The following is a 115,343-nucleotide window of genomic DNA, read 5'->3' on the forward strand; positions in this document are numbered from 1 at the left end:
GGCGGGATCGGCAATGACACGATGTATGGCGGCACCGAAGACGACACGATCATCGGGGGCGACGGCCATGACAGCGGGTTTGGCGGCAGCGGCGATGACACGATCTCGGGCGGGGCGGACAACGATTCGCTCAACGGCGACAGTGGCAACGACACGCTGGATGGCGGCACCGGCGACGATACGCTCAATGGCGGGGGCGATGCCGATACGCTGACCGGCGGGGCGGGCGACGACTCGTTCTACGGCGCGTATTGGCAGCTCGATGGCGACGTGATCACCGATTTCGCCTATGGCGACCGGATCACCCTGCAAAGCTATCGCTTCACCGATGTGGACATCTCGACCAGCCTCGTGAATGGCGGGCTGGACACCCAGCTGATGATCGACATGGACGGCGATGGTGACATCGACACGACGATCACGCTGCAGGGCACCTTTACCGGGACCTGGGTCGCGATGCATGACGCGTCGCAGAACGGGGCGACGGATGTGTATCTTGTGCCGGTGGGCGGCTTCGGCAGCACGACGGTTGACCCGGATTTCATCACCGGCACCATCGGGGACGAGACCCTCGCCGGCGGCGTCGGCGACGACACGCTGGTGGGGCAGGACGGCAATGACAGCCTGACCGGCGGCACCGAGAACGACCTTCTGTATGGCGGGCGTGGCAACGACACGCTGGATGGCGGCGATGGCGACGACCTGCTGACCGGGGATGCGGGCGACGATTCCATCGTCGGCGGCTTTGGCCGGGACGAGATCTATGGCGACGAGGGTCTGGACACGATCACCGGCGGGTTCGGCAATGACGACATCGAGGGCGGCGACGGCAATGACCTGCTGTCTGGCGACGAGGGCCGCGATACGCTGGCCGGTCAGGATGGGAACGACACGCTGAATGGTGGCGACGACGGCGACAGTCTGTTTGGCGGCGAGGACGGCGACACGCTGAACGGCGAGGACGGTGACGACTACCTGCAGGGCGACAATGGCGACGACGTGCTGAACGGCGGCGCTGGCGCGGACTACATGTCCGGTGGCAACGGCTTCGACAGCCTGCGCGGTGGCTTCGGCAACGATACTCTGTACGGCGGCGCCGGCACCGATTACGCGGTGTTCGACGGTCTGCAGTCGGAATACACCATCACGCAGGGCGGCAGCGTCAACGCTGCCACCTATGTCGAGCATACGGGTGGCACCACGCTGGACGGGCGCGACTCGCTGTCCGGGGTCGAGCGCCTGATCTTTGCCGATGGCACGGTGATCCTGTTCGACAACGCGCCGGTGATCGACACCTATGTCGGCACGCAATACTGGCGGCAGGGCGGGACCTACTCGATCGATGTGGGCACGATCTTCTCGGAGCCGGACGGCGACCCGATGACCGTGACCGCGACCCTGTCGGGCGGCGGTGCCTTGCCAAGCTGGCTCAGCTTCGACCCGGTGACGCTGGAACTGACGGGGCTGCCCGATGACGCGGTTTCTGGCACCATTCAGGTCACGCTGACCGCGACCGACAGCCAGAGCCTGTCGAACTCGCTCACCTTCACGATCAACGTGCAGCAGAACGCAGTCAACGGGACCTCGGGCAACGATTACCTGACCGGGGGCAACCTGTTCGACCGGCTGTTCGGCTTCGAGGGCGATGACACGCTTCTGGGCTACGGCGATGGCGATCTGCTCGAAGGGGCCGAGGGTGCCGACAGCCTGTTGGGCGGCACCGGCGACGATACGTTGAACGGCGGGATCGGTGACGATGCGCTTCTGGGCGAGGCCGATAACGACGTGCTGAACGGCGAAGCCGGGTTCGATACGCTCGAAGGTGGCGACGGCGACGACACGCTGAACGGCGGCGACGATGACGACCATCTGCTGGGGCAGGTCGGCAACGATGTGCTCAACGGCGATGCCGGGCTCGATACGCTCGAAGGCGGCGACGGCGATGACACGCTGAACGGTGGCAATGACAATGACAGCCTGCTGGGTCAGATCGGTGCCGATGTGCTGAATGGCGGGGACGGGGCCGACACGCTGGAGGGCGGCGACGGCAACGACACGCTGACCGGCAATTTCGGTTCTGACCTTTTGCGCGGCGGGGCTGACGACGACTCGCTGGTGGGCGAACTCGGCAATGACGTGCTGCAAGGCGAGGATGGCAACGACACGCTGGATGGCGGCTTCTCGAATGACACGCTCGAGGGCGGTCTGGGCGACGACCTGCTGATCGGCGGCTACGGGGCCGACAGCATGGATGGCGGCGACGGCTTCGATATCGGCGATTTCAGCGGCTTCGGCGGCAATACCACGGTCAATCTGAACCTCGCAGGGGCGCAGATCACCACCGGCACCGATTCCGAATTCGTGCTCAACATCGAAGGCCTGATCGGCGGCGACTACCGCGACCGCTTTACCGGCACTGGCAACGAGACCAGCTTCTGGGGCGGCGACGGCGCGGACCAGCTCTTTGGCTTGGGGGGTGACGACACGATCTACGGCGAGGACGGCAACGACCAGATACTGGGCGGCACCGGACATGATACGCTGGACGGCGGAACCGGGCGCGATGTCATCTTTGGCGGCACCGAGAACGACCTGCTGATCGGCGGCGACGGCAATGACAACATGCGCGGCGACGAAGGCAACGACACGCTGATCGGTGGCAACGGACGGGACATCCTGCGTGGCGGTGACGGGGACGACGTGTTCGTCTTCGAAAGCCGGACGGATTCGGATATTGCCAGCGGCGGGCGCGACATCATTCGCGACTTCACCCAAGGCGCGGATCTGGTCGACCTGTCGGGGATCGACGCGGACAGCACCACGCTTGGCGACGACGCGTTTACCTTCATCGGCACGTCGGGCTTCAGCGGGACTGCGGGGGAATTGCGCTATGTGCATACCGCCAGCAGCACGCTGCTGTTTGCCGATACGGACGGCGATGGGGCTCAGGACTTCTACGTCTTTATGAACGGTCTGATCACCCTTCAGGATACCGACTTCGTCTTGTAACTTGAGCCGGCGGGGCCCCGTGTCAGGGCCCCGCCGATCCATCGTGTGGCCGTGTGTGGTGTCAGGCAGGAAAGCAGTGGCTGCTCTCGGTGACACACTGAGCCGTGCGGGAAAGGTTGCTGCCCATCACCGCAGGGTCATCGGCCTGCCGCCGTCGTCGACCGATAGGGTTTCCTCTCCAACCGGGGCAGGGGCGCGCGCCCGGTCGATCCAGACGTGCTAGGCGGGGCGAGCCGGACGCAGATCGAAGCTGGCCTCGGCCACGTCCAGACCATTGACCTGTACGATGACCGCATGTGGCCCGGGATGCAGCCGGAACGTGGTCGCATCGCCCTTGAGCGCATGGGATTTCGTCAACGTCAGAGGCGCGCCGGGTTGGAGCGTTGCGGTCTTCAGCTTGAAGACCTTCTCGGCGGGACCCGAAGGCCGGTGAAACCGCAGGCGGTAATCCACCATCACCGGCAGCTTTTCGGGGCTGGTCAGCGTCACGTCAATCCGCAGCGCCTCGCCGATGCGTGGGGCAGCGTCCCGCAGGATGGCGGTCGCGGTCACGCGGCCCGCGCGGAACCCCAGCAGGTCGAGCGCGCCGCGCTCGCCCCGCTTGACGGCGGTGCGCAGGGCATGGCGGGTGATCCAGTCCAGTTCCCGGGGCTGCTGGCGGGCCTGTGCCTGCCATGCGCGCAGGTGGGTCAGGACCCGCTCGGGCATGACCTTGGACAGGTCGTTCATGTGATTGGCCACCGAGCGCGTCACATAGCGCGTCGGGTCCGCGTGCAGCGCATCGAGATAGCGCAACGGTGTCACGCGGGGCAGGGTGATGCCGCGCGCCCAAGGCAGGCGCGGGCGTGTCCCCTCCGAAACCAGTCGGCGCACATGATAATTGTCATCCTCGACCCACCGGTCGAGCCGCTTCAGCGTTTCGTCAGGCCAGCGGTTCAGGAAGGGGCGGATGTAGAATTCCATCGAGAACCGCTGCGTTGCCGCGTGCAGCAGGTCGAGCGCGCGGTCGCGGTGATCCTCCAGCCCGTGGCGCACGGCGAGGATGCCGGGCACCGCATGGATGAAACGCCCGAAATCGTCATCGCTGCGCGTCGGGTCGAGCGGTGGTGGCATCGCGGCCTCCAGCGCGTCTGCCATGGCGGGGAAGGCGCGGGGCAGTTCGGCCTCCATGCAATTGGCCAGCCAGTCCAGCCGTTCCAGCAAGCCGCGCCCGTCGAGACCTTGCACCGCGCGGGCCTCGAACCGCCCGGCTTCGAAGCCGGGCAAGACGGCGTGCTGCTGTGCCAGATCGCGGATGCTCTGAGCGTTGAACAATTGGTCGGCAAGGGAAAACCCCGCCCCGCCGCCCTTGCCATCCGGTCCTCGTGCCATGCTGTTCCTCCCGTTGCCACGCGCGGCGTCCAAGGCCCTTCGAAGGGCCTTGTCAAATTTCTTCGAAGAAATTTGCCCGCCCGGAGGCAGGCGGTTCACATCGTCGACAGCGTCGCGCCGCCGTCGAGCAGAACGTTCTGCCCGATGATGAACCCGGCATGCTGCGAGCACAGGAAGGCGCACATCGCGCCGAATTCCTCCGGCGTGCCATAGCGCCGTGCGGGAATGGTCGCCTCGCGTTGCGCGCGCGCCGCGTCGAGCGAGATGCCCTGCTGTTCGGATACACCCGTATCCAGCGATACGGCGCGGTCGGTGGCGTGGATCCCCGGCAGCAGATTGTTGACCACGACGCCATGCGGCGCCACTTGCCGCGCGGTGCCCGCCACATAACCCGTCAGACCGGTCCGCGCGGCATTCGACAGGCCCAGCACGGCGATCGGCGCCTTGACCGATTGCGAGGTGATGTTGACCACGCGGCCCCAGCCGCGGTCGATCATCTTCGGCATCAGCTCGGTCATCAACGCGATCGGCGTCAGCATGTTGGCATCCAGCGCCTTGAGGAAATCCTCGCGGCCCCAGTCGTGCCACATGCCCGGGGGCGGACCACCTGCATTGGTCACGAGGATGTCGATATCCCCCGCGCTTTCAAGCACTTGCGCGCGGCCTTCCTCGGACACGATATCTGCCGCGACGGTGGTGACCTGCACGTTGTAGCGGTCGCGGATGCCTTGCGCGGTCGCTTCCAGCGCCTCGGCGCCGCGCGCGTTCATCACCAGATCGACCCCCGCCTCGGCCAGCGCCTCGGCGCAGCCCCGTCCCAGACCTTTCGACGACGCGCAAACCAGCGCGCGCTTTCCCCGGATACCCAGATCCATGTGCCTCTCCCTTCGTCGTTTCGTGACGGCCTGTAAATGGCCGGATGCCGGGCCATATGATGACACATTCCCAAGCCATACAATGGGCGTTACACTTGTTTAAGGCCCGGTGTGCAGACTTGGCCCCGCAATTGGGAGTATCGCCTGTCATGGCCCCGTTCGACCATGCCCGTTCCGTCCAGACCCTGCATGTCTACAGGGCCGATCACCTGCGCGTGGTCAATGGTGCCAATATGGGGGACGGTCTGAGCTTTGCCGATGAACTGGTGCCGGACGATGTCTACCGCCTGTCGCCGCTGGCTGGCGAATCGACGCTGGCGATCCTGCCCGCTGCCGCATCGCCCTTCCGCATCGTTCAGGGCGGCGAGGTCGGCACGCCGGGGGCCGATCTGCATCTGGATTGCTGCGTGACCTTCATGTCGGGCGACGGCCATACCACCGAATGCCTGCTGCTTGTCGAGGTTGACGAGGCGGGTGACGTTGCGCAGATCCACCTCCTGCCGCTCGCGCCCATGACGCCGCGCCTCGACTACGTGCTGGTGGGGGTGGATCGCGACGGCGCAATGCAGCGCTTCGCGCAGGTGGCCTGCGTGTCGTTCACCGGCGGGACGATGATCACCATGGCCAGCGGCGCGCAACGCGCGGTCGAGGATCTGAAGGTCGGCGACCGCGTTCTGACCCGCGATGACGGCCCGCAGGAAATCCGCTGGATCGGCCACCATACGGCCCGCGCAGTGGGGGCTTTTGCGCCGATCTGCATCCGTGAGGGCGCGCTGAACAACATCCGCGATCTGGTCGTCTCGCCCGATCACCGGCTGTTCATCTACCAGCGCAAGGACGAATTGGGGGCAGGGCGCTCGGAAATCCTCGTGCGGGCGCGGCACCTTGTGAACGGTGACACCGTCACGCGGGCCACCGGGGGTTTCGTCGACTATTACCAGATGCTCTTCGACGCCCACCAGATCATCTATGCGGAGGGCATCGCGGCGGAATCGATGCTGGTCGACACGCGCACGCGGAACGCGCTGCCGGAGGAGGTCAACGAGAGGCTCTCGGACCTGATCCCCGGCCACCGTCGCAGCGATCACCGCGCACTGGAAGTGCAGGAAACCCTGTTGGCCCGTCCCAACGTGGCAGAGGTGCTGCGCCGCTCCTCCGGGGGATAGGCGCGATAGTGGGCGAGGCGGGCGCCCCGCCCTCGTGCCAGATCACCGCGCCCAGTCCGCCTCCAACCGTTCCAGCGCCGCGATGCGCTCTGCGGTTTTGGGATGTGACATGAGCCACGCGGGTGCGGACCCGGCGCGGGACTGTGTCAGCGCCTCCAGCTTGCCGAAGAGCGATTTTTGCGGGCCGACCCCGATCCCGGCCTTGACCAGCAGCGCCGCCGCATAGGCATCGGCCTCGTACTCATCCTGCCGCGACAGCCGCGCCGCCAAAAGCGATGTCAGCGCATTGGCGATCCAGATGCCGATCCCCGGCAGAAACCGGCTGAGCAGTGCGCCTAAAGCCACCCGCATCGCGTTCTGCCCGGAAAAGTCGATCATCCGCCGCCGTGAATGCCCCAGCGCCACGTGACCCAATTCGTGCGCGATCACGCTGGCCAGTTCCTCGGCGGTCACCTCGCCGTTGCGGAATTTGCGATAGAACCCCCGCGTGATGAAGATCCGTCCGTCCGGTGCGGCCAACCCGTTCACCGGGTCGATCTCGTAAATGTGCACCTTGATCCGGTTCAGGTCGAGCGCCTTGGCCATGCGGTCGGTCAGGCGCTTCAGCTGGGGATCGGCCAGCTCGGTCGACCGCTGATCCAGCTCCTTCGAGGTCCGCCAGACCGAGAAGCGGTACATCACGAGCGCATAGAGGATGGCCAGCAGGATGGGCGAAAATTTCAACATGAGGCATATATGGGGCAGGCCGTGCGCCTTGCAAAGCCACCCGCCAGACAGAATTGCCATGGGCGCATCCGGAAAAGGTCCGGTATTCCGGAATGCCCTGTTGCCGCGCGATGGCGTTGAGTGCCGCTACCGATATCAACCTCTTGAAAACGAAGGAGGCTTTCATGCCCAGAGGCGGAAACAATGGTGGCGGCAACGGTGGCAATGGCGGCGGGCTAAGTGGCTCGAACCGCGACGATCAGCTGGTCGGGACCGGTGCGGACGAGTTCATCTTTGGCAATCGCGGCGACGATACCATTGACGCGGGCGGCGGGTCCGACACCGTCACCGGCGGCAGCGGCGCGGATGTGTTCGTCATCACGCCCGACAGCGACCGCATCGTCATCACCGATTTCGAGGACGGCATCGACCGGATCGACGTCTCGGGCTTCGGTTTCGACGTGAACGACATCAATGGCGGGCAATATGTCGGGTATCTCGCCGATGCGAATGGCGACACCTACCTGCAGTTCTTTGACACCACCAGTGGCGATATGGTGGCCGAGGTGGTGTTGCAGGATTTCAACTATACGCTGATCGATCCGAGCGATTACATCCTGTGACATGCGGGCGCCCGGGGCCAGACCCCGGGCGTTGACAGATCAGCCAAAGATCTCGCCGAACGTGCCGCGATACAGGCCGGACAGCTCCGTCAGCGGTGCTTCGGACGCCCCAAAGCGCACGGTGTCGCCGCCGAACTTGCCGACCGTGTGGATCGTCACCCCGGCTTGCCCCGCCGCGCCCATTAGCGCCTCGGCCTGATCGAAGTTGCAGGCGATCAGGTAGCGGCCCTGATCCTCGCCGAACAGTTCGGCGGTGTTGTCCGTATCCAGATGTACGCCCACGCCGGACGCCTCGGCCATCTCGAAGGCCGCAAGCGCTAGCCCGCCATCGGCGAGATCGGTGCAGCACTTGATCCAGGCGCGGTTGGCGCGGATGAATTCACCGTTGCGGCGTTCCTCGTCGAGGTCCACATGCGGCGCGTCGCCATCCTCGCGGTTGAACACCTCGTAGAGCAGGGCGGACTGACCCAGATGGTTGCCGGTGCGGCCCACCAGAAGGGCCACATGCCCGTCTCGCGCATAGTCGAGGATCGGCTCCTCGTCGGCGGCGATCAGGCCCACTGCACCGATGGTCGGCGTCGGCAGGATGCCCTGACCGTCGGTCTCGTTATACAGCGACACGTTGCCCGACACGATGGGCATGTCCAGCGCCGTGCAGGCCTGCCCGATGCCGTCCAGCGCGCCGACGAACTGGCCCATGATCTCGGGCTTTTCGGGGTTGCCGAAATTGAGGTTGTCGGTGGTGGCCAAGGGTTTCGCGCCCACGGCGGTCAGGTTGCGATAGGCCTCGGCCACCGCCTGCTTGCCGCCCTCGACCGGGTTGGCGCGCACGTAGCGCGGCGTCACGTCCGAGGTGAAGGCCAGTTTCTTTTCCGTCCCGTCGACGCGGATCACGCCGGCGCCAAAGCCGGGGATGCGCACCGTATCCGCCATGACCTGGCTGTCATATTGCTCATAGACCCACGCCTTCGACGCGTAGTTTGGCGAGCAGATCAGCCCCTTGAGCCCGTCGATCGGGTCGATCTGCGGCACATCGGCCAGCGGTTCGGCGGCGGGGGTCGGCACGTGCGGGCGGTCGTATTCCGGGGCCGAGGAGGACAGGCGCGACAGCGGCATATCGGCCATGCAGGTGCCGTTATGCATGATGAGAAAGCGGTCCTCGGCAATCGTTTCACCGACGATGGCAAAGTCGAGGTCCCATTTGTCAAAGACGGCCTTGGCCTCGGCCTCTTTCGCCGGGTCCAGAACCATCAGCATGCGCTCCTGCGACTCGGACAGCATCATTTCATAGGCGGTCATGTTCGCTTCGCGCTGCGGGACCTTTTCCAGATCCAGCCGGATGCCAAGCCCGCCCTTGTCGCCCATTTCCACGGCAGAACAGGTCAGACCCGCCGCGCCCATGTCCTGAATGGAAATCACCGCGCCGGTGCGCATCAGCTCCATGCAGGCTTCCATCAGGCGCTTTTCGGTGAAGGGGTCGCCGACCTGAACGGTGGGGCGCTTTTCCTCGATGCTCTCGTCGAACTCGGCCGAGGCCATTGTCGCGCCGCCGACGCCGTCGCGCCCGGTCTTGGCCCCCAGATACACGACCGGGCGACCAACGCCGCTGGCCGCCGAGTAGAAAATCTTGTCCGCATCGGCAAGACCTGCGGCAAAGGCGTTGACCAGACAGTTGCCGTTATAAGCGGGGTGAAAGCGCACCTCGCCGCCCACGGTCGGCACGCCAAACGCGTTGCCGTAACCGCCGACCCCCTCGACCACGCCATGCACCAGCTGGCGGGTCTTGCGGTGGTCTTTTTCACCGAAGGACAGCGAATTCATCGCCGCAATCGGGCGCGCACCCATGGTGAACACGTCGCGTAGGATACCGCCAACGCCGGTCGCGGCCCCTTGGTAAGGCTCGATATACGAGGGGTGGTTGTGGCTTTCCATCTTGAAGACCACGGCCTGACCATCACCAATATCGACCACACCGGCATTCTCGCCGGGGCCGCAGATGACCTGCGGGCCGGTGGTGGGCAGCTTCTTGAGGTGGATTTTCGACGATTTGTAGGAACAATGCTCGTTCCACATCGCCGAGAAGATGCCGAGTTCGGTGAATGTCGGCTCGCGGTTCAGGATGCGCAGGATTTCCGCATATTCATCGGGCTTGATGCCGTGGGCTGCGATCAGGTCTTCGGTGATGGCCGGCTCTTGCATGGGAAACATCCTGTCAGGCTGGGAGGCGTCGCGTTGCGCCTCCCTTTATGACATGGGGTTCGCAAGGACAATGGGCCAGTGTCAGGGGGTGCTGCCCTCGGACAGGATCACGGGCGTGCGGACGGGCTGACCGGCGGCAAAGAAGGGCGCGCCGGAACTGTGGCCGCGCAGACGCGCCCCAAGGCCGCGCGCCAGAATGTTCACCCCGGTCCGGGCAAAGCCGTATTGCCGCACCTCGCCCTTGGCGCTTTTGGTCATGACGCAGGCGACCAGCGGGCCGTAGCCGTCGCTGTTGGCGGGCACCACCATGCCAACAAAGGGCAGGCGGGGGCCATTCAACGTGTTGGCGATCGGGGTCTTGCAGCAGCCCGCATACCAGCGCAGCAGGCCCTTCGGCGTCAGGCGCAGATTGGCCAGATGCTCGGCCCCTTTGGTGATCGTGACCGCCGAGGGCAGGGTCTGGAACAGTTCGGTGCCGCCCTTGTCATCCATCATCGTCTCGGCACCAAGCGCTGCCGCATAGGCCTGACAGTCGCTGCAATAGCAGCGCAGCCGCGTGCCGGGCGCGGTGGGGGCAATGGTCCAGTGCATCGCGCCACAGGCGCAGCGCAGATCGCGTGCCATGAAATAGCCCCCATCTTGCAAAGATCCCGGCCAGCTTTCCGCCCATACCCGAAAGAGGCAAGCCCCTTGGCAAAAAAAAGGCCGAGCACAAAGCTCGGCCGTAGTCCAACAGGGAGGTATGAAGATGAAGCGCGAATGCGCATTTCATCGTTCATGTGCCAAATATTGCATCGGTACTGAAACGATCAAGGAAAAACATGTCGCACACGCAGCATTGCCGCTATGCGTGATCTGCATACCACAGAGCGAGTTTCAATCCGGGGTTGATCTCAGTCGGCGCCCATCGCCCTTCTTGACCTGCGATGTGCCATGATTTCCTCTTGCACGAAATCGCGGAAGGCAGCGACCCGCTTCGACTGCCGCAATTCTTCAGGATATGCCAGAAAAACAGGCACTTCGCCTGATTCCACATCAGGAAGCACGCGGACCACGCTGGGGAAATCCTCGATGATGTAGTCGGGCAGGACGCCGATCCCGAGGTTCGAGATCACCGCCTGCAAGACGCCGAAATAGTTGTTCACGGTCAGCGTCTGCTCGATGTCGTTGGTCAGCAGTTCCTGAACCAGCTGCATGCCGGCGCTGACTTGGGCGGAGGAGGGATTCTGGCAGATCAGGCGGTGATGGCTCATATCGGCCATTGTTTTCGGCTCGCCATGTTGAGCGAGGTAGTCCGGCGACGCGTATAGCCGCATGCGAATCGACATCAGGCGCTTGCGCACCAGATCGGCCTGGCTGGGCTCTTTCATGCGGATGGCGACATCGGCCTCGCGCATGGGCAGGTCAAGCACCCGTTCCTCAAGCATGAGTTCGATGTTGAGGTCGGGGTAGGTCTCGTAAAGCTTGGCAAGGCGCGGTGCCAGCCAGAGCGCGCCGAACCCGTGCGTGGTCGTGACCCGCAACTTGCCAAAGACCTCTTCCTCGCTGTCGCGGATGCGCGCGGTCGCGGCCTCGACCCTTTTGTACATCGACTGGGTCGCATCGAACAGCAATTCCCCCTGTTCGGTGAGAATCAGCCCGCGCGCATGACGGTGGAACAGCGTGGTGTTCAGCGATTCCTCAAGCGCACGAATCTGCCGCGACACCGCCGATTGCGACAGGTGCAGCACATCGCCCGCATGGGTCAGGCTGCCCGCATCGGCAACCGCGTGAAAGATTCTGAGCTTGTCCCAGTCCATGACATTCACTTTGCTGTCCCGCGCACTACCTACAAGACATAATCAAAAATGCTAACACAAACATGACCCCGGGCTTGAAAAACATGAAGATTTTCCTGTTCAGGTCAACAATTGCGACCTAATATTCATGTGAAATGCACATATATTCAGCGCAGGGAGGCGCAGGATGGGTACGCATCAAATTTCGCTGAATGACCGATTTGACCTGACACAGGACACGGTCCTGTTGAACGGCACGCAGGCTCTGGTCCGCCTGATGCTCATGCAAAAACAACGCGACCGGGCGGCGGGGCTGAATACGGCAGGCTATTGCACGGGCTATCGCGGCTCGCCTTTGGGGGCGGTCGATCTGCAGATGCGCCGCGCCGAAAAGCTGCTCGTCGAGAATGACATCACCTTTCAGGAAGGGCTGAACGAAGACCTCGCCGCCACTGCGATCTGGGGCAGCCAGCAGGCGGAATTGCGCGGCGAGGGCAAGTATGACGGCGTCTTCGGCCTGTGGTACGGCAAGGGGCCGGGCGTGGATCGGTCCGGCGATGTGATGCGCCACGCCAACATGGCGGGGACCTCCGTCCATGGCGGCGTGCTGATGGCGATGGGCGATGACCACACGGGTGAGTCCTCGACCGTGCTGCACCAGTCCGAATGGGCGCTGGTCGATGCCTACATGCCGGTGGTGTCGCCCGCTGGTGTTCAGGAAATCCTCGATTACGGGCTTTACGGCTATGCGCTGAGCCGCTTTGCCGGCGTCTGGGTCGGGCTCAAGACCATGAAGGACACGATCGAGGCCACGGCGGTGGTCGATGGCCGCCCGGATCGTCTGAACTTCGTTACGCCGGATTTCCCCATGCCCGAGGGCGGTCTGAACATCCGCCTCGCCGACACGCCGCACGCGCAAGAGGCGCGGATGATCGACGCCAAACGCTTTGCCGCCGAGGCGTTTTCGCGCGCCAACGGCATGGACAAGCGCGTCTGGGGCAAGCCGGGGGCCAAGATCGGTCTGGTCTCGGCAGGCAAGAACTGGCTCGACCTGCTGCACGCGCTGTCGTTGCTGGGCATCGATGAGGCAGAGTGTGAACGTCTCGGCATAACCACCTATAAAGTCGGGCAAACTTTCCCTCTGGACATGCAGGGATTCCACGACTGGGCCGAGGGGCTCGACCTGATCGTCATCGTCGAGGAAAAGCGCAAGCTGATCGAGGTGCAGGTCAAGGAAGCCATCTTTGACGACCGCCGGGGCCGCCGTGTCTATGGCTGGTACAAGGGCGGCGCGGGCAATATGCACCGCGAGGAGTTGTTCCCCACCAAGGGGGCGCTCGACCCGATCTGGATCGCCAAGAAACTGGGCGATATCTTGGTGGAAGAGGGCCGCGGCACCGACCGGGTCAAGGCCGGGCTGGCCTCTCTGGACGAGGCAACGCGCGCCGACAATGTCGAGGAAATCGCCGCCCGCATCCCGTATTTCTGCGCGGGCTGCCCGCATAACAGCTCGACCAAGGTGCCCGAGGGCAGCCGCGCCTATGCGGGCATCGGCTGTCATTACATGGTGCAATGGATGGACCGCTCGACCGTGGGGTTCACCCATATGGGCGGCGAGGGCGCGAATTGGATCGGCGAAGCGCCGTTTTCCAAGCGCGACCACGTGTTCCAGAACCTCGGCGATGGCACCTACAACCATTCGGGCGTGCAGGCGATCCGCGCGGCCTTGGCGGCTGGTACCAACATCACCTACAAGATCCTGTATAACGACGCCGTCGCCATGACCGGCGGGCAGCCCAACGAGGGTGGCCTGTCGCCGCAACGCATCGCGGCAGAGGTCAAGGCGATGGGCGTGCCGACCGTCACCGTCGTCTATGACGAGAAAGAGGACCTTGAGCCGCGCGATTTCGGCCCCGGAATCGAGGTGCATGAACGCGCCGAGCTTCAGACGGTGCAAGAGAAACTGGCCACAACCCCCGGTGTTTCCGTCCTGATTTACGTTCAGACCTGCGCCGCCGAGAAACGCCGCCGCCGCAAGCGCGGCAAGTTTCCCGATCCCGATCAGCGGGTCTTCATCAACACCGACATTTGCGAGGGGTGCGGCGATTGCGGGGTGCAGTCGAACTGCGTCGCCATCGTGCCGGTGGAAACCGAACTGGGCCGCAAGCGCGCCATCGACCAATCCGCCTGCAACAAGGATTTCTCTTGTCTCAAGGGGTTCTGCCCCAGCTTTGTCACGCTCGAAGGCGCGACCCCGCGCAAGGCCGCGACCACGGCGCTTGAATTGCCGGACCTGCCTACGCCCGATCTGCCGACAATCGACGGCACGTGGAATGTCATCGTCACCGGCGTTGGCGGTACAGGGGTGGTGACGATTGGTGCCGTGCTCGCGCAGGCCGCGCAGATCGACGGCAAGGGCGCCGCAATGATGGAGATGGCGGGCCTCGCACAAAAGGGCGGCGCGGTGCATATCCACCTGCGTCTGGCCGAAAAGCCGTCCGATATCAGCGCTGTGCGCGTTGCAACGGGCGAGGCCGACGCGCTGATCGGGGGTGATCTGGTCGTCTCTGCCGGGGCCAAGACGCTGGGTCTGACGCGGACCGGGCGCACCGGTGCTGTCGTCAACAGCCACGAGATCATCACCGGGGACTTCACCCGCAACACGGAATTTTCCTTGCCTACGGACAGGTTGCGGCTGTCTCTTGAGGCGCGACTTCAAGAGCGGGTGGACTTCTTCGACGCCTCCGATCTGGCCAAGGAGACGCTGGGCGACAGCATCTTTTCCAACATGATGATCCTCGGTGCGGCGTGGCAGCGCGGGCTGATCCCGCTGTCGCTGGAGTCGATCAACGATGCGATCCGCCTGAACGGCGCGGCGGTCGAGGGCAACCTGAAGGCTTTCGACTATGGCCGCTGGGCGGTTCTGCACCCCGAGGATGCGGCGCGCATCACGACGCCGACCGTCACCGCCAAGCCCAAGACGCTTGAGGAAAAGATCGCCTTCCGGGCCGAGCATCTGACGGCCTACCAAGGCAAGCGTCTGGCCAAACGCTATCGCAAGCTGGTGGACGGGATCGACGATCCCGCGCTGAAGGAAGCGGTGGCCAAGGGCTATCACAAAGTCCTCGCCTACAAGGACGAATACGAGGTCGCCCGGCTGGCCTTGGATAGCCGCAAGAAGGCCGCGCAGGAATTCGACGGCGATTTCAAGATGACCTTCCACCTTGCGCCGCCGATCCTGTCGAAAGAGGGCGCGGATGGCCGCCCGCTGAAGAAACGCTTTGGCGAGGGGATGTTGCGGGGCTTCGGCGTTTTGGCGCGTCTGAAGGGCCTGCGCGGCACGCCCTTCGATCCATTCGGACGCAGCGAGGAACGCCGGATGGAACGGGCGCTCATCAAGCAATACGAGCAGGATATGGCGGCTTGGCTGACCAAAGGCGATGCCAATCGCGACGCCCTGATCGCGCTGGCGGAATTGCCGCTGACGATCCGCGGCTTTGGTCCGGTCAAGCAGGCCAATGCCGCCAAGGCCGAAAAGCGGCGCGAGGAATTGCTGGCCGCTTTGCAGGCGGGGCCTGCGCCGATGGCAAAAGCCGCCGAATGATCTTGCAGGCCGGGGATCTTCACCGGCCGCTTTCATGAATTTGTCACCCGGCTGTTACAAAATCTGGTCAGAGCACTGAAACCGCGTTACAGCGCGGCCAAACCGCAAGGACCGATACCATGCCCGACCAAAGACAGGTCGCCCGCGACATCTCCTATGCCTGGTCCGCCCAGACCAAGGGCGGGCGTGCGCTGATCCGCCTGATGGAGAACGCCACCGGCCGGATCAGCCTGATCCGCCGGGCCGAAGGTTATGATGCCGATATCGCCGCCGGGCGGGACTTCTGGCAGGTGATGGTCGAACGCTACGGTCTGGGCCTCGAGGTGATCGGCGGCCGCCTTGAAAACCTGCCGACTGACGGCCCGCTCGTGGTCATCGCCAACCATCCTTACGGCATTCTCGACGGGCTGATGCTGGGCCATATCCTGTCTGTCGCCCGGGGTGATTTCCGCATTCTCGCGCACAAGATCTTTCGCAAGGCCGAGGAGTTGGACAAGATCATCCTTCCGGTCAATTTCGACGAGACGAAGGAGGCCGTGCAGCAGAACCTCGCCACCCGCAAGGAAGCGCTGCACTATCTGGGGCAGGGTGGCTGCATCGGGATTTTCCCCGGCGGCACGGTGGCCACGGCGGCCAAGCCCTTTGGCCAGCCGATGGATCCCGGCTGGCGGACGTTTACCGCCAAGATGATCGCCAAGTCGGGCGCGACGGTGGTGCCGATTTTCTTCGACGGGCACACCTCGCGCCTGTTCCAGCTGGCCAGTCATCTGCATACGACCCTGCGCATGGGATTGTTGATCAAGGAATTCCGCAAACGCGTCGATACGCCGGTGCGCGTCGCCATCGGCGATCCGATCCCGCCGGCGAAACTCGACGCATTTGCCGGCGATCCGCGCGGGCTTATGGATTTCCTCAGGAAGGCGACGTATGAGTTGTCTCCACACCCGCTCAAATCCTTTGATTACGGGTTCGAATTCGAAGACAGACATCGCAGCGGGGACAAACCCCGCCGTTACTAGGGGCAGTGCCATGGCAGTGGGTATTTTCGACAGCGGTCTGGGCGGACTGACGGTGCTGGACGCGGTGACGCGGCGGCTGCCGGATCAGCCTTTCGTCTATTTCGGCGACAACGCGCATGCGCCCTATGGGGTGCGGGATGCCGATGACGTCTACAATCTGACGACCAAGGCCGTGGAACGGCTGTGGGAGGCGGGCTGCGATCTGGTGATTCTGGCCTGCAACACGGCATCGGCGGCGGCGCTGCGGCGGATGCAGGAAAACTGGATTCCCCGCGACAAGCGGGTGCTGGGCGTCTTCGTTCCGCTGATCGAGGCGCTGACCGAACGGCAATGGGGCGACAATTCCCCGCCGCGCGAGGTGGCGGTCAAGCATGTGGCCTTGTTCGCCACGCCCGCCACGGTCAGCAGCCGGGCGTTTCAGCGCGAACTGGCCTTCCGCGCCATCGGAGTCGATGTCGAGGCGCAGTCTTGCGGCGGCCTTGTGGATGCCATCGAAGAGGGCGACATGATCCTCGCCGAGGCGCTGGTGCGCAGCCATGTGGACGCGCTCAAGCGCAAGATGCCCAACCCCGAGGCGGCGATCCTTGGCTGCACCCATTACCCCCTGATGGAGGAAATCTTCCAAGAGGCGCTGGGGCCGGAGGTGACGGTTTACAGCCAAGCCAATCTGGTGGCGGACAGCCTTGCAGATTACCTTGTGCGGCATCCGAACATGCGCGGCACCGGGACCGAAGAGATGTTCCTGACCACCGGCGACCCGTCCAAGGTCGGACGGCACGCGACGCGGTTCCTCAAGCGCGAGATCACCTTCATCAAGGCGTGATCTCGCGCCAGACTGGGGTCGCCGTCAGGCGGCCTCGATTTCCAGAGCCGCCGGCGCAGGTCGGCGCTGCGGGCAGTCGCCGCGCAGCAGGATCAGCAGGCGTTCGGCGGCCATTGGCGACAGGCGCTGTTCCAGCGCGCGCCGCGTCAGGCTGAACCATGCCGGATGACCGGCCGCCGTGTCGGCGCGGCGCCATCCCATGCACCAGCCGGGAAACACCCGCTGATCCGGGCCACCGGCCGTGCAGTTCGACAGGATGGTGATGTCGTGATGACGGGGGTCGTGGCTGATCCGCTCCATGACCTGATCGACCATGGCATCGGGGCCCTCGACCACCTGCAGAAAGCTCTGGGCCTTGTAGACCAGAAGGCCCGAGATGCCCTCGACCTTGTTGCGGTGCCACGTGTGCAGCAGCAACTCATCGAGTTCCTCATCACTCAGGCGGCGGTCGGTCTGGCTGACATAGATGATACGTTTCATGACACCCCAAGCTCACGTTTTATCCCTGTGAACCGGGGTAGCAGGCGAATCTTAACAGAATATCAGAAGGCGGGGGTCTGGCCCGACGAAAACCCCCGCTTCAGTGCCGAACGGTCTGCGCCTCGTATTCCGGCGCGCGCGGGCCGACATCGCCCTCCCACCAAGCGCGCTTGATGCCTTGGTACACGGTGATCTCGGTGCCGCGCCCGATCTGGGCGAGCGCGTCGGGCCGATAGAGCATGCTTTGCCCCGTCCGGCCGGATGCCTCGCGCCAATGGACGCGGTACAGGCGCTGTTTGTTCACGGTGACGCTGCTGGGTTCGACACCCGTCACGGTGACGTGTTCGCGCGCCCCGTAGCGGCGGGCACGGGTGGCGGCGACGGCGCGCCCGCCCCAGAACCATAGCCCGATCAGAAAGGCCACGGCAAAGACCAGCCCGATGATCTGCGCCACCACCGCGCCGGTATGGGTCTCGCCTTGGCTGAGTTCCAGCCGGTCCGGCTCGCTGGCAAGGTACCAGACCGGCATCACGGCCCCGACCTGCGTGCGGTTATACAAGGACGAGCCGACCGAGCGATGCACGTTCATGTCCTGCCCGGCCTGCGTCGTGTAATCGAGAACGAGGTAATAGGTCACCGTCCGGTCGCCATCGCTGTCGCGGCTTTCGCGGAAATAGCGGTCGGTGACCTCGGCAGTGGTGCGCAGCCCTTCGGTCTCGAACCGGGCGGCCGTGTGATAGGCCGATAGGCTGATGAGGGTCAGGATCGCAAAGATCGCAAGGAAGATCAGGCTGATCCATCCCCCCATGCGCCAGAACAGGGAGAACAGGGAAACGGGCGAGGTTGCAATCTGTCGTGCCATGGTGGCCTCCTGTCGGGTCGGATATCCCATCCTGACGCGGCAAACCGCCGGGGATCAATCGTGGTATTCCCGACCTTCGCGGTTGATTGTGAAGGGATTCCGTCGTAACCGCTGACGCAAAGGGGACTTGAGATGACCAAAGGGCATCTGGCACTTCGACGATGACCATGCGCGCACATCTTGCGCGCTTTTCGTGTTTGCCCCAACCTTTCAGCGACCTCCCAACAGGGCGCGCCTTTTCCAGACAGGACAGAACCATGCCACATTCCATCGCCATCATCGGCGCTTCGGGCTATACCGGGGCCGAGCTGATCCGGATCATCGCCACTCATCCGTCTTTCGAGATCAAGGCCTTGGCCGCCAATTCCAAGGCCGGTCAGAGCATGGCACAGGTGTTTCCGCATCTGCGCCATCTCGACCTGCCGGACCTTGTGACGTGGGAAGAGATCGATTTCGACCAGATCGACCTGTGTTTCTGCGCCCTGCCGCACAAGACCTCGCAGGAGGTGATCTCGAAACTGCCGATGTCGGTCAAGATCGTCGATCTGTCGGCGGATTTCCGGCTGCGCGATCCGCAGGCCTATGCGCAATGGTACGGCAATGAGCATGCCGCGAAAGAGATTCAGAAAGAGGCGGTCTATGGCCTGACCGAGTTCTATCGTGACGAGATCGCAGGCGCGCGGCTGGTGGCGGGCACGGGGTGCAACGCGGCCACGGGGCAGTTCATCCTGCGGCCGCTGATCGCCGCCGGGGTGATCGATCTGGACGATATCATCCTTGATCTGGCCTGTGGTGTGTCCGGGGCGGGGCGGTCGCTGAAGGAAAACCTGCTGCATGCGGAACTGTCCGAGGGGACGAATGCCTATTCGGTCGGCGGCACGCATCGGCATCTGGGCGAGTTCGATCAGGAGTTCAGCGCCATCGCGGGCCGCGAGGTGAAGATCCAGTTCACGCCGCATCTGGCGCCGTTCAACCGGGGTATTCTGGCAACCGGCTATGTGAAGGGCGAGGCGCAGGCTATCCATGAGGCCTTGGTCGCGCAATATGCCGAAGAGCCGTTCATCGAGGTGCTGCCGCTGGGCGAGACGCCGTCGACCCACCATGTGAGGGGCTCGAATTTCGTGCATATCGGCGTGGTCGCGGACCGTTTGCCGGGCAAGACCATCGTGGTTGCGGCGCTCGACAACCTGTTCAAAGGCTCGTCGGGGCAAGCGGTGCAGAATGCCAACCTGATGCTGGGCGAGGACGAAACCGCCGGGCTGATGCTGGCACCTTGCTTTCCCTAGGCCGTTGCCGAGCGGTGCGGCTGCGCCGCGCTCTTTTCTCTGGGGGCGTTGCCCCCAGACCCCCGTTGGGGCTCTGCCCCAAACCCCGCGGTATTGTCTGCCAGAAGAAGCAAAGGCGCGGCATTTTGTGCCGGGCCTCCCCAAGTCCGGCGTTATCGATTATATAGCTTGTGAACCCGTCTAGGAGTGTCGCAATGGCCCTGAAATCGCTGAAGAAAAAGAGACGTATCCAGATCATTGCGATGGCGGTGATCGCGCTGGTGATTTCCACGGGGTTGATCGGGTATGCGATGCAGGACGGGATCAACTTCTTTCGCTCGCCCTCGCAAGTGATGGCCGAGCCGCCGGCGCCCAGCGAGACCTTCCGTATTGGCGGATTGGTCGAAGAGGGGACGCTTGTGCGCGGTGAAGGCGAGCAGGTGCGCTTTTCCGTGACCGATGGCGGGGCGACGGTGCCGGTCGTCTATACCGGCGTGCTGCCCGACCTGTTCGAGGAGAACCAAGGTATGGTCGGCACCGGCCGATACGTCGACGGTATCTTTGAAGCGTCTGAAATCCTTGCGAAACATGATGAGACCTACATGCCGAAAGAGGTCGTCGACGCGCTCAAGGAGCAGGGGGTCTACAAGGAGCCCGAAAGCTGAGTCAGGCCTTGGGCAGGACGATATAGGCGCGTAGCCCGCGCGTGTCGCTTTCGAGATGGAGGCCGCCGCCGGATTGGCGGGCAAACCCGGCCACCGCCGACAGACCGAGCCCCACGCCTTCGCCGACGGGTTTGGTCGTGTAGAATGGCTCTGCGAGCTTTCCCAGCGCTTCGGCGGACACGCCGGGTCCGTCATCTTCGACGAGGATCGCGGGGTAGGGCGGGGCAGTGCCCAAGGGCGGATCGAGGTCGGGGCGCGTGGCGAGGGTCACCGCCTTGACGGTGATCGAGCCCTTCCGCCCGAGGGCATCCTGAGCGTTCAGGCACAGCTGGATCACGCAGGTTTCCAGCATCTCGCGGTCCACATGCACGTAGATCGGGTCGTCGAAACCGGAAACCTGAACCGAGATGCCGGATTCCAGCAGGTCGCGCAGCACCGGTTCGAGCCGAAGGACAAAGCCGCCCAACTCGGTCGGGCTGGTGTTGAGCCGGGTGCGCCCGCTGGAGGCCAGCAATTGCTTCACGGTCATCGCCGCGCGTTGGGCGGCCTCTCGGCTTTGGCGCAGGGCGGCGGATTTTTCCGTCGGGTCGTCGAGCAGGTCGTGCAATTCGAGATTGCCGATGATCGCCGTCAGCAGATTGTTGAAATCATGCGCCACACCGCCGACGAATTGCCCGAGCGCCCGCGATTTCATTGCACCGGCGTAGCGGCGCTCGGCATCGCGCCGGGCCTTGTGCCGCGCGGTGCGGGCTTGGCTGGCCTTTATGAAATACAGCAGCGTGGCAAGGCAGACGGCACCGGCGACCATCTGTTGCGCGAGCCCGGTCAGCATGGGCAGCACGGACAGGAAGCTGCCGAACGTGCCGATGGCGAAACTGGCGCTGTCGAGCCACACCGCGTCGGGCGCGGGGTCGGGTCGCTGGATCAGGAAGAGGGCCGTGCCGACCAGCGCATAGGCGCCGACCAGCATGTAGATTGGGTCGCCCAGACTCATCGTGTAGATCGGACCCAGATAAAACGTGCTGATACTGAGGATGTACAGGGCGCGGGCCAAGTTCAGTCGCGCAGCGCTCGCATGAGCGCCGGGCTCACCGGGGCGGACCGTCCACCAGAAGACCAGTACCGTCAGGTAATACATCGCCGCCCAGACGACGAAGAAGACGTCCTGCGTCAGCGTGATCATCAGGGCCGAAACGACAACGACGATCCCTTGGCGCAAAGCCAGTTCGATCGGTTCCCCGAACTCCGACTGGTACAGCCCTTCGAGGCGTTCTGTTACGGTTTCGGTCATTCACATCGCGACGTTTCAAGCCCGCGGATTGTTTAGCACGTAAGCATTTTCACTCAAGGCCACCATGGTCTGACATGCAAAAGGCGCGCCTCCTTCGGCGGAGACGCGCCCAAACGTTTCGTTCGCAGGGGTTCAGATCAACGCAGGATTGAGCGCCCTGCATAGATGGCGGTTTCACCCAGCATTTCCTCGATGCGGATCAGCTGGTTGTACTTCGCCAGCCGGTCCGAGCGCGCCAGCGAGCCGGTCTTGATCTGACCGCAATTCGTGGCCACGGCGAGGTCGGCAATGGTGGCATCCTCGGTCTCGCCCGAGCGGTGCGACATGACATTGGTCATGCGCGCGCGGTGCGCCATTTCCACCGCTTGCAGCGTTTCGGTCAGCGAGCCGATCTGGTTCACCTTGACCAGCATCGAGTTCGCGCAGCTTTGCTCGATCCCCATGGACAGGCGGGCCGGGTTGGTCACGAACAGGTCGTCGCCCACCAGCTGCACGGTTTCCCCCAGCACCTCGGTCAGCATCGCCCAGCCGTCCCAGTCATCCTCGGAACAGCCATCCTCGATCGAGATGATCGGGTAGTCGTTCACCAGCGCCTGCAGATAGGCGACGTTTTCATCCGGGGTCAGGGACAGGCCTTCGCCCTTCATCTCGTACTTGCCGTCCTTGAAGTATTCGGTCGCGGCGCAGTCGAGGGCCAGATAGATATCCTCACCCGGCTTGTAGCCGGCCTTCTCGATGGATTTCAGAATGAAATCAAGCGCGTCGCGGGTGGACTTCAACTCAGGCGCAAAGCCGCCCTCGTCGCCCAGACCGGTGGACATGCCAGCGGCGTGCAGTTCCTTCTTGAGCGTGTGAAAGACTTCGGAGCCCATGCGCACGGCGTCACGGATGTTCGTGGCGCTGACCGGCATGATCATGAATTCCTGAATGTCGATCGGGTTGTCGGCATGCTCACCGCCGTTGATGATGTTCATCATCGGAACGGGCAGGGTGCGCGCCGAGGTGCCGCCGATATAGCGGAAGAGCGGCTGACCGGTGTATTCCGCGGCGGCCTTGGCCACAGCCAGAGACACGCCCAGAATGGCGTTGGCGCCCAGACGGCCCTTGTTGTCGGTGCCGTCCAACTCGATCATCGCCATGTCGATGGCGACCTGCTCGGTCGCGTCGAAGCCAACGATGGTCTCGGCGATCTCACCGTTCACGGCAGCCACGGCTTCGAGCACGCCCTTGCCCATGTAGCGGCTCTTGTCGCCGTCGCGCTTTTCCACCGCCTCATAAGCGCCGGTGGACGCCCCCGAGGGCACGGCGGCGCGGCCCATGGTGCCGTCTTCCAGCGTGACGTCGACTTCGACGGTGGGGTTGCCCCGGCTGTCGAGGATTTCGCGGGCGTGAATGTCGATGATGGTGCTCATGGAACGCTCTCCTGAAGCTGATGTCGCGCGTGGTTTACCACCCGCGCGACGAAAGTAAATGATGCCGTTACCGCTAACGACTCTTTATTTCATGGGTTGCGCTAACGTCGCACGCTAACGGTGGCAAGGCTGGCCGGCGCGCTTTGCCGGGCCAGCCTGCGTTCGCGCATAAAGCTGTAAAGCCCCGCCCCAAGGATCAGCGCCGAGCCGATCAGCGTCCAGCGATCCGGGTAGTCGGCGAAAAAGATGATCCCGAAGGTGATCGAATAGATCAGCCTTGTGTAGCGGAATGGCGCGACCTGACTGGCCGGGGCCAGCCGCATCGCGGTGGTGATGGCGAGGTAACCAAAGGTGGTTACGAACACCGCGCCCGCGATCAGCGACCAGACATAGGGCGTGCTGACGACTTCCCAATTGCCAAGGCCCAGCAGCACGATGCCGGGCAGGATCGTCGCCGCAAACCCCCACATCGAGATCGCGATCGGGTGCATATGCGCAGGGCTCATCCGGGTGATCAGGTCGCGGGCGGAGAGGGCGGTGATGCCCATGACGGCGAACAGCTCCCATCCGGTGAATTGCGCGCCCCAAGGGCGGATCACGATCAACATGCCGATCAGGCCGACGACCACCGCCAGCCAGCGCCGCCAGCCCACGGTTTCCTTGAGAAAGATCGCAGCCCCCATCGTGACCACCAGCGGCCCGGCCTGCGTGATGGCAGCAAAGACCGGCAAGGATGTGTTGGACACGCCGACGATCATGCCGACCGCGGCGATCATTTCCGTGACATTGCGCCACAACAGCATCGGGTGCACCGCGTCGCGGGTCAGCAGGGGGATGCGTTTCAGGCGCGCCATGAAGATGAAGGCCAGCGTGCCGCCCAGCGACATGAACAGCATCATCTGGCCGACCGGCGCGACGGCGTTCGAGAGTTTCACGAACAGATCGGTCGTGGCCAGAAGGCCCATCGACACAATCATAAGTATAATGGCGCGCATCTCAGGTGATCACGTCGGGGGCATCCCTGCCGGTGCGTGATTTGATCTGGGCGAGGGCCTCGGCGGCGGCGATCACATCGGCCAGGGCCTCTTGCGGATCGCGGTCATAGTCCTCGGCCAATTGTTCGAGATAGACCCGCAGGGTCGCACCTTCGGTGCCGGTGCCGGACAGACGCAGCACAAGCCGCGCGCCGTTGGTAAAGCCGAAGCGCAGGCCCTGACCCTCGCTGCGCGAGCCATCGACCGGGTCGTCATAGGCAAAATCATCGGCGCTTTCGATGGTCAGCCCGGCGGCCTGTGTTCCGGGAAGGTCGCCGAGTTGCGCGCGCAGGTCATCGACCAGCGCATTTGCCGCCGCCGCATCAACGCCCTCGTAATCATGGCGAGAATAGTAATTCCGCCCGTAGCTTGCCCAGTGATCTTCAAGCAGCGCCTTAACGGAAATCTGCCGCTTGGCGAGGATATTGAGCCACATCAAGACAGCCCAGAGCCCGTCCTTTTCGCGCACGTGATCGCTGCCCGTACCGGCGCTTTCCTCGCCGCACAGGGTCGCCCTGCCATCGTCCAGCAGGTTGCCAAAGAATTTCCACCCCGTCGGAGTCTCGTAACACGGCAGGCCGAGTTTCTCGGCCACACGGTCCAGCGCGCGGCTGGTCGGCATCGAACGCGCGACGCCTTTCAAGCCCCCGGCATAGGCCGGCGCGCAGGTGGCGTTGGCGGCTATTGCGGCGAGGCTGTCGGAGGGGGTGACGTAGATTCCACGCCCGACGATCATGTTGCGGTCGCCGTCGCCATCGCTGGCGGCGCCAAAATCGGGGGCATCCGGGCCCATCATCTCGTCAACCAGTGGTTTAGCCCAGATCGGGTTCGGATCGGGGTGTCCGCCGCCGAAATCGGGCAGGGGCACGGCGTTGATGACGGACCCCTCAGGCGCGCCAAGCGTGCCTTCGAGGATGGCCTTGGCATAGGGGCCGGTGATCGCGTGCATGGCGTCGAAGCGCAGGGTAAAGCCGCCCGCGATCATCGCGCGCATGGCGTCGAAATCGAACAACTCTGCCATCAGTTCGGCGTAGTCGGTTACCGGATCGACCACGTCGACCACCATCTCGCCCAGCCGCGTTTCACCGATCACGGACAGGTCCACGTCTTGCGCCACGGCAATTCGATATTCGGACAAGGTCCGGGTCGCGTCGTAGATCGTGGAGGTCACGCTTTCGGGGGCGGGGCCGCCATTGGCGGTGTTGTATTTCACCCCGAAATCGCCGTCAGGCCCGCCGGGGTTGTGGCTGGCCGAAAGGATAATCCCGCCATCCGCCTTGCGCTTGCGGATCAGGTTCGATGCGGCAGGCGTCGACAGCAGCGCGTTCTGTCCGACGATCACGCGCGCTACGCCCTCGGCTGCGGCCATCCGCAGGACAACCTGCGCGGCTTCGGCGTTGAAGTGCCGCCCGTCGCCGCCCAGAACCAGCGTCTTGCCCGCGGCGCCGCCGATGCCGAGCCAGATCGACTGGATGAAATTTTCCAGAAAATGCGGGGCCTGAAAGACATGGGTCTTTTTCCTCAGCCCGGATGTGCCGGGCTTCTGGCCGTCAATCGGTTGCGTCTGAACGGAATTGATCTGCATGGTCATGCCTTTCGGTCAAATGCCTTGGGCGCACAATACGCCCGTGCCACGGCAGCGCAAGCGGCCTCTGGGCCTGCGATCCGCCCTGAAATGCCCGGCTTTTTGGCCGATTATGCGTGAAACGCCCTAATTCGTGCCCAGAACTTCGGCCAGATGCCCGGCGCAGCCACACAGGGCGGCGTAATCGTCGGTCACCAGATGCACCGGGAATTGCGTCACGAAGGGGCCAAAGCGGCCCTTGTCGGCCAGCGCCTCGGCGAACCCCATGCGCAGCAGGTGCGGGCCAAGATGGCCGGCCACCCCCCCCACAAGGTAGATGCCGCCATAGGGCAGGGTGGCCAATGCCAGATCTCCCGCATAGCGCCCTAGATAGCGCACGAAAAGCCGCACCGCGCGTTCCGCCTGCGCGTCACCCTTGTTGAAAAGGTCCATGATCGCGGCGGCGTCCAGCGGGTCGCCAAGCCCTTCGTCGTGGATCACGAATCCATAGAGCCGCTCCAGCCCTCGCCCCGACAGGATGTCCTCGACACCGGGCGAGGGGTGGCGTTCGGCGATCCACTCCACCAACCGCAATTCCTCGGGCGAGCGGGCTTGCAAGCTCATATGGCCGGCCTCGGCGGCGGGCACTAGCGTGCGTCCACCACAGGCCAGAACCGGCACCGCGTTCAGGCCGGTGCCGACATTGATGACCAGCCGCTGCGACGTGTCGCCCACGGGCCGACCCGGCAACAGCGTCTTGAAGGACCGCGCGTCGAAATAGGGCACAGCGTGGCCCTGTGCCTGCATGTCGTTGAGCAATTCGACCACCGGCACATCGAAGGCCAGACGCAAAGCGGCGCAGTCGATCGTCCAGTCGAGATTGGTCAGACTGCCGACGCCATCGTGAACCGGTCCGGCCATGTCGATGCAGATCGCCGCGGCGCGGCCGGGTGTGTGCGAGAGAAAATCGCGCAGGATCGGCTCGACCCCGGCGTGATCGGCATTGCGGTAGCGGCGGATCGAGCCATCGATCAGCTCGACCCCCTGACACAGTCCGACGCGGGTATTGGTGCCGCCGATATCGACGGTGATGAAGAGATCGGTCATGTCGACGCTCCTTTGGCGGATCAGCGCGTGGGGGCGGGGCCGGTCGAGGTTCCGATGATCAGCTCGGCCTCCAGCAGTCTGTGCTGCGGTTCCTGCCCCGGATCGTCGATCAACCGCAAGAGCATTTCCGCCGCAAGCACCCCCGCCTGCCGCACCGAGGATCGCGTGGCGGTAAAAATCGGGATGTTCTCGCCGTTCTTGAGATAGCTCAGGTCATCGTCATGGGTGATCACCGACACATCGCGCCCCATGACCCTGCCGATCTCGTGGATGGCCCGGCGCACGCCGATCGCCGTCATCATCGAGGAGACGACAAAGGCCGTGGGCGGATCATCGGTCGCCAGCATGTCCCGCGCGGACCGGTAGCCGTAGATTTCAGTCATCTCTTCGCCGCGCATCAGCTCCGGGTCGGGCGTCACGCCCCGGTCGGTCAGGGCCGCAAGATAGCCTTCGCGCCGTCTGTGGGCGAAATCCATGTGCTCCAGCCCGTTGATCAAGGCGATGCGGCGGTGATTGAGATCCAACAGGAAGTCGGTCGCGCGGCGGATGGCGCGGGCATTGTTCATGTCGAGCCACGAATAGGGCATGTTGATGTCGGAGGCCCGGCCGTGCACGACAAAGGGCAGGCCCAGTTCGGTCAGCAGCGGAATGCGCGGGTCGTCCATGCGCGGGCCGTGCATGATGATGCCGTCGACGCTGCCCCGGGTCCGCAGGTTGCGATAGGCCTCCTCTTCCTGCGAATCGTCGACAAGCGAGATCACGATCTCGTAGCCCCGTTGGGCATAGGTCGACCCGGCCCCGGCGATGAAGTCGCCAAAGACAGGGTTCACCATTTCGTGCTGATTGGACACGGGAATGACGTGCCCGATGGCGTGCGCCCGGCCCGTGGCCAGCCCCTTGGCGCGGGCATTGGGCCGGTAGTTCAGGGCATGCGCGGCCTCCTGCACCCGTTTGCGCGTGGCCTCCGAAACCTCCGGATAGCCGTTCAGCGCACGGCTGACCGTGGTTTGCGACAGGTTCAGGTGGCGGGACAGCTCTTTCAGGTTCATGTGTCTTAATGACCCGAAGCGCTTTGGATTTGTCAAGCGGCAGGCGCATCTTTTGGTGAAATCGCCGAGGCGGGACTGAAATATTTTTCGGGGCTGAAATCTCGATTCCCTTGGGAAATGGACTAATTGACGTTGACAGATGGGGGCGAGTCGCGCTTATTGTACCGCCACCCAAAGCGCTTTGGGAGAGTTTGGCGAAGCGCTGGACGTTATCGATAACGGACCGGGCATCAGGCTGGGTCCAGCAGGGAGGAACCTCATGACAACCACGAAACTGAACTTCTATCTGGGTGCGGCCACGGCAGCCCTGATCGCGGGCGGCGCAAACGCGGCGGACCTGACCATCGCCGGGCCTTGGACCGGCGCGGACGAGCAGCAGGTGCAGAACGTGCTCGACATCTTCCGCGAGCAGTCCGGCCTCGACGTGTCCTATGTCGGCTCCGACAGCTTCGAGCAGCAGATCGTCATCGATGCCGAGGCAGGCGCCGCGCCGAACATCGCCGTCTTCCCGCAGCCGGGCCTCGCGTCCGACATGGCAAGCCGCGGCTTCCTCGCGCCGCTCAAGGATGGCACCGCCGACTGGATTCGCGAAAACTATGCCGCGGGCCAGTCCTGGGTCGATCTGGGCACCTATGAGGGGCAGGACGGCAACGAGGACCTGTATGGCTTCTTCTACAAGGTCGATGTGAAGTCGCTGGTCTGGTATTCGCCCGAAACCTTCGAGGATGCGGGCTACGACGTGCCCGAGACGATGGAAGACCTCAAGGCGCTGACCGAGGAAATCGCCGCCAATGGCGAGACGCCTTGGTGCATCGGTCTGGGGTCCGGTGGTGCGACGGGCTGGCCCGCGACCGACTGGGTCGAGGACATGATGCTGCGCACCCAGTCGCCCGATGTCTATGACCAGTGGGTCGCCAACGAGATACCCTTCAACGACGAGCGCGTAGTGGGTGCGATCGAGGAATTCGGCTGGTTCATTCAGGATGCGCATGTGGCCGGTGGCAAGGGCGCCGTCGCCTCGACCGATTTCCGCGACAGCCCCAAGGGTCTCTTCTCGTCGCCGCCGCAATGCTACATGCACCGTCAGGCGTCCTTCATCCCGGCCTTCTTCCCCGAGGGGACCGAGGTGGGCGTGGATGTGGATTTCTTCTACTTCCCGGCCTATGCGGACAAGGATCTGGGCGCGCCGGTTCTGGGTGCGGGCACCCTGTGGGCCATCACCAACGAGAACGACGCGGCACATCAGTTCATCGAGTTCCTCCAGTCGGTTGAAGCGCATGAGGCCTGGATGGCGCAGAAGGGCTTCCTGACCCCGCATAAGGGCGTGAACCCGGATGCCTTCGGCGATCCGACCCTGCGCAAGATGAACGAAATCCTGCTGGGCGCGACCACCTTCCGCTTTGACGGGTCCGACCTGATGCCGGGTGCCGTGGGCGCGGGCAGCTTCTGGACCGGGATGGTCGACTATGCCGGTGGCAAGCCCGCCGAGCAGGTCGCTCAGGAAATCCAGGACAGCTGGGACAACAACAAGTAAGGCTTTGACCTTCATGTGAAAACACCCGTCCCGGGCGAAGACCCGGGACCTCACGGTCAATACTGGCAGAGGCCCCGGGTCTCTGCCCGGGGCGGGTGACACCAAGCGCGAACCTGCACATCGCGCGACCAGCCAAGGGGGAGGGGACTGGGATGCATCCAGCCATCATGGGTCTGTTGACCATTGCCGTGGGCGTAGGCGGCTGTATCGCCTACTTCTGGGGATCGAACCAGTTTCTCGACCGGGTGCTGTTTCCCGCCAAGGGGCCCAATGCGGGGCGCAACATCAACCGCGCCAACATGATCCGGCCATGGCTGTTCCTGTTCCCGGCCCTGTTCGCCCTGTCGCTTTACCTTGCCTATCCGGTGTTCGAGACCCTGCGCCTGTCGATGACCGACCGCGACGCGGGCGGCGCCTTCATCGGGCTTGCGAACTACATCCAGATGGCCGACGAGCCGAAATTCTGGGAAGCCATGCGCAACAACATGCTCTGGCTGATCGTCGTTCCGGCGCTGTCCACCGCCTTTGGCCTGCTGGTCGCGCAACTGACCGACCGGATCGGCTGGGGCAGCGTGGCCAAGTCGCTGATCTTCATGCCCATGGCGATCTCTTTCGTCGGCGCGTCGGTGATCTGGAAACTGGTCTACGACGCCCGTCCGCCGGGCACGGACCAGATCGGCGTTCTGAACGCGCTCTATGTCTGGTTCACCGGCAACGATCCGCAGCAATGGCTGACGATCCCGTTCTGGAACAACTTCTTCCTCATGGTCGTGCTGATCTGGATCCAGACCGGTTTCGCCATGGTGATCCTGTCCGCCGCCCTGCGCGGCATCCCCGAGGAAACCGTCGAGGCGGCCATCGTCGATGGCGCCAACCCCTTCCAGATTTTCTTCAAGATCAAGGTGCCGCAGATCATGGGGACGATCCTCGTGGTCTGGACGACAATCACCATCGTGGTGCTCAAGATCTTCGATATCGTCTACGCCATGACCAATGGCCAATGGGAGACGCAGGTTCTGGCCAATTACATGTTCGACAAGCTTTTCCGGTCGAATGACTGGGGCGTGGGGTCGGCCTCGGCCATGGTCATCATGCTGCTCGTCACCCCGATCCTCGTCTGGAACGTCTGGAATGCCCGCAAGGAGATGCGCTGATGGATAACATAGCCGGTTCCAAGTCCTCGCTCACATGGGCTGTCCATATCTCGGTCGCGCTTCTGGTGGCGCTGTGGCTGTTCCCGACCGTGGGCCTGTTCGTCTCGTCCTTCCGCACAGCAGACCAGATCGCGACGTCCGGCTGGTGGTCGTCGCTGTCCGAACAGGAAAGCCAGAACCCGTTCATCCGGGTTTCGGGTGATCAGGTTCAGGAAGGCGACCTGTACGTCATCGAGGGCCAGCTTTTCCCTGAAACCGACGCCGAGGTCAGCGCCTGGGGCACATCCTCCCGTGAACCCGAGGCCTACGAGCCGGGGGCCGTGGTTGACCTCGGCGACGGCCAGAGCCTGATGGTGAACGAGGCGGGCGCGTTCCGCATGACCTCGGAAACCGACATGGAGGGCACCCGCCTGCCGCGGGTCTTCACCACCGCGACCACGCCGCCCGAATTCACCTTGGAGAACTATGAACAGGTGCTGGGCGGCGGCAATGGCACGGACAGCATGGCGCAGGCCTTCATCAGCACGCTGACCGTGACGATCCCGGCGACGGTCATTCCCATCGTGGTGGCCGCCTTCGCCGCCTATGCGCTGGCTTGGATGGATTTCCCGGGGCGGGCGTTGCTGGTGGCCTTTGTCGTGGGGCTGCTGGTGGTGCCGTTGCAACTGGCGCTGATCCCGCTGCTCAAGCTGCATCTGGGGATCGGCATCGGCAAGGGCTACCTTGGCGTCTGGCTGGCCCATACGGGGTTTGGCTTACCCTTGGCGATCTACCTGCTGCGAAACTACATGGTCGGCCTCCCGCGTGACATCATCGAAAATGCCCGCGTCGACGGCGCGACCGAGTTCCAGATCTTTACCAAGATCATCCTGCCGCTCAGCTTCCCGGCACTGGCCAGTTTCGCGATCTTCCAGTTCCTGTGGACATGGAACGACCTGCTGGTGGCCAAGGTCTTTTTGATCGACGCGACGGGGCAGACCACGGTGATGACGGCTAAGATCATCGAATTGCTCGGCACCCGTGGCGGCAACTGGGAAATCCTCGCGACGGCGGCCTTCGTGTCGATCATCGTGCCGCTGATCGTCTTCTTCGCAATGCAGAAATACCTCGTGCGCGGCCTGCTGGCCGGCTCGGTGAAATAATCAACACGCGCCCCGGCCCCCATGCCGGGGGCCTACAGGATACGCTTATGACACTGGACATGAACAACGATTGGTGGCGCGGTGCGGTGATCTACCAGATCTACCCGCGCTCCTATCAGGATACCAATGGCGACGGGATCGGCGACCTTGGCGGCATCACCCAGCGGCTGCCTTACGTGGCGAGCCTTGGCGTCGATGCGATCTGGATTTCGCCCTTCTTCACCTCGCCGATGAAGGATTTCGGCTACGACGTCAGCGATTATTGCGACGTCGACCCGATGTTCGGCACGCTGTCGGATTTCGACCTGCTGGTGGAAACCGCCCATGCCCATGGCGTGCGCGTGATGATCGACCTCGTGCTGTCGCATTCGTCGGACCAGCACCCGTGGTTCGTCGAAAGCCGTGCCTCGCGCGACAACCCCAAAGCCGACTGGTATGTCTGGGCCGACCCCAAGCTGGACGGCACGCCGCCCACCAACTGGCTGTCGATCTTTGGCGGCAGCGCATGGCAATGGGACGCCCGGCGCGAGCAATACTACCTGCACAACTTCCTGACCTCGCAGCCCGACCTGAACTTCCACAACCCGGATGTGCAGGACGCGCTCTTGGACGTGGTGCGGTTCTGGCTGGAACGGGGCGTCGATGGCTTCCGTCTGGATACGATCAACTTCTACGTCCATGACAAGGAATTGCGCAGCAATCCCGGCCTGCCGGTGGACCAGCGCGACGACCGGATCGCGCCGCGTGTGAACCCCTACAACCACCAGGATCACCTCTACGACAAGAACCAGCCCGAGAATATCGCCTTTCTCGAACGCTTCCGCGCGCTGCTCGACGAATATCCCGGCAAGACCGCCGTGGGCGAGGTCGGCGATGCGCAGCGCGGGCTTGAGATCATGGGGGAATACACGGCGGGCGATAACCGCGTGCACATGTGCTATTCCTTCGAGATGCTGTCGGGCAAGCAGCCCGAGGCCGACAAGGTCGCGCAGATCATGGCGGATGTGGATGACAAGGCCCCCGAGGGTTGGGCCTGCTGGGCCTATTCCAACCATGACGTGGTGCGCCACGCCACCCGCTGGGATCTGACGCCCGCGGCGCAGCGCGCCTTTACCACGCTGATGATGTGCCTGCGCGGCTCGGTCTGCATCTATCAGGGCGAGGAACTTGGTCTGCCCGAGGCCGATGTGGCCTTCGAGGACCTGCAAGACCCCTATGGCATCGAGTTCTGGCCCGAGTTCAAGGGCCGCGACGGCTGTCGCACGCCGATGGTCTGGGAGAAGTCCAACCAGAATGGCGGCTTCACCGAAGGGACGCCTTGGCTGCCCGTCAGCTCGGAACACGTCAACATGTGCGTGGCCGTGCAGGAAGAAGACCCGGGCGCGCTGATCCATCACTACCGCCGGGCCATTGCCTTCCGCCACGCGCATAGCGCGCTGCGGCAGGGCGATCATGACGGCGTCAAACACACCGGCACCGTGGTGCATTTCCAGCGCAGCGACGGCGACGAGACCCTGTTCATCGCGATCAATCTCAGCGGCGAACCGGCGGTGATCGACGCGCCCGAGGGCGATTGGCATCAGGTCGGGCAGGAACTGGGCTCGGCCGCGCCGGGACCGGATGGCAAGCTGCATCTGGGCCCGTGGCAACCGGCGCTGGCATTGAAGAAATAGGGGGAGGGGACACATGGCCAATCTGAAATTGCGCGACGTCGAAAAGACCTATGGCGGCACCGTCAACGTTCTGAACGACATCAATCTTGATATCGAACAGGGCGAGTTGATCGTCTTTGTCGGGCCGTCGGGCTGCGGCAAGTCCACCCTGCTGCGGATGATCGCGGGGCTGGAAAAGATCACCGGCGGCACGCTGGAGATCGACGGGCAGGTCGTCAACGACGTGCCGCCCGCGCAGCGCGGCATCGCGATGGTGTTCCAGAGCTACGCCCTGTACCCGCATATGACCGTGCGGGAAAACATGTCCTTCGCGTTGAAACTGGCCAAGAAATCCCCCGATGAGATCGCCAAGGCGGTGGATCGCGCGGCGAAGATGCTGCAACTCGAACCCTATCTGGACCGCCTGCCCAAGGCGCTGTCCGGCGGCCAGCGCCAGCGCGTTGCCATCGGGCGGTCCATCGTGCGCGACCCCAAGGTCTACCTGTTCGACGAGCCGCTCTCGAACCTCGACGCGGCGCTGCGCGTCGCGACCCGGATCGAGATCGCGCAGCTCAAGGAACAGATGCCCGACCGCACGATGATCTACGTGACCCACGATCAGGTCGAGGCGATGACGCTGGCCACCCGGATCGTCGTTCTCGCCAACAAGGGCATCGCGCAGGTCGGCACGCCGCTGGATCTGTACGAACGCCCCAATTCGGAATTCGTCGCGCAGTTCATCGGCTCTCCGTCGATGAACCTGCTGCCGGGCGAAGTCATCGGCACCGGCGCGCAGACCCGTGTGAAACTGGCAGGCGGCGGCGAGGCGCTGTCGGATTACCCGACCACCGACGCCGATATGGGGCTGAAGGTCAAGGTCGGCATCCGCCCAGAGGATTTCGTGATGACCGACGGGCAGGGCAGCTATCAGGGCACCGTGGACATCACCGAGGCGTTGGGTGAGGTTACGCTGCTCTACTTCCAGACCGATGGCAGCGCCGAGCCGGTCATTGCCAAGCTGCCGGGCATCCATCGCGAGATGCGCGGCAAGACGGTCGCCTTGTCGGCGGACCCGTCCAAGGTGCACCTCTTTGCGGACGGCGTATCGCTGCACTATCGCTGACAAACGAAACGCCCGGGGCCGCGCGCCTCGGGCGTCCTACGATCCACGGTGATCGGGTCACTTCACCAGTTGACCGCCGGCCTGCACCCAATGGCCAAGACCGCCGATATTGTGCACCTCGTGCCCCATTCTGGACAGCATGCCCTTGGCCATGCCCGACCGCGCACCCGAAGCGCAATAGACGCAGACCGGCTTGCCCCGTTTCAACTCGGGCAGACATTCGGGCGAGGACGGATCAGCGCGCATCCGCAGCGCCGCAGTTGGAATGGCGATCGCTCCCTTGGCCTTGCCGCTTTGGGCGATCTCCGTCGGTTCGCGGATGTCGATCAGGACGATTTCGCCGGTCTCGGCCTTTGCGATGGCCTCGGCGACGGGCATGTCGTTGGAACGGGTGTTGAGGAAGGCAAACATTTCAGCGTCTCCATGCTGCAGTTGCACATTTATATATATTCTTAAAGTCGAATGTAAAGGGGAGATGACAGGTTCATGATCTGTTCACTTTTTCCCATTGGCCGTATCGCGCATTTCCACTATGTACCGTTCTGTTGCCATGAAGCGGGGGCAGGTCATGCCAGAGCTGAAGAATATCGAGGTGCGCGGCGCGCGCGAACACAACCTCAAGAACATCGACGTGGACATTCCCCGCGACCAGCTGGTGGTGATCACCGGGCTGTCGGGATCGGGTAAATCGTCGCTGGCCTTCGACACGATCTATGCCGAAGGGCAGCGCCGCTATGTCGAGTCGCTGTCGGCTTACGCGCGGCAATTCCTTGATATGATGGAGAAACCCGACGTTGACCACATCAGTGGTCTGTCGCCGGCCATCTCCATCGAGCAAAAGACGACGTCGAAGAATCCGCGCTCGACCGTTGGCACGGTGACGGAAATCTACGACTACATGCGCCTGTTGTTCGCGCGGGTCGGCACACCCTACAGCCCTGCCACCGGGCTGCCCATCGAGGCGCAGCAGGTGCAGGACATGGTCGACCGCGTGATGGATATGGAGGACGGCACGCGCGGCTACCTGCTGGCGCCGATCGTGCGTGACCGCAAAGGCGAATATAAGAAGGAATTTCTGGAGCTTAGGAAGCAAGGCTTCCAGCGGGTCAAGGTCAATGGCGAATTCCACGAGTTGGACACGCCGCCCGTGCTCGACAAGAAATTCCGCCACGATATCGACGTCGTGGTCGACCGGATCGTGGTCCGCGAGGGCATGGAAACCCGGCTAGCGGATTCGTTCCGCACCGCGCTGGATCTGGCCCAAGGCATCGCCGTTCTGGAAACGGCGCCCAAGGAGGGCGATCCGGAACGGATCACCTTCTCCGAGAATTTTGCCTGCCCCGTCAGTGGCTTCACCATCCCCGAGATCGAACCGCGCCTATTCTCGTTCAACGCGCCGTTCGGGGCCTGCCCCGATTGCGACGGTCTGGGGGTCGAACTGTTCTTCGACGAACGGCTGGTGGTTCCCGACCAGACGCTCAAGATCAGCGATGGCGCGTTGGCGCCATGGCGCAAGGGCAAATCCCCTTACTTCTTGCAAACCATTGAATCGCTTGCGAAACACTATGAGTTCGACAAGAACGCGCGGTGGAAGGACCTGCCCGCGCACGTGCAGCACGTCTTCCTGTACGGCTCGGGCGACGAGGAAATCCAGTTCCGCTATGACGAGGGCGGGCGCATCTATCAGGTCAGCCGCGTCTTCGAGGGGGTGATCCCCAATATGGAGCGCCGCTACCGCGAGACGGACAGCAGCTGGATTCGTGAAGAGTTCGAGCGTTATCAGAACAATAGGCCTTGCGGCTCATGTGACGGCTACCGCCTGCGGCCCGAGGCATTGGCGGTGAAAATTGCGGGTCTGCATGTTGGCCAGGTCGTCGAGATGTCGATCAAGCAGGCTTTTGACTGGTGCGAAAGCGTGCCTGCCAGCCTGACGAAGCAAAAGAACGAGATTGCTCGCGCCATCCTCAAGGAAATCCGCGAGCGGCTGGGCTTCCTGAATAATGTGGGACTTGAATATCTCACGCTAAGCCGTTCTGCGGGAACGCTTTCCGGCGGTGAAAGCCAGCGCATCCGGCTGGCCTCGCAGATCGGGTCGGGTCTGACCGGTGTGCTCTACGTGCTGGACGAGCCCTCTATCGGTCTGCACCAACGCGACAACTCTCGTCTGCTCGACACGCTCAAGAACCTGCGCGATCAGGGCAACACGGTGCTGGTCGTTGAACATGACGAGGAAGCGATCCGCGAGGCGGATTACGTCTTTGACATCGGACCGGGGGCCGGGGTGCATGGCGGGCAGGTTGTGTCGCATGGCACGCCAGAGGCGGTGCAGGCCGATCCGGCCAGCCTAACCGGCCAGTACCTGTCCGGCGCGCGCGAGATCGCGGTGCCCAAGGAGCGTCGAAAGGGAAATCGCAAGAAACTCAAGGTGGTAAAGGCCACGGGCAACAACCTCAAAGAGGTCACTGCGGAATTCCCGCTTGCGAAATTCGTCTGCGTGACCGGCGTTTCGGGCGGCGGCAAGTCGACCCTGACAATCGAAACCCTTTTCAAGGCCGCCTCGATGGCGCTGAACGGTGCGCGGCAGACGCCCGCGCCCTGCGAGACGATCAAGGGGCTGGAACATCTCGACAAAGTCATCGATATCGACCAACGCCCGATCGGGCGGACTCCGCGGTCGAATCCTGCGACTTACACCGGGGCCTTCACCCCGATCCGCGACTGGTTCGCCGGTCTGCCCGAGGCCAAGGCGCGCGGCTACAAACCCGGTCGCTTCAGCTTCAACGTCAAGGGCGGGCGCTGTGAGGCGTGCCAGGGCGACGGGGTCATCAAGATCGAGATGCACTTCCTGCCGGATGTCTACGTGGAATGCGAGACCTGCAAGGGCGCCCGCTACAATCGTGAGACGCTCGAAATCAAGTTCAAGGGCAAGAGCATCGCCGATGTGCTTGATATGACAGTGGAAGATGCGCAGGGCTTCTTTCAGGCGGTGCCCGCGATCCGCGACAAGATGGACGCGCTGATGCGCGTTGGTCTGGGCTATATCAAGGTCGGGCAGCAGGCGACGACCCTGTCCGGCGGCGAGGCACAGCGGGTGAAGCTGTCCAAGGAGCTGGCGAAACGGTCGACCGGGCGCACGCTGTATATCCTGGATGAGCCGACCACGGGCCTGCATTTCGAGGATGTGCGCAAGCTATTGGAAGTGCTGCATGAATTGGTCGATCAGGGCAACTCGGTCGTGGTGATCGAGCACAATCTGGATGTGATCAAGACGGCAGACTGGTTGATCGACATCGGTCCCGAGGGCGGTGATGGCGGCGGTGAGATCGTTGCGGTCGGCACGCCGGAACAGGTGGCGGAGGTCGAGCGCAGCCATACCGGGCGGTATCTGAAACCGATGCTCAAGCAGGGCAAGGTTGCGGCGGAGTGAGGGGCAAGCCGCTTCGAAGCGGCTTGGATCAAGCGGGTTGCAACCCGCTTCATACCGCGTTTCCAAACGCGGCAAACAAGGCCCTTCGAAGGGCCTTGCCCGTGCCTGACGCTCAGCGTTTGCAGGTATTGATGCCGAGGATCGCGTAGGGCGGGCACGACCCCATGGCCGAGGTCGCCAGCATCAAGACGGCCACCACCAGTGCGACCCATTTCAAAGCGCCGGCCAGTGTGAAGAACAGCACCAGCGCAATCACGCCGACGATGGCGCGGATGATCCGGTCGATCTGACCCATATTCTTTGCAAACATTTCATAGCCCCACATAAAGGTTGATCTGAGACTGACGTTACCAACGCCTTCCGTGATTCGAATATGATTTGCATCAAACTCGCGGAATTGTGTGGGTGGCCTCAGCCGCGCCCGCGTTTCTCGAACCGGGGCAGCATCGCGCTGAAATCCATGCCTTTGCCATCCTCGTCCTCGACGAAACGGCGGTACAACTCCATCGCGGCTTGCCCCATGGGCGTGTCGGCATCGGCGGCCTCGGCCGCTTGTTGGCTCAGGCGCAGGTCCTTCAGCATCAGATCGGCGGCAAATCCGGGCCGATACCCGTTGTCTGAGGGCGATTGAGGGCCGATTCCGGGTGCCGGGCAATAGGCGTTCATCGACCAGCTGTAGCCCGACGAGGTGGACACCACGTCGAACATCGCTTGCCGGTCCAGACCCAGCTTGTCGGCCAGGGCAAAGGCCTCGCAGGTCGCGATCATCGTCACGCCGAGGATCATGTTGTTGCAGATCTTGGCGGCCTGCCCGTTGCCCGCCGGGCCGCAATGAACGGCCTTCTGGCCCATGATGTCGAAGAGGGGTTTGGCGGTTGCGAAGGCGTCGGCCCCGCCGCCGACCATGAAGGTCAGCGTACCGTTGGTCGCGCCACCGACGCCGCCCGAAACAGGCGCGTCCAGCGCGCCAAGACCGGCCTCCTCGGCCATGACTGCCACGGCACGGGCCGAGTCCACATCGACGGTCGAGCAATCCAGCAGCACCGCGCCCTTGGCCATGGCCGGGATGATCTTGGCGGCAACCTCGCGAAGGATCGCGCCATTGGGCAGCATGGTGATGACCACATCCGCGCCCTGCGCGGCTTCCACCGCCGAAGCGACCGACGTCACGCCCTCGGCTTTCGTCCCGGCCACGTCAAAGCCGTGCACCCCATGCCCCGCCTTGGCGAGATTGGCCGCCATCGGCGCGCCCATATTGCCCAGCCCGATAAATCCGATCTTCATCGCTCTCTCCCTGAAATCCAGTTTGTCCCGCCCGAGCGGCATCAGCATCTTTGACACATCGACCGCCGGCACCCGGTCCAGCGCGTGGCGCCAATGCGGCGTGCGGTCCTTGTCGATGATCGCCGCTCGGATGCCCTCGAGAAAGTCGCCATGTTCCATGATGCGGAAACTCACCCGGAATTCCAGTTCCAACGCGTCGCGGATCGTCAGGTGTTGTTTCGTCCGCAGCCGGTGGATCATGTCCAGCGCGACCGCCATGGACAGGGGCGCGTTGCGGGAGAGGGACTTGAGCGTCTTTTCCGCAAACGCGCTGCCGTCGTTGCGCAGCAGGTTCAGGATGTCGGTCAGCGTCTCGCCACCGAAGAGGCGGTCGATCTCGGGTTGCTGCGCGGCCAGCGCGCTGTCCGGGGGCCTTTGCGCCGCGTCTTCGATTTCGGCCGGATCACCGGTTTCGCAGAGGCGGGCCTTGAGCGGCTCCCAGCCCTCTTGCGGCACGAAGCTGTCGGCAAAGCCCGCATGGATCGCATCCGCGCCGTCCATGCGCGCTGCGGTCAGGCCCAGATATTCCCCCAACCGCCCCGGAGCCCGCGCCAAAAGGTACGTGCCGCCCACATCCGGCACAAAGCCGATGCCAACCTCGGGCATCGAGACCTGAGTGGTCTCGCAGGTGATGCGGTGGCTGCAATGACCGCCCAGACCCACGCCACCACCCATGACGAAACCGTGCAGGAACGATACGATCGGCTTGGGGTATTCGGCCAGCTTGGCGTTCAGCCGGTACTCGTCGCGCCAGAATTGGCGCCCATAGGCATAGTCGCCGTCCATGCCGGTGCGGTACATCTCGGCGATGTCGCCGCCCGCGCAAAAGGCGCGGTCGCCCGCAGCATCGAGCAGGATCAGCGCGACCGCAGGGTCGTCCCGCCAGCGGTCCAGCGCGTCCTCGATGGCGAGGCACATGTCGTAGGACAGGGCGTTCAGCGCCTTTTCCCGGGTCAGGGTGATGCGCCCGGCGCGGCCTTCGATGCGGATATGGAGGTCTGACATTTGGGAGGTGGTCCTTGCGTTGAGGGCAGGACCGGGGGCGCTGCCCCCGGACCCCCGCGGTATTTTGGGCCAGAAGAAACCGGCGCCGGGTTACCGGGCGAGCATTTGCCGTGCCACGATCAGGCGCATGATCTCGTTCGTGCCTTCGAGGATCTGGTGGACGCGAAGGTCGCGGACCAGCTTTTCGATGCCGTAATCGGCGAGGTAGCCGTAGCCGCCATGCAGTTGCAGGCATTGGTCGACGATGCGGGACCCGGCCTCGGTGACGAATTTCTTGGCCATGGCGCAGAATTTCGTGGCATCGGGCGCGCCGGTGTCCAGCTTCCATGCCGCCTGACGCAGGAAGGTGCGCGCGGCTTGCAGTTCGATTTCCATATCGGCAAGGCGGAATTGCAGGGCTTGAAACTGGTCGATGCTTTGGCCGAATGCCTTGCGTTCGGACATGTATTGCAGCGTCATGTTCAGCGCGGTCTGCGCGGCGCCAAGCGAGCAGGCCGCGATGTTCAGGCGGCCGCCATCCAGCCCCGCCATGGCGTATTTGAAGCCGTGGCCTTCCTCGCCGACCAACGCGTCATGCGGGACGGTACAATCGTCGAACTGGACCTGCCGGGTCGGCTGGCTTTTCCAGCCCATCTTGTCCTCGAGCCCGCCAAAGGACAGGCCGGGCGTGCCGTCCTCGACATATACCGTCGAGATGCCGCGCGGTCCGTCCTCGCCGGTGCGGCACATGACGACATAGGCGTCGGAGTAGCCGCCGCCCGAGATGAACGCCTTCGTCCCGTTGAGCTTATAGCCTTCGTTGGTCTTTTCCGCGCGGGTCTTGAGCGCCGCCGCGTCCGAGCCGCTGCCCGGTTCGGTCAGGCAGTAGGACAGCACGGTTTCAAGGGTCAGGGCCTTGGGCAGGATGCGCGCCTTCATCTCGTCGCTGGCAAAGCTGTCGATCATCCGGGCGCACATGTTGTGGATCGACAGGAAGGCCGCGACCGAGGGGCAGGCCATCGACAGCGCTTCGAAGATCAGCGTGGCGTCGAGCCGGGTCAGACCCGCGCCGCCGGCCTCCTCCGACACGTAGATGCCGCCCAGACCAAGCGTGCCAAGTTCCGGCCAAAGGGTTTTTGGGATGGTGCCCTCGGCTTCCCACTGGCGGGCATGGGGGGCGATGTGCTCTTGCCCGAATGCGTGGGCCATGTCGAAGATGGCGGATTGTTCCTCGGTCAGCGCGAAATCCATCGCAGCTTCCTCCCCAGCTTTAATGAACGCTTGTTCAGATTGTGGCGCAAGGGCGGACCGGATGCAAGCGGGCAGGGTGCAGGGCGGCTTTGCATTTGTGCAAAGCGTCTACGCAAAAGCGGCGGCGTTGTTTGCGTTAACGCGGCACGGACGCGCGGATCACCTCTTCGACGCGCGCCAGCCCCTTGGCATTGTCGAACTTCGCCTCAGCCGTGGCGCGGGCGGCGGCTGCCATGGGGGCGCGGTCTGGCATGTCGAGGATTTCCCCGATCTGTTCGGCGAACCCGGCCTCGTCCCATTCCGCGACCAAAAGCCCGTTTACCCCGTGTTCGACGGCTTCCGGAATCCCCGCATGACGCGTCGACAGGGTGATGCAGCCGCAGGCCAGCGCCTCTTGGATGGCGGTGGGCAGGCCCTCGGTATTGCCGTTCTGGGCGGTGACCGAATGCTGGAGAAACACCTCGGTGGTCAGAAGATGCTGGCGCACCTGATCATGGGGCAGGGCACCGGTAAAGGTCACCTGCTGCGCCACGCCCAACTCCCGCGCCAGCGCACGGCAGTCTTCCAGCAAGGCCCCGTCGCCGATGAAGGTCAGATGCGCGTCACGCCCGGCGGCGGCCTTGGCAAAGGCACGCAAGGTCACCTGCGGTGCCTTCTTTTCCACCATGCGCCCGACCGCCAGAAAGGACCCTGGGCGCTTATCGCCGGGCGCAAAGCGCCGGATGTCCACGCCCGATGGCACCACATGCGCATTGTCATGGCGAATGCCATGGGCTGCGAGGTTGTCCAGCAGGAACTGGCTGACCGAGAACATGCCCGCAAGGCGCGGCATCATCATCCGATAGGACCGCACCCGCTGGCGCGAGCGCAGCGCCGCCGAGGCATCGGTGCCGCGCCAATAGGTAAAGACCGGCAGGCCCAGATCATTGCCAAGCTGCGCCACCACCAGCGCCTGCGTGCCGAACTCCGCGAGGATCACCTCTACGTCCTGCGCGCGCAGAAACGCCGCCAGCGCGCGGCGGTTGTCGCCGAAAGGTAGGCGCGAGGTGCCATGCAGCGCCGCCCCCACCGCCGCCGCAACAGGCGCGCGCAGCTTGTCAGCCACCGTCAACCGCCCGCGCCGTTCGAAGATCGGCTTGCCCAGCGGATCCTCACCGTTGAATCGCCCGGCGATCACGCAGGTCTGCCCGCCGAACATGTGCTCGATATGGCGGTTGATGAAGGTCTCCCCCATCACGAAATAATCCGATGTGGCAATGGCGACTTTCATGAGCCTTCCCCGATCCTGCACCTGCCGGACTTACCGCGCGGCCCCGTGCAAGAAAACCCCGCCCCCGGCTTCTTTTGGCCAAAAATACCGTGGGGGTGAATGGCCGCAGGCCAGAGGGGGCAAAGCCCCCTGATCCGCTACAGATCTGCGTGGAATTCCTCGATCAGGTGCTGCACGACCGCCCGCATCTGGCCATCGTGATCCGCGCCCGCCTGACGCGCCTCGTCCAGAACCGCGCGCTGCCGCGTGGAGGACGTCCCGTTGGCCACGATGTCGCGTGCATTCTCGACCTCGCGCAGGCCGTGCAGGATGCCTGCATCCTCTTCGATCAACTCGATCAACTCGTCGATCAGCTCGACGAAGGGCACGATCTCGGCGCGACCGAAATCGATCAGCCCTTCGGTCACGCCATAGCGTTGCGCGCGCCAGCGGTTCTCGCCGATCAGAAACCGATCATAGATCCTCCAGCGCTGGTTCCTGACCCGCAAACGCCACAGCATCCGCATCAGGGCCTGCGTCAGCGCGGCCAATGTCAGCGCGTCTTCCATGCGCGGCTGCACATCCATGATCCGGCTTTCCAGCGTCGGAAACCGCGCCGAGGGGCGGAGGTCCCACCATATGCGCGAGGAATCCTCGATCACGCCGACATCGATCAGGATCTGGACGGAGCGTTCGTAGTCCTGCCAGTTGTCGAATTGCGGCGGCAGGCCGGTCCGCGGCAGGTTGTCGAAGACCGAGATACGGTAACTGGCGAGTCCCGTATCCTCGCCCTGCCAAAAGGGCGAGGAGGTGGACAGCGCCAGCAGATGCGGCAGGAAATAGCTCGCCTGTCGCATCAGGTCGGCGCGCAACGGGTCGTCGTCCAGACCCACATGCACATGCATGCCGCAGATCAGCATCCGCCGGACGACACCGCCCAGATCGCTTTTCAATTCGTTGTAGCGTTGCTTGTCGGTGTGGTGCTGCTGCTTCCAGTCGGCCTGAGGGTGGCACGAGGCGGCGATGGGCGACAGGTTGTATCGCGCCGCCTGACTGGACACGGTGGCGCGCAGGCGGCGCAAATCCTCGCGTGCTTCGCCGACCGTTTTGCAGGGCTTGGTGCCGATCTCGATCTGGCATTGCAGGAATTCCGGGCTGACCTGACCTTCAAGCTCGGCGGCGCAGGCCTCCATCAGGCCTTCGGGGGCTTCGACAAGGGCGCAGGTGTCCCGGTCGACCAGCAGGTATTCCTCTTCGATTCCGATGGTGAAGTCTGGTTCGCGCATGGCCGGGTTCCTCCGTCTCGTCTCGCCGGTCCTCGCGGTCACGACAGGGCGTCGGGCGAGTCGGCGTCGATCCCGACGAGCCGCATCGCCTCTGGCCATGACCGCGCCGTCAGGATGCCGAAGGCATAATGGCTGTCTGTCATCTGCTGGTACATACGCGCCATTCCGAAATCGGTTTCCGTGGGGCTGAGCAGGACGTAGCGCACCGTGCGGTCCAGTTTCGCCATGTAGGGCACCTTGAAGCGGATCACGCTCATCAGGCTGCTGAAGCCCAGATCGTAGTCATCGACCGCGGTAAGGTCGATGATCTGGTTCTGATCGGGGGAAAACCGGCTCGAGGCGAAATAAGCGGCGGTGCCCTCGTTGATGATGGCCGCATTCAACCGCCCTGAAAATGACAGGACATGAAGCCGATGATCCGGCCAGATTCGTGACTGGTACGCCATATCGCCACCTTGGACTGCATCGACTGTGTCGCGTATCCGTCGGCAGGTCAAATGTTACCGGATGCGCGACTGTACCTTCATCCCCGACGCCGGTGTTGCTGGCAGGCCCGCCGCCGCCGCGAGATGCTGGTTCAACTGCAACATGGTCCGTTCTCGCTGCCCGGCCAGTTGCAGGGCTTCGGATTCATTGCGGGTGATGGTGTAGCGGATGCCGCTGAGCGGTTCGGTCAACTGCTGGATCATCCGCGCCAGTCCAAAGGCGACGTCGCCGGGGGCATGGATGATGCTGTGGGCCGGGGCGTGGAAACTGCCGAAGACGGGCAGCAGGCGTTCGACGGCCATGACGATCCCGGTGAAGCTGGCCGAGATGTCGCCGACTTCCGAGGCCGAGGTCAGCATCGTGTAATTCGGGTCGAACAGCGGGTGATCGACGTAGTCGCGAAAGGCCTGCGCCCCCTCGGCAATCGCCGTATCGCCCCGGATGCGGAAATAAGCTAGGTTTCGGTCAGGAAGGACCGTCAGATCGAAGCTCATGTCTTTCCTCCTCCGGACCGTTGCCGGCCACGTTGTTCCGTAACGTAATGTTAGACGCCGCACCGTGTCTGAGAAGCAAAAATGCGCCGGAAACGGAGCGTGTTCGGACAAAAATTTTCATCTTGGGCAGAAAAAACGCAAAAAACTACTTTAACGTTAGCCGCTCCGCAGCATTCGAGGCGAAGGCGCGAGGGAGCGATTTCCCGTCGGTGCAATCTAGGCGGTATCCAATTGATTTTTAGATGCTAATTCACGTCAGATGCGCCGCATCTTCGGCGCGCAAAATTCCCCGCGCACGTTAGAATTGATTCGGGTTTTGGCCCCGTCAGGGGAATAGTGCCTCTGGAATGCGTCTTTTCATCGGGCTAAACGGCAAGACGCCCGGTCGGGGACCGGGCGTCGCAAGAGGTCTTGGTGGGGCGGGTGGCCTTCAATCCATCGGCTTGAAATTGAACTCGCCGCCGTCCTTGATCCCCGAGAACCAGCGTGCCGTGACGGTCTTGGTCTTGGTGTAGAAGCGGAAGGCATCGGGACCGTACTGGTTCAGGTCGCCAAAGGCCGATTTCTTCCAGCCGCCGAAGGTGTGGTAGGACAGCGGCACCGGAATGGGGAAGTTGATGCCGACCATGCCGACATTCACCCGATGCGCAAAATCGCGCGCGGTGTCGCCATCGGCGGTGAAGATCGCCGTGCCGTTGCCATAGGGGTTGTCGATCACCAGCTTCAGCGCGTCCTCGTAGCTGTCGGCGCGGACTTGGCTCAGCACCGGGCCAAAGATCTCTTCCTTGTAGATCTCCATGTCCGGGGTCACGTTGTCGAACAGCGACGGGCCGACGAAAAAGCCGTTCTCGTAGCCTTGCAGTTCGAACCCGCGCCCGTCGACCAGCAGATCGGCGCCCTGTTCCACGCCAGAGGCGATCAGGCCTTCGATACGCTGCTTGGACTGGGCGGTGATAACGGGGCCGTAATCCACGTCGTCGCCACCGGTATAGGGGCCGACCTTCAGCTTTTCGACCTTGGGCAGCAGCCGCTCGATCAGACCGTCGGCGGTTTCCTTGCCCACGGGCACGGCCACCGAAATCGCCATGCAGCGTTCGCCCGCCGCGCCGAAACCGGCACCGACCAGCGCATCGGCGGCCTTGTCCAGATCGGCATCGGGCATGATGATCATGTGGTTCTTGGCGCCACCGAAACACTGCGCCCGCTTGCCGTTGGTCGCGGCACGGCCATAGATATACTGTGCGATCGGGGTCGAGCCGACAAAGCCCACGGCCTGCACGGTTTCGTTGTCCAGAATCGCGTCGACCACTTCCTTGTCGCCGTTGACGACCTGCAGCACGCCATCGGGCAGACCGGCTTCTTTCAGCAATTCCGCCAGACGCAGCGAGGTCGAGGGGCAGCGCTCGGAGGGTTTCAGGATCATCGCGTTGCCGCAGGACAGGGCCGGGGCCATCTTCCACAGCGGGATCATCGCGGGGAAGTTGAAGGGCGTGATGCCCGCAACCACACCCAGCGGCTGGCGCATGGAATAGAGGTCGATGCCCGGGCCGCCATCATCGGTGAACTCACCCTTGAGCATCGCGGGCGCGCCCATGCAGACCTCGACGACTTCGAGCCCGCGCTGCACGTCGCCGCGACCGTCGGGTAGGGTCTTGCCATGCTCGCGGCTGACCAGCTCGGCCAGTTCGTCCATGTGCTCGTTGATGAGCGCACCGAACTTCATCATCACCCGGGCGCGGCGCTGCGGGTTGGTGTTGGCCCATGCGATCTGCGCCTCGGCGGCGGAGGCTACGGCAGCGTTCAACTCCTCGACCGTGGCCAGCGGCACTTTGGCCTGCACTTCGCCGGTGGCGGGGTTGAAGACATCGGTGAAACGACCCGACGTGCCCTTGACGTGTTGGCCGTTGATCCAGTGCGTGAGTTCGGACATGCGACTCCTCCTTTTGTGATTGCGCGGAGCGTACTCTTGCAAAAATGCGCCGCACAGGGGAAATGTAGCAAAGGGGTTTTGCAATTTTGCGGGGATGGTATGGCCGAAAGCTGGGATGATTTGCGGATTTTCCTTGCCGTGGCGCGGGGCGAAAGCCTGTCGGCGGCGGGGCGCGTCCTGCGGATGGACCCGGCCACCGTCGGGCGGCGCGTGGCGCGGTTGGAGCAATCCATGGGCGCGCCCTTGTTTGCGAAATCGGCGCAGGGCTATGCCCTGACCGAGGCAGGCACGCGGCTCATCGCGCATGCCGAAGCGGCAGAGCAAGCGTTTTCGCTTGCGTCCGAGGCGGTGCGCGGGCGGTCCGAAGGGTTGTCGGGGCAGATCCGCATCGGGGCGCCGGACGGCTGCGCGAATTTCCTGCTGCCACAGGTCTGCGCGCGCATCAGCGAGGCCAACCCGGATCTGGAGGTGCAGATCGTCGCCTTGCCGCGCGTGGTGAACCTGTCCCGGCGCGAGGCGGACATGGCCATCGCCGTCAGCCCGCCTACGGCGGGGCGGCTTTTGGTGCAGAAAATCACCGATTATCGGCTGCATCTTGCGGCAAGTGCCGATTATCTTGCGTCAAGTGCCCCCATCCGCAGCCGAGAAGACCTGCGCCATCACCGACTGGTGGGGTACATCCCCGACATGATTTTCGACAAGGAACTGGATTATCTGTCGGATCTGGGCGTGGCGCGGGTGCCGCTGGCCTCCAACTCGGTCTCGGTGCAATTCCACTGGCTTAGGCAAGGGGCCGGACTGGGCATCGTTCATGATTTCGCGCTGCCCGCCGCACCGGGACTGAAACTGGTCCTGACCCACGAGGTCAGCCTGATCCGGTCCTTCTACCTCGTGCGGCACGCGGATGATCGCCGTCTCGAACGCATGAACCGCTTTGCCGAGGCGCTCACCCATGGCATGCGCAGCGAATTGGCGCGGCTGGAGGGGCTTGCCGGGGGGTGATCGTTTCCCGCCGTTCATCCCTTTGTTTCACTTGACAGATTGTCGCGCACGGGTCGAAGCTGGAAGAACACAGGCGCTACAAGGAGGCCCGACATGCAAGTCCAGCAGATTCTCAGAAGCAAGGGAACCGACGGGGTCTACACGGTCAAACCCGGCACCACGGTGGCAGATGCGGCCAAGATCCTCGCGGAAAAGCGGATCGGGACGGTGGTGATCTCGTCTGACGGGGTCAAGGCCGAGGGGATCCTGTCGGAGCGCGACATCGTGCGCGAGCTTGCGAAACGCGGTGGCGCCTGTCTGGAGGCGATGGTGGACGATTACATGACGTCCGACCTGATCACCTGTACGCTGTCGGACCGTGCCGACGACGTGCTTGCCAAGATGACCGAAGGGCGGTTTCGCCACATGCCGGTTGTCGAAGACGGCAACATGGTCGGCCTCGTTACCATCGGCGACGTGGTCAAGGCGCGGCTCAGCGAACTGGCCATGGAAAAGAACGCGCTCGAAGGCATGATCATGGGGCATTGACCGCGTAGCGCGGTTCTGGTGGCCAAGATTCTGCGCTTGCAAATTTCCGCGCAATAATGTTGCGTGCCGGGAAATAACGACCAAGAGGGGGACCCCCCATGCGCATCGGCCTGTATCCCGGCACCTTCGATCCCATCACCTTGGGCCATATCGACATCATCCGCCGGGGGGCCATGCTGGTCGACCGGCTGGTGATCGGCGTGGCGATCAATCGGGACAAGGGGCCTCTGTTTTCACTCGAAGAGCGTGTCGCCATGATCGAGGCGGAGTGCTGCAAGCTGTCCGAGGAAACCGGCACCGAGATCATCGCACACCCGTTCGAGAATCTGCTGATCGATTGCGCCCGCGATGTCGGCGCGCAGGTGATCGTGCGCGGGCTGCGGGCCGTGGCGGATTTCGAGTATGAATTCCAGATGGTTGGCATGAACCGCGCGCTCGACAAGTCGGTCGAGACGGTGTTCCTGATGGCCGAGGCCCAGCATCAGGCCATCGCGTCCAAGCTGGTCAAGGAAATCGCCCGGCTGGGCGGCGATGTGAGCAAATTCGTGACGCCGCCGGTGCACAAGGCGCTGGTCGAACGCTTCGGCTGATCCGGGGCGCGCGGCCCAGCCGCGGCTTGGACGCGGTCAGGCATAAGACAAGGGCGCGCCGGGAAAGCGCGCCCTTGGTCCGGTGGCGGCTGTCAGCGACCGTACACCGTTTCGTGGGCGATCCGGGGCAGGTCATCGGGCACAAGCCCGAGATCAAAGCTCAGATCCTGCAACTCGCGCAAGGTGCGGCGATATTGCTGATGCCTTGCAAGGCGGGTGCGCAAATTGTCGAACATGATGCCGCCTTTATGCGCCATAGACAGCCGTGCGCGCGATGCGCGGGAAGTCGGCCGGAGCAAAGTCGAGATCGGCAGCAACGTCGCGCGGCATGGCGCGCAGTTCTGCAAGGGTGCGGTTGTAGCGGGCGCGTTTTTCAAGACGCGAACGAAGCGATGTGAACATGGTCGCGGTCCTTTCCGGTGGGTCTGTTCGTTTCCGTTGCCGCCAACATGGGGCATGCTGCGGTGCAGAACAATTGTCGGGAAGGTCTTGCGACCATGCAGGAACTGCATGGCTTTGTTTACCCACTGTTCAGGGTTTGATCGTGAAATCCCCGCCATCCGCCGGGCTGGGGATGTGGATGGCATAGTCCTGCGGCTTTGATCCGACGCAGACGAAGTCGATGGTCAGGTCCTGCGCCCGCATCTGGCGCGGTTCCAACTGGCGGGCGATGTCGCTGGCATTGAGCAGGCGCCAATGCGCCTCGCCATAGGTGCGGTGGACGATGTGATAATCCGACCCGCAGGTCTTGGCCGCCTGATCGCGGCAGCGTTGGTCGGGCGTGCCGATGCGGACGGGACTGTTCAGCACATGGATATCCGGCTCGACCAAGCAACTGGCCTGATACAGCACCGTGTCACGGTGGTAATCCACCGGCACGGCCACGCCCCGGGTGACGATCGGATCGCAGGCGGGCAGGGCCAGCACCGCACAGGCGCAGAACAGTCGTTTCATCAAGGGTCTCCTGCAAAGGCAAACAGCCCGGCCGTATCGACCGGGCTGCGTCAGACCCTAAGGCAGGATGGTTTACAGAAGCTTTCCCATCGCCACGGCGGTGTCGCTCATCCGGTTGGAGAAGCCCCATTCGTTGTCATACCACGTCAGGATGCGCACCATCGTGCCCTCCATCACCTTGGTCTGGTCGCAATGGAAGATCGAGGAATGCGAGTCGTGGTTGAAATCGACGCTGACCAGCTTCTTGTCGGTATAGCCGAGGACGCCCTTGAGCGGGCCATCGGCGGCGGCGCGGATGGCGGCGTTGACCTCGTCCACCGTGGTGTCGCGCGCGGCCTCGAAGGTCAGGTCGACGACCGACACGTTCGGCGTGGGCACGCGGATCGCGACGCCGTCGAGCTTGCCGTTGAGTTCCGGCAGCACCAGACCCACGGCCTTGGCCGCGCCGGTCGAGGTCGGGATCATGCTCAGCGCCGCAGCGCGGGCGCGGTAGAGATCCTTGTGCATGGTGTCCAGCGTCGGCTGGTCGCCGGTATAGCTGTGGATCGTGGTCATGAAGCCCTTGACGATCCCGATCTCATCGTTGAGCACCTTCACCACCGGCGACAGGCAGTTGGTGGTGCAGGAGGCGTTCGATACGATCACGTCGTCCTTGGTCAGCACGTCATGGTTCACGCCGTAGACTATGGTCTTGTCCGCATCGGTGCCGGGCGCCGAGATCAGCACGCGCTTGGCGCCGGTCGATAGGTGCGGCTGGCACTTTTCCTTGGAGGTGAAGATGCCGGTGCATTCCATGATGACGTCGACATCGCCCCAGGGCAGGTCGGCGGGGTTGCGGATGGCGGTCACCTTGATCGGGCCGCGGCCCACGTCGATCCAGTCGTCACCTGCGGTGACCTCGACCGGAAAGCGGCCATGCACGCTGTCATATTGCAGCAGGTGGGCGTTGGTCTCGACCGGGCCGAGATCGTTGATGGCGATCACCTCGATATCGGTGCGACCGGATTCGATGATGGCGCGCAGCACGTTGCGACCGATGCGACCGAACCCGTTGATGGCGACTTTGACACTCATGGCGCTTCCCCTTTCGTGGCGGCATTGCCCTGTCTGATTTGTTAACGCTAACAATCACCAGTGTGATGAAAAGTCAACCCGACGGAAGGGCAGCCGTTCCTTTCAGCGCCTCAAATGTGACGGTGGGCGGGCACGCGGTTTCCGATAGGGGTCAACGCCAGAAGGCGATCCAGTCGAGCAGCCAGAACATCTTCTTGCCGAGATAGATCATATGATCGGAGCCGAACATCACGATGTCCACGCCGATCCCCAACAGGATCAGCGCCCCAAGAACAACGGCCAGCGAATTGGTCATGACGTGCTCCGGAAAGGTCCGCACCCTTGATGACAGAGGGGCAGGGCGCTGTCACGGCCCTCGCGTGACGTTTTCAGGGCCGCGCGTCAGCGCGTCCGCAGGGCGAGGATCCAGAGGATCACCAGCAGCGCCGAGGCAAAGACGTTGTAATTGGCCATCGACAGGCCGAACAGCTCCCACGGGATTTCGTCGCAGCGCACCAGCGGCGCGGCTTCGATCTGGGCGATCAGGTCGTCGACCGACAGGTTCCCGATCGGATTGGACGTGCAGGTATCCGGGCCCTCGAAAACGCCCCGCTCGACCCCGCTGTGGTAGATCGCGACGATCATGGAGGACAGCGCGCCAAGCCCCCCCAGCCCAATGATCAGCCGGATCGGGATCAGCAGGCCGACGGCCCCCGCCACCATCGAGGCGACATGGCCGTAGCGCTGCCAATAGCACATCTTGCAGGGGGGCATGTCGCCGATGAACTGAAAGCCGAGCGCCCCTAGCAGGAGCGCGGCAGAGCCAGCCGCAGCCAGCGCGATATATAGTCGTCTTGTCAGGGTCATAGGAACTTCAGCAGGTAGAAACCGCCCAACAGGAGCACGATGAACGCGGCGAAGACAAGCCCAAGGTAGCGCTCGATGAAGTCACGAATTGGTGCGCCGAACAGGCGCAGCAGCCCGGCGACGATGAAGAACCGTCCGGCGCGGGCGATGATCGAGGTGATGACGAAGGTCGCGATCGGCATGCCAGTCCAGCCCGACATGATCGTGATGACCTTGTAGGGAAAGGGGGTCAGCCCCGCGACCAGCACCGCCCAGAACCCCACGCCGTTGAACTTCTCGTTGAAGGCGGCCATGGCGTCGCCCTTGCCCATCGCCTCAAGGATCGGCTGTCCGAGGCTGTCGTAGAAGAAGGCGCCTATGGCATATCCCAGAAGCCCGCCCAGCACCGACGACACGGTGGCCACCAACGCGATCAGCCAAGCCCGGCGCGGATTCGCCAGCACCATCGGGATCATCAGCACATCCGGCGGGATCGGAAAGACCGAGCTTTCGATGAACGACACGAAGGCCAGCACCCACAGCGCATTCCGGGTTTCGGCCTGGGCCATGGTCCAGTCATAGAGGCGACGCAGCATCGGCAAGTTCCCCGGTTTCGACGCTGGCGTCAGAGCATGCGGGGGCTGTGGGGTCAAGGCAAGGAAAGCCTCTTTACGCGGGCTTTTCCGGACGCTAGAGAGTCGGCAGGAAGCCCGAGTGGCGGAATGGTAGACGCAGGGGATTCAAAATCCCCCGGCCGCAAGGTCATGTCGGTTCGAGTCCGACCTCGGGTACCAAGGCTTTCCCAGACATGTCGGCGATCGGTGCCCGCACGCGAAGCCATTCGGACCGGGCCGAGCGATGCACATCCCCGTCGATGCGGGCTTTCCCAACGAACGGCGCCGTGCCAGTGTGGCGGCATGACACGGATGACCACGCTTGCGGGGCATGACCCCGCGCCCTTTGCCTTTGGCGCGATGCAATTCGGCGGCGGTGCCGACCGGGCGGCCAGCGCCGCGATGTACGATGCCTGCCGCGCGGCGGGCTTGCGGCACTTCGACACCGCTTGGACCTATACCGGCGGCGACTCCGAACGCATCCTCGGGGCGCTGTGCGCCGCCGAGCGCGACGAGGTCTTTGTCGCGACCAAGGTGGGGTACACGGGCGGTGCCTCCGAGGCCAATATCCGTGGGCAGGTCGATGAAAGCCGCGCGCGGCTGAAGATGGATGTCATCGACCTTCTCTACATGCACCGGTTCGATGACGACACGCCGCTAGAGATCACGGTCGAAACGCTGGCGCGCTTGCAGTCGGACGGTGTCATTCGCCATATCGGCGTATCGAACTACGCCGCTTGGCAGGTCATGAAGGCCGCATGCATCGCGGCCCGCTTCGGCACGCGGATCGACGCGATCCAGCCGATGTACAACCTCGTCAAGCGTCAGGCCGAGGTCGAACTGCTGCCGATGTGCAAGTCCGAAGCGATCACCCCGGTCTGCTATTCCCCCTTGGGCGGCGGCCTGCTGACGGGCAAGTACGCGGCCGGGGGAAGTGGCCGCCTGACCGAGGATCAACGCTATGCCGCGCGGTACGGGCAGGCGCCCATGCATGACGCGGCACGGGGGCTGGTCGACATCGCGCGCGAGGTCGGCGTCGATCCGGCGACCCTGGCCGTGGCCTGGGTGGCGGCGCATGACGCGCAGCCGGTGCCGATCCTGTCGGCGCGCTCGGCTGCGCAATTGGCGCCATCGCTGGACGGGATGCGATTCGAGATGGGGGCCGATCTCTATGCGCGGCTGGCGGGCCTGATGATGGCACCGCCCCCCGCCACGGACCGTATCGAAGAGGCCTGACGGCAATGCGGGCGGGTCCCGTCCGCAATGCCCCGGCGCGCGACGCGCGCCCTAGGCGGCGAGGTCGCTGAGGCCCGACAGCGCCGTTGCCATGCCCAGCAGCAGGGTCATCATGAGCGCGGCAATCAGTTGCTCGCTGCGCGTGAAGCTCGGGACATGCGCCACGGTCATCATCGCGGTCAGGCCAAACGCCCCGTAGGCGGATAGACTCAGGGTCATGAGCATGAAGCTGAGCATTCTTGGCAGTCCCCATCTGCAAGGTCGATTTCGAAGTTTTCTCGCCGTATGGTAGATTCCAGATTATTAACGAAGTCTTTAAAGGGGTGAAATCTCCGGAAAATCCTTGGACAGGATTGATCCTGTCGGCAAACCGGGCTCCCCTGAGACGAATTTGCAGCGCCGCCCCGGCGCTATTGGCCAATTTGGAAGGACAGGACATGGCGGTAATTCCCGGAACCACAGGCGATGACAGTCTCGACGGAACGGTGCTGGACGACACCATCACCGGCGATGACGGCAACGACACCCTGTTCGGCGATGACGGCAATGACATGGTGGCCGGGGGCAATCAGGACGACCTCGTCCGAGGCGGCGCCGGGGACGATACGGTGCGCGGCGGGCTGGGCGCCGACACGATCAATGGTGGCGCGGGCAACGACCTGATCCTCCAAAGCGCGGACGGTGCGGCCAACGAGATCAATGGCGGCACCGAGACCGACACGCTCGACCTGAGCGCCGCGACCGCCACGTGGACGGGGCTGGGTAATCTGTTAACCACGCCGAACGGCACCTCGCTGACGGTCAGCACGGTCGAGGTTTTCCTCTTCGGCGCCGGGGACGACAGCGTGAACCTGTTCGGCTACACCGATGGACCGGTGACGGTCATGGGTGGGGCGGGCGCCGATACCATCACCGGCACCATCCTCGATGACGAGATCTGGCAAGAGACCGGCGCCGGCAGCATCAACGGCCATGACGGTAACGACACGCTGCATGGCAGCACCGATGGCGGCGACACGATCCATGGCGGCAATGGCGATGACGTGCTGGTGGCGCATGCGGACGGGCTGGTGCAGACGCTCGAGGGCTTTGCCGACAATGACACCTTCCTGCTGGAGGATGCGGATTTCGACGTCTCGCAGATGATCTTTGACGGCGGCGCGGGTGATGACAGCATCGTTTTTGCGGATGGCACGGATGGCGCGTCCTTCGATCTGACCGCCACGACCCTGACCGAAATCGAAGGTCTGTATTTCGAAGAGGTCGGCCCCTTCGTCGATGTCACGGCCGAATTCGACATCGGCCAGTTCACGAACGGCTTGATCTTCGACCCGTTGACCGAGGTGCGCGGCAACGATGACGAGGGATCGACCGAGGTGATCCTGATCACCGGCACGGGCGGCGGGGCGGATCTGGACCGGTGGCAGTTCTTCGATTGGGGCGGGCAGGGCGACCACGTGCATTTCCTTTTGGGCGACGGGGTGGATCAGGTCACGGGATCGCAGATGGACGACCTGTTCGACCTGTTCGACGGCGATGACCGGGTCTGGGGCACCCATGGCAACGACACGATCCATGGCGGGCTTGGGTATGACCGGCTGATGTACAGCAACTTCGGTGCGGCCATTACGCTGGATGTTGCGGCGGGTACGATGACCGGGGCGGGCTACACCCAGACCTTCGACGGGATCGAACAGTTTCATGGCGGCGCCTTTGGTGACGTGATCACGGCCAGCGGAGCGACCGAGGCGGTCATCGTCCTCGCCGAGGGTGGCGCGGATTCGCTGGTCGGCAGCGACCATAACGACTATCTCGATGGCGGCTTTTCCGCCGACACGATCGAAGGCGGGCTGGGAGATGACGTGCTGGTCGGTGGTTATGGCGACGACCTGCTGGATGGTGGCAGCGGCACCGACTGGGCCTACTACCTCGGCTTCGGGGGCGGCATCACGGTCAGCCTGCTGGTGGCCGGGGCGCAATATACCGGCGCAGGCGGCACCGACACGCTGATCAGCATCGAGAACCTGTACGGAGCCAGCTACAACGACCATCTGACCGGCACCACGGGCGACAACCAGCTCTGGGGGCAGAACGGCAATGACACGATGATCGGGCTGGGCGGTGATGATACGCTGAATGGCTGGTTCGACAATGACAACCTGATCGGCGGCGCCGGGCAGGACAGCCTCAATGGCGGAGATGGCCGGGACGTGCTGTTGGGCGGTCTCGACAATGACACGCTCGAAGGCGGCGACGGCAATGACCAGCTGCGCGGCGATGCCGGGCAGGACTGGATGAGCGGCGGTCTGGGGCGCGACATCCTGATCGGGGGCGAGTTCATCGGCGGGGTCGCCGTGGGCGACAACCAGACCGACACCTTCTTCTATCACGACATCGCCGAGTCCGCCGTGGGCGGCAGCACCCGCGACACGATCCGTGATTTCGAGGTGAATATCGACGTGATCGACCTGTCGGGCATTGATGCCGACCAGTCCACCGCCGGGGTCGACGATGCCTTTACCTTCATCGGCACATCGGCCTTCACCGGGACGGTGGGCGAGCTGCGCTTTTTCAACACCGCGCTCAGCACCGTCGTGCGGGCGGATGTGGATGGCGACGGGAATGCCGATTTCGAGATCCTGATGAACGGCGTTCTGGCGCTGGACGCGGGCGATTTCGTGCTGTGACGGGATTTGCCAAAACACGCCAAAGGTGATTGTGTCGCCAAGACAGGGTTCTTGGGGGCACGACATGGCGATCTTTACAGGTACCACCGGCAACGACACCTATGCCGGGACACCCGACGCAGACACCATCACCGGTGACGAAGGCAATGACACGCTGTTCGGCGCAGGTGGCAGCGACCTGATCTACGGCGACCTGCCCGCCAGCGGCGAAGGCATGGACGAACTCTACGGCGAGGCCGGGGAGGACACGATCTATGCCGGGGGCTGGGATGACACCGTCGATGGCGGCGCGGGCAGCGATCTGCTGGATGGCGGCGATCAGGATTTCTTCGATACGCTTACCTATGCCAGCGCCGGGAACGCGCTGGCTCTGGATGTGCTGACGGGGCAGGCGACGGTCGGGCTCGACACCGACACCTTCTCGAATTTCGAAGCCTTCATCGGAACGGGTTTCGGCGACGTGATCTCGGCCTCCGGGCTGACGACCGGCGTGCGGCTGGACGGGGCGGGCGGTGCCGACAGCCTGACGGGGGGCGACGGGCACGATCACCTGATCGGCGGCTTCTCTGCGGATACGCTGGCCGGGGGACTGGGCGACGACACGCTGGACGGCGGCTATGGCGATGACCTGATCCAAGGCGGCGAAGGCTCCGATACGGCGGTCTATACGGGCTTTGGCGGCGGGATCACCGTCAACCTGCTGCTGAGCACGGCGCAATATACCGGCGGCGCGGGCACCGATACGCTGAGCGGCATCGAGAACCTGACGGGCGGCGCGTATAACGACCGCTTCACCGGCTCCACCGGCGACAATTTCATGCAGATGGGGGCAGGCTCGGACACCGTGGTGGGGCTGGGCGGCCGTGACACGATCTATGGCAATGCCGGGAACGACAACCTCAATGGTGGCGCGGGCAATGACACCCTGACCGGCAACGAGGGCCGCGACGTGCTGCTGGGCGGTGCCGATGACGATTTCCTGCTGGGCGGGGACGAGAACGACCAGCTGCGCGGCGGCACCGGTGCGGATGTGCTGGTGGGCGGCGATGGGCGCGACATCCTGATCGGGGGCGATTATGTCGGCGGCGGCTTTCCCGGCGATGGCGAAGTCGACGTGTTCGATTTCAACTACGTCGCCGAAAGCGCGCCCGGCGGCGCCACCCGCGACACGATCCGCGATTTTGAGGTGGGCATCGACCTGTTCGATGTCTCGACCATCGACGCCGATGACGGGTTGACGCCCGAGGATACGGGGTTCGATTTCATCGGGACGGCGCAGTTCAGCGGCACCGCGGGCGAGCTGCGTTATTTCACCACCGCCGCCAGCACCGTGGTGCGCGCCGATGTCGACGGGGACGGTATCGCGGATTTCGAAGTGCTGATGAACGGGGTCATGACCCTGAGCGAGAGCGACTTCGTCCTGTAGGGGACAAGGTAAACCCAACCTTGCGAAGGTGGGGCAGAGCCAAGGCGCAGGATCGCGGCGGCTCTGCCCCATTTGATTAGAATGATTCGGGATATCTTTACCGCTTTCCGGGAGCTTGTAGATCAATCCTCGTGGTTGCGGGGTATTAGTTCACGCTGCGGAACAAAGCGCGAAAGACCGGCACAGGGCTGCCCGAATTCGGCGGCGACATTCGGGCAGCCCTTGTTTTGTTGCGCCTCTGGCGACAAACCCTGCGCTGAATCGCTTGGGAATCCCTGAAATCCGGTAATTCACCGATCAGAACATGGTTAAATGTTTCTTAATCGGAAACTCCTTCGGGCTAAGTTCCGGGGATACAAGGCATAATCGGCCGTCTTTCTGGCGGGAATCCGGCGCTGGCTGCCCGGTTTTCGCCAGATTCTCCTTCCCGGATGCCGTGCTTCATGTATTAATAAATTCAAGCCCAACTGGGGGGTGAAGACTGCTGGCCACGGGGGCGGCCGCTGAACTGTCAGGCATCCGGACGGATGCGAAAGGGAAGCGAGGCGCGAGAAGCGCGCCGTGCCGTACGAGGGCATCTTCGTCCACGCAAAAGACGTGGGCAGAGGCAGACCGCGATCCTTTCGCACCGAACATACAGGCCTGACGAGCATTTGAGGAAACGGGCAGTGCCGGTGGCATTGTCGCCGCACAGGCGGACCGGGGCATTTGCGCCTCGAACAGGTTGAGAAGGGTCGAAACGATGGCTGAACTGGTACTGGATTGGAGTTTGCTGGGGTCCTACGGCACGTCGCTGGCCGACAATGGCGGTGGCGTGAGCGCAACGGTGGATACGGGCGGCGTTGCCGTCGATATCTCGTTCGATGCGGCGACCGAAAGCGCGCAGGCCTTCACCTTCAACGCGGAAGGGTATGTCGCCCCGGGCGAGACCTTCTCTGCAACGTCCTTCCTGAAGCTCTTTGGGGATGTGGCGGGCAGCGGCGAGACGCTGACCTCGACCACCGTCCTTGATTTCCGGTCGTCGGACACCGCGCTGTATACCGATCAGGTCCAGAACGTGTCGTTCCGCCTGAACGATATCGACACCGGCACGACAGAAGACGAAGGCGTCGCCGGCTCCGGCTGGGAAGACATCGTCGAGATCAACGCGTTCGACGCGGCTGGCAACCCGGTCTCGGTCACGATCACGCCCGGCGGCGAAATCGACGTGGTAGGCGACGAACTGAGCGGCACCGGCGATGGCGGTTACACCAGCGCGGAGAACTCGGCCCTGGTCGAGATCACCGGCCCGGTTGCACGCATCGAATTCGTCTATTCCAACGGCGATACGTCGAGCCAGCGCGTCCTGCTGTCGGATATCGAGTTCGAGACGGTCGACGTGACCGACGCCACCGATCCGGTCGCGGCAGACGATGCCGGTAGCACCATCGAGGGGACTGCGGTCACCATCGACGTGCGCGGCAACGACACCGACCCGGACAACGCCACCACCGATCTGGTCGTGACCGCTGTCGGCACGCCGCTGAACGGCACCGCCGCCATCGCGGGCGATGGCTCTGTCACCTATACGCCGGATGCGGGCTTTACCGGGACCGACACCTTCACCTACACGATCACCGATCCGGACGGGAACACCGACACGGCCACCGTGACGGTCGAAGTCACCGCCGATCCCGGCGGCGATCCGGTTGCCGTGGACGATACCGGCTCGACCTTTGTGGCGACGCCCGTCACCATCGATGTGCTTGCCAACGACACGGACCCCGACACGCCGCTGACCGACCTGACCGTGTCCGCCGTGGGCACGCCGCTGAACGGCACCGCCGCCATCGCGACCGACGGGACTGTCACCTATACGCCGGATGCAGGCTTTAGCGGCACCGATACGTTCACTTACACGGTCACCGATCCCGAGGGGAACACGGATACCGGTTCGGTTACTGTCACCGTCGGCACCGATCCTGATCCGGGCAGCGACCCGGTTGCCGTCGACGATACCGGCTCGACCGCTGTGGCCACGCCGGTGACCATCGATGTGCGTGCCAATGACACCGATGCCGACACGCCGCTGACCGATCTGACCGTGACCGCCGTCGGCACGCCGCTGAACGGCACCGCCGCCATCGCAGGCGACGGCACTGTCACCTATACGCCGGATGCGGGCTTTACCGGGACCGACACCTTCACCTACACGATCACCGATCCCGGAGGGAACTCGGATACCGGCAGCGTGACCGTCACCGTGTCCGCCGATCCGAACGGCGATCCGGTGGCTGTGGATGACGCGGCCTCGACCCCGATCGGCACCGCCGTCACCATCGAGCCGCTGGTCAACGATACCGATCCCGACGGCGATGCGCTGACCATCGATGCCATCGGCACGCCGCTGAACGGCTCTGCCGTGCTGGGCACCGACCCGGTCACCGGCGCGCAGACCGTGACCTATACGCCGGATGCGGGCTTTACCGGGACCGATACGATTTCCTACACCGTCAGCGACGGCAATGGCGGGTCGGATACCGGCACGATCACCGTTTCGGTCGGTCTGGGAAATACCGACCCGGATGCGGTCGACGATCTGGCCACCACCGCGGTCGGCACCCCGGTCACCATCGATGTGACCGGCAACGACACCGATGCAGATGGCGACACGCTGACCCCGACTTCGGTCACCGACCCGGTCAATGGCTCTGCCGTGATCAACGGGGATGGCGACGTGGTCTATACGCCGGATGCCGGGTTCACTGGCACCGACACCTTCACCTATACCATCTCCGATGGGGCGGGCGGCGAAGATACCGCCACCGTGACCGTGACCGTCGGCGATGACGCAGCCCCCGTGGCCAACCCCGACAGCGCAACCACCGCCGCCGGGACCGAGACCCGCATCTACGTTCTGGGCAACGACACCGACCCCGATGCGCAGCCGCTGACGCTGGTTTCGGCCAGCGATCCGGCCAACGGCACCGCCGTGGTCAACACGTCGGACAACACCGTCTCCTATACGCCGGATGCGGGCTTTACCGGGACTGATACCTTCACCTATGTGGTGACCGATCCCGACGGTAACACCGACACCGCCACCGTGACGGTCGTCGTCGGCGACAATGGCGAGCCGGTCGCAGCCGACGATACCGCCAGCGTGACGCCCGGCGCGTCCACCACGATCACCGTTCTGAGCAACGACACCGACCCGGACGGCGATGCACTGACCGTGACGATCTCGGGGGCGCCGACGAACGGCACCGCCGTGGTCAATGCCGACGGCACCGTGACCTATACGCCGACCGCTGGCTTCTCCGGAGCGGATAGCTTCGAATACACGGTGACCGACCCGGCCGGTGCCACCGATACCGCGACAGTCGCGGTGACGGTTGGCGACAATGGCGCCCCGGTTGCCAATGACGACACCGCGACCACCGATCTCGGCACGCCGGTCACCATTGATCCGACGGCGAACGACACCGATCCGGATGGCGATGACCTGACGGTGACCGCAGTCGGCACGCCGACCAACGGCACGGCGACCATCGTCACCGATCCGACCACCGGCACCCCGGTTGTCCTGTATACGCCTGACGATGGCTTTACCGGCGACGACACCATCCCCTACACCGTTTCGGACGGGAATGGTGGCTTCGATACCGGCGAGATCGTCGTCACCGTGTCTCCGGATGCGAATGACGAGATCGACGCGGATATCTTCCCGGTGGATCCGGCGGACCAGCTTCTGGACCCGTTCAACGGCTTCGACGAAGACGCCGATCCGCTGAACAATGTCGACGTGGTCAACGGCACCTCTGGCGCCGACACGATCTCGACCGGCGACGACGCCGACATCATCACCGCCGGTGCGGGCGATGACGTGGTCGATCCGGGCATCGACGATGACTTCGTCAGCCTAGGGGGCGGGGACGACTCCGTCTTCGACATCCAAGGGGCTGACACGATCCTCGGCGGCGACGGCAATGACACGATCATCGCGGGCTTTGACACCATCCCGGTGCTGACCCCCGATGCCGGTGTCCTGCCGGGCCTGATGTCCGACTACGAAGGCGACAGCGCCAGCTTTGAACTGGGCAATTCCGTCGGCAACCTGCTGAACGGCGTGCACGGCTTCACCGCTGACCCGAACCAGGACGATGGCCGCGACAGCATTCAGGGCAACAACGGCGATGACCTGATCTCGACCGGCGACGACCGCGACACGATCGACGCGGGCCAGGGCGACGACACCGTTGACGGTGGCATCGACGACGACTTCATCACCGGCAACCGGGGCAACGACTCGCTGCTGGGCGGGCATGGCTCGGACACCATCGATGGCGGTGCCGACGATGACTATATCGACGGCTCGAACATCGCCGCGCTGGAGCTGACCGACGACATCGACGTCAACACCGAGAACGACCGTGACATGCTGATCGGTGCGCTGGGCAATGACACGCTGATCGGCGGCGACGACGACGATACGCTGATGGGCGGGTCCGGCAACGACCTGCTCGACGGTGGCATCGACGAAGACAGCCTGATCGGCGGCAATGGCGACGACACGCTGATCGGTGGTCAGGGCGACGACACCCTGTACGGTGGCATGGGTCTGGACAGCATCGATGGCGGCGCGGATGCCGACGTGATCGTGGTCAACTCGGCAGCCGAAGCGGATGGCGAGACGGTGTTCGGTGGCTCCACCGGCAACGACCAGGATACGCTGGACATGAGCCTCGCCGGTGTGCGTGGCGAAGACTGGCGCATCGTCGACGCTGTCACCGACAGCGACGGCAACGGTCTGGACGGCACGGTCGAGTTCCTGAACGATGATCGCGCCGTGATCGGCTCGATGGACTTCTTCAACATCGAGACGATTGTGCCCTGCTTCACGCCCGGCACCCTGATCGCCACGCCGCAGGGCGAGCGTCTGGTCGAAGACCTTCAGGTCGGCGACCGCGTCATCACCCGCGACAACGGCATTCAGGAAATCCGCTGGGTCGGCCGCAAGGACCTGACCGGCTTCGATCTGGCCCGCAAGCCGCATATGAAGCCGATCCTGATCCAGAAGGGCGCGCTGGGCAACAACCTGCCCGAGCATGACATGCTCGTGTCGCCGAACCACCGCGTTCTGGTGGCCAACGACAAGACCGCGCTCTACTTCGAAGAGCGCGAGGTTCTGGTCGCGGCCAAGCATCTGACTGGTCTGGACGGTGTCGACGAGGTCGAGGCAAACGGGGTGGCCTATATCCACTTCATGTTCGACCAGCACGAGGTTGTCCTGTCGAACGGTGCCTGGACCGAAAGCTTCCAGCCCGGCGACTACACCCTGCGCGGCATCGGCAACGCCCAGCGTCAGGAGATTTTCGAACTGTTCCCCGAGCTGGAGCACGCCGAAGGTCTGAACGCCTACGGCTCGGCCCGTCGCTCGCTGAAAAAGCACGAGGCCGCGCTGCTGGTGGGTAAATAAAGTCTAGCCGGAACGGCTCCGGTCCCCGTCTGGGGGCCAACGAACGCAGCCCGTTCCGGCACCGCAGACATATGGACGCCTGTTGGTGGGGACCGGCTGGGGAAGACCATATGCAGACCCTTGAAAGGGTGCGCGGACGGAACGGAAAACGGAAACGGGGCGGAAGGGAAACCTTGCGCCCCGTTTTCGGTTGTCAGGCGACGGGGCGGGATACCGAAAGGTCAGCGCAGCGCACGCAGCAGCTTGCCTTTCTAAGGGAACGACCGCGCCCAGCCCAGAAGTGGAATTTTTGCTCATGAATAAACAGTAGAGTAGTCGCCTTGCGCATTGCGGAGAAAACGTGCTTTCAAGGAGGATAAACCTACGGTCAACAAGGTTAAGTTTATATACTTCGATACCGTAGCGAGTGGGGCTAAGACCGTGAGCACAATTGACGAAGAAGAATTCGGGAAACATATGGCTAGCGCCATTAATGATGGTTTTACCCTAAACCCGCCGGGTTACGAACGGCTATCAGCATGGACACAAATCTTAACGAACTTGGTGCATGCGAAGTTGAACTTTGAACGTTTGTCAAAAGATCAAATGAATCTGGGTGATCTTGAGTGTATTGTTCAGCAGGAGGCGTTTTTTGTCGCTGGCATAATGGCATATTGCCGCTGCTACGCCTCAGCTGGGGCGGGCATTCCCAAATTGGACCCCAAGAAGGTTTACGCTGGTTCCGAAGATGGCTTAGATATTCACAAGAAACTAATGAGTTACCGTAATAAGTTTGCAGCACACTCTGATCACAACGATCTCACGAGGCTGACGCTTGCAGTTAAGGAGAAGGACGACCAAATCATCGTCCGCCACATGATTACAATTGCGATGCCACTTCCAGAAGTTCCCGACTTCATTGAGGCCGTCTCTCAAACGGAACACTTTGTCTCGGCTCGACTGAACCAACAACTCGACAAAATGGGTGACAAGGCAGGAAAAATCATTTTGCTGGATTAAGCGCTTCACTACTCACGCGCAACGCTTTGCAAATTTTCTCTTCACCCTGAGCAACCGTTCAACCATAGCGCGGCTTTGCTGACAGCAGGAGGCAAACCAGACATTGATTGGGGGCAGAGAGTGGAAGTTGCCAATTTCTGCCAAACACAGGGCCTTCTAAAACCCCGGCGCTTTCACGCCGGGATCTTGCCGTCCTGATTTGCGCGCCATGCGTCCCACGCTTCGGGCGTGTCCAGATCGGTCAGGGCGCGTTCGCCGGGTAGGGCGACGCGGCGCAGGCGGTGTTTGTAGGCCTCCAGCACCTTGCGCGCGCCTTGGTCGCCGTCGACTTGCGCCAAGGCCGGAAAGCACTCCGCCGGGAACAGAACCGGGTGGCCGGGGCGGCCGTCGGCGCTAGTGGCTTGGTAGACCATGGGGAAGGGCGTGGCGCGGAAATGTTCGACCATGGTCAGGATGTCCGTGGTCCCCAGATCGGGCATGTCGCCCGGCAGGATCATCAGCGCCTTCATGCCGTCGGGCAGAAAGCTGACGCCCCGCCTCAAAGACGCGGACATGCCCAGATCGGCATCGGGCACCGCAACCAGTTGCACCGGCAGACCGGCGAGGGCCTTGGCCCTTGGGTGGTCGTGATCGGGGACCGTCACTGTCACATGCGCCCCGGTAAAGATGGCCCGCTTCGCCTGTCGGCGCAGCAGGGGGAGGCCGTCGACCTCCTCGATCAGCTTGTCACGGCCGCGCATCCGAGAGGACGCACCAGCGGCGGGGATGAGAATGGCGATGTCTTGCATGCCCTAACTATAACAAATGACAGGCTGACATGCGTGAAATTTTTGCCCGGCTTTGTGTCACTGAAACCGTTTTCATTTTACCATGTGACGTGACTTGGCGTCGATTTCTGCACGTGCAAAGTTTAAATTTTGCACGTGCGAACGTAATATTCATTAATATTCTGCAAGCGCAGCGCAATTATCAGCCACGCATACGGGCTCCGTCCGAATCAAACGGTGGCTGGTCCAGAAGGCGGGCCGGGCGCCGCTCGCCCAAGATCTCGATTTCCGCGGTCAATCCGGGCTGCGCACGGTCGCGCGGGATGAGCGCCAGCGCGATGGACAGCCCCGAGTGATGCGCATAGCCACCCGACGTGCAGAAGCCCTGAACCGTGCCGTCGATCCAGACAGGTTCGTAAGCGTTCACATCCGTATCCTCGGCATCGACGGCAAAGGCCACGAGCGTTCGTTCTGGCGGCACGGCACGCTCGGCCTCGGCGGCAGTACGCCCGATGAACGCCACGTCTTTCTTCCAAGCGATGAACCGGTCCAGCCCGGTCTCGGCGGGGGTATAGTCGGGTGAGAACTCGCGCGCCCAAGAGCCAAAGAACTTGTCCAGACGCAGGCTCATCATCGCGCGCATGCCGAAAGGTTTCATGCCAAACGGCTGACCGGCTGTCCAAAGCGTCTGCCACAACTGCCGCTGCGCCATGGGTTCGCAGTAGATTTCATAGCCCAGATCGCCGGTATAGCTGACGCGCTGCACGAGGCAGTCGGTCATGCCGATGACCATTTTGCGCGCCTCCATGAAGTTCAGATCGGTGGGGGCGCGGGTCACGGCGGCCAAGACCTCGCGCGCCTTCGGCCCCGCGATCTGGAAGCCGTTCACCCGGTCCGAGAGGTTCTCGACCTGCACGCCATCGTCCAGATGCGACAGGAACCAGCGCATGTGATAGGCCTGCGCGCCGTAGCTGGCGGTCAGGCGGAACTCGGTCTCCGACAGGCAGGTGACGGTGAAATCGCCGATGATCCGGCCCTTTTCCGACAGCATCGGGGTCAGCGACATGCGCCCGGGCTGGGGGATGCGCCCGGCCATGATCCGGTCGAGCCATGCGCGCGCATTGCGGCCCGTCACGGCGTATTTGCCGAAGTTATGCACCTCGTTTATGCCGACGCCCTCGCGCACGGCGCGGACTTCGCGGGCGGTGGCGTCCCACGCGTTGCTGCGCCGGAAGGAGGGGGTCTCGTAGCGTGGTTCGCCCTCGGCGGCGAAGTAGTTCACCACCTCCAGCCCGTATTGCTGGCCCCAGACCGCGCCCATCCCGTCGAAGATGTCATACATCGGCGTGGTGCGATTGGGGCGCGCGGCGGGGAGTTCCTCGTTGGGGTAGGACACGCTGAACCGCGTCTGGTAGTTCTCGATCACCTTGGGAAGGGTGTAGCCGGGGCTGATCCAATCGCCAAAGCGGGCCACGTCCATGGCGGCCGTGTCGCGTTCACACTCGCCCTCGACCATCCATTGCGCCAGCATCAGGCCGACGCCGCCGCCCTGTGAAAAGCCCGCCATGACGCCGCAGGCCGACCAATAGCCGCGCAAGCCGGGGATCGGCCCGACCAGCGGGTTGCCATCGGGGGCAAAGGTGAACGGCCCGTGGATCACCGATTTCACCCCGGCGCGTTCCAGCACGGGGAAGCGTTTGAAGGCAAAGGCGATCGAGTCCTCGATCTTGTCGAAATCGTCGGGCAGCAGTTCGTGGCCAAAATTCCACGGCGTGCCATCGACGGCCCAAGGGCGGCAGGGCTGCTCGTAGAAGCCGATGCACAACCCGCGCCCCTCTTGGCGCAAATAGCTTTCGCCCGCCGGGTCCATGACATGGGGGTGCTCGCTGTCGCGTTCGTAGATTTCGGGGGTTTCCTCGGTCACGAGGTACTGGTGCTCCATCGGGTGGAGCGGCAGGTAGACGCCCGCCATGGCACCGACCTCGCGCGCCCAGAGGCCGCCTGCGTTGACCACGTGTTCGGTGTGGATCGTGCCCTTGTCGGTGACCACATCCCACGTGCCATCGGGGCGCTGGTTGGTCTCGATCACCTTGGTGTGGAGGTGAATCTCGGCGCCGCCCATGCGCGCCGCCTTGGCATAGGCGTGGGTGGTGCCGGAGGGGTCCAGATGCCCGTCGAGCGGATCGTAGAGCGCGCCGATGACGCCATCGAGATTGACGATGGGGGCGAGTTTGGCGATCTCCTCCGGGCCGACGATCTCGGTTTCCAGCCCCATGTAGCGGTGCTTGGCGCGTTCCGCGAGCAGCATGTCGAAGCGTTCGCGGTTGTCGGCAAGGGTGATCCCGCCCACATGGTGCAGCCCGCAGGACATCCCGGTGATCTCTTCGAGTTCCTTATAGAGCCGGATCGTATAGCCCTGAAGTGCGGCCATATTGGTGTCGCCGTTCAGCGTGTGAAAGCCGCCCGCCGCGTGCCATGTCGAGCCGCTGGTCAGCTCTGACCGTTCCAGCAGCATCACGTCCGACCAGCCGAGTTTCGTCAGGTGGTACAGGACCGAAGCGCCTACGACGCCGCCTCCGATGACGGCAACGCGGGTGGTGGTTTTCATGGTGGTCTCCCAGATGGTCGTGCGCGCGTGGCGGCGTTTCTTTCGAGTATTTGAAAAGCGAAGAAGCGCAAATCACTTGACCACCAGCGACAGCGTGTGTCGGATTTGGCCTATTTGGGTCGCTCTTGTCGGGGCAGGGTGGGCAGCGACTTGTTGGAGATTCTCATGCGCACACATGCACAGGCGGTGGTCATCGGCGGCGGGGTGATCGGGTGTTCGATCCTGTATCACCTTGCGAAACTCGGATGGTCCGAGGTGGTCCTGCTGGAACGGGACGAATTGACCTCGGGCAGCACATGGCACGCGGCGGCGAATATCCACGGGCTGCATGACAGCACCAATATCTCGCGCCTGCAACACTATACGATGAACCTCTACAAGGAGTTGGAAGCCGAGACCGGGCAGGGCTGCGGCGTGTTCCAGCCGGGGTCGTTGTATCTGGCGCAGACCGAGGCGCGTGAGCATCAGCTGCGGCTTCAGGCGGCGAAGGCGAAGCTGTATGGCATGAACTTCCACGAGATCGGCGTGGATGAGGCAGAGCGCCTGCACCCGCTGGTCGATTTCACCGGCATCCGCTGCATCATGTATGAACCGGATGGTGGCAACGTCGACCCGAGCGGTGTGACGGCGGCTTATGCGGCGGGCGCACGGGCGCGCGGGGCGGAGATCCATCGCTTTACCCCCGTGACGGCGACCGAACAGCAGCCCGACGGCACGTGGATCGTGCGCACGCCCAAGGGCGATATCGCCACGCCGTGGGTGATCAACGCCGCCGGTCTTTGGGGGCGTGAAGTGGCGAAACTGGCGGGGATCGAGCTGCCCTTGCAGCCGACCGAGCATCAGTATTTCGTGACCGAGACGATTGCCGAGATCGCCGCGATGGATCGCCGTCTGCCCTCTGTCGCGGATCGCGATGGCGAATACTACCTGCGCCAAGAGGGGCAGGGCCTGTTGGTGGGCGCCTACGAAAAGGACGTGCGGCTGTGGGCCGAGAACGGCACGCCGCTGGACTTTGCGCATGAGTTGTTCGCCGACGATCTCGACCGGATCGAGGACAACATGATGCGCGCCATCGACCGTGTGCCCTTGATCGGGACGGCGGGGATCAAGCGGGTGATCAACGGCCCGATGATCTGGTCGCCGGACAGCAACGTGCTGCTGGGCCCGGTGCCTGAGCTGACCGGCTACTTCGTGGCGGGCGGCATCATCCCCGGCTTCTCGCAATCGGGGGGCATGGGCCTGATGGCGGCGCAGTGGATCGTCGAGGGGGAGATGCAATACGACATGTTCCCGTGGGACGTGGCGCGCTTTGGGTCTTGGGCGAGCGTCGATTTCACCAAGGCGCGGGTCAAGGACCAGTACGCCCACCGGTTCAAGATCCATTTCCCCGGCGAGGAACGCGCAGCGGGCCGCCCGGCGCGGGTGCGCCCGGTCTATGAGGTGCAGAAGGCCATGGGCGCGGTCTTTGGCCTGAACTATGGCTGGGAACACCCCGCCTATTTCGACGCGGACACGCCGGACAGCGCGGGCTTCACCCGGCAGCCTTGGTTCGATGTGGTCGGGCGCGAGGCGCGGATGCTGCGGGACAACGCGGGCATCATCGACATCTCGAACTTTGCCAAATACCGCGTGACGGGCGCCGGGGCCGAGGATTGGCTGAACGCGCTGTTCGCGAACCGGATGCCGCGCAAAGTTGGGCGGTCCTGCCTGACCCCGCTGATCGGCAAGCGCGGCGGGATTGCGGGGGACTTCACCGTGACCCGCGTGGCCGAGGATGAATTCTGGGTCATCGGCTCGGGCATGGCGGAACGCTATCACCTGCGGTTCTTCAAGGATGTGCCGCTGCCCGAGGGCACGACGGTCACCTCGATGACCGAAGCCATGTGCGGCTTCAACGTCGCCGGGCCGCGCTCGCGCGAGATGTTGCAACGGCTGACCAATACCTCGCTGGCGACGCCGGATTTCCCCTTCATGGCCTCGCAATGGATCGAATTGGCCGGGGTGCGTTGCCTTGCGCTGCGGGTGTCCTTCACTGGCGATCTGGGATGGGAGCTGCATTGCGCCACCGAGGATCAGCCGCGCCTCTACGAGGCGCTGCTGGAGGCGGGCAAGACCGTCGATGCGGGCCCCGTGGGCAGCCGCGCGCTGATGTGTCTGCGGATCGAAAAGGGTTACGGGTCGTGGAGCCGTGAATACAGCCCCGAATACTGGCCGCAGGAGGTCGGGCTGGAGCGTCTGTGCAAGCTGGACAAGGAATTCCTCAACAAGGACGCGCTGTTGAAGGTGATCGACAAACCGGCGCGCGAGCAACTGGTGATCCTTGCGCTGGATGAGGACGCGGTGACCGCCTCGGGTGCGGATGCGACGGGGGGCGAGCCGATCTTTGTCGACGGGAAGGGCATCGGTCGCGTGTCCTCGGGCGGCTACGGCTACGGTGTCGGGCAAAGCCTCGCACTGGGCTATGTCAAGGCCGGAACGGCGCAGCCCGGCGACCGGGTCGAGGTCATGGTGCTGGGCCGACCCCATGGCGCGGTCATCCTGAAAGAACCGCCCTTCGATTCGGAGGGCGCACGCCTGCGTGCCTGACGCTGACGCGGTCCCGCCCTGCGGAAACGGCATGTGGCGGGACCGGTTTGTCGCTTTGGTTGTGCCACGCAGCCTTGCACGCATTGCGCAACCTTGGCGTGATCGCTACGGTGCCAGGACGGAGCCGCTGCGCTGCGTGCGGGGCGGATGACGCTACGTCAGAGATTGTCTTGCTGGCGGTGCTTCTTAACCTCGCGATCCTGATCTTTCAGAGGGCGATTGATGAAGGCTGAGACGGTTTCGACGGAAGAGGCCCGGATATCGGAATTGCGCGCCTACGGTGTGCTCGACACCGCCGCCGAGGCCGATTTCGATGATGTGGTGAACCTCGTTGCGCGGCTGCTGGACGTGCCGGTTGCGCTGGTCAGCCTCGTCGACGAGGACCGGCAATGGTTCAAGGCCCGCTTCGGCTTCGAAGTCGCCGAAACGCCCCTCAATCAGGCGATTTGTGCCCATGCGATCCTTGCGGATGACCTGATGGTGGTGCCCGACACGCTGGAGGACATCCGCACCGCCGACAACCCGCTGTGTTGCGGGGAACTGGCGGATATGAGGTTCTATGCGGGCGCGCCCCTGATCGCCCCGTCCGGCCATCGGCTGGGCACGCTTTGCGTTCTTGACCGCCGCCCGCGCGAACTGACCCCGGTGCAGCACGAGGTCTTGCGGGTCATGGCCGCGCAGGTGATGCGGCAGTTGGACCTGAGACGGGCGCTGGCCGCCGAGGAGGTGCTGCGCAAGGAAATCGACCACCGGGTCAAGAACTCGCTCCAGACCGTCGAGTCGCTGCTCAGGCTCTACAAGACCCGCAGCGCCGACGAACAGACGCGCGCCATTCTGGATGCGGTGGCACGGCGCATTCGGTCGGTTTCGGAGCTGCACCGCGCCCTGTATCAATCGGACACTGTCGATGACCTGCATCTGGACCGCTACCTTGCGGGCATCCTCGCCCTGCTGGAACAGCAGGCCCCCGAAGGGGTGCGGCTGCGCTATGACCTCGCGCCCGCGCTTGCCTCGACGGACGCGGCGCAGGCCGTGGCGGTCATCGTAAGCGAATTCGTGGCCAACACGTTCAAGCATGCCTTCGCGCCGGGACAATCGGGCGAGGTCTTCGTCACCTTGCAGAGCGACGCCAGTGGATTGACCCTGACCTGTCGCGACAATGGCCGGGGTCATACGGTCGAGGGTACAACCGGAACGGGAATAGGTCTGCGCCTGATGGAGGCTGCCGCCGATCAGCTCGGCGCCCGGATCGCGATGGGAAGCGACGGTGCGGGCTACGGCCTGCACCTGCACCTGCCAGCTTAGACTGGCTCTGCTTCGAGCGGGCGCACCTTCAGCTTGGTCACGCGGTTGTTTTCGCGGGCCATGACCTCGAACCGGAACCCGTGGAAGGAAAAGACCTGCCCAGGCGTCGGGATCATCTGCGCCTCGTGGATGACCAGACCGGCCACGGTGTTGGCCTCGTCATCGGGCAGCGTCCAGTCGGTCGCCCGGTTGAAGTCGCGGATCGTCATGGCGCCTTCGATCCAGTAATTGCCGTCCTCGGCCATCTTGATCGTATGGTCGCCATCGGGGTCGAATTCATCGGTGATCTCGCCGACGATCTCCTCGAGGATATCCTCCAGCGTGATCAGCCCCTCGAGCGAGCCGTATTCGTCGACCACCAGCGCGAAATGCGTCCGGCGGCGCAGGAACTGGCGCATCTGGTCGTCCAAGGAGGTGGTATCGGGGATGAAGTAGGGCTTCATCGCGATATCTGTCACCTTGAAGTCCTTGATCACGCTGGCCATCGGCTGGTCCTCGTCGACCAGCTTGTACATGGCGCGCAACAGGTCCTTGGCGTGGACGACACCGATGATGTTTTCGGGATCGTCGCGATAGACGGGCAGGCGGGTGTGGCTGCTTTCAAGACACTGTTCAAGGATTTCCTGCGGGCTGCTATCCGCGTTGATCATCTCGATATTCGAGCGGTGCAGCATGATTTCCTCGACCGTCCGATCGCCAAGATCCAGCGCACCCAGAATCCGGTCACGGTCTTCCTTTTCGACCACGCCCTCGGAATGGCCCAGCTGCAGCGCACCGGCAATCTCCTCGCGCACGGCGAGGATCTGGCTGTCAGGGTCGGTCTTCACGCCGAAAATCCGCAGCACGCCCCGCACCAGCAGGCGGACGGCAGACACAACCGGGGCAAAGACCCGCACGACAACGGAAATCGGCACTGCAACCCGCGCGGCGGCGGTTTCGGGATTGGTGATCGCATAGGTCTTGGGCAGCACCTCGGCAAAGATCAGCACCAGAAGCGTCATGAACAGCGTCGCAAAGGCCACGCCCGACTCGCCGAACAGCCGCGTGAACAGCGCCGTCGCCAGCGAGGTGGCCAAGATATTCACAAGGTTGTTGCCCAGCAGCACCGAGCCGATCAGCCGCTCGTTGTCCTCGGTGATCTTCAGCGCCTTTTCCGCGCCGGTCGATCCCCTGTCCTGCGCAGCCTTCAGCTTGCCCCGTGACGCGGCGGTCAGCGCGGTCTCCGAACCAGAGAAGAATGCGGACAGCAGGATCAACGCCAGAATGGACGAAGACGTGATCCAGAAAGCGGTGTCGAGCATGCGGGCCTCTTGGCTGGGGCAGGGTTTGTGTCACAGCGGTTATGGGGCGCGGGCCCGCCGCCTTCAAGGGGCACGGCCCCCGCGTGCTCGCATATTCGGTGCCGAACGCGCTTCGAACCGGCCCGACGTCGCGTCCCTGCGCAATCCCGGTCTTCTTCTGGCCGAAAATACCGATTTTCTGCGAAGCCTTTCGGCTTGGTGCTCCGCAAGACGGGGCGCACCACCCCCTCCGGTTTTTCTCCCCTGCATCGCGCCGCGCAGCGGCGCGCGGGTCGGCCCGGCGCAGCCGGGGCGAAACCCTAGCCGTCCTTCGCCAGCGGGTGATGATCCAGCACCAGATCGCGTAGGCGTTCATCCAGCACATGGGTATAGATCTCGGTCGTCGCCACATCCGCATGGCCCAAGAGCGTCTGGATCGACCGCAGGTCCGCCCCGTTGGCCAGCAGATGCGTGGCAAAGGCGTGGCGCAGCGTGTGCGGGGTGACCTTTTCCGGCGGGACGCCGGCCTCGACGGCAAAGTCCTTGATCAGCATGTAAAAGGCGTGCCGCGTCAGGTGCCCGGCCTTGCCACGCGATGGAAACAGGAAGGTCGAGGCAGGCTGCCCCTTGGCGGTGGCGGTCTCCTGCTGGTCATCGCGCAGCACCAGCCACGCGGCCAAGGCCGTGCGGGCGGGGGGCGACAGCGGCACCATGCGTTCCTTGCCGCCCTTGCCCTTGACCAGCAGCATGCGCGGGTCGCCCCGCGCCGCCGAGATCGGCAGCGACACCAATTCGCTGACCCGCATGCCGGTGGCGTAAAGCACCTGCATCAGGCAGGCGTTGCGCGCCCGGTCCGCAGGCGTGCGGCCATGCGCTGCGCCCGCGTCCAGCAGGCGGTCGACCTCTTCGACCGAGAGCGTCTTGGGCAGGCGCTTGTCCCGGCCCGGGCCGGAAATCTGCACGGCGGGGTTGTCTTCGCGCAGCCCCTCTTCGAAGGCAAAGCGGTAGAGTTGCTTGATCGCCGACAGCCGCCGCGCCCGCGTCGCGCGGCTGAGTCCGGCAAGGTCGCAATCGATCAGGTAGGCCTCGACATCGTCGCGGCTGGCATCGCCGAAGTCGCGGCCCCGCTCGCCCAGCCAATCCGCTACATGGGCGAGGTCACGCGCATAGGCGGCCAGCGTGTTGGCCGCCGCGCCGCGTTCGGCGGCGATGGCATCCAGAAACAGCGGCACCCAACGCGAAACCTGCATCACAGGGCCCTCTCGGCATCGAGGATCATCAGTTGCAGCGCCGCGCGGCGTGCCGCATCCTCCAGCCCGACGCCGCGCAGGGTCGCCAGCGCATCGGTCAGGTCCTGCCCGTTGCCCTCGGCGCCGCTGGCCAGCAGGCCGAGCGCGCGCAGGATGACCTCGCCAAGGCGCCGCTCGTCAAGCTGAGCGCGCAACACGTCGGGCATGGCCGCCCCGGAAAAGGCCCTTGCCACGGCCTCTGAATGGGGCAGGTCGGTGGCGCCCTCCGGGGCCTCGCCGCGCGCGATGGCGGTCAGAAAGCGGGTTTCGGCATCGCGGTCGCGCGCCCCTTGCGCGAGGTCCTCGTAGCGGTCCGACAAGAACGCGGCGCGGGTGGCGATGCGGGCGGCGCGCCCCTCCAGCCGGGATTGCGACAGGGTGTCGGCATACAGCTCGGCAAAGGGCACCAGCAGGCGGGCGCTGGCCATTTGTGGCCAGAGCGCCTGCAACCGCTGGGACAGCACCCCATTGCCGCGCCCCAGCGCCTCTTCGAAGTCCTGAAACGCCGCCACGCGGTCCCACACCCCGCCCGACGCGGCGGGCTGGCGCTGCGAGTATAATCCCAACAGCCGGTTGGCTGGCAGACTGCCCGCGCGGGCCAGCCGCTCGGCGGCTTCCAACTGGGCACGCCAGCCGGTGTCCCCGCCCAAGTCGAGCACCGAGAATTCCAGCGGCAGCGGGGCCGTGGGCAGTGGCTCGCCAAGCGCCTCGAACAGGCGGAATTCCAGCGGGGTCGGGCGCACGGGGGGCGTCAACGGCGCAGACGCCTCGCTGAGATCGGAATCGAGGAAATGCCACAGCAACTCGGCCTGCCGCGACGAGACCTGCCCGAGCGCCTCGCCGGTCTGCAACAGCAGCGCGGCCTGTTCCCAGTCGCCGCCGCGCGCCGTGCAGAAGATGCGCAAGGCGAAGTCAGTGCTCAGCATCGGCTGCGCGGCCAGCAGACGGCAGACCGGTTCGGTCCGGCCCAGAAGCAGGTTCAAATCGGCCCAGCGTTCGAACAGGCGCGGGTCCTGTGTGCCGGTGATGTCGAGCAGGGCCAGAGCCTCTTCGACGGCGCCCTGTTCGGTCAGCCAGTCGATGCGGTTGGTCAGGTGATCGATTCCGTTGCGCGTGCCGTCGGGCGGCAGCGCCTCGGTCAGCATCAACACGCGCATCAGCGCCCGCGCGGCGGGCACCGGCAGTTCAACGGCGGCGATCAGGTCCGCCAGCGTGTCCGGCGACGAGGCCTGCCACAAATCGACCGGCAGCCCGGTCATGCGCGGGGTCAAGAGCCCGGCAGCCCCGGCCGAGGGCATGTCCAGCGGCATCTCGTCGACCGAGGGCGGTAGCGCGCTTTGCGCCACCGGAGCGTTCTGTGCATGCGCCCAGACCGGCGCCAGTGCCAGCGCCGCCGTCATCGCCGCCTTGCGCGCCCTAGTTCCCATTCAATTCCACCGGCTGGCGTATCTCTGTCTGCGGCGGGCTGAAATCGGCGCCGAAATACGGCCCGACATAGGCATAGGCCACCAGCGCGATGCCGCCCAGCACCAGCAGATAGAACAGCCACTTGATGATGCGTCCCATGGATAGCCTTCCCTGCCTCGTCCTTTTTTCGAACTTATACCTAGCCTTTTCGCTCAGATCACGTCATTCACGCAAGAAATTACCAATGGGCGAAGGATGGCCGATACAGGGGTTCACAACCGTTTGATCCTGCACAAGACCGTGGTCTTTGTCGGGATGATGGGCGCGGGCAAGACCGCCGTGGGGCGCACGCTGGCGGCACAGCTGGGCGTGATGTTTCGCGATTCGGATCACGAGATCGAAGAAGCCGCCAACATGACCATTGCCGAGATCTTTTCGCGCGATGGCGAGCCGTTCTTTCGCCGCAAGGAACATCAGGTCATCGACCGCCTGCTGGACGGGGTGCCGGGCGTGCTGTCGACGGGGGGCGGGGCCTTCATGTCGGCGGAGAACCGCAAGATGATCTCGGACAAGGGGGTGGCGGTTTGGCTGAATGCCGATCTCGACCTGTTGTGGGAACGGGTCCGCCACAAGGACACGCGCCCCTTGCTGCAGACACCCGATCCCTATGGCACGCTCAAGGCGCTGTACGATGTGCGCGTGCCGACCTATGCCGAGGCCGATATCGAGGTGGTGTCCGAGCCGGGCCTGTCGCTGGACGCCATGGGGCGCAAGGTGGCGCAGGCCTTGCTGGAGCAGCGCCCCGACGTTTTGGAGAAGACCGATGGTTGAGATTGTCGAAGTTCCGCTGCCGGGCCGCGAATACGAGGTGCGCATCGGCGCCGGCCTGCTGGCCACGGCGGGCGGACAGATCGCGCCCTTGCTGAAACGCCCGCGCGTGGCCATCGTCAGCGACGAAACCGTGGCGGCGGCGCATCTGGCGACGCTGGAGGCGGCGCTCGATGCCGAGGGGATTGCGCATTCCGCCCTGCGCCTGCCACCGGGCGAGGCCACCAAGGGCTGGCCGCAATTCGAGCGGTGTGTCGAATGGCTGCTCGAGGAAAAGGTGGAACGCCGTGACGTGGTGATCGCGCTCGGCGGCGGGGTGATCGGCGATCTGGTGGGCTTCGCCGCGGCGGTGCTGCGGCGCGGGGTGCGCTTTGTGCAGGTGCCGACCTCGCTTCTGGCGCAAGTCGACAGCTCGGTTGGTGGCAAGACCGGGATCAACGCGCCGCAGGGCAAGAACCTGATCGGCGCCTTTCACCAGCCCGCGATGGTGCTGGCCGATATCGACGTTCTGGACACGCTGACCGAACGCGATTTCCTTGCCGGCTATGGCGAGGTGGTGAAATACGGGCTGCTGGGCGATGCGGCGTTCTTTGACTGGCTTGAGGCCAACGGCGCGCAGGCGGCCCGCGGTGACAAGGCCGCGCGGGCCTATGCGGTGAAGCGGTCGGTGGAAATGAAGGCTGAGATCGTCCTGAGGGACGAGACCGAGCAGGGCGACCGCGCGCTGTTGAACCTTGGCCATACCTTCTGTCATGCGCTGGAAAAGGCGACCGGTTACAGCGACCGCCTGCTGCATGGCGAGGGCGTGGCGATCGGCTGTGCCTTGGCTTTCGAGCTGTCCTCGCGTCTGGGCCTGTGTCCGCAAGAGGACCCGAGCCGCGTCCGCGCCCACCTGAAGGCGATGGGCATGAAATGCGATCTGGCCGACATTGCCGGTGACCTGCCCGGCGCCGAGACGCTGCTGGACCTGATGGGACAGGACAAGAAGGTGATCGACGGCCAGCTGCGCTTTATCCTTGCGCGCGGGATCGGTGATAGCTTCGTCACCTCGGAGGTGCCGCGTGATGCGGTGCTGAACTTGTTGCAGGAGCAGCTCGCGTCCCGGGCTTGACCCGGGACCTCGCCCTCGGGTTCGGCCATGAGGTCCCGGGTCACGCCCGGGACAGGGTTACGCCCGCGCCCGCAGCACCATCAATTCGCCGACATTCTCGCGGGTGGTATAGCCCAGCACGACGCCGTGCCGGTCGATGGCGGCGATGGCGGGGGCATTGTCCAAAGCATCCAGAACCTCTTGCAGCGGCGTGGCCAGCGGCAATTGCGGCACGTCGACCATGATCTCGGCCACGGGATGGGTGTTGAGCCCCTCGGCCATGGCCTTGAACAGGGCTTGGCGCGTCAGGAACCCCGCAAGGCGCCCGTCGGTATCGAGAACCGGGAATTCGTGTTGCGTGGTGCGGATCAGGGTTTGGGCGGCCACGTGCAGCGGATCGTCGGGCGCGAGGCTTTCATAGGCGGTGATGACCGCGTCGCGCAGGTGCAGGTCGCGGGCAATGTCGCGGCTGGCCACCGCGTTGGATTCGCCCTGCGCGGCGAGAAAGATGAACACCGCGATCAGGATCAGGATCAGGTTGCCGGATGTCAGCCCCCACAGTCCGAACAGGAAGGCCGCAACTTGTCCGATGGCAGCGGCGATGCGCGTGGCCTGCACCCGGTTCATGCGGCTGGCCAGCACGGCGCGCAACACGCGCCCGCCATCCATGGGAAAGGCCGGGATCAGGTTGAAGAGCGCGAGGAACAGGTTGACCGCCGCCAGCCGCCCCATGAAGTCGCGGGTGGTCGTCGGGTCGGTCAGCGTGTCGGCGTCGATGGTCGCGCCAAGGCCCATGAGGATGGCGTAGATCACAAGGTTCACCGCAGGACCGGCCAGCGCCACGGCGATCTCTTGGCTGGGCTTCTCGGGCATGCGCTCCATCCGGGCCATGCCGCCGATGGGCAACAGGGTGATGTCCGGTGTGCGGATGCCAAAGCGCCGTCCCATCAGGGCATGCCCGTATTCATGCGCCACGACGCAGGCGAACAGCGCGAGGATGAACAGCGTGCTGGAGGCCGCAGCGGCTGCGCCGCCTGCAGACCAGGCGCTAGCGGCGATCCAGGCCAGCAGCAGAAAGAACGTGGCATGCACGCGCAATTCCGAGCCAAGCAGGCGACCGATGGGGAAAGACCAGGACATGCGTTACTCCGTCTGTCGCCTTTTACATAGGTCCGGGGCCTACCACGAAAAAGGGCGGGGATGTCCCCGCCCTGAACCTTGTCCCGCCGGCTTAGAACGGGATCTCGTCGTCGATATCGCGCGAGGGCGCGCGCGACGGGCCCGAACCACCGCCCGATCCGCCGCCATAGCCGCCCTCGTCATAGCCGCCACGGTCGTCATAACCACCGCCGCCGCCGCCACCGTAACCGCCGCCAGAGCCGCCACCCTGACCGCCGCCGCCTTCACCGCGACCGTCCAGAAGCGTCAGTTCACCGCGATAGGGACGCAGCACCACCTCGGTGGAGTACCGGTCCTGCCCGTTCTGATCCTGCCATTTGCGGGTTTCCAACTGGCCTTCGATATAGACCTTCGAGCCCTTGCGCAGGTACTGTTCGGCGATCCGCGCCAGAGGCTCGGAAAAGATCGCGACCGAGTGCCACTCCGTCCGCTCGCGGCGCTCGCCAGTGTTGCGGTCTTTCCAGTTTTCGGAGGTGGCGATGCGCAGGTTGCACACCTTGCCCCCGTTCTGGAAGGTGCGCACTTCGGGGTCACGCCCCAGATTGCCCACGATGATCACCTTGTTCACGGAACCGGCCATTCTCTTTCCTCTCGAATCTCTTCGGCGATGTTTGGCCGACCCTATACCACGCCGATCCGCGCGGGTAGGGCGGGGGTTCCCGAATCTGCCTTCTGTCGGCTACAGTGCCGCGCAATGAAACAAGGGGTGGTGACGTGATGCGAGGGACGCGTCTGAGTGTGGCCTGTGTGGTGGGCCTGTGTCTGTTGGCCAATGGCGCCACGGCAGAGCTGTTCGGATCGAGCAAGCGCAAGGTCCTGTTCGGCAGCCAGACCAAGGTGCTCGATGGCCGCGCGGCAGAGCAGTACAACAATTCCGTCCGACTTCAGCCCGCCAAGGTCATCACGCCGACCAAGTGGGGCACCGGTGACGATGGCACGGTGCCGGTCTATCGCGGACACTACAAAGGCCCCTATGCCGAGATGGCGCGCAGCGCGGCGCGCAAGCACGGCATCCCGGAGGATCTTTTTCTGCGGCTGGTCAATCAGGAAAGCCGCTTCAATCCCAAGGCCTTGTCGCACAAGGGGGCCATCGGCCTCGCACAGCTGATGCCGGCCACCGCCCGTGCGCTTGGCGTCGATCCGCATGACCCGCGCGAAAACCTCGAGGGCGGGGCGCGCTACCTGAAGGCGCAGTATCGCAAGTTCGGTTCGTGGAAGCTGGCGCTGGCGGCCTACAATGCCGGTCCCGGCGCGGTCGAGAAACATGGCGGCGTGCCGCCTTACCGCGAGACGCGCAACTACGTGAAGGTCATCTGGGGCAGCTGAGTCAAATTGTAACGCTGCGCCGCGACCGGTCTTAAGACAAGCTTATGGCTTTGATGACAGGGTAACCCTCGTGGGAATTCGGACCTCGGGGTGCCTTTGATGCGCGATCTTGCCATCGCCAAAGCGGGACGGTTGCTGGTCATCTGTCTGATGATGCTTGCGGTTTCGGCGCATGTCGTGCGGGCCTCCGCCGGGGCCTGCCAGATTCCCAGCGAATTGCTGCAACTGGCGCGCCACATCGCGCCGGGCACCAGCGGCAAGCCGCTGTCCGCGTCCGAGGCACAGCGCCTGTCCGAGGTGCTCGATGGCGTATCGGAACGGGCCATGGTCCGCACGCTGGAGGAAAACGGGCTGGTCAGCCTCGTGCCGACGATGCTTGCCCTCGTGACCGAGGCGAACAAGTTGGCCACCGGGTCGGGCGAGGTCAAGGGATGGTACGTGGCCCGCCTTCTACGCAACCTTGAAAGCGAAAGCGTCATCGCCTGCCAAGAGGCGACCGACACCGGCTACCAGCCGGATCAACAGGCGCGTGAGGGCGGTGTTCTGAACCGCGACAAGGAAAAGCCGCTGGATTGGGGCAAGATCGAAAAGACGCTGGAACAGAACCGCCCGCTTTCGCTCGGGTTGCTGGTCGGCTCGGTTCTGGCAGTGGTCGGCTCGCTCTTCGCCATCGATTTTCTCGTCCGTTGGATCATGGCGCTGGTCTATAACCGCAAGGCCTGCCGCATCCCGGCCTCGCTCAAGCGCGGCAAGGTCGACGTGCATGGTGCGGTCATCACGCTGGGTCGCGGCGGCTTCCGGTTCCAACCGGACAGCGCGCTCGATCTCGACCTGATGCTGGAAGACCAGGACGAGACGCGCGTGTCGCTGTTGGTCGACGACATGGACATGACTGCCGTCCTGTCCCGGAACCATGGCGAAGTCGCGGATTTTCGGTTCGAAACGCATCTCGGCCTCGCGGCCCAGAAAGCCATGCTGCGCCTGTCAAAGATATCGCCCTATCCGATCCGCAAGTCCCGTGGCTCGGCCAAGGCGCCGGTCGAAATCCTCGAAGAACTCGACTTCGAGGCGGAGATCGTCGACATCGAGATCGAGCAGGACGATCCCAAGCCCGGCGAGGCGCCCGCTCAATAATCGAGATACTTGGCGCTGGCATAGCCGGTCTGGCCCGATGGGCCGGTGATCCGGAACCATAGCCAATTCACGTCGATACAGGCGTCCAGCGCGCTCTGGCTGTAAGGTTGGCCGGTTTCAGCGGCCTGACACAACGCGGTACAGGCCTGATGCTGCGGCAGGCGCCAGTTGCCCTCGGGCGCCCCCACACGGTAGCGGCTGCCCAGCGGCAACTGGTCGATCCGGTCGGCATTGGTGTCGTTCACCTGCCGCAGCGAGGTAAAGCTTTGGACATTGACCACCCGGGCCTGTCCTGTGACGGACTTGCACGGTGTCGGCCCTGCGGCAACCGGAGAGGCCACGCCGCGCGCCCGGCGCAAATCGGACAGGCGGGTCGACGCGGGCAACAGTGCGGCACCGGGGATCGGTATCCACCGGTCGGGCGGGCCGTCATACAGGCACGAATCCGGCCCGACCTGGCTGGACAGGTTCTCGCGATAGCCGCACAGCGCCGGGGTGGTCTCGCCGTTCCAGCGACGGATGATCCCGGCCTCGCAATCATAGGTCTGCATCCCCGCAAAACTCAGCCGATAGCGCCGCCCGTCGACAAATCCTTCATCCCCATCCCGGCGGTCAATGGACGCGTCAAAGCCCATGTTCGCATAGGGGATCTGGTCGGTGGCCAATTGCGTGTTCCACGACGTCATGTTCTGGCAGGCGTTGAAGAAGCCTTCTTCGGTAAACTCCGGCTCTTGCCAGCCGATCAGGTCGATCCCCCAGCGCCCGGCCTTGTTCACCGTATCGATTTCAAAGAAGTCCTGCCCCTTGTGCTGCAACATTGCCTCAAGCAGGTCGGCATCGACAAAGGGGCGCGGCGTGTCCGGGCGGGGCCGGGCCGCGAGGGCCAGAAATTCCAGCGTCGCGGTGATCGCCAGATCGAAGGCAGCGGCGACATCATCGACGGAATAGGCGCGCGAGCGGTCAAGCGTCAGGTCCGGTTGGTGAAACCCCAATCGCCCCCCCACATGCAGGCGGCGGTGGATCAGCGCATTGCTTTCGAGCTGGTAGGCCGTCCCGAACATGAAGACGAGCGCGCAGGCCGAAAGGCACTGCGCGCCATCATCGACCACCGTGCCAAGGCCGCGCTCCAGCACATAGCTGGCCAGTTCCAACCCGGCGGACAGGCTGCCACCGGGACTGTCCAGACAGATCGCCGCCCAGCGGCCATCCTCGATATCGGGCCAGGTCACGGGGCGGTCTATGGGCAGGGCGCGCAGCTTGTCCGCATCGCCGGGCATGATCTGGCCCGACAGGGTATACAGACACAGGCCCGGTTTGCCCGGTCCGATCTCGACCGCCTGCGCGGCCCCCGCGCAAAGCACCCATATCACAGCCCAGAAAACCCGCATGCCGAAATCCCCCTGAAAAGGTCAGCATAGCAAAAGCGCCCGGGGCTGTCCCCGGGCGTCTGGCCTATTCGGCGGCGGTCTTGATCACCGGCTCCATATTGTCGAACTCTTCGGCCGACAGGTGGCACTTGATCTGGTGCCCATCGGCCATCGTCCGAACCGGCGGCACTTCTTTTTCGCACAGGCCCCCCGGCACCTTGTCCTTCCACCGGCAGCGCGTCTGGAAGGGGCAGCCGGGCGGTGGGTTCATGGCCGAGGGGATATCGCCTTCGAGCACGATATGCTTTTTTTGGACCTTAGTGTCGGCGATGGGCACCGCTGATAGCAGCGCCTCGGTATAGGGGTGGTAGGGCGGGGCAAAGACCTGATCGGTCGTGCCCAGTTCCACCACGTGACCCAGATACATGACCATGACGCGATCCGACAGGTAACGCACGATGGACAGGTCATGACTGATGAACAGCAGGGTGGTCTTCTGCTCGCGCTGGATTTCCATCAGCAGGTCGGTGACGGCGGCCTGCACGCTGACATCCAGCGCCGAGACGGGCTCGTCCGCCACCACGATCCGCGCGCCGCCAGCAAAGGCGCGGGCGATGCCGACCCGTTGCTTCTGCCCGCCGGACAGCTGGCGCGGCATGCGGTCTGCAAACGCGCGGGGCAGCTTGACCAGATCCAGCAGGCGCAGCATCCGTTCGCGCCGCTCGCCGTCATCCTTGCCCTCGCCAAAGATTTCCAGCGCGCGGATGATCTGCCGCCCGACGGTCATCGACGGGTTCAGCGTGTCGAACGGGTTCTGGAAGACCATCTGCACATCGGCGATCGTTTTGGTGTCGCGCTTTTCGATGGGCGTGCTTTCGATGTTCTTGTTGTCCAGCAGGATCTGCCCGTCGGTCGCGGTTTCCAGCCCCATCAGCACCTTGGCAAAGGTCGACTTGCCGCAGCCGGATTCGCCCACGATGGCCAGTGTTTCGCTCTCGCGCGCCTCGAAGGTGAGGGTCTCGTTCGCCTTGACCACCTTGGTCTCGCCCGACTTGCCGAACAGCGCGTTGGCGGCGACCTCGTAGTATTTCTTGAGGTTCTCCATCTTCAGCACGACTTGGCCCGGCTCGGCCTTCTGCTTGACGCTCGCATTGGTGGGCGGCGCGTTCCAGTCGATCTCCTGAAAGCGCAGGCAGCGCGTGGCGTGGCGGTCATTGCCGGGCACGTCGGACATGGGAATGTCCTGCGCATCGCATCGCCCGGCCTCGAAATAGTCGCAGCGCGGGCCAAAGTTGCAGCCATTGGGCCGTTCATGCGGCAGCGGGAAGTTGCCGGGGATCGCCACCAGCGGGCGCGCGTTCTTGTCCGCGCCGGGCAGGGGGATCGAGCGGAACAGCGCCTGCGTATAGGGGTGCTGCATCTCGTCGAACACATCCTCGATGGAGCCACGTTCCACTGCCTCGCCGGAATACATCACGCAGATCCGGTCGCAGGTTTCCAGCACCAGACCAAGGTTGTGAGAGATGAACAGCATCGAGGTGCCGTATTTCTTGCCCAACTCCTTGACCAGCTCCACCACGGCGGCCTCCACCGTCACGTCCAGCGCGGTGGTCGGTTCGTCAAGGATCAACAGCGACGGCTCGGCCATCAGCGCCATGGCGATGACGATGCGCTGCTGCTGGCCCCCCGAAAGCTGGTGCGGATAGCTGTCCAAAATCCGTTTCGGGTCGGGCAGTTTCACATCCGTGACCACCTGCAACGCGCGGTCATAGGCCTCTTTCTCGGATGATCCCTTGTGGATCATCGGCACTTCCATCAACTGGCGGCCGATCTTCATCGCTGGGTTCAGCGAGGCCATCGGCTCCTGATAGATCATCGCGATTTCAGAGCCACGGATGTCGCGCAGTTCCTCGGCGCTCATCGCGCCCAGATCGCGGCCCTTGAACTTGATCGAGCCGCCGACGATGCGGCCGTTCTTGCCCAGATCCTGCATTACGCCAAGCGCCACGGTGGACTTGCCGCACCCGGATTCGCCAACCAGACCGACCGCCTCGCCCGGCTGCACGGCCACGGAAAAATCCATCACGGCGGGGATTTCCCGCAGCCGGGTGAAGAAGGAAATCGAGAGCTTGTCGATTTCGAGGATCGGACCCTGATAGTCGTCTTTCATGTCTTGTCTCCCTGTCGGAGGGACCGGTGCGCCGTTTTCAGGCTTCTTTGGTCCAGAAATACCTCGGGGGGTTTGGGGGGCAGCGCCCCCCATCACCTCTCGTCAATCGCGCAGCGATTCCTCGCGCAGACCATCCGCCAGCAGGTTCAGACCCAGAACCAGCGACAACAGCGCCAGCGCAGGCGGCAATGCGGGGTGCAGATAGACCGACAGCAGGCGACGGCCTTCGTTGATCGTCGTCCCCCAATCCGGGCTTTCCGGCGGCAGGCCCAGACCGAAGAAGCCCAAGGTCCCCAGAAGGATCGTCGTATAGCCGATGCGCAGGCAGAAATCGACGATCAGCGGCCCGCGCGCATTGGGCAGGATCTCCCACAGCATGATGTACCACGGGCGCTCGCCCCGGGTCTGGGCCGCCGCCACGTAGTCGCGCGTCTTGATGTCCATAGTCAGGCCCCGCACGATGCGGAACACCGTGGGCGAGTTGACGAAGACCACCGAGACGAACACCACCAGGATACCGCCCGGCACGTCGAAAAAGTCGATCGGCCAGAAGTCGATATGCGTGCCGCTTTCGTTGATCAACGACAGGTACAGCAGCGCCAGCGGCACCAGCACGATGGCCAGATAGATCCAGTTCTTGCCCGGCTGGGTGCGATAGCGGGACTGGATCAGCACGCCAAAGAACACCAGCGGGAAGATGAACAACACCACAGCCATGTATTGCGGCAAACCCGTTGCGACGATTTCCGGCGTGACCAGCAGGTAGAACAGCAAGATCACCGGGAAGGCGAGGATCAGGTTCGCAAGGAACGACAGGAACGTGTCCAGCCGCCCGCCGTAATAGCCCGCAGGCAAGCCCAGCGTGATCCCCACCATGAAGGCGAACAGCGTCGCCAGCGGTGCGATCTGGATCACCACGGTCGAGCCTTTGACCACGCGGCTGAACACGTCGCGCGCAAGGTTGTCGCCGCCGAGCAGATACCACGCGTACTCGCCCTCTTCGGCACCGCGCAGCGGCGTGCCCGGCACCTTGTTCTTCATGCCCGAGACCTGCGCCAGCGGGTCATGGGTGGAAATCAGATCGAACAGGCCGGTGAACAGGGCGGTGTAGACCCAGAACATCACCAGCGCGAAGCCGATCATGCCGATCACGCTGTCGAACAGCTTGCCATACAGGCCAAGCCTGCGTTTGTAGACGATCGAGACGGCAAAGGTCACGATCAGCGCAATCCACACCGGGGTGAACTGCAGGAACATCTGGGTGATGATGGCGCCCCAGGACAACTCTTCCATGTCTTGTCCCCTTCCTTAAGATACGCTGATGCGCGGGTTGAGGTAGACATAGCCGATGTCGGAAATCAGCTGTGTGACGAGCACGACGAAGACCGAGATCACGGAAATCCCCAGAAGCATCTCGATATCGTTGTTGCCCGCGGCGCGGACCAGCTCCCAACCGACGCCCTTGTACTGGAACAGGGTCTCGACGATCACCACGCCGTTCAGCAGCCACGGGAATTGCAGCATGATGACCGTGAACGGTGCGATCAGCGCGTTCCTGAGTGCGTGTTTCATGACGATATTCGGGAAGCTGACGCCTTTCAGGCGCGCGGTCCGGATATATTGCGCGGTCATGACCTCGGCCATGCTGGCGCGGGTCATCCGGGCGATATAGCCCATGCCATACAGCGCGATGGTCAGCACCGGCAGGAAGAAGTTCTCGAAATTCGGGTTGTCCATGGCGCTCGCCGCCGAGCCCTTGAACCATTTCAGGCCCACGGCGGAGGAGGTGAAGATCGCGATGAACAAAACACCCGAGACGTATTCCGGTGTGGCGGTGGTGGCGATGGACACGGTCGACAACGAGCGGTCGGTGACCGATCCTTCACGCATGCCCGCCAGAACGCCGACGATCAGCGCAGAGGGGACCATCAGCAACATCACGCAGAGCATCAGGAAACCGGTATTGGCGACGCGCGGGGCCAAGGCCTCGCCCACGGAGGTCTTCGAGACGGTCGACCAACCCCATTTGCCTTGCAGGATGCCGCAGAACCGGGGCGCGTCCGCCAGATCGGTGCCGGGTTGCTGGCAACGGGCGTTCACCGTCCCGTCGGGCGCCTCGATCACGTAACCGGGCAGGATGCCCAGCCATTCGCCATAGTTGCGCAACAGCCGGATATCGAAGCCCGTGTTGACCGAGGCGGCGGCTTCTTCGGCGGTGATCTTGCCGGTGTTGTAGGCGGTCAGCACCTCGGGGTCGACCGGCGTGCGATAGCCGTTGCGGCCCAGCCAGCTGGCGACTTCGATGTCGGGCATTCGAAAGTTGCCCTCGGACTTGGCCAGCTTTTCGAGGTTCGGATAGAGGTTCGTCAAGAAGAAGACGATGAAGGTCAGGCATAGCGCGGTGAGGATCATCACACCGACGCGCCTGAGGATGAACAGTCCCATTGTCGCCCCTGTTGGTCTGAGCGGGGTTTACCCCGTTTTTATGCTTGGCCCGCCGAGTTCAGCGGAAAAGGCCGCCCCCGAAGGGACGGCCAGATGGATCAAGCGGCCAGCGCCAGCTTGTAGACGTGGATCTCGAACGACGGATGCATTTCCGCGCCGATGATCCCCGGCTTGAAGTGGCGATACAGCGAACGCCAGTAGGGCTGGATGAACACGGCGTCGTCGCGCAGGATCTGCTCGATCTCGGCCATCAACTCGCTGCGCTTGTCGGCATCGGCGATGGACATGGCCTGACCCAGCTTCTCGTCGAAGGTCGGGTTGGAATAGCCCGCTTCGTTCCACGCCTCGCCCGAGCGGTAGGCCAGCGCCAGAACCTGCACGCCCAGCGGACGGTGGTTCCATTCGGTGATCGAGAACGGGTACTTCGCCCAGTCGTTCCAGAAGGTCGAGCCGGGCAGAACCGTGCGCTTGATGTTGACGCCGTTGTCGCGCAACTGCGCGGCACAGGCATCGGCGGTGTTCTTGGTGAAGCCGTCATCGAGCGAGATCAGCTCGTGCTCGAAATCCGCCATGCCGGATGCTTCGAGAAGCTCTGCCGCCTTGGCCGGATCGAAGACCGCCGGGCCGATATCCGCGTATTCCGGGTGCACCGGCGCGACATGGTGGTTTTCGGCCACGGTGCCCAGACCGGCATAGCCCAGTTCAAGGCAGATCGCGTTGTCGCACGACATCTGCAGCGCCTGACGCATTTCCTTGTTCGCGTAGGGCGCGCTGTCACCGACCAGCGTCTGCTGGTTGAAGCGCAGAACGACCGTGGCGCCGGTGACGACTTCGGATTTCTCCCAGCCGATGGCGTCCGCGATGTCGATATACTCGTTCACGTTCTGATAGAGCATGTCGACTTCTTCGGATTCGACCGCCGCGATCCATGCCGCCGGGTCGGTGCCGTAGTCGATGAACTCGATGCGATCCAGCGCGGCACCACCGATGCCTTCGGCCTCGGCGCCCCACCAGTTGTGGTTCTCGTTCTTCACCAGAACCGCCTTCACGCCCACTTCGAGGCTTTCGGGCAGGTACGGGCCGGTGCCGAGCGCCTGCTCCAGCATGTTGGCCGGGTCGTGGTCGGCATGCACAACGGCCGCCGGGTAGTCCGCCATGCCGACGATGATCGAGATGTCGGGGGTGGGCAGTTTGACCGACACGGTCATGTCGTCGACCTTGGTGACGGCACCGGCCAGCAGCTGGTTGGTCTCGGGGTCAATCAGCGTCGCCATGCGGCCCGCCATCGAGTTGCCCTCGACCGTCTTGTCGCACCAGTATTCCATCATCCGAACGACGTCATCGGCGTTGAACGCGTCGCCGTTGTTCCAGGTCACACCGGGGCGGACGTTCAGCGTGTACTCGGTCGCATCGTCGTTGACCGACCAGCTTTCCAGCAGCATGCCGCGCAGCGAGCCGTCGCGGTTGTATTCGACCATGTATTCCAGCCAGCCGCGGGTGAAGTTGGAAATCTGCGTCCAGTCGAAGGTGCGCGGGTCCTTCAGCGCGCGCACTTCCTGCTGGATGCGCAGCGTGCCGCCCGACTGGGCATGTGCCGCGGCCTGAGCCGGCGATCCAAGGCCCCCAAGGGCGTAGGCGGCGCTGGCGGACAGCCCCAGCGCGGTTGCGCGGGTCAGGAACTCGCGGCGGTCGATCTGACCGGCCTTGAGTTCGCGCGCATGCATTTCTGCCGCCGGATGGATCCGGTCGGTCGTGGTCATGGATGTCATCTTTGTCTCCCTGTGACACATCATGTTTTTTGGTGGGGCGTCGCAATCTTGGCCGGCATCGCCATGCTGACCCTCTCCCACAACGCCATTGCGCATTCTTTGCGCCGTGGCGTCAACGCTCCGTATCGGCGTTTTTGGGATGGAAAGCGACATCACGTTTATACAAAAGCGACATCCGGCGAAGCGCAACCGAAAATTCGTGGTTTGGTTGACGTATTCAGCGCGCTGCCGCGGGTTTTCCCGGACGATTCTGCGCGCGCAGGTCGCTTGGCGTGAAACCCGTGTGGTTGAGCACGAATCTGGTGAAATAGGCTGGCGACGAGAATCCAAGGGATTTCGCGATCTCCTGCACAGCCGGTTTCGGCGCTTCCAGCGCCAGCCGCGCGGCGTAAAGCTTGCGCTCGGTCAGAAGGTCGGCGGCGGTGCGACCACAGACCTTGCGGCACACGCGGGTCAGATGTGTGGGCGTGACGTCCAGACCCTCGGCATACTCGCCCATGCTGCGGGGGCTGGCATAGCCGCGCACGATGTCTTGGGCATAGCGCCGGACAAGGCGCTGCGCGGCGGTTTCCTTGGGCGCGTCCGCCACGCCCGCCCGCATCTGCCGCTGCAGCCAGACCGCGATGAGGCGGACATGCGCCTCCAGCGCCTCTTGCAGCAGCGCGCGGTCTTGCGTCAGTTCGCGGGTCATGGCGTCGATCTCGCCGGTCAACTCCGCCTGGGCAAGGCTGTCGCGCACCCGTAGCAAGAGCGGCTCTTGTGGCATGCGCTGGCTCAGCCCCGAGGGACTGCGCACCATCAAGGCCTGCGTGCCGGGCGGGACATCGACGGCAAACAGCGTGCCCGCCGGCAGGAACAGCGCATTGTGCATCGAGATGCCGCGCATCACACCGTTGACCACGACGCGGCCTTGACCGCGTGTCAGCCAGATCAACACGTCTTCGTCGCGGTCATGCAGCAAGGTGAATTTCCACGGCGCGCCCTGCACTTGCAGCGCATAGCTGCCAGCCCGGATCGGCCCCTGAGGCTGCGCGGGCGCGGGCGGCATGGGCCGGGACAGGAAGCCGGGTCGTTGTTTCTGCATCACGCCAGCTCCGCCGGGGACAGTTTCGGCCAAGCGCCCATGCGGGCGCGGAACCATGTCCGTTGCCGCTTTGCGAACTGGCGGGTCAGGATCGTTGCCCGGTCTATCGCATCGTCAAGGCTGATGTCACCATCGAGATGGGCCATCAACTCTGCCGCGCCGATCGCCTTGGCCGAGGGCAGGGTGGGCGACCATGTGGCGCGATTGGCGCGCGCCTCGTCCAGCGCGCCGGTCTTCACCATCTGGCGAAAGCGGGTTTCGATGCGCGGGGTCAGCCAGTCCTTGGGCGCGTCGAGCACTAGCGGCTGTGCCTCGGCCAGCGGCAAAAGCGGCGGCGGGGTGTCGTCCTGCCAGTCGGCGATGCCACGTCCGGTGGCCTGCAAGACCTCCCATGCCCGCGCCACACGGGCCGGGTTCTGCTGGTCGATGCGCGCCAGACTGGCGGCATCCAGTTGGGCAATCATGGCCGCAAGCCCTTTTTCTTGCAGCAGCGCCTCGCCCTCGGCGCGAACCTGCGGTGGCGTGGGCGGAATATCGGCCAGCCCCTCGGTCAGCGCGGTCAGGTAAAGCCCTGTGCCGCCGACGAAAATCGGCCTGTCACCCGGCAAGAGCGGCCCGACCTCGCGCAGCCAGTGGCCAACGGAATAGGCCTGCGTGCCGGGGATATGGCCATACAGCGCGTGCGGCGCGCGCGCCTCGTCCTCGACCGAAGGCCGCGCCGTCAGCACCCGCCAATCGTCGAAGACCTGAATCGCGTCGGCGTTGATGATCACGCCGCCCTGTTGCTCGGCAATGGCGAGCGCCAGCGCCGATTTGCCACTGGCGGTTGGCCCGGCGATCAGCACGGGACGCGCGGGATCGAACCGCGACACGATCTCCTCCATGGCCTGCCTGTTTCCGCCCACCTGCGCGCCCTTTTTTGACCATGGCAAGGGGCGGTCCGCCATTGCAGCCGCCCCGCTTCCTTGCCATACATGCGCCCGATCATATCCCCCAGCCGAGACGGAGCGCAACATGGCCGAGACCAACCCTCAGGACACCAAGTACAGGCGCGTGATGCTGAAGATTTCCGGCGAGGCGCTGATGGGGGATCAGGGCTATGGCCTGCATCCGCCCACCGTCCAGCGCGTCGCCGAAGAGGTCAAGCGCGTGCACGAATTGGGCGTCGAGATCTGCATGGTGATCGGCGGCGGCAATGTTTTCCGTGGCTTGGCGGGCAGCGCGCAAGGCATGGAACGCACCACGGCGGACTATATGGGCATGCTGGCGACGGTGATGAACGCGCTGGCGATGCAATCGGCGCTCGAAGGTCTCGGCGTGTTCACCCGGGTGATTTCCGCGATCCGTATGGATGAGGTGGCCGAGCCCTATATTCGCCGCCGCGCCGTACGCCATCTTGAGAAGAAGCGCGTCTGCATCTTTGCCGGCGGCACCGGCAACCCGTATTTCACCACCGACACGGCAGCGGCGCTGCGCGCCAACGAAATGGCCTGCGAGGCGATCTTCATGGGCAAGAACGGCACCGACGGGGTCTATGACAGCGATCCGCGCACCAATGCGGATGCGAAACGCTATGACGAGGTGACGTTTGACGAGGTCTTGTCGAAGAACCTCAAGGTAATGGATGCCTCGGCCATCGCGCTGGCGCGGGACAACAACCTGCCGATCATCGTGTTCTCGCTCGACGAGCCCGGTGGCTTCCGCGGCATTCTCGCCGGGCAGGGCACCTATACCCGCGTCAGGGGCTAGGCGATCTTTGCTGCCGGGCTGGGCTGGGCCAGTGCCTCGGCCTCGACCCAATTGCCCCCCGTCTGAACGGCCTTGTGGCGCGCGCGGCGGACCAGCCGGGGCGGTTCGCCAAACCGCTCGCGGTAGCTGCGGGTGAAGGCCGAGGGCGAGGCGAATCCGGTTGCCCCGGCGATATCGTGCACCGAAAGCCCGGTTTCGTGCACCAACTGCGCGGCGCGTTCGAGCCGGAGTTCCAGATAAAGCTGCGCGGGCGTCAGCCCCAGCGCCTTGCGGCAGCGGCTCCGCATCTGTTTCATCGACAGGTCCAGTTCGTCGGCCACCTGCTCCAGCGTGATCGGGTCGGCGAGATGGGTGGCCATGATCGCCTGCATCCGCTCCAGCAGCGGGATGGTGGCGCGGGGCAGGGTCTGGCAATCGGCGGTATCGGCAAGGTGCCCGCGTTCGAGCAGGTCGCCCACCGTCGCTGCCAAGGCCGGGGCATGTACGCGCCCGATCCAAGCCAGCATCGCATCCCCCGCCGCCAATCCGCCCGCCGTCGTCAGGCGTTGCCGGTCAAAGGCAAAGCTGCGATCCGACAGGGCAACATCTGGAAATTTCTCGGGAAAACCGGGCTCCAACGAGAGGTCGAGCACTGCCTCGCGACCGTTCAGAAGCCCCAGCCGCGCCAGCACCATGCCGCCGCCATCGAGCCCCCCCAGCGTCGTTCCGGCCTTGGCCGCGCGCATCAGGAAGGCGCGCAAGCCCATCGGCAGGTGCGAAAAGGGGCGCGGTCCGGCGCAGACCAGCACCAGATCATGTCCCTGCGCGGCGGCCCAGTCGGCCTGCGGGGCGGGCATCTCGACCCCCTCGGCCGAGAGCGTTGCGTCCCCCGCGATGCTGCGCAGTTCCCATGTGAAAAGGTCCTGCCCGGCGGCGCCATTGGCCAGTCGAAGCACCTCCTGCACCAGCGACAGGACCAACAGGCGAAAGCCGGGGACGAGGATCAGACAGACATGCATGGGCGTTTCCCGCAGGATTCCGGTCAGTTCAGGGCCGAATGTGGCCTCTGGTCCCGTTCTGCCTGCAAAAGGTAAAGGTTTCCTTGCTCGGCCTCGGTCACGATCGGCATGCCCTTGTCGAGGTGACGGCGCAGCAGGCCGCGACAGCGCTGCCCGTCCGGAAAGGGGCGGCAGGGCACAACCGGCTGACCCATCACCGCGTCGACCCTGCGCCGCTGGGCGGGATCGAGCGCCTGCACGGCTTGCGGACCGGGGAAGAAGCTTTCGACCGGCACGGCATGGGCGCAAAGCAGTTCGTGCCGGTCCAGCACGACATGCGCATAGCGCACCGGCAGCCACGGCGCAGCGCGCCGGACCCCGGGCCATGCGGTCAGAAACCGGGCCGGAACCAGCACCTCGGCTGTGCCGAACATGCGGCGGGCGATGGGCGAATGCACCAGCACCCGGTGTTGCGGGGACAGTGCCAGCGGTCGGTCCGGCACACCCGGCCCGAGCGCCCCTTCGGCGATCAAGACCGGCGCCTGCGCGCCGCCGCGGGGCAGGTGGCTGAGCAGCACCGCACCCACGGGGCGCGGCCCGTGATCCCGGGTCAGGACGATATCGCCTGCGGTCAGGTGCTCGACCGTGACGGGCCCGGAGAGCGTGTCGATCTGTGTCCCGGCGCCGAAACACACGGCGCTGCCGCTCATGGTCTGCCAAGTGTTGTAGCCCGCCGCATCGGTGGTGATCGGTGTCGTCAACTGGATCGAACGGATGACGAGGTTGTCCATCGCGCCTGCATTCTGCATGTCGCCCACGAAGGTATCGCTGTTGTCCATCTGCACGACCACCACGTCGATGTCATGCACCACGCCGTCCACATCCGTGACCAGTGCATTATAAGTGATGGTCGAATCCACATCGCGTGAATTCGCCACCCCGCCCACCGTGTAAATCACGAAATCCGGGCTGTTGATGTCGTTGTCGTAGATGGCACTGTTGTTGTCGATATCCCGGCTTTCGATGGTGACGAGTTCGAGGTCCTGAAAGGCGTGATAGGTGCCAGCCAGGTTCGACGCCAGTTCGGCGTCGGTGTTGCTTTCATCTACGTCGATGTCCGGCAGGTTGCCGATGAACACCATCGTATTGTAGGTCGTCGCCATCTCGATCCTGCATTTGCATCGATTCAGTCTTGACCCGTTGTGGTTAAATTCCCGTTCAATGCCGGTGATCTGGCGGTGGCGGCTATACAACCGCGCCCGGGCGGCGTAGATACGGGCAAAACGACCAAAATGACCGAGGACCCCATGTCTGACGATTTCATGCTAGACACCGACGATCTGGAACGCCGCATGGAAGGCGCGCTGGCCAACCTGCGCACGGAATTCGCCTCGTTGCGCACCGGGCGGGCCTCGGCCTCGATGCTGGAGCCGGTGCAGGTGGATGCCTATGGCCAGATGACCCCGATCAATCAGGTCGGCACCGTCAACGTGCCGGAACCGCGCATGGTCACCATCAATGTCTGGGACAAGGGGCTGGTCGGCAAGGTCGAAAAGGCGATCCGCGAAAGCGGTCTGGGCATCAACCCGCAGCTCAACGGCACGATCATCATGCTGCCGATCCCCGAACTGAACGAGGAGCGCCGCCGCGAACTGACCAAGGTGGCCGCGCAATACGCCGAACATGCCCGCGTCGCCGTGCGCAACGTGCGCCGCGACGGCATGGACCAGATCAAGAAGGCCAAGGCCGACGGCATGTCCGAAGACGACCAGAAGCTCTGGGAGCAGGAGGTTCAGGACATGACCAACAAGTATATCAAGCGGATCGACGATCAGCTGGAGACCAAGCAGGGCGAGATCATGCAGGTCTGATCGGACACCGATCACCCGATCGACCGGCGAAGCTGTCTTCGCCGGTTTCCTGTCTGGCAGGGGGTCGCCGGTGATTCACCCTGTCTTTCTTGACCCCTTTGGCTTCTTGCGCGGATAGTCTAGAAGGGGGGCGCATTTCGCCCGACTTGGCCGACGAAACAGGAGCCGCCGATGGCAAAACCGTTCCTTGAAACCGATGGACCACATCACGTGGCCATCATCATGGACGGCAACGGCCGCTGGGCCACGCAACGCGCACGGCCGCGTCTGTTCGGCCACCATGCCGGCGCGCGCCGGGTGCGCGAGATCGTCGAGGCTTGCCCGGAAAACGGGGTCAAGTACCTGACGATCTTCGCCTTTTCCACCGAAAACTGGAAACGCACGCAGGTCGAGGTGGCGGGGCTCATGAGCCTGTTCCGGCGCTACATCATGAAGGAGATGCAGGCCTTCGTGAAGGAAAACGTCCGGGTGCGCTTCATCGGCGACCGGCCCAAGCTGGACGCCAAGCTGCGCGGGTTGATGGACGAGGCGGAGGCGATGACGGCGCATTGCACCGGCACCAACCTGACCATCGCGCTGAATTACGGCGGTCGGGACGAGGTCAGCCGCGCAACGCAGCGTCTGGCGCAGGATGTGGCCGCGGGCAGGCTGCGCCCCGAGGACGTGAACGAGGAAACCTTGCCACGCTACCTCGACACGCATGTATTGCCCGACCCGGATCTTGTGATCCGCACCAGCGGCGAGGCGCGGATTTCCAACTTTCTGCTGTGGCAGTCGGCCTATGCGGAATACGAATTCATCGACACGCTCTGGCCGGATTTCTCCGCCGATGAATTCGCCAAGCTCTGCGCGAAATACGGTCTGCGCGACCGCCGCTATGGCGCGGTGAAGGCATGACCGCCAACTGGCAGGACCTGAAGCCGCGCGTCCTTTCGGGGCTTGCGATGATCGCCATTGGCGCCGCCGCCATTCAGGCGGGGGGCGTGTGGTGGCAGGTTCTGATCGCGGTGATCTCGGGCGGCATGGTCTGGGAACTGGTCTGCATGGTCGATACGGGCCGCACGAAAAGTCAGTATATCCTTGCCGCGGCCACGGGCCTGTGCCTGCTGGTCGCCATCAACATTCCGCCCAGTTTCGCGCTGCCGCTGTTGTTGCTGCCGTCGATGCTGGGCTTCACCCGGATGGAGCGGGGCGGGGTGACCTATGCGGTCACCACGATGATGATCACGCTGGCGGGCTATTCGATGATGGCGCTGCGCGGCGATTTCGGCCTGACATGGATGCTGTGGCTGGTCTGCGTGGTCGTGGCGACCGACGTGATGGGCTATTTCGCGGGCAAGTCCTTGGGCGGACCCAAGGTCTGGCCGCGTGTCTCGCCGAAAAAGACGTGGTCGGGCACCATTGGCGGCTGGATCGGCGCGGCGGTGGTCGGCGCGATCTGGGCCGGTTGGACGGTCGAGGGGGCGGGGCTGATCGGCATCTCCATCGCCGTGTCCATGGCCAGCCAGATCGGGGATATGGCCGAAAGCACGATCAAGCGGCGCGCGGGCGTCAAGGACAGTTCGAACCTGATCCCCGGCCATGGTGGCCTGATGGACAGGTTCGACGGCATGCTGGGCGGCGCGGTCTTTCTCGTGATCGCGGGCCAGATCGTGGGATTCCCGCCGGGGGTGTGATGCGCAGGATTTCGATTTTCGGCGCGACCGGATCCATTGGACAAAACACAATCGACCTGATCGCCCGCGCGCCCGACGCGTACCGCGTCGTCGCGCTGACCGGCGGGCAGAACATTGCGCAACTTGCGCGGGATGCGCGCCGCCTGAAGGCCGAGATCGCCGTGACTGCGGATGAAACCTTGCTTGATGCCTTGCGCGATGCGCTGGCGGATAGCGGGGTCGAGGCCGCCGCCGGGCGTGCGGCCTTGGTCGAGGCGGCAACCCGGCCTGCGGATTGGGTGATGTCGGCCATCGTCGGCGCGGCGGGGCTGGAACCGGGGCTGCGCGCGCTGGAGCAGGGGGCCGATCTGGCCTTGGCCAACAAGGAAAGCATGGTGTGCGCCGGGCCGTTGATGCTCCGTACCGCGCGCGCGCATGGCGGGCGCTTGCTGCCCGTCGACAGCGAACATTCGGCGGTGTTTCAGGCCCTGATCGGCGAGGATCTGTCTGCGGTCGAGCGCGTCATCATCACGGCAAGCGGCGGCGCGTTTCGCGACTGGCCGTTGGAAGACCTTGAAAAGGCCACGCCCGAGCAGGCCGCCACGCATCCGAATTGGGATATGGGGCAGCGCATCACCATCGACTCGGCGTCGATGTTCAACAAGGCGCTCGAACTGATCGAGACGCGGGAGTTCTTTGGCATCGACCCCGCGATGATCGAGACTGTCGTACACCCGGAATCGATGATCCACGCGCTGGTCGGCTTCAACGACGGGGCGCTGATGGCCCATGTCGGCCCGCCGGATATGCGCCACGCCATCGGATTCGCCCTGCATTACCCGGACCGCCAGACCTTGCCCGTCGAACGTCTCGACCTCGTGAAACTCGGCCAGCTGACCTTCCGCCCCGCCTGCGAGACCCGCTGGCCCGCGCTGCGCCTTGCGCGCGAGGTGATGCAGGCAGGCGGGTTGATGGGCGCGGTGTTCAACGCCGCCAAGGAAGAGGCGCTGACCGCCTTCATCGCCCGGCAGATCACCTTTCCGCGCATGGCGGGGATCGTTGAGGATGTGTTAACCCGTCTTTCGTCCCATGCGGGTCATAATGTCGACGCGATTACTCTTGATATGGTTGCAGAGGTTGACCATCTCGCACGAGTGGCGGCACGTACGGTCATCACCGGTCAAGCCTGAGGCAGAAGGGGTATGTTTTGGATCTGACGACATTGATTCCCATGTTCGGCGGAACGCTTTGGACGGTGTTCTTTTTCATCATCGCGCTGTCGGTGGTCATCGCCATCCACGAATACGGGCATTTCATCGTCGGCAAGAAATCCGGCATCTTCCCCGAGGTCTTCAGCCTTGGTTTCGGCCCGGTCCTGTGGTCGCGCGTCGACCGGGACGGCACGAAATGGCAGATCGCGGCGATTCCCTTTGGTGGCTACGTCAAGTTCCGCGGCGATGCGAACGCATCCGGCGGCGTCGATGGCGAGGTGGTCGAGGCGCTGGACGATGCGGAACGCCGCCAGACCATGCAGGGGGCGCCGCTTTGGGCGCGCACGGCGACCGTTGCGGCGGGCCCGATCTTCAACTTCGTGCTGTCGGCCATCCTGTTCACGGCGATCTTCATGTATCGCGGCGTCACCGCCGACCCGCTGGTGATTTCCGAACTCAAGCCCGTGCCCTTCACTCAGGAATTGCAGGAGGGCGACCAGATCCTCGCCATCGAGGGGCAGGACCTGCCCAGTGCCGAGGATGGTGTCGCTTACAGCGCCTTCATGGCCGATCTGCCCTTGCAGCCGGTGCTGGATTACACCGTGCTGCGGGACGGGCGCGAAATGGTGGTGCAGGGCCCGTATTTCCAGGCCCCGATCGCGGGCAGCATCCAGCCGCGTTCTGCGGCGATGGATGCCGGGCTGCGGGCCGGGGACGTGATCACCGCGTTGAATGGCGAGCCTGTCTTCGCCTTCACCCAGTTGCCCGAAGTTATCGAAGCCTCCGAGGGTGCGCCGGCCGATCTGACGGTCTGGCGCGATGGCGAGACGTTGAACCTGACCCTGTCGCCGCGCCGCGTCGACGAGCCGCAGGCGGAGGGTGGGTTCAAGACGGTGTACCGGATCGGCGTCGGCAGCGGTTTGCTCTTCGTGCCCGACACGGTCACGCCGGGCTTCTTCGAAGCGGTCTGGGGCAGCGTGAACCAAGTCTGGCGCGTGATCTCTTCGTCGCTGTCGGGTCTGTACCATATCGTGACGGGCCAGATCAGCACCTGCAACCTGTCCGGTCCCGTCGGCATCGCGCAGGCATCGGGTGACATGGCGTCGCAAGGCATCCTGCCTTTCATCGGCTTCATCGCGATGATTTCCACCGCGATCGGCCTGTTGAACCTGTTCCCGATCCCGGCGCTGGATGGGGGGCACCTGATGTTCTACGCCTACGAGGCGCTGCGCGGCGAGCCGCCCAGCGACGGTGTGCTGAACGTGATGATGTCGGTGGGCATCGTGATCGTGCTGGGCTTCATGGCGTTCGGACTGACCAACGATATTGCGCTCTGCCGGCCGTAGCCTGCCCGCGCACCAGACAAGACGCGCGTCCCTCGGGACGCGCTTTTTGTTTTGAAATCAGCGACAAGCCCCGGTGCATGGGGTGGATTGCCAGCGACAGCGGCAACGATTTTCCCGCGCCTCGCCCTAAATCCGCCGGAATCGAGCGCCATGATCCAGTCATCGATCAAGGAAGGACCGATTCCATGCATACGCTTCATGCCGGATATCGCAGCATGTCACTTTTGGTGAGCATCAACTGGGACCGCCTGTTGTATGTCTGCACCATTGTTTTCGCCCTGTTTTTCGGGGCGTGGCTCGGCACGCTCCTGCAATAATCGGAGTTCCCTCGCGCAAAGGCGCGAAATGAGGGCCTGGGGCTTTTGACAAGCCTGCGCATGTCCGATACTCAACATCTTGAGGGATGTCGGAGTGAAATGCGAAAAATGGCACAAGTCATTTCGGCGCGTGTAGCGCGTGATCGAGCGGAAACTGTAAAGCTTTCCACCAAATTGGCCCAGGCTGCCCGGGTCGTCGCTTTGGGCATCGCCCTGGGTGGCGGTGCGTCCGTCGTGCTCCTGCCAGAGCCGGCGGTGGCGCAAAGCTACAGCTTTTCCAGCGTGTTGATCCAGGGCAATGCCCGCGTCGATACCGGTACGATCCTGTCTTATGCGGGCATTGCGCGCGGCCAGACAGTGAGCGCCGCGGAACTGAACGACGCCTATCAGCGCCTCGTCGGGTCCGGCCTGTTCGAAGAGGTGGTGATCGACCCACGGGGCTCGCAACTGGTGATTTCCGTCGTGGAATTCCCGACGATCAACCGCATCAGCTTCGAGGGTAACAACCGCCTCAAGGATGAAGATCTGTCCGCCATCGTGCAGTCCGAATCCCGCCGCGTGTTCAGCCCTTCGCTGGCCGAGGGTGACGCGCAGCGCATCTCCGAAGCCTACCTGCAGCAGGGCCGTCTCGCGGCACGTGTCAGCCCGAAGGTCATCCGCCGGTCTGACAACCGCGTCGATCTGGTCTTCGAGGTGTTCGAGGGTGGCGTGTCCGAGATCGAGCGCATCGGCTTCACCGGGAACGGCGTCTATTCCGACCGGCGACTGCGCCGCGTGCTTGAAACCAAGCAGGCGGGCATTCTGCGCGCGCTGATCAAGAAGGACACCTTCGTCGAGGATCGAATCGAGTTCGACAAGCAGCTGCTGCGCGATTTCTACGCCGCGCGCGGCTATGTCGATTTCCGCATCAACGGCGTGAATGCCGAGCTGGCGCAGGAGCGCGACGGCTATTTCGTGAGCTTCAACATCGAAGAGGGCCAGCAGTTCCGCGTGGGTGAGGTCACAGTCACCTCCGACCTGCCGGACGTGGACCCGGATTTCTTCCGGTCCAAGGTGCGCCTGAAATCCGGCAAGGTCTATTCGCCCAGCCTCGTCGAGAATGAGATTGCGCGTCTGGAACGTCTTGCGATCCAAGAGGGTCTGAACTTCGTCCGTGTCGATCCGCGCATCAACCGCAATGATCGCGACCTGACGCTGGATGTCGAATTCCAGCTGACCCGCGGCGACCGCATCTTTATCGAGCGCATCGACATCGAGGGCAACACCACCACGCTCGACCGCGTGGTGCGGCGTCAGTTCAACGTGGTCGAGGGCGACCCCTTCAACCCGCGCGCCATCCGCGAAAGCGCCGAGCGCATCCGCGCCCTTGGCTTCTTTACCAATGCCGACGTGCAGGCCCGCGAAGGGTCGAGCGGTCAGCAGGTCGTGATCGACGTAAATGTCGAGGAAAAGCCGACGGGCTCGTTCGGCTTTGGCGGGTCCTACTCGACGACCACCGGTTTCGGGGCGAATATCTCGTTCTCCGAGCGGAACTTCCTCGGGCGTGGCCAGCAGCTGTCGTTCTCGCTGAACACGGCACAGGCGCAGAACGCTTTCAACTTCTCCTTCGTCGAGCCCGCTTTCCTTGGGCGCGATGTCGCGTTCGGGCTCGCACTTGGCTATTCCGAAGCCTCGAACCTGTCGGACCTTTACTCGATCCAATCGGGCCAGTTCCAGCCGTTCTTCGAATTCCCGCTGTCGGACAAGACCCGTCTGCAGGCGCGCTATACCCTGACCTATTCGAACATCACGAATGTCAGCGGGGCGACCGGGACGCTGGGCGGCATCGCGGGCAGCGACCTGCTGCTGGGCGAGATCTTCGACAGTTCCATCGGTTACACGCTCAGCTACGATACCCGTCGGACCGGGCTTGATCCCAATTCGGGCGTGCTGCTGACGCTGAGCCAAGATTTCGGGGGCCTCGGCGGCGACCGGACCTTCATCAAGACGACCGCCAAGGCTATCGCCCAGACCAAGGTCATGAACGAGGAAGTCACCCTGCGGGCGACCCTCGAAGGCGGCGCGCTGAACTATTCGCAAGGCCGCAGCCGTGTTTCGGACCGTTTCCAGATCGGTCCGACCATCATGCGGGGCTTTGAATATGGCGGCATTGGCCCGCGCGAAATCGGTCCCGGCGTCAACGACTCGCTGGGCGGCCAGTTCTACGCGGTCGCCAAGTTCGAGGCTGAATTCCCGCTGGGTCTGCCAGAGGAATACGGAATCTCTGGCGGTGTCTTCTACGATATCGGCTCCGTCTGGGATGCGGGCGATATCAGCGCAGTTGGCGCGGGCAACAAAGTGGTCGGCAACGATTTCTCGGATCGCCATGTTGTCGGCTTCTCGATCTTCTGGGACAGCGTGCTTGGCCCGCTGCGCATGGATTTCTCGGAGCCCGTGAAGAAGTTGAAGACTGACCAAGCGCTCAACTTCAACTTGGGTGTGTCGACGCAGTTCTGATGTGATGCGGGTCCTCGCCATTCTGACTGTCTGTCTCGGGGCCTTGGCCCCGGGCGCCCATGCGCAGAACATTGGCGGGCCGCTCAGCCAAGGCGTGGTGCAAAGCCCGATCCTCGTGATCGAGTTCGACCGAGTCTATGCCGAAAGCGCCTTTGGCCAGCGCATCACCCGCGAGCTTGAAGAAGAGGGCGCCCGGATCGCTGCGGAAAACCGCGAGATCGAGGCCCAGCTGATCGAGGAAGAGCGCCGCCTGACCGAGGAACGCGCGACGATGGACCCGGTCCGTTTCCGCGAGTTGGCAGATGAATTCGATGCGCGCGTGCAGCGGGTCCGCACCGAACGCGACGCCATGGCCCGCGAACTTGGCACCCGCAACGAAGAGGCCCGCAGGCGCTTTGTTTCGGCGGTGCAGCCGGTGATCGAACAGCTGATGCGCGCCTCCGGCGCTGCGGTGATTCTGGACCGGCGTTCGGTCTTTGTGGCCAGCGATGCCGTCGACGTGACGGATCGCGCGATCGAGGGGATCGATGCGCGCATCGGCGAGGGGGTCGACCTTGTGCCGGACCCCGCGGCGGGCATCTCGGACAACTGACTGCCCGCTTGCCCGGCTGGCCCGGGATTGTTAGGGACATTGAAAGACACCAAGAAGGCTTGACCCATGACCGACCTGCTCAGCGCGGACATCCAACTGATCCAGCGTATCCTTCCGCACCGTTACCCGTTTCTGCTGGTGGACCGCGTCGAAGAGATCGACGGCACGACAAGCGCGCTTGGCATCAAGAACGTCACCATGAACGAGCCGCATTTTCAGGGCCACTTCCCGGGCCTGCCGATCATGCCCGGCGTGACCATCGTCGAGGCGATGGCGCAGACCGCCGCCGTCATGGTCGGGGCCGCGCTGGACATGGCCGATAAGGAGATGAAGGTCTATTTCATGTCCATCGACAAGTGCAAGTTCCGCCGCAAGGTCGTGCCCGGCGACGTGCTGAAGATGCGCCTGACCACGCTGCGCGGCAAGCCCGGCGGAAAGGTCTGGAAATTCGGCGGTGTGGCCGAGGTCCAGGGTGAGATGGCCGCCGAGGCTGAATTCACCGCGATGATGGACCTGCCGTCTTGACCTCTGGCATCCATCCTCACGCGGTCATCGAAGACGGCGCGCAGATCGGGGCGGATGTCACGGTCGGTCCGTTCTGCCATGTCGGGCCGGATGTCGTCCTGCAGGACGGCGTGACCTTGCAAAGCCATGTGGTGGTGCAGGGCCAGACCGAGATCGGCGAGGGCACGCTGGTGCATCCTTTCGCCGTGCTGGGCGGCATCCCGCAGGACCTGAAGTTCAAGGGCGAACAATCCCGGCTGATTATCGGCAAACGCAATCGCATCCGCGAGCACGTGACCATGAACACCGGCACCGAGGGCGGCGGCGGCGTGACGCGCGTCGGCGATGACGGGCTGTTCATGGCGGGCTGTCACGTGGCCCATGACTGCCAAGTCGGCAACAACGTGATCGTGGTGAACAACGCGGCCCTCGCAGGGCATTGCGTGATCGAAGACGAGGTCATCATCGGCGGTCTGTCCGGCGTGCACCAATGGGTGCGCATCGGGCGTGGCGCGATCATCGGTGCGGTGACCATGGTCACCAACGATGTGATCCCGCACGGTCTCGTGCAGGCCCCGCGTGGCAAGCTGGACGGGCTGAACCTCGTCGGGCTGAAGCGCCGTGGCGTCGCGCGCGAGGACATCACCGCGCTGCGCGCCGCGTTCCAAATGCTAGCGCAAGGCGAGGGGGCCTTTCAGGATCGCGCCCGGCGTCTGGGCGACGAGACCAGTAGCGAGTACGTGCGCCAGATCGTCGATTTTGTGCTGGGCGATACGGACCGTTCCTTCCTGACGCCGGGGTGATCCATGCTGGCGCTGATCGCAGGACGGGGAGAACTTCCGCGCGCCGTCAAGGATGCACAGGTTCAGCCCCCTTTGGTCTGCGCGCTGGACGGTTGCCTGCCGGATCGGGTCGAGCCGGATCACGTGTTTCGGCTGGAGCATCTGGGCCGCTTCCTGCGCTGGCTCAAGCGGCGCGGCGTGCGGCAGGTCTGCATGTGTGGCGCCATCGACCGCCCAGATCTGAGCTGGCGGCGGCTGGACATGCGGACTTTGGCGCTCGTGCCGCGCATCTTGAAGGCGTTGCGGCGCGGCGATGACGGCGCCTTGCGGGTGGTGATCGGAATTTTCGAACAGCAGGGATTCGAGGTGCTGGCCGCGCATGAGGCGGCGCCCGGACTGTTGCCACCTGCAGGCATTGCGACCCTTGTGCGCCCGGCGACGATGGTCGAGGCGGACGCGCTTTTGGGCGACAAGGTCAGCATGTCGCAAGCGCAAGAGGATCTGGGCCAGTCTTGCGTGCTCCGCGACGGCAAGGTCTTGATCAGAGAGACGATTTCCGGAACCGATGCGATGCTGCGCAGCCTCGCGCAACTGGGCGCGCAGGGCGGCGTGTTTTACAAGGCGCCGAAACCGGGGCAGGAGCGCCGCGCCGACCTGCCGGTCATCGGTCCGCAAACGGCGGCGCGTTGCGCCGAGATTGGCCTCAAGGGGCTGGTGATCGAGGCAGGGGGCGTCATGGTCTTGAACCAGGCCGAAGTCATCCGCCGATTGGATGCCGAAGGCATGTTCCTTTGGGTGCGGGAGCGACCGGAATGAGGGTGTTTGTGACGGCCGGAGAGGCCTCGGGCGACAAGCTGGGCGCGGCCTTGATGGATGGGTTGCGGCAATTGGTGCCGGATGTGCAGTTTCGCGGGATCGGCGGCGAGCGCATGACCGCGCTGGGGCTGGACAGCCTGTTTCCGATGGATGAAATCAGCATCATGGGGATCGGGGAAATCCTCAAGGAATACAGGCACTTGAAAGCGCGTATTCGCGAAACGGCCGAAGCGATCCTGACCGAGAAACCGGATGTGGTGGTGACCATCGACCTGCCGGAATTTTCCCTGCGCGTCGCCCGGCTGGTCAAGGCAAAATCCCCTGAAATCAAGATTATACACTACGTTGCTCCGACGGTCTGGGCGTGGCGTCCGGGCCGCGCGGACAAGATGCGCGGGCTGGTGGACAAGGTTCTGGCGCTGCTGCCCTTTGAGCCGGACTACATGCAACGGGCTGGCATCGCGTGCGATTTCGTCGGTCACCCGGTGGTGATGGACCCGGTCGCCAGCGCCGAGGAGGCCGAGGCGTTTCGCGCGGGCCATGGCATCACCGGCGAGATGGCTTTGCTGCTGCCGGGGTCCCGGCGGTCGGAGATTTCGCGGCTTTTGCCGATTTTCCAAGAGGTTGCAGAGCGTCTTTCACATGAACGGCCGGGGCTGAAACTGGTCATCCCGGCGGCGTCCAACGTTGCGGAAACGGTCAAGGCGCAGGTGGCCGCTTGGCCGCGAACGATACCCGTAACCGTGCTCGACCCGCGTGAGGATACATCGGGGTGCATGAAGCGCGCGGCCTTCCGGGCTGCGGATGTGGCTTTGGCAGCGTCAGGGACGGTGTCGCTGGAACTGGCCGCCGTTGGGACGCCCATGGTGATTGCCTACGACATGAGCTGGCTGTCGCGCCAGATCATCGGGCGGATGCTGTTGGTGGACACCGTGACCTTGGTCAACCTTGTAAGCGAAACGCGTGAAGTTCCTGAATTCATTGGAAAGAACTGCAAACCGTCCGAGATCGCCAAGGCGGTGCAACAGGTGCTGGACGCGCCGGGTGGACAGCGCTCGGCGATGGATGTGACGATGCAGAGATTGGGTCGCGGTGGCGAGGAACCGGGTCTGCGCTCGGCTCGGGCGGTGCTGGAGTTGATTGCTTAAGTTGACGGGTTTCGCCGTGCTGCGCACGTCAACCCGCCGGGGGCTCTGCCCCCGGACCCCCGAGGTATTTTGGGACCAAAGAAGCCTTGGACGGTATTTCTGGAAGATGGCCGAATTGCAAAAGCCCCCACCGATAGGCGGGGGCTTTGTGCTTGCGATACCGGGTGTTTAGAGCAGGTCTTTGACCTTGTCTGCCACAGCCTGTGCGGTGATGCCGAACTTCTCATAGAGCACCTCGGCGGGGGCAGACGCGCCGAAGCCTTCCATCCCGACGAAGCCGGATTTCTTGGCATTGCCGCGCTCGCCGCACAGCCACTTGTCCCAGCCAAAGCGGATGCCGGCCTCGACAGCCACGCGGACGGGGCCAGCGGGGGGCAGGATGCGGCGGCGATAGGACTCGTCCTGCGCTTCGAACAGCTCCCAGCAGGGCATGGAGACGACGCGGGTGCCGATGCCCTCGGCCTGAAGCAGGTCACGGGCGGCCAGCGCGATCTCGACCTCGGAGCCGGTGGCGAGCAGGATGGCCTGACGCTTGCCCTCGGCCTCGGCCAGCACATAGGCGCCTTTTTCAACGAGGTTCGCGGTCTTATGCTCGGTGCGGACGGTGGGCAGGTTCTGGCGGGTCAGCGACAGGACCGAGGGGGTCGATTGCTGGGTCAGCGCGATTTCCCACGCCTCGGCGGTTTCCACCGCGTCGGCGGGGCGGAAGACCAGCGTGTTCGGCGTGGCGCGGCTGATCGCGACATGCTCGACCGGCTGGTGCGTCGGGCCGTCCTCGCCCAGACCGATGGAGTCGTGGGTCATCACAAACACCGTCGGCGTCTTCATCAGCGCGGCGAGGCGCATGGCCGGGCGGGCATAGTCGGTGAAGGCCATGAAGGTGCCGCCATAGGGGCGAATGCCACCATGCAGCGACATGCCGTTCATCGCGGCGGCCATGCCGTGCTCGCGGATGCCCCAATAGACGTAGCGGCCCTTGCGGTTGTCCGTGTCGAACTTGCCCATGTCGCCGGTCAGCGTGTTGTTCGAGCCGGTCAGGTCGGCGGAGCCGCCGCAGGTTTCGGGCATGACCGGGTTGATGACTTCCAGCGCCATTTCCGACGCCTTGCGGGTCGCGACCGAAGGCTTGCCTTCGGAGATCTGCTTTTTCAGCGCCTTGATGGTGGCGGACAGCTTTTTCGGGGTCTCGCCAGCCATGGTGCGGGCGAATTCCTTTTGACGGCTGTCGGATTGCTCGGCCAGTCGCGCTTCCCACTCGGCGCGGTCAGCGGCACCGCGCGACCCGGCCTCTTCCCACCACGATTTGATATCGGCGGGGATGTCGAACTCGGCGGCGGTCCAGCCCCATGCGTCTTTGGCAGCGGTGTTCTGATCGGCATTGGTCAGCGCGCCGTGGCCCTTGGATGTGTCCTGAGCGGCGTGACCCAGCGCGATATGCGTCTTGCAGGCGATCATCGAGGGCTGATTGGATTTCTTGGCAGCCGTGATCGCCGCGTCGATTTCCGCCGGGTTGTGGCCGTCGATTTCCTGCACGTCCCAGCCAGCGGCCTTGAAGCGCGCGACCTGATCGGTGCGGTCGGACAGCGAGACCTTGCCGTCGATGGTGATGTCGTTGTTGTCCCAGAAGACGATCAGCTTGGACAGCTCGTAGCGGCCCGCCAGCGCGATGGCTTCGTGGCTGACGCCTTCCATCAGGCACCCGTCACCGGCGATGACATAGGTGTGGTGGTCGACCAGCTTCTTGCCGAAGCGGGCGCGCAGCATTTCCTCGGCCATGGCAAAGCCCACGGAGTTGGAGATGCCCTGACCGAGCGGGCCGGTGGTGGTCTCGACGGCCTTCAGCAGGAAGTTCTCCGGGTGGCCGGCGGTCTTTGCGCCGGACTGGCGGAAGTTCTTGATCTCCTCCAGCGTGACCTCGGGATCGCCGCAGAGATAGAGCAGCGAATAGATCAGCATCGAGCCGTGACCTGCGGACAGGATGAAGCGGTCGCGGTCGTGCCAGTCCGGGTTCTTCGCATCGAATTTCAGGTGGTTGCCGAACAGGACCGTGGCGACATCGGCCATGCCGATGGGCATGCCGGTATGGCCGGAATTTGCCTTGGCCACGGCGTCCAGTGCCAGAGCGCGGATGGCGGTGGCGCGCATCCAGTGATCGGGGTTCGAATTGCGAAGTTCCTGGATATCCACGGTCAGGTCCTTTGGTTTCAGGGGGTTTGCGGGGTGAATACCAGCCTTTTGCGTGAGCGCAAGCATGCGGTTTGCGGGACTTCGCGCATCGGGTGAAGGACAAGGTGTAACGCATTGAAGTTATGGGGGCGCATTTTCCCGTTGTGCTTGATAAACTTTCACGAAACGAACCAATGGGCGATTCGGTCGGGACCTGTCGCGCCGGGGCGCAGGCAAGCCCCGATGGTTCGCAGGGGCAACAAGGGGGCAGCATGACCCAGATTGATGATTTGCAGGCCCGCATCCAGCGCGCGCTCGACAGGATTGCGGCGGGCGTCGACGGGCTGGCACCGGGCGGCGATGCCGAGGCGCTTGCGGCGCGCGTGGCCGAGCTGGAGGCGCAGCTGGCCGAGGCCGAGGCCGACAAGGCGGCGGCTGTCGAAGCCGCGCAAGCCGAGGCCGAGGTCAGCCGGGACAAAGCCGTCGAAGAGGCGCGCTTCGAGGCGGATCTCGAACGCAAGGCGGCCGTGTCTGCGGCGGCGGCGGCGAATTCGCAGTTGGACGAGTTGCGCGAGGAACTGGCGCAGGCGCGCGCGGCGGCGTCCGGGCCCGATGCCGAGGCGTCGGCGGAGCTTGACGCGTTGCGGGCCGAGATCGTGCGACTGGAAACCGAACTGGCGCAGGCGCAGCAGGACCAAGAGGAACTCGACGCGCTGCGCGGCGAGGTGGCTCATCTGCAGGAGATGGTCGAAACCGGCGATGCGGGCAAGGCGGCGGAACTGGACGGCTTGAAAGCCGAACTGGAAAGCTTGCGCGCGCAGGCCGAGGCGGCCCCGGCGGCCCCATCGGAGGAAACCGAGACCGAACTGGCGGAGTTGCGCGCCGAGGTGGCGCGCCTGTCGGCGCAGCAGGCTCCGGCGGAGGCGGGCGATGATGCGCTGCGCGAGGCGCTGGACGATGAAAAGATGGCCAACGCCCAGCTTGAGGAGCGCCTGAGGGTGCTCAAGGCGCGCATGGACGACTGGCAGGCCGGTCAAACCGCCGCGACCGCACCCGATCTCGCGGCGCTGGATGCGGAGTTGCAGGCGCTTCGGGCGGCCAACGCTTCGTTGCAGGATATCGTGGCGTCCTTGCGGGCGGCGAATGCGCAGGGGGTCGGCGATGCGGAGTTGATCAACCGGGCGCTTGAGGCGGAGCTGGACGCGATGCGCGCCGCCCGCGCGGCGGAAAGCGCCGAGGTGCGCGCGGTGCTCGGCGCATTGGAGCCGATCCTCGCCGAAAGCGATGAACACGCGGAAGGGGTGGCGTGATGAGCCAGAAGGAAGTGCAGATCGGCATTGGCGGACGCACCTTCGAGGTGGCCTGCCAGGATGGCGAGGAACAATACCTGCAGCATGCGGCCAGTCTTCTGGATCAGGAGGCACAGGTATTGGTAACGCAGATCGGGCGCATGCCCGAGGCGCGGATGCTGCTGATGGCGGGATTGATGCTGGCGGACAAGACCGCAGGTCTTGAGGAACAGCTGAAGGAATATGACGACCGGTTGTCGGCGCTTCAGGCCGAGTTGGCGGATCTGAAGAGCCGCCCAGCACCGGAGCCGCGCGAGGTCGAGGTGCCGCGCATTCCCGAGGCGGTGACCGAGGCGATGGCCGAACTGGCCGCGCGGGCGGAAAGCATCGCCGACACCGTCGAAGAGCTGAAGGCCGGGTAAACACCCGTCCCGGGCTTGACCCGGGACCTCTTGCCTAGACATGAGAAAGCCCCGGCTGTCATGGCCGGGGCTTTACTATGCGTTGTGTCCTGCGCTCAGCCCTTGTTGGCTTCGCGGATCTTCTCGGCGGCGTCCTTGTCATAAGTCACGCCGTTATCCTCCAGCAGCTTGTCCAGCTCACCCGACAGGGTCATCTCGGTGATGATGTCGCAGCCGCCGACGAACTCGCCCTTGACGTAAAGCTGGGGGATGGTCGGCCAGTCGGAATAGTCCTTGATGCCTTGCCGGATGGCGTCATCCGACAGCACGTTCACGTCGAGGTAATCGACGCCCATGTAATTCAGCACGCCCGCGACGCGGTTGGAAAACCCGCATTGCGGCATGGACTTGGTGCCCTTCATGAACAGCACCACGTCGTTGGCTTTGACGGTTTCGTCGATCCGTGCGTTTGCGTCAGTCATCGTCTTGCTCCTGCTCGCGCTGTCGGCGGGCTTGTCTGAGGTAAGGTGTAAGTGCGCCATATGTTATGACGCCGACCAAGGCCAAGGCAAAGAGCATTGGCCAAGTATTGGCGAGGAACTGGATCAATCCGGCGCCTTCGTGGTTAGGGCGAGGGCATGAAGCGCCCCGTTGGGGCCGTCCATCTTGCCCTTGAGGGCGGCATAGACGGCGCGCTGTTGCTGGACGCGGTTCATGCTGCGAAAGCTTTCGTCGACGACCATGGCGGACATGTGCACGCCGTCGTCACCCTCGACCACGATTTTCGCATCCGGGAAGCTTTCGCGAAGCAGATCCTCGAGTTCCTGCGCGTGCATGGGCATGTGGGGCGTCTCCGGTTTGGCTGTTTTGGCTGAGCGTTTCGGTAGAGATTTAGGACGTGTGAGGGGCAGGTGCAAGGTGATCCCGCGGTCCCGGCTACGCCGGGGCAGGCTCAGCGGCCCTCCTCCTGTCCTCCTCCCGGACCCGGGAGGAGGGACCGTGTGGCTGGCCGACCCCGTCCCTCAGGCGTCGAGCGTGATCCAGACGGGGACATGGTCGCTGGGTTTCTCGCGGGCGCGGATGTCCTTGTCGATCTGGCAGTCGGTCATCAGGTCGGCGGCCTGCGGGGTCAGCAGGAAATGGTCGATGCGGATGCCGTTGTTCCTTTGCCATGCGCCGGCCTGGTAATCCCAGAAGCTGTAATGGCCGGGGCCTTGGGTGCGCGCGCGGAAGGCCTCGGTGAAACCTAGATTGACGATCCGGCGGAAGGCCGCGCGCGATTCCGGCCGGAACAGGGCGTCCTCGGTCCATTGTTCAGGCTTGGCGGCGTCCTCGGCCTGCGGGATGATGTTGTAGTCGCCAGCCATCAGCGCCGGCATTTCCTCGGCCAGAAGGTCTCGGGCGCGGGCTTCGAGGCGCGCCATCCAGGCCAACTTGTAATCGTATTTCGGCCCCGGCACCGGATTGCCGTTGGGCAGGTAGAGGCCACAGAGCCGGATGGCGTGCTTTGGCCCCACCACTGTCGCCTCGATCCAGCGGGCCTGATCGTCATCAGCGTCACCGGGCAGGCCTCTTGTCACATCTTCGAGGGGCAGTTTGGACAGGATGGCGACACCGTTGAAGCTCTTCTGCCCATGGGTCGCCACATTATAGCCGCGCTCTGCGAAAGGTTCGTGGGGGAAACCCTCGTCGACGGACTTTATTTCTTGGAGGATCGCCACGTCTGGCTGGGCCTCGTCCAGCCAGTCCGTCAACGCGCCGAGGCGCGCCTTGATGCCGTTGATGTTGAACGTCGCGATTTTCATGGGCGCCTCCGGTTTGTCCAACCTCAAAGCGGTTGGCGGCGGCGGGGTCAAGAGTGACGCGCGGTTTTGCCCTGCGAGGGCGGCCGGACGCGGGCCGGTTTGCACGGTCGAACGAATCGAAGCTGCATTCGATTCGGCGGGTTTGCTTGTTTGCAAATCCGGGGCCGGCTGCAAACAATTATCTTATCCACAAGAAATGGTTGCATGTGGACAGGCCGCATTGTCGCGACACGGGAAACACATGCCGCAGCTGCAGCCTGTGGAAAAACTGTTTATTAAACAACCTTAACAAGAATTAACTTTTATGCAAACAATTTTCTCGAGCAATCTGACCTGGCAATCAACGCAGTCACTCATCAACACACACATGGAGTTACGCCAATGTCCGCTCAGATTAAGCACAGCACCCGTGAACAATTCGTTGCCCGCGGTGAAACCAGCGCCCTGACCGGCGAGTCCGTCGAGATGTTCACCTCCTGGTCGGGTCCGGTTTCGGGCGAGATGGACGGCGGCGAGGCGGTCGAAGCCTTCACCAGCTGGTCGGGTCCGGTGACCGGCGACGCCAACACCGGCGGTGCGGTCGAGGCCTTCACCTCGTGGTCCGGTCCGGCGACCGGCGACGCGACCGACGGCAGCAACGTCGAGGCCTTCACCTCGTGGTCCGGCCCGGCGACCGGCGACGCGACCGACGGCAGCAATGTCGAGGCCTTCACCTCGTGGTCCGGCCCGGTGACCGGTGACGCGACCGACGGCAGCAGCGTCGAGGCGTTCACCTCGTGGTCCGGCCCGGCAACCGGCGACGCGACCGACGGCAGCAACGTCGAGGCCTTCACCTCGTGGTCCGGCCCGACCACCGGTGACGCGACCGACGGCAGCAATGTCGAAGCCTTCACTTCCTGGTCCGGTCCGACCACCGGCAAGACCGATGACGGTGCCGCTGTCGAGGCCTTCACCAGCTGGTCCGTCAAGGCCTGATCCAAGCGAACCCGGGCGGGGCGCGATGCGCTTCCCCAGAGATAACAGGAGGTTACACTCATGAGTAATGTTATCCAGCTGACCGTCCCGTCCCGGATTGCGCCACTGGAAGCGCGGATCACCGCGCTTCTGGGCAGCTTCGCCACCAAGCGGCGCATCAGCGATGATGTGTTCTGGCTCAAGGAAAACGCGGAGCTTTTGAACATCCTGGAATGCACGGGCCATCACGTCCCCCATCAGGCGCTGGCCGTGCATGCCGGGTTCTATGAGAACGCCCTGAAAAAGTTGCAGTTCTTCCCGCAATACTACCGGTTCCTGCTGTCGCTGGTGCTGGATCTCGAAGAGTTGGGCATGCCCGGCGACATGGCAGAGCGCATGTGCGTCTTTGCCGCCCGCGAAGGGCTGCCGCAAGCGGAACTGTCGGATTTGCAGCGGGCCGAGGCACGTCGCCTTCTGACGCGAAGGGGCGTCAGGTCTGACACGGATTGTGGTCTGGATGACCGGCTTCGTGACTTTGCCGGTCGTACCGCGACGTTCAAACTGCCGAACAAGAAGGCAGCATACGAGTTAACCCATATCGTGTACTATCTGTCGGAATACGGACGGCGCGATCCCCGGATCGGCGCGGAGGCGATGCAGAGCCTGCATTTCGCCGGGATTACCGCATTCCTCGACCAGAACGCCGATTTGCTCGCCGAAATCTGCATCGCGATGATCTATGCGGGGGACACACCCCCGACCGCCTGGACCGACTGGCTGGCGCAGGCCCGCGCCGGGTTCATGGTCGAGACCGGGCCGGGCGTGCCGGTGCAGGACGACTACCACGAATGGTTCGTGTGCAACTGGCATGCGGCGGTCGTGGGCGAAGAGACATTCCGCAAGCCCGCCACCGATGACCGGATGCGCTTTGAGCGCGGGCCGCGCAACGGGCACGCGCTGCGCGAGATCAGCCAAGCCATGCTGGCGCTGGACGAGGCGCGGTCGGGCGACTGGCAGCGCATGCGCATCCGGATGGAACCGGACCTGTCCCCCGAGGCGCGCGACGTGCTGGCGATTGCCGCACAATCCAGCGCCTTGTTCGAAGAGTATTTCGCGGGCTTTGCCCGGGCAGGGCTGGCATGATCCGGGGCGCGACATTGGGGGCGGCGCTGGTCGTCCTCTATACCGGCATGATGGCCGCCGCAGACGGCATCACCAAGATGATCGCTGGCGGCTACGAGGCTCCTCAACTGTTCGTCCTGTCGTCGCTGATCGTTGTCGGGCTGACGGTTTGCTATGGCCGTGTCTCCGGGGAGGCATCGTTTCGCCTGCGCTCCAAGCGCGCGATGGCGGTGCGGTCGGGGCTGACGGTGGTCGCCTCCATCGCGTTTTTCATGGCGTTTCGGCTTCTGCCCTTTGCGGATGTGTTCCTGTTCATTGGGCTGATCCCGCTAATCGCGGCGGCCTTGTCCGGGCCGGTTCTGGGCGAGGCGCCGCGCCCGCTGGCTTGGGCGGCTTTGTCGCTGGGCGGTGCGGGGATGGTGTTCCTGATGCCGGGCGGGCTTTCGGGCATGCAGGCGGGCCATGTCTGGGCGCTGATCGCTGCGGTGACCGGCACTGGCTCGATGCTGGCGGCACGGGTGATCGCCAAGGTCGAACGCGCGCCGCTGGCACAGGTGTTCTGGCCGAACATTGCGCTTCTGGCGGTGATGGGGGTCTGGCTGCCCTTCGTGTGGCAACCGATGGACCTGACGGATCTGGGCTGGGTCGCCGCCTATGCGATGGCCATCTTCGCGGCGCGCTATGTCGTGGCCGAGGCCTTGCGCCTGTTGCCCGCCTACGTGGCCACGCCGCTGATGAACCTGCAATTCGTCTGGATGGTAGCCATCGGCCTGTTTGCCTTTGGCGAGGTCCCGACCATCGGCACCGTCTTGGGGGTGACGCTGGTCATCGTGTCGGGCCTGTGGCTGGTGCTGGACGAACGGCTGGCGCGCAGCCGCGCCGCCGTCCTGCCAGCCGAGTGATCAGATCGAGAACGAGGTGCCGCAGCCGCAACTGGACGTGGCATTCGGGTTCTCGATGACAAATCGCGCGCCGATCAGCTCATCGGCGAAATCGATCACCGCGCCGGTCAGGAAGGGCAGGGAGACAGGGTCCACCACCACCTTTTCGCCCTGCGCCTCAAGCACAAGGTCGTCACCGGCGGGATTGTCGAGCTTGATGTCATACTGAAAACCGGAACAGCCGCCGCCTTCGACTGCGACGCGCAGGGCCTTTCCCTGCTCGCCTGCGCCGATTTCGGACAGGCGGGCAAAGGCGCGCTCGGTCACTTGGGGGGGCAGTTGCATTGCGGTCTCCGTGGTCTGTCAGTGGTTTAACTATCCAACACCGTGCAATATAAGCGCGACAAGGACAGGCCACAAGGAGCGCGAGACAATGCGCCAGCCCCATGCATGTGATCCCGCCACCGCGCGCGGTCGTCGCCACCCGGAAGAAGAAAGCGCATTCCGGTCCTGTTTCCAGCGCGACCGTGACCGCATCATCCATTGCAGCGCCTTTCGCAGGCTCAAACACAAGACACAGGTCTTCGTCGAACACGAGGGTGATTTCTACCGCACCCGGCTGACCCATTCGATCGAGGTCGCGCAGGTCGGGCGGACCATCGCCGGGGCCTTGGGGTTGAACATCGACCTGACCGAGGCGGTGGCGCTGGCGCATGATCTGGGCCACACACCCTTCGGTCACACCGGCGAGGACGCGCTGGACGAACTGATGGCGCCGTGGGGTGGGTTCGACCACAACGCCCAGAGCATCCGGATCGTGACTTCGCTGGAGCGGCATTATGCGGAATTCGACGGGCTGAACCTGACATGGGACACGCTGGAAGGCATTGCCAAGCACAACGGCCCGGTGCCCGACCCGCTGCCCTATGCGCTGTCGGAATACAACGCGTTGCATGATCTGGAACTGCACACCCATGCCAGCGCCGAGGCGCAGGTTGCGGCGTTGTCCGACGACATCGCCTACAACAACCACGACCTGCATGACGGTCTGCGCGCGGGCCTGTTCACCGAGGATCAGATTGCCGGGCTGCCCATCGTGGGCGAGGCCTATAAAGAGGTGGACCGGCTCTATCCCGGTCTCGACGCCTACCGGCGCCGGCACGAGGCGCTGCGCCGCGTCTTTGGCGCCATGGTCGAGGACCTGATCGACACGTCGCGGGCCCTGCTGGACGGCGTCGCGCCAGCGGATGCTAGCGCGATCCGCCATGCGGGCAAGCCGGTGATCGCGTTTTCGCAAG

At 64.0% G+C, this 115,343-nt stretch carries 100 protein-coding genes, 1 tRNA gene and 1 pseudogene (1 of these 102 running past the window's edge); 48 read left to right on the top strand and 54 right to left on the bottom strand.

The features are described 5' to 3' along the window. Positions 1-3,009, top strand: a 3,009-nt coding sequence (locus D8Z78_RS15320; RefSeq protein ID WP_206169695.1) for a putative Ig domain-containing protein, incomplete at its 5' end; no start/stop codon positions are given. A 219-nt stretch (positions 3,010-3,228) separates the two neighbouring features. Here D8Z78_RS15320 and D8Z78_RS15325 read toward each other — a convergent pair. Together D8Z78_RS15325 and D8Z78_RS15330 are read right to left on the bottom strand one after the other, a co-directional pair. Next, the gene (locus D8Z78_RS15325) at positions 3,229-4,380 is read right to left on the bottom strand and encodes a hypothetical protein (RefSeq protein ID WP_121631777.1); all 1,152 of its coding nucleotides are present in this window, start codon (positions 4,378-4,380) and stop codon (positions 3,229-3,231) included. Between the two features lie 95 nt (positions 4,381-4,475). Continuing rightward, positions 4,476-5,255: an SDR family oxidoreductase gene (locus tag D8Z78_RS15330; protein WP_121631778.1), complete on the bottom strand. Its 780-nt coding sequence runs from the start codon at positions 5,253-5,255 to the stop codon at positions 4,476-4,478. A 149-nt stretch (positions 5,256-5,404) separates the two neighbouring features. On the opposite strand from D8Z78_RS15330, the gene D8Z78_RS15335 reads away from it, so the two are divergent. After that, entirely contained in the window at positions 5,405-6,421 is a 1,017-nt protein-coding gene (locus D8Z78_RS15335; protein WP_121631779.1) for a Hint domain-containing protein, read from the top strand. A gap of 42 nt (positions 6,422-6,463) precedes the next feature. Here the strand turns inward: D8Z78_RS15335 and D8Z78_RS15340 are convergent, their stop codons facing one another. Next, positions 6,464-7,147 carry a M48 family metalloprotease gene (locus D8Z78_RS15340; protein ID WP_121631780.1) on the bottom strand — a complete coding sequence of 228 codons (684 nt, stop codon included), beginning with the start codon at positions 7,145-7,147 and terminating at the stop codon, positions 6,464-6,466. Positions 7,148-7,311: 164 nt separating this feature from the next. Here D8Z78_RS15340 and D8Z78_RS15345 point away from each other — a divergent pair, with 164 nt between their 5' ends. Then, positions 7,312-7,749, top strand: a complete 438-nt coding sequence (locus D8Z78_RS15345) for a calcium-binding protein (protein ID WP_164932979.1) — start codon at positions 7,312-7,314, stop codon at positions 7,747-7,749. Between the two features lie 39 nt (positions 7,750-7,788). On the opposite strand, the gene purL is transcribed toward D8Z78_RS15345, so the two are convergent. The 3 genes from purL to D8Z78_RS15360 all read right to left on the bottom strand — a co-directional run bounded on the left by purL (position 7,789) and on the right by D8Z78_RS15360 (position 11,747). After that, the gene (gene purL / locus D8Z78_RS15350) at positions 7,789-9,948 is read right to left on the bottom strand and encodes a phosphoribosylformylglycinamidine synthase subunit PurL (protein WP_121631782.1); all 2,160 of its coding nucleotides are present in this window, start codon (positions 9,946-9,948) and stop codon (positions 7,789-7,791) included. Positions 9,949-10,029: 81 nt separating this feature from the next. Further along, the gene (locus tag D8Z78_RS15355) at positions 10,030-10,572 is read right to left on the bottom strand and encodes a DUF6151 family protein (RefSeq protein ID WP_121631783.1); all 543 of its coding nucleotides are present in this window, start codon (positions 10,570-10,572) and stop codon (positions 10,030-10,032) included. A gap of 269 nt (positions 10,573-10,841) precedes the next feature. Beyond that, the gene (locus tag D8Z78_RS15360; RefSeq protein ID WP_121631784.1) at positions 10,842-11,747 is read right to left on the bottom strand and encodes a LysR family transcriptional regulator; all 906 of its coding nucleotides are present in this window, start codon (positions 11,745-11,747) and stop codon (positions 10,842-10,844) included. Positions 11,748-11,913: 166 nt separating this feature from the next. On the opposite strand from D8Z78_RS15360, the gene D8Z78_RS15365 reads away from it, so the two are divergent. The 3 genes from D8Z78_RS15365 to murI all read left to right on the top strand — a co-directional run bounded on the left by D8Z78_RS15365 (position 11,914) and on the right by murI (position 17,172). Next, complete coding sequence (locus tag D8Z78_RS15365) at positions 11,914-15,330, top strand: indolepyruvate ferredoxin oxidoreductase family protein (RefSeq protein ID WP_121631785.1); 3,417 nt, start codon at positions 11,914-11,916, stop codon at positions 15,328-15,330. Between the two features lie 119 nt (positions 15,331-15,449). Further along, positions 15,450-16,349 (top strand): lysophospholipid acyltransferase family protein, encoded by a 900-nt coding sequence (locus D8Z78_RS15370; protein ID WP_121631786.1) that lies wholly within the window; start codon positions 15,450-15,452, stop codon positions 16,347-16,349. Positions 16,350-16,359: 10 nt separating this feature from the next. Continuing rightward, positions 16,360-17,172, top strand: a complete 813-nt coding sequence (gene murI / locus D8Z78_RS15375; protein WP_121631787.1) for a glutamate racemase — start codon at positions 16,360-16,362, stop codon at positions 17,170-17,172. A 24-nt stretch (positions 17,173-17,196) separates the two neighbouring features. Here the strand turns inward: murI and D8Z78_RS15380 are convergent, their stop codons facing one another. Then, a complete protein-coding gene (locus tag D8Z78_RS15380; protein WP_121631788.1) occupies positions 17,197-17,652 on the bottom strand; it encodes a BLUF domain-containing protein in 456 nt (151 codons plus the stop codon). Between the two features lie 100 nt (positions 17,653-17,752). Further along, positions 17,753-18,514 (bottom strand): DUF3592 domain-containing protein, encoded by a 762-nt coding sequence (locus D8Z78_RS15385; protein WP_164932980.1) that lies wholly within the window; start codon positions 18,512-18,514, stop codon positions 17,753-17,755. Between the two features lie 257 nt (positions 18,515-18,771). Here D8Z78_RS15385 and argC point away from each other — a divergent pair, with 257 nt between their 5' ends. Both argC and ccmE read left to right on the top strand, forming a co-directional pair. Next, complete coding sequence (argC, locus tag D8Z78_RS15390; protein WP_121631790.1) at positions 18,772-19,800, top strand: N-acetyl-gamma-glutamyl-phosphate reductase; 1,029 nt, start codon at positions 18,772-18,774, stop codon at positions 19,798-19,800. 194 nt (positions 19,801-19,994) lie between these two features. Beyond that, on the top strand, positions 19,995-20,444 hold the full coding sequence (ccmE, locus tag D8Z78_RS15395) for a cytochrome c maturation protein CcmE (RefSeq protein ID WP_121631791.1): 450 nt from the start codon (positions 19,995-19,997) through the stop codon (positions 20,442-20,444). Position 20,445: 1 nt separating this feature from the next. On the opposite strand, the gene D8Z78_RS15400 is transcribed toward ccmE, so the two are convergent. The 6 genes from D8Z78_RS15400 to D8Z78_RS15425 form a co-directional block, all read right to left on the bottom strand. Further along, positions 20,446-21,735: a sensor histidine kinase gene (locus D8Z78_RS15400; protein WP_121631792.1), complete on the bottom strand. Its 1,290-nt coding sequence runs from the start codon at positions 21,733-21,735 to the stop codon at positions 20,446-20,448. 137 nt (positions 21,736-21,872) lie between these two features. Continuing rightward, the gene (gene eno / locus D8Z78_RS15405; protein WP_121631793.1) at positions 21,873-23,147 is read right to left on the bottom strand and encodes a phosphopyruvate hydratase; all 1,275 of its coding nucleotides are present in this window, start codon (positions 23,145-23,147) and stop codon (positions 21,873-21,875) included. A gap of 101 nt (positions 23,148-23,248) precedes the next feature. After that, positions 23,249-24,142 (bottom strand): DMT family transporter, encoded by an 894-nt coding sequence (locus D8Z78_RS15410; RefSeq protein ID WP_121631794.1) that lies wholly within the window; start codon positions 24,140-24,142, stop codon positions 23,249-23,251. Between the two features lies 1 nt (position 24,143). Further along, on the bottom strand, positions 24,144-25,772 hold the full coding sequence (locus tag D8Z78_RS15415; RefSeq protein WP_420824322.1) for an alpha-D-glucose phosphate-specific phosphoglucomutase: 1,629 nt from the start codon (positions 25,770-25,772) through the stop codon (positions 24,144-24,146). A gap of 120 nt (positions 25,773-25,892) precedes the next feature. Then, a complete protein-coding gene (locus tag D8Z78_RS15420) occupies positions 25,893-26,852 on the bottom strand; it encodes a glucokinase (protein ID WP_121631796.1) in 960 nt (319 codons plus the stop codon). 20 nt (positions 26,853-26,872) lie between these two features. After that, positions 26,873-27,901 (bottom strand): LacI family DNA-binding transcriptional regulator, encoded by a 1,029-nt coding sequence (locus D8Z78_RS15425; RefSeq protein WP_121631797.1) that lies wholly within the window; start codon positions 27,899-27,901, stop codon positions 26,873-26,875. A gap of 259 nt (positions 27,902-28,160) precedes the next feature. Between D8Z78_RS15425 and D8Z78_RS15430 the strand changes: the two genes are divergently transcribed. The 5 genes from D8Z78_RS15430 (at position 28,161) to D8Z78_RS15450 (ending at position 34,506) form a co-directional block, all read left to right on the top strand. Next, positions 28,161-29,435, top strand: a complete 1,275-nt coding sequence (locus D8Z78_RS15430; protein ID WP_121631798.1) for an ABC transporter substrate-binding protein — start codon at positions 28,161-28,163, stop codon at positions 29,433-29,435. A gap of 152 nt (positions 29,436-29,587) precedes the next feature. Then, positions 29,588-30,589: a carbohydrate ABC transporter permease gene (locus D8Z78_RS15435; protein WP_121631799.1), complete on the top strand. Its 1,002-nt coding sequence runs from the start codon at positions 29,588-29,590 to the stop codon at positions 30,587-30,589. Then, the gene (locus tag D8Z78_RS15440; protein WP_121631800.1) at positions 30,589-31,731 is read left to right on the top strand and encodes a carbohydrate ABC transporter permease; all 1,143 of its coding nucleotides are present in this window, start codon (positions 30,589-30,591) and stop codon (positions 31,729-31,731) included. Before D8Z78_RS15435 ends, D8Z78_RS15440 begins: the two co-directional genes overlap by 1 nt. Before the next feature lie 47 nt (positions 31,732-31,778). Further along, positions 31,779-33,404 (top strand): alpha-amylase family glycosyl hydrolase, encoded by a 1,626-nt coding sequence (locus D8Z78_RS15445; RefSeq protein WP_121631801.1) that lies wholly within the window; start codon positions 31,779-31,781, stop codon positions 33,402-33,404. A 13-nt stretch (positions 33,405-33,417) separates the two neighbouring features. Then, positions 33,418-34,506 (top strand): ABC transporter ATP-binding protein, encoded by a 1,089-nt coding sequence (locus D8Z78_RS15450; protein WP_121631802.1) that lies wholly within the window; start codon positions 33,418-33,420, stop codon positions 34,504-34,506. Positions 34,507-34,563: 57 nt separating this feature from the next. Here D8Z78_RS15450 and D8Z78_RS15455 read toward each other — a convergent pair whose 3' ends face one another. After that, complete coding sequence (locus D8Z78_RS15455; RefSeq protein WP_121631803.1) at positions 34,564-34,917, bottom strand: rhodanese-like domain-containing protein; 354 nt, start codon at positions 34,915-34,917, stop codon at positions 34,564-34,566. Between the two features lie 157 nt (positions 34,918-35,074). On the opposite strand from D8Z78_RS15455, the gene uvrA reads away from it, so the two are divergent. Then, positions 35,075-37,933, top strand: coding sequence for an excinuclease ABC subunit UvrA (gene uvrA / locus D8Z78_RS15460; protein WP_121631804.1), 2,859 nt, complete (start codon positions 35,075-35,077; stop codon positions 37,931-37,933). Positions 37,934-38,045: 112 nt separating this feature from the next. Here the strand turns inward: uvrA and D8Z78_RS15465 are convergent, their stop codons facing one another. From D8Z78_RS15465 to D8Z78_RS15500, 9 genes and pseudogenes are all read right to left on the bottom strand, one after another. Further along, positions 38,046-38,228: a YgaP family membrane protein gene (locus D8Z78_RS15465; RefSeq protein WP_240672144.1), complete on the bottom strand. Its 183-nt coding sequence runs from the start codon at positions 38,226-38,228 to the stop codon at positions 38,046-38,048. A 116-nt stretch (positions 38,229-38,344) separates the two neighbouring features. After that, the gene (gene mmsB, locus D8Z78_RS24995) at positions 38,345-39,217 is read right to left on the bottom strand and encodes a 3-hydroxyisobutyrate dehydrogenase (protein WP_240672151.1); all 873 of its coding nucleotides are present in this window, start codon (positions 39,215-39,217) and stop codon (positions 38,345-38,347) included. A 78-nt stretch (positions 39,218-39,295) separates the two neighbouring features. Then, positions 39,296-40,261 (bottom strand): annotated as a pseudogene (locus tag D8Z78_RS25000) (enoyl-CoA hydratase/isomerase family protein); the annotation flags it as partial. A gap of 90 nt (positions 40,262-40,351) precedes the next feature. Further along, positions 40,352-41,491: an acyl-CoA dehydrogenase family protein gene (locus tag D8Z78_RS15475; protein WP_121631806.1), complete on the bottom strand. Its 1,140-nt coding sequence runs from the start codon at positions 41,489-41,491 to the stop codon at positions 40,352-40,354. Between the two features lie 136 nt (positions 41,492-41,627). Continuing rightward, positions 41,628-42,761, bottom strand: coding sequence for a glycosyltransferase (locus D8Z78_RS15480; protein ID WP_121631807.1), 1,134 nt, complete (start codon positions 42,759-42,761; stop codon positions 41,628-41,630). 137 nt (positions 42,762-42,898) lie between these two features. Continuing rightward, entirely contained in the window at positions 42,899-44,026 is a 1,128-nt protein-coding gene (locus D8Z78_RS15485) for a carboxylate-amine ligase (RefSeq protein WP_121631808.1), read from the bottom strand. A gap of 38 nt (positions 44,027-44,064) precedes the next feature. Beyond that, positions 44,065-44,409 (bottom strand): hypothetical protein, encoded by a 345-nt coding sequence (locus tag D8Z78_RS15490; RefSeq protein ID WP_121631809.1) that lies wholly within the window; start codon positions 44,407-44,409, stop codon positions 44,065-44,067. A 117-nt stretch (positions 44,410-44,526) separates the two neighbouring features. Next, the gene (locus D8Z78_RS15495) at positions 44,527-45,006 is read right to left on the bottom strand and encodes a hypothetical protein (RefSeq protein ID WP_121631810.1); all 480 of its coding nucleotides are present in this window, start codon (positions 45,004-45,006) and stop codon (positions 44,527-44,529) included. 430 nt (positions 45,007-45,436) lie between these two features. Beyond that, a complete protein-coding gene (locus tag D8Z78_RS15500) occupies positions 45,437-46,936 on the bottom strand; it encodes a CoA-acylating methylmalonate-semialdehyde dehydrogenase (RefSeq protein WP_121631811.1) in 1,500 nt (499 codons plus the stop codon). A 99-nt stretch (positions 46,937-47,035) separates the two neighbouring features. Here D8Z78_RS15500 and D8Z78_RS15505 point away from each other — a divergent pair, with 99 nt between their 5' ends. The 3 genes from D8Z78_RS15505 (at position 47,036) to coaD (ending at position 49,056) form a co-directional block, all read left to right on the top strand. After that, positions 47,036-47,938, top strand: a complete 903-nt coding sequence (locus D8Z78_RS15505) for a LysR family transcriptional regulator (RefSeq protein ID WP_121631812.1) — start codon at positions 47,036-47,038, stop codon at positions 47,936-47,938. A gap of 93 nt (positions 47,939-48,031) precedes the next feature. After that, positions 48,032-48,466, top strand: a complete 435-nt coding sequence (locus tag D8Z78_RS15510; RefSeq protein WP_121631813.1) for a CBS domain-containing protein — start codon at positions 48,032-48,034, stop codon at positions 48,464-48,466. A 98-nt stretch (positions 48,467-48,564) separates the two neighbouring features. Continuing rightward, positions 48,565-49,056 (top strand): pantetheine-phosphate adenylyltransferase, encoded by a 492-nt coding sequence (coaD, locus tag D8Z78_RS15515; protein ID WP_121631814.1) that lies wholly within the window; start codon positions 48,565-48,567, stop codon positions 49,054-49,056. 92 nt (positions 49,057-49,148) lie between these two features. Here the strand turns inward: coaD and D8Z78_RS24655 are convergent, their stop codons facing one another. From D8Z78_RS24655 to D8Z78_RS15535, 7 genes are all read right to left on the bottom strand, one after another. Then, on the bottom strand, positions 49,149-49,292 hold the full coding sequence (locus tag D8Z78_RS24655; RefSeq protein ID WP_164932981.1) for a DUF1127 domain-containing protein: 144 nt from the start codon (positions 49,290-49,292) through the stop codon (positions 49,149-49,151). A gap of 10 nt (positions 49,293-49,302) precedes the next feature. Then, the gene (locus D8Z78_RS24660) at positions 49,303-49,458 is read right to left on the bottom strand and encodes a hypothetical protein (RefSeq protein WP_164932982.1); all 156 of its coding nucleotides are present in this window, start codon (positions 49,456-49,458) and stop codon (positions 49,303-49,305) included. 129 nt (positions 49,459-49,587) lie between these two features. Next, a complete protein-coding gene (locus tag D8Z78_RS15520) occupies positions 49,588-50,010 on the bottom strand; it encodes a hypothetical protein (RefSeq protein WP_121631815.1) in 423 nt (140 codons plus the stop codon). 72 nt (positions 50,011-50,082) lie between these two features. Further along, positions 50,083-51,084, bottom strand: a complete 1,002-nt coding sequence (gene gap / locus D8Z78_RS15525) for a type I glyceraldehyde-3-phosphate dehydrogenase (protein ID WP_121631816.1) — start codon at positions 51,082-51,084, stop codon at positions 50,083-50,085. Between the two features lie 151 nt (positions 51,085-51,235). Continuing rightward, positions 51,236-51,379: a hypothetical protein gene (locus D8Z78_RS24665; protein ID WP_164932983.1), complete on the bottom strand. Its 144-nt coding sequence runs from the start codon at positions 51,377-51,379 to the stop codon at positions 51,236-51,238. An 86-nt stretch (positions 51,380-51,465) separates the two neighbouring features. After that, the gene (locus D8Z78_RS15530; RefSeq protein WP_121631817.1) at positions 51,466-51,930 is read right to left on the bottom strand and encodes a disulfide bond formation protein B; all 465 of its coding nucleotides are present in this window, start codon (positions 51,928-51,930) and stop codon (positions 51,466-51,468) included. Beyond that, on the bottom strand, positions 51,927-52,505 hold the full coding sequence (locus D8Z78_RS15535; RefSeq protein WP_121631818.1) for a YqaA family protein: 579 nt from the start codon (positions 52,503-52,505) through the stop codon (positions 51,927-51,929). Before D8Z78_RS15535 ends, D8Z78_RS15530 begins: the two co-directional genes overlap by 4 nt. Before the next feature lie 112 nt (positions 52,506-52,617). Here D8Z78_RS15535 and D8Z78_RS15540 point away from each other — a divergent pair. After that, a tRNA-Leu gene (locus D8Z78_RS15540) sits at positions 52,618-52,703 on the top strand. 123 nt (positions 52,704-52,826) lie between these two features. Beyond that, positions 52,827-53,759, top strand: a complete 933-nt coding sequence (locus D8Z78_RS15545; protein WP_121631819.1) for an aldo/keto reductase — start codon at positions 52,827-52,829, stop codon at positions 53,757-53,759. Between the two features lie 51 nt (positions 53,760-53,810). On the opposite strand, the gene D8Z78_RS24670 is transcribed toward D8Z78_RS15545, so the two are convergent. After that, positions 53,811-53,984, bottom strand: a complete 174-nt coding sequence (locus tag D8Z78_RS24670; RefSeq protein WP_206169696.1) for a hypothetical protein — start codon at positions 53,982-53,984, stop codon at positions 53,811-53,813. A 212-nt stretch (positions 53,985-54,196) separates the two neighbouring features. Between D8Z78_RS24670 and D8Z78_RS15550 the strand changes: the two genes are divergently transcribed. The 4 genes from D8Z78_RS15550 to D8Z78_RS15565 all read left to right on the top strand — a co-directional run bounded on the left by D8Z78_RS15550 (position 54,197) and on the right by D8Z78_RS15565 (position 64,329). Next, positions 54,197-56,446 carry a calcium-binding protein gene (locus tag D8Z78_RS15550; protein ID WP_121631821.1) on the top strand — a complete coding sequence of 750 codons (2,250 nt, stop codon included), beginning with the start codon at positions 54,197-54,199 and terminating at the stop codon, positions 56,444-56,446. A 64-nt stretch (positions 56,447-56,510) separates the two neighbouring features. Then, on the top strand, positions 56,511-57,872 hold the full coding sequence (locus D8Z78_RS15555) for a calcium-binding protein (RefSeq protein WP_121631822.1): 1,362 nt from the start codon (positions 56,511-56,513) through the stop codon (positions 57,870-57,872). A gap of 742 nt (positions 57,873-58,614) precedes the next feature. Beyond that, positions 58,615-63,330: an Ig-like domain-containing protein gene (locus D8Z78_RS15560; RefSeq protein ID WP_121631823.1), complete on the top strand. Its 4,716-nt coding sequence runs from the start codon at positions 58,615-58,617 to the stop codon at positions 63,328-63,330. A 420-nt stretch (positions 63,331-63,750) separates the two neighbouring features. Next, entirely contained in the window at positions 63,751-64,329 is a 579-nt protein-coding gene (locus D8Z78_RS15565; protein WP_128910799.1) for a hypothetical protein, read from the top strand. Positions 64,330-64,502: 173 nt separating this feature from the next. Here D8Z78_RS15565 and D8Z78_RS15570 read toward each other — a convergent pair whose 3' ends face one another. After that, a complete protein-coding gene (locus D8Z78_RS15570; RefSeq protein ID WP_121631825.1) occupies positions 64,503-65,117 on the bottom strand; it encodes a nucleotidyltransferase family protein in 615 nt (204 codons plus the stop codon). A 181-nt stretch (positions 65,118-65,298) separates the two neighbouring features. After that, complete coding sequence (locus tag D8Z78_RS15575; RefSeq protein WP_121631826.1) at positions 65,299-67,704, bottom strand: GcvT family protein; 2,406 nt, start codon at positions 67,702-67,704, stop codon at positions 65,299-65,301. Between the two features lie 165 nt (positions 67,705-67,869). On the opposite strand from D8Z78_RS15575, the gene D8Z78_RS15580 reads away from it, so the two are divergent. Next, complete coding sequence (locus D8Z78_RS15580; protein WP_121631827.1) at positions 67,870-70,290, top strand: GcvT family protein; 2,421 nt, start codon at positions 67,870-67,872, stop codon at positions 70,288-70,290. A 222-nt stretch (positions 70,291-70,512) separates the two neighbouring features. Further along, positions 70,513-71,595, top strand: a complete 1,083-nt coding sequence (locus D8Z78_RS15585) for a sensor histidine kinase (protein ID WP_121631828.1) — start codon at positions 70,513-70,515, stop codon at positions 71,593-71,595. Here the strand turns inward: D8Z78_RS15585 and D8Z78_RS15590 are convergent. The 4 genes from D8Z78_RS15590 to D8Z78_RS24675 form a co-directional block, all read right to left on the bottom strand. Next, the gene (locus tag D8Z78_RS15590; protein WP_121631829.1) at positions 71,592-72,896 is read right to left on the bottom strand and encodes an HlyC/CorC family transporter; all 1,305 of its coding nucleotides are present in this window, start codon (positions 72,894-72,896) and stop codon (positions 71,592-71,594) included. The two genes, D8Z78_RS15585 and D8Z78_RS15590, sit on opposite strands and share 4 nt — an antisense overlap. 299 nt (positions 72,897-73,195) lie before the next feature. Then, positions 73,196-74,125: a tyrosine recombinase gene (locus D8Z78_RS15595; RefSeq protein ID WP_121631830.1), complete on the bottom strand. Its 930-nt coding sequence runs from the start codon at positions 74,123-74,125 to the stop codon at positions 73,196-73,198. Then, positions 74,125-75,591 carry a hypothetical protein gene (locus D8Z78_RS15600; RefSeq protein WP_128910800.1) on the bottom strand — a complete coding sequence of 489 codons (1,467 nt, stop codon included), beginning with the start codon at positions 75,589-75,591 and terminating at the stop codon, positions 74,125-74,127. Before D8Z78_RS15600 ends, D8Z78_RS15595 begins: the two co-directional genes overlap by 1 nt. After that, the gene (locus D8Z78_RS24675) at positions 75,581-75,730 is read right to left on the bottom strand and encodes a hypothetical protein (RefSeq protein WP_164932985.1); all 150 of its coding nucleotides are present in this window, start codon (positions 75,728-75,730) and stop codon (positions 75,581-75,583) included. Before D8Z78_RS24675 ends, D8Z78_RS15600 begins: the two co-directional genes overlap by 11 nt. Positions 75,731-75,826: 96 nt before the next feature. Here D8Z78_RS24675 and D8Z78_RS15605 point away from each other — a divergent pair, with 96 nt between their 5' ends. Continuing rightward, positions 75,827-76,402: a shikimate kinase gene (locus D8Z78_RS15605; RefSeq protein WP_121631832.1), complete on the top strand. Its 576-nt coding sequence runs from the start codon at positions 75,827-75,829 to the stop codon at positions 76,400-76,402. Next, positions 76,395-77,510, top strand: a complete 1,116-nt coding sequence (gene aroB, locus D8Z78_RS15610) for a 3-dehydroquinate synthase (protein ID WP_121631833.1) — start codon at positions 76,395-76,397, stop codon at positions 77,508-77,510. Before D8Z78_RS15605 ends, aroB begins: the two co-directional genes overlap by 8 nt. Positions 77,511-77,567: 57 nt before the next feature. Here the strand turns inward: aroB and D8Z78_RS15615 are convergent, their stop codons facing one another. Further along, positions 77,568-78,629 (bottom strand): site-2 protease family protein, encoded by a 1,062-nt coding sequence (locus D8Z78_RS15615; protein WP_121631834.1) that lies wholly within the window; start codon positions 78,627-78,629, stop codon positions 77,568-77,570. A 91-nt stretch (positions 78,630-78,720) separates the two neighbouring features. Beyond that, positions 78,721-79,248: a single-stranded DNA-binding protein gene (ssb, locus tag D8Z78_RS15620; RefSeq protein WP_121631835.1), complete on the bottom strand. Its 528-nt coding sequence runs from the start codon at positions 79,246-79,248 to the stop codon at positions 78,721-78,723. A gap of 137 nt (positions 79,249-79,385) precedes the next feature. On the opposite strand from ssb, the gene D8Z78_RS15625 reads away from it, so the two are divergent. Both D8Z78_RS15625 and D8Z78_RS15630 read left to right on the top strand, forming a co-directional pair. Further along, on the top strand, positions 79,386-79,994 hold the full coding sequence (locus D8Z78_RS15625) for a lytic transglycosylase domain-containing protein (protein WP_121631836.1): 609 nt from the start codon (positions 79,386-79,388) through the stop codon (positions 79,992-79,994). 99 nt (positions 79,995-80,093) lie between these two features. Beyond that, entirely contained in the window at positions 80,094-81,128 is a 1,035-nt protein-coding gene (locus tag D8Z78_RS15630; RefSeq protein ID WP_128910801.1) for a hypothetical protein, read from the top strand. Here D8Z78_RS15630 and D8Z78_RS15635 read toward each other — a convergent pair. From D8Z78_RS15635 to miaA, 7 genes are all read right to left on the bottom strand, one after another. Beyond that, complete coding sequence (locus tag D8Z78_RS15635) at positions 81,122-82,516, bottom strand: hypothetical protein (protein WP_121631838.1); 1,395 nt, start codon at positions 82,514-82,516, stop codon at positions 81,122-81,124. The two genes, D8Z78_RS15630 and D8Z78_RS15635, sit on opposite strands and share 7 nt — an antisense overlap. A 64-nt stretch (positions 82,517-82,580) precedes the next feature. Further along, on the bottom strand, positions 82,581-84,665 hold the full coding sequence (locus tag D8Z78_RS15640; RefSeq protein WP_121631839.1) for a dipeptide ABC transporter ATP-binding protein: 2,085 nt from the start codon (positions 84,663-84,665) through the stop codon (positions 82,581-82,583). Positions 84,666-84,767: 102 nt separating this feature from the next. Further along, on the bottom strand, positions 84,768-85,958 hold the full coding sequence (locus D8Z78_RS15645) for an ABC transporter permease (RefSeq protein WP_121631840.1): 1,191 nt from the start codon (positions 85,956-85,958) through the stop codon (positions 84,768-84,770). Between the two features lie 15 nt (positions 85,959-85,973). Further along, entirely contained in the window at positions 85,974-87,110 is a 1,137-nt protein-coding gene (locus tag D8Z78_RS15650; protein WP_121631841.1) for an ABC transporter permease, read from the bottom strand. Between the two features lie 98 nt (positions 87,111-87,208). Next, positions 87,209-88,879: an ABC transporter substrate-binding protein gene (locus D8Z78_RS15655; protein WP_420824323.1), complete on the bottom strand. Its 1,671-nt coding sequence runs from the start codon at positions 88,877-88,879 to the stop codon at positions 87,209-87,211. Between the two features lie 217 nt (positions 88,880-89,096). Next, positions 89,097-89,963, bottom strand: a complete 867-nt coding sequence (locus D8Z78_RS15660; protein ID WP_240672145.1) for a helix-turn-helix transcriptional regulator — start codon at positions 89,961-89,963, stop codon at positions 89,097-89,099. Continuing rightward, positions 89,963-90,847 carry a tRNA (adenosine(37)-N6)-dimethylallyltransferase MiaA gene (miaA, locus tag D8Z78_RS15665; RefSeq protein ID WP_121631865.1) on the bottom strand — a complete coding sequence of 295 codons (885 nt, stop codon included), beginning with the start codon at positions 90,845-90,847 and terminating at the stop codon, positions 89,963-89,965. The genes D8Z78_RS15660 and miaA overlap by 1 nt, the downstream gene beginning before the upstream one ends. 130 nt (positions 90,848-90,977) lie before the next feature. Between miaA and pyrH the strand changes: the two genes are divergently transcribed. Further along, entirely contained in the window at positions 90,978-91,712 is a 735-nt protein-coding gene (pyrH, locus tag D8Z78_RS15670) for a UMP kinase (protein WP_121631843.1), read from the top strand. On the opposite strand, the gene D8Z78_RS15675 is transcribed toward pyrH, so the two are convergent. Both D8Z78_RS15675 and D8Z78_RS15680 read right to left on the bottom strand, forming a co-directional pair. Next, complete coding sequence (locus tag D8Z78_RS15675) at positions 91,709-92,710, bottom strand: GlxA family transcriptional regulator (RefSeq protein WP_164932986.1); 1,002 nt, start codon at positions 92,708-92,710, stop codon at positions 91,709-91,711. The genes pyrH and D8Z78_RS15675 overlap by 4 nt on opposite strands. 23 nt (positions 92,711-92,733) lie before the next feature. Next, positions 92,734-93,852 carry a Hint domain-containing protein gene (locus D8Z78_RS15680; protein WP_121631845.1) on the bottom strand — a complete coding sequence of 373 codons (1,119 nt, stop codon included), beginning with the start codon at positions 93,850-93,852 and terminating at the stop codon, positions 92,734-92,736. Between the two features lie 144 nt (positions 93,853-93,996). On the opposite strand from D8Z78_RS15680, the gene frr reads away from it, so the two are divergent. The 12 genes from frr (at position 93,997) to lpxB (ending at position 105,427) form a co-directional block, all read left to right on the top strand. Further along, the gene (gene frr / locus D8Z78_RS15685; protein WP_121631846.1) at positions 93,997-94,560 is read left to right on the top strand and encodes a ribosome recycling factor; all 564 of its coding nucleotides are present in this window, start codon (positions 93,997-93,999) and stop codon (positions 94,558-94,560) included. Between the two features lie 171 nt (positions 94,561-94,731). Next, positions 94,732-95,457 (top strand): isoprenyl transferase, encoded by a 726-nt coding sequence (locus tag D8Z78_RS15690; RefSeq protein ID WP_121631847.1) that lies wholly within the window; start codon positions 94,732-94,734, stop codon positions 95,455-95,457. Beyond that, on the top strand, positions 95,454-96,236 hold the full coding sequence (locus tag D8Z78_RS15695; protein ID WP_121631848.1) for a phosphatidate cytidylyltransferase: 783 nt from the start codon (positions 95,454-95,456) through the stop codon (positions 96,234-96,236). The genes D8Z78_RS15690 and D8Z78_RS15695 overlap by 4 nt, the downstream gene beginning before the upstream one ends. Next, entirely contained in the window at positions 96,236-97,405 is a 1,170-nt protein-coding gene (dxr, locus tag D8Z78_RS15700; RefSeq protein ID WP_121631849.1) for a 1-deoxy-D-xylulose-5-phosphate reductoisomerase, read from the top strand. The genes D8Z78_RS15695 and dxr overlap by 1 nt, the downstream gene beginning before the upstream one ends. Before the next feature lie 17 nt (positions 97,406-97,422). After that, complete coding sequence (rseP, locus tag D8Z78_RS15705) at positions 97,423-98,772, top strand: RIP metalloprotease RseP (RefSeq protein WP_121631850.1); 1,350 nt, start codon at positions 97,423-97,425, stop codon at positions 98,770-98,772. A 77-nt stretch (positions 98,773-98,849) separates the two neighbouring features. Beyond that, positions 98,850-99,089, top strand: coding sequence for a hypothetical protein (locus tag D8Z78_RS15710; protein ID WP_128910802.1), 240 nt, complete (start codon positions 98,850-98,852; stop codon positions 99,087-99,089). Between the two features lie 108 nt (positions 99,090-99,197). Further along, positions 99,198-101,585, top strand: coding sequence for an outer membrane protein assembly factor BamA (gene bamA, locus D8Z78_RS15715; RefSeq protein ID WP_121631851.1), 2,388 nt, complete (start codon positions 99,198-99,200; stop codon positions 101,583-101,585). Between the two features lie 4 nt (positions 101,586-101,589). Then, complete coding sequence (locus tag D8Z78_RS15720; protein ID WP_121631866.1) at positions 101,590-102,177, top strand: OmpH/Skp family outer membrane protein; 588 nt, start codon at positions 101,590-101,592, stop codon at positions 102,175-102,177. A 66-nt stretch (positions 102,178-102,243) separates the two neighbouring features. Beyond that, positions 102,244-102,702: a 3-hydroxyacyl-ACP dehydratase FabZ gene (gene fabZ, locus D8Z78_RS15725; RefSeq protein ID WP_121631852.1), complete on the top strand. Its 459-nt coding sequence runs from the start codon at positions 102,244-102,246 to the stop codon at positions 102,700-102,702. Then, positions 102,699-103,484: an acyl-ACP--UDP-N-acetylglucosamine O-acyltransferase gene (gene lpxA, locus D8Z78_RS15730; RefSeq protein ID WP_121631853.1), complete on the top strand. Its 786-nt coding sequence runs from the start codon at positions 102,699-102,701 to the stop codon at positions 103,482-103,484. Before fabZ ends, lpxA begins: the two co-directional genes overlap by 4 nt. Positions 103,485-103,487: 3 nt before the next feature. Continuing rightward, the gene (locus tag D8Z78_RS15735; RefSeq protein WP_121631854.1) at positions 103,488-104,279 is read left to right on the top strand and encodes an LpxI family protein; all 792 of its coding nucleotides are present in this window, start codon (positions 103,488-103,490) and stop codon (positions 104,277-104,279) included. Beyond that, complete coding sequence (gene lpxB, locus D8Z78_RS15740; protein WP_121631855.1) at positions 104,276-105,427, top strand: lipid-A-disaccharide synthase; 1,152 nt, start codon at positions 104,276-104,278, stop codon at positions 105,425-105,427. The genes D8Z78_RS15735 and lpxB overlap by 4 nt, the downstream gene beginning before the upstream one ends. Positions 105,428-105,595: 168 nt before the next feature. Here the strand turns inward: lpxB and tkt are convergent, their stop codons facing one another. Then, a complete protein-coding gene (gene tkt / locus D8Z78_RS15745) occupies positions 105,596-107,572 on the bottom strand; it encodes a transketolase (protein ID WP_420824324.1) in 1,977 nt (658 codons plus the stop codon). Between the two features lie 293 nt (positions 107,573-107,865). On the opposite strand from tkt, the gene D8Z78_RS15750 reads away from it, so the two are divergent. Both D8Z78_RS15750 and D8Z78_RS15755 read left to right on the top strand, forming a co-directional pair. Beyond that, a complete protein-coding gene (locus D8Z78_RS15750; protein ID WP_128910803.1) occupies positions 107,866-108,903 on the top strand; it encodes a coiled-coil domain-containing protein in 1,038 nt (345 codons plus the stop codon). Further along, positions 108,903-109,304 carry a cell division protein ZapA gene (locus tag D8Z78_RS15755; protein ID WP_121631859.1) on the top strand — a complete coding sequence of 134 codons (402 nt, stop codon included), beginning with the start codon at positions 108,903-108,905 and terminating at the stop codon, positions 109,302-109,304. The genes D8Z78_RS15750 and D8Z78_RS15755 overlap by 1 nt, the downstream gene beginning before the upstream one ends. Before the next feature lie 95 nt (positions 109,305-109,399). On the opposite strand, the gene grxD is transcribed toward D8Z78_RS15755, so the two are convergent. The 3 genes from grxD to xth form a co-directional block, all read right to left on the bottom strand. Continuing rightward, complete coding sequence (gene grxD, locus D8Z78_RS15760) at positions 109,400-109,765, bottom strand: Grx4 family monothiol glutaredoxin (RefSeq protein WP_121631860.1); 366 nt, start codon at positions 109,763-109,765, stop codon at positions 109,400-109,402. A 123-nt stretch (positions 109,766-109,888) separates the two neighbouring features. Next, a complete protein-coding gene (locus tag D8Z78_RS15765) occupies positions 109,889-110,125 on the bottom strand; it encodes a BolA/IbaG family iron-sulfur metabolism protein (protein WP_121631861.1) in 237 nt (78 codons plus the stop codon). 180 nt (positions 110,126-110,305) lie between these two features. Continuing rightward, the gene (gene xth, locus D8Z78_RS15770; RefSeq protein WP_121631862.1) at positions 110,306-111,088 is read right to left on the bottom strand and encodes an exodeoxyribonuclease III; all 783 of its coding nucleotides are present in this window, start codon (positions 111,086-111,088) and stop codon (positions 110,306-110,308) included. Positions 111,089-111,469: 381 nt separating this feature from the next. Between xth and D8Z78_RS15775 the strand changes: the two genes are divergently transcribed. Genes D8Z78_RS15775 through D8Z78_RS15785 form a run of 3 tightly spaced genes read left to right on the top strand, consistent with a single transcriptional unit; the run spans position 111,470 to position 114,066 of the window. After that, positions 111,470-112,063 (top strand): DUF6749 family protein, encoded by a 594-nt coding sequence (locus tag D8Z78_RS15775; RefSeq protein WP_128910804.1) that lies wholly within the window; start codon positions 111,470-111,472, stop codon positions 112,061-112,063. Positions 112,064-112,123: 60 nt separating this feature from the next. Continuing rightward, positions 112,124-113,185: a DUF6902 family protein gene (locus D8Z78_RS15780; RefSeq protein WP_121633723.1), complete on the top strand. Its 1,062-nt coding sequence runs from the start codon at positions 112,124-112,126 to the stop codon at positions 113,183-113,185. Then, complete coding sequence (locus D8Z78_RS15785) at positions 113,182-114,066, top strand: DMT family transporter (protein WP_121633725.1); 885 nt, start codon at positions 113,182-113,184, stop codon at positions 114,064-114,066. The genes D8Z78_RS15780 and D8Z78_RS15785 overlap by 4 nt, the downstream gene beginning before the upstream one ends. On the opposite strand, the gene D8Z78_RS15790 is transcribed toward D8Z78_RS15785, so the two are convergent. After that, positions 114,067-114,390 carry a HesB/IscA family protein gene (locus D8Z78_RS15790; protein WP_121633727.1) on the bottom strand — a complete coding sequence of 108 codons (324 nt, stop codon included), beginning with the start codon at positions 114,388-114,390 and terminating at the stop codon, positions 114,067-114,069. An 88-nt stretch (positions 114,391-114,478) separates the two neighbouring features. On the opposite strand from D8Z78_RS15790, the gene D8Z78_RS15795 reads away from it, so the two are divergent. Next, positions 114,479-115,343, top strand: the 5' portion of a protein-coding gene (locus D8Z78_RS15795; RefSeq protein ID WP_121633729.1) for a deoxyguanosinetriphosphate triphosphohydrolase. Its footprint extends 317 nt past the window's final position; 865 of the gene's 1,182 nt are visible here — the first part of the coding sequence; it begins with the start codon at positions 114,479-114,481; its stop codon lies beyond the right edge, outside the window.

Origin of the sequence: Tropicibacter alexandrii, assembly GCF_003667315.2 — a bacterium.
GTDB lineage: Bacteria > Pseudomonadota > Alphaproteobacteria > Rhodobacterales > Rhodobacteraceae > Tropicibacter > Tropicibacter alexandrii.

Coding starts and splice junctions, on each gene's coding strand:
- D8Z78_RS15385 (WP_164932980.1), bottom strand. CDS start 18,514: ATGGCACGACAGATTGCAACCTCGCCCGTTTCCCTGTTCTCCCTGTTC.
- D8Z78_RS15510 (WP_121631813.1), top strand. CDS start 48,032: ATGCAAGTCCAGCAGATTCTCAGAAGCAAGGGAACCGACGGGGTCTAC.
- D8Z78_RS15605 (WP_121631832.1), top strand. CDS start 75,827: ATGGCCGATACAGGGGTTCACAACCGTTTGATCCTGCACAAGACCGTG.
- D8Z78_RS15480 (WP_121631807.1), bottom strand. CDS start 42,761: ATGAAAGTCGCCATTGCCACATCGGATTATTTCGTGATGGGGGAGACC.
- D8Z78_RS15335 (WP_121631779.1), top strand. CDS start 5,405: ATGGCCCCGTTCGACCATGCCCGTTCCGTCCAGACCCTGCATGTCTAC.
- tkt (WP_420824324.1), bottom strand. CDS start 107,572: ATGCGCGCCACCGCCATCCGCGCTCTGGCACTGGACGCCGTGGCCAAG.
- D8Z78_RS15360 (WP_121631784.1), bottom strand. CDS start 11,747: ATGGACTGGGACAAGCTCAGAATCTTTCACGCGGTTGCCGATGCGGGC.
- uvrA (WP_121631804.1), top strand. CDS start 35,075: ATGCCAGAGCTGAAGAATATCGAGGTGCGCGGCGCGCGCGAACACAAC.
- pyrH (WP_121631843.1), top strand. CDS start 90,978: ATGGCCGAGACCAACCCTCAGGACACCAAGTACAGGCGCGTGATGCTG.
- xth (WP_121631862.1), bottom strand. CDS start 111,088: ATGAAAATCGCGACGTTCAACATCAACGGCATCAAGGCGCGCCTCGGC.
- D8Z78_RS15545 (WP_121631819.1), top strand. CDS start 52,827: ATGACACGGATGACCACGCTTGCGGGGCATGACCCCGCGCCCTTTGCC.
- D8Z78_RS15650 (WP_121631841.1), bottom strand. CDS start 87,110: ATGGGACTGTTCATCCTCAGGCGCGTCGGTGTGATGATCCTCACCGCG.
- D8Z78_RS15330 (WP_121631778.1), bottom strand. CDS start 5,255: ATGGATCTGGGTATCCGGGGAAAGCGCGCGCTGGTTTGCGCGTCGTCG.
- D8Z78_RS15415 (WP_420824322.1), bottom strand. CDS start 25,772: ATGACCATGCAGATCAATTCCGTTCAGACGCAACCGATTGACGGCCAG.
- D8Z78_RS15365 (WP_121631785.1), top strand. CDS start 11,914: ATGGGTACGCATCAAATTTCGCTGAATGACCGATTTGACCTGACACAG.
- D8Z78_RS15505 (WP_121631812.1), top strand. CDS start 47,036: ATGGCCGAAAGCTGGGATGATTTGCGGATTTTCCTTGCCGTGGCGCGG.
- ssb (WP_121631835.1), bottom strand. CDS start 79,248: ATGGCCGGTTCCGTGAACAAGGTGATCATCGTGGGCAATCTGGGGCGT.
- D8Z78_RS15680 (WP_121631845.1), bottom strand. CDS start 93,852: ATGGCGACGACCTACAATACGATGGTGTTCATCGGCAACCTGCCGGAC.
- grxD (WP_121631860.1), bottom strand. CDS start 109,765: ATGACTGACGCAAACGCACGGATCGACGAAACCGTCAAAGCCAACGAC.
- D8Z78_RS15345 (WP_164932979.1), top strand. CDS start 7,312: ATGCCCAGAGGCGGAAACAATGGTGGCGGCAACGGTGGCAATGGCGGC.
- D8Z78_RS15410 (WP_121631794.1), bottom strand. CDS start 24,142: ATGCGCGCCATTATACTTATGATTGTGTCGATGGGCCTTCTGGCCACG.
- D8Z78_RS15355 (WP_121631783.1), bottom strand. CDS start 10,572: ATGGCACGCGATCTGCGCTGCGCCTGTGGCGCGATGCACTGGACCATT.
- D8Z78_RS24675 (WP_164932985.1), bottom strand. CDS start 75,730: ATGGGACGCATCATCAAGTGGCTGTTCTATCTGCTGGTGCTGGGCGGC.
- mmsB (WP_240672151.1), bottom strand. CDS start 39,217: ATGAAGATCGGATTTATCGGGCTGGGCAATATGGGCGCGCCGATGGCG.
- D8Z78_RS15595 (WP_121631830.1), bottom strand. CDS start 74,125: ATGCAGGTTTCGCGTTGGGTGCCGCTGTTTCTGGATGCCATCGCCGCC.
- D8Z78_RS24655 (WP_164932981.1), bottom strand. CDS start 49,292: ATGTTCGACAATTTGCGCACCCGCCTTGCAAGGCATCAGCAATATCGC.
- D8Z78_RS15785 (WP_121633725.1), top strand. CDS start 113,182: ATGATCCGGGGCGCGACATTGGGGGCGGCGCTGGTCGTCCTCTATACC.
- D8Z78_RS15735 (WP_121631854.1), top strand. CDS start 103,488: ATGCTGGCGCTGATCGCAGGACGGGGAGAACTTCCGCGCGCCGTCAAG.
- eno (WP_121631793.1), bottom strand. CDS start 23,147: ATGAGCACCATCATCGACATTCACGCCCGCGAAATCCTCGACAGCCGG.
- D8Z78_RS15465 (WP_240672144.1), bottom strand. CDS start 38,228: ATGGGTCAGATCGACCGGATCATCCGCGCCATCGTCGGCGTGATTGCG.
- D8Z78_RS15435 (WP_121631799.1), top strand. CDS start 29,588: ATGCATCCAGCCATCATGGGTCTGTTGACCATTGCCGTGGGCGTAGGC.
- D8Z78_RS15635 (WP_121631838.1), bottom strand. CDS start 82,516: ATGCGGGTTTTCTGGGCTGTGATATGGGTGCTTTGCGCGGGGGCCGCG.
- miaA (WP_121631865.1), bottom strand. CDS start 90,847: ATGGAGGAGATCGTGTCGCGGTTCGATCCCGCGCGTCCCGTGCTGATC.
- D8Z78_RS15615 (WP_121631834.1), bottom strand. CDS start 78,629: ATGTCCTGGTCTTTCCCCATCGGTCGCCTGCTTGGCTCGGAATTGCGC.
- D8Z78_RS15590 (WP_121631829.1), bottom strand. CDS start 72,896: ATGCTCGACACCGCTTTCTGGATCACGTCTTCGTCCATTCTGGCGTTG.
- D8Z78_RS15695 (WP_121631848.1), top strand. CDS start 95,454: ATGACCGCCAACTGGCAGGACCTGAAGCCGCGCGTCCTTTCGGGGCTT.
- D8Z78_RS15710 (WP_128910802.1), top strand. CDS start 98,850: ATGGGGTGGATTGCCAGCGACAGCGGCAACGATTTTCCCGCGCCTCGC.
- D8Z78_RS15690 (WP_121631847.1), top strand. CDS start 94,732: ATGGCAAAACCGTTCCTTGAAACCGATGGACCACATCACGTGGCCATC.
- dxr (WP_121631849.1), top strand. CDS start 96,236: ATGCGCAGGATTTCGATTTTCGGCGCGACCGGATCCATTGGACAAAAC.
- D8Z78_RS15450 (WP_121631802.1), top strand. CDS start 33,418: ATGGCCAATCTGAAATTGCGCGACGTCGAAAAGACCTATGGCGGCACC.
- D8Z78_RS15425 (WP_121631797.1), bottom strand. CDS start 27,901: ATGAACCTGAAAGAGCTGTCCCGCCACCTGAACCTGTCGCAAACCACG.
- aroB (WP_121631833.1), top strand. CDS start 76,395: ATGGTTGAGATTGTCGAAGTTCCGCTGCCGGGCCGCGAATACGAGGTG.
- D8Z78_RS15775 (WP_128910804.1), top strand. CDS start 111,470: ATGTCCGCTCAGATTAAGCACAGCACCCGTGAACAATTCGTTGCCCGC.
- D8Z78_RS15475 (WP_121631806.1), bottom strand. CDS start 41,491: ATGGATTTCGCGCTGACCGAGGAACAATCCGCCATCTTCGACATGGCC.
- D8Z78_RS15485 (WP_121631808.1), bottom strand. CDS start 44,026: ATGCGCGAACCAGACTTCACCATCGGAATCGAAGAGGAATACCTGCTG.
- D8Z78_RS15380 (WP_121631788.1), bottom strand. CDS start 17,652: ATGAAACGTATCATCTATGTCAGCCAGACCGACCGCCGCCTGAGTGAT.
- D8Z78_RS15340 (WP_121631780.1), bottom strand. CDS start 7,147: ATGTTGAAATTTTCGCCCATCCTGCTGGCCATCCTCTATGCGCTCGTG.
- D8Z78_RS24670 (WP_206169696.1), bottom strand. CDS start 53,984: ATGCTCATGACCCTGAGTCTATCCGCCTACGGGGCGTTTGGCCTGACC.
- D8Z78_RS15765 (WP_121631861.1), bottom strand. CDS start 110,125: ATGCCCATGCACGCGCAGGAACTCGAGGATCTGCTTCGCGAAAGCTTC.
- D8Z78_RS15640 (WP_121631839.1), bottom strand. CDS start 84,665: ATGAAAGACGACTATCAGGGTCCGATCCTCGAAATCGACAAGCTCTCG.
- D8Z78_RS15495 (WP_121631810.1), bottom strand. CDS start 45,006: ATGAGCTTCGATCTGACGGTCCTTCCTGACCGAAACCTAGCTTATTTC.
- argC (WP_121631790.1), top strand. CDS start 18,772: ATGCCACATTCCATCGCCATCATCGGCGCTTCGGGCTATACCGGGGCC.
- D8Z78_RS15655 (WP_420824323.1), bottom strand. CDS start 88,879: ATGACATCCATGACCACGACCGACCGGATCCATCCGGCGGCAGAAATG.
- D8Z78_RS15430 (WP_121631798.1), top strand. CDS start 28,161: ATGACAACCACGAAACTGAACTTCTATCTGGGTGCGGCCACGGCAGCC.
- D8Z78_RS15520 (WP_121631815.1), bottom strand. CDS start 50,010: ATGAAACGACTGTTCTGCGCCTGTGCGGTGCTGGCCCTGCCCGCCTGC.
- D8Z78_RS15720 (WP_121631866.1), top strand. CDS start 101,590: ATGCGGGTCCTCGCCATTCTGACTGTCTGTCTCGGGGCCTTGGCCCCG.
- ccmE (WP_121631791.1), top strand. CDS start 19,995: ATGGCCCTGAAATCGCTGAAGAAAAAGAGACGTATCCAGATCATTGCG.
- D8Z78_RS15675 (WP_164932986.1), bottom strand. CDS start 92,710: ATGCATGTCTGTCTGATCCTCGTCCCCGGCTTTCGCCTGTTGGTCCTG.
- D8Z78_RS15530 (WP_121631817.1), bottom strand. CDS start 51,930: ATGACCCTGACAAGACGACTATATATCGCGCTGGCTGCGGCTGGCTCT.
- D8Z78_RS15570 (WP_121631825.1), bottom strand. CDS start 65,117: ATGCAAGACATCGCCATTCTCATCCCCGCCGCTGGTGCGTCCTCTCGG.
- fabZ (WP_121631852.1), top strand. CDS start 102,244: ATGACCGACCTGCTCAGCGCGGACATCCAACTGATCCAGCGTATCCTT.
- D8Z78_RS15440 (WP_121631800.1), top strand. CDS start 30,589: ATGGATAACATAGCCGGTTCCAAGTCCTCGCTCACATGGGCTGTCCAT.
- D8Z78_RS15325 (WP_121631777.1), bottom strand. CDS start 4,380: ATGGCACGAGGACCGGATGGCAAGGGCGGCGGGGCGGGGTTTTCCCTT.
- D8Z78_RS15625 (WP_121631836.1), top strand. CDS start 79,386: ATGCGAGGGACGCGTCTGAGTGTGGCCTGTGTGGTGGGCCTGTGTCTG.
- D8Z78_RS15780 (WP_121633723.1), top strand. CDS start 112,124: ATGAGTAATGTTATCCAGCTGACCGTCCCGTCCCGGATTGCGCCACTG.
- frr (WP_121631846.1), top strand. CDS start 93,997: ATGTCTGACGATTTCATGCTAGACACCGACGATCTGGAACGCCGCATG.
- D8Z78_RS24665 (WP_164932983.1), bottom strand. CDS start 51,379: ATGACCAATTCGCTGGCCGTTGTTCTTGGGGCGCTGATCCTGTTGGGG.
- D8Z78_RS24660 (WP_164932982.1), bottom strand. CDS start 49,458: ATGTTCACATCGCTTCGTTCGCGTCTTGAAAAACGCGCCCGCTACAAC.
- D8Z78_RS15370 (WP_121631786.1), top strand. CDS start 15,450: ATGCCCGACCAAAGACAGGTCGCCCGCGACATCTCCTATGCCTGGTCC.
- D8Z78_RS15790 (WP_121633727.1), bottom strand. CDS start 114,390: ATGCAACTGCCCCCCCAAGTGACCGAGCGCGCCTTTGCCCGCCTGTCC.
- D8Z78_RS15550 (WP_121631821.1), top strand. CDS start 54,197: ATGGCGGTAATTCCCGGAACCACAGGCGATGACAGTCTCGACGGAACG.
- D8Z78_RS15600 (WP_128910800.1), bottom strand. CDS start 75,591: ATGGGAACTAGGGCGCGCAAGGCGGCGATGACGGCGGCGCTGGCACTG.
- D8Z78_RS15445 (WP_121631801.1), top strand. CDS start 31,779: ATGACACTGGACATGAACAACGATTGGTGGCGCGGTGCGGTGATCTAC.
- lpxB (WP_121631855.1), top strand. CDS start 104,276: ATGAGGGTGTTTGTGACGGCCGGAGAGGCCTCGGGCGACAAGCTGGGC.
- D8Z78_RS15400 (WP_121631792.1), bottom strand. CDS start 21,735: ATGACCGAAACCGTAACAGAACGCCTCGAAGGGCTGTACCAGTCGGAG.
- D8Z78_RS15560 (WP_121631823.1), top strand. CDS start 58,615: ATGGCTGAACTGGTACTGGATTGGAGTTTGCTGGGGTCCTACGGCACG.
- coaD (WP_121631814.1), top strand. CDS start 48,565: ATGCGCATCGGCCTGTATCCCGGCACCTTCGATCCCATCACCTTGGGC.
- purL (WP_121631782.1), bottom strand. CDS start 9,948: ATGCAAGAGCCGGCCATCACCGAAGACCTGATCGCAGCCCACGGCATC.
- D8Z78_RS15755 (WP_121631859.1), top strand. CDS start 108,903: ATGAGCCAGAAGGAAGTGCAGATCGGCATTGGCGGACGCACCTTCGAG.
- D8Z78_RS15585 (WP_121631828.1), top strand. CDS start 70,513: ATGAAGGCTGAGACGGTTTCGACGGAAGAGGCCCGGATATCGGAATTG.
- D8Z78_RS15630 (WP_128910801.1), top strand. CDS start 80,094: ATGCGCGATCTTGCCATCGCCAAAGCGGGACGGTTGCTGGTCATCTGT.
- murI (WP_121631787.1), top strand. CDS start 16,360: ATGGCAGTGGGTATTTTCGACAGCGGTCTGGGCGGACTGACGGTGCTG.
- bamA (WP_121631851.1), top strand. CDS start 99,198: ATGGCACAAGTCATTTCGGCGCGTGTAGCGCGTGATCGAGCGGAAACT.
- D8Z78_RS15580 (WP_121631827.1), top strand. CDS start 67,870: ATGCGCACACATGCACAGGCGGTGGTCATCGGCGGCGGGGTGATCGGG.
- D8Z78_RS15535 (WP_121631818.1), bottom strand. CDS start 52,505: ATGCTGCGTCGCCTCTATGACTGGACCATGGCCCAGGCCGAAACCCGG.
- D8Z78_RS15555 (WP_121631822.1), top strand. CDS start 56,511: ATGGCGATCTTTACAGGTACCACCGGCAACGACACCTATGCCGGGACA.
- D8Z78_RS15420 (WP_121631796.1), bottom strand. CDS start 26,852: ATGACCGATCTCTTCATCACCGTCGATATCGGCGGCACCAATACCCGC.
- D8Z78_RS15645 (WP_121631840.1), bottom strand. CDS start 85,958: ATGGAAGAGTTGTCCTGGGGCGCCATCATCACCCAGATGTTCCTGCAG.
- D8Z78_RS15500 (WP_121631811.1), bottom strand. CDS start 46,936: ATGTCCGAACTCACGCACTGGATCAACGGCCAACACGTCAAGGGCACG.
- D8Z78_RS15660 (WP_240672145.1), bottom strand. CDS start 89,963: ATGCAGAAACAACGACCCGGCTTCCTGTCCCGGCCCATGCCGCCCGCG.
- D8Z78_RS15575 (WP_121631826.1), bottom strand. CDS start 67,704: ATGAAAACCACCACCCGCGTTGCCGTCATCGGAGGCGGCGTCGTAGGC.
- D8Z78_RS15455 (WP_121631803.1), bottom strand. CDS start 34,917: ATGTTTGCCTTCCTCAACACCCGTTCCAACGACATGCCCGTCGCCGAG.
- gap (WP_121631816.1), bottom strand. CDS start 51,084: ATGAGTGTCAAAGTCGCCATCAACGGGTTCGGTCGCATCGGTCGCAAC.
- D8Z78_RS15750 (WP_128910803.1), top strand. CDS start 107,866: ATGACCCAGATTGATGATTTGCAGGCCCGCATCCAGCGCGCGCTCGAC.